Here is a 115,343-nt window from a genome sequence, read left to right on the forward strand (position 1 = left end):
TCGCTGCCGTGGTCCACGAACTACCAATACTCATTGCTACAATGCCACAAATTAAACAACTCGCGGCGTAAAACCAGCTAGGGTTGATAATTTGTAAGCCGTAATAAATTAAGGTCGGAACCGTTCCTGATAATAACCAAGTTCCGATAAGTGCCCCTACCATGAGTAAAATTAAAATAGCGCTAAGAGATAAGGTAATTCCCTCAATCATTGCATCTTCTAATTTTTTCCATGTGTAGCCATTTTTTAAACCAATCAGTGCTGCAGCAAAAGTTGCAAACAGTAATGCAATTTGATTCGGGCCTGATGATGAATCATCGCCAAATAAGTACACGGCGGCACCTAACAAACAAATTAATACAGCAATTGGAATGAGTGCATCAAAAAGTGTGGCACTTTTAAGTGGTTTTTCTTCAATGGGCTTCAAAATATAGACTCCTACACACATTCGATGCATGTTGATTATTTTTATTAGCACGTACGCGCATTTATTGAGCAGTGTTGATCTAGCTCAACTTTTGGTAATCCGCGATTATAACAATTTAGCAAATTATCGATAGTAAAAAAGGCGCCTAAGCGCCTTTTTTTTAACTAGCAAAGCCTTAATTAGCGCTTAGCCATACGACCGTATCTAATATAATCTTGCGTTATTAGTGCCGCTTCTTCAAGGAATGGGTCGAGCTTTTCAATCACCTCTGGTACATCGTCAAGGTTTTCTACTGGCTCTTTACCTAAACGTTTTAAACGCTCGTTAGTACGAGCTAATGCACGTGCCTCATTTTCTTCTTTTTCTTTAATACGTTTTTTCTCAACTAAAGAAATCGTTTTACGATCTTTTTCTTCGTTGTAACGGGTAATATCTTCATATACATAATTAAATTCAGGCTCTGTTTTAATTCGCTCATCATGTTGTTTTTCAAGATGACTGATGACCGGATCTAAACGCCCTATTTGTTTATACTGTGCTTTTACTATGCTATCCCATGGCAATGCATTGTCTTGTTTGCTTTCGCCCCACTCAGCTGGGTCAATGGCAGATGGGAACGTAATATCTGGGATCACACCTTTATGCTGCGTACTGCCGCCATTTATACGGTAAAACTTAGCAATGGTGTATTGCACACTGCCTAGCGGGTTATCGTATAAATCATAAGCGCGTGCGAGGCCTTTATGCTGCTGCACAGTGCCTTTACCAAAGGTTTGTTCACCTATGATAACTGCGCGGCCATAGTCTTGCATTGCCGCTGCAAATATTTCAGATGCAGACGCGCTGTATCTATCAACAAGTACCGTCAGTGGGCCATCGTAATAGGTAATGCCATCACGGTCTTTTTGCTCTTCAATGCGATTATTTAATGTATGAATTTGTACCACTGGGCCTTGATCAAAAAACAAGCCTGACAATTGCGTCGCTTCATATAGCGAACCACCGCCATTTTGACGTAGGTCTATAATAATACCGTCAACTTTTTGCTCTTTTAATTTAGCAAGTTCTACTTTTACATCTTTAGAAAGGTTGTTGTAAAAGCCAGGGATTTCGATTACCCCTATTTTACTAGTCAGATCTGAATAGCTGGCTTCAAATACTTCTGATTTTGCTGCTCGGTCTTCCAGACGAATTTTATCACGGGTTATCTCAACTACCTTTGGCGTACCGTGAGCATCTGCACCCTTTAAATATTGTAAACGTACTTTAGTGCCTTTAGGGCCTTTTATAAGATCAACCACGTCATCTAAACGCCAACCAATAACATCAACAAACTCTTCGCCCTCTTGAGCCACACCAATAATGCGATCATCGGCTTTAATCTGCTCAGATTTGTCTGCAGGGCCTCCTGGAACTAGACTACGAATAACCGTGTAGTCTTCATCAGGCGTTAATACTGCGCCAATCCCCTCAAGCTCTAAGTCCATGTCCATTTTAAATTGTTCAGCACGACGAGGTGACAAGTATGAAGTATGCGCTTCAATACTGCGTGCTAGCGAGTTCATTACAATTTGAAATGCGTCTTCAGATTTTGACTGAACAAGGCGTTTTTCTGCGTTTTTATAGCGCTTAGTCAACACCTCTTTAATGCCTGGCCAATCTTTGCCAGTCATTTTTAAACGCAGTGCATCATATTTTACCCGTTCGCGCCAAATTTCATCAAGCTCAGCTTGGGTAGTTGCCCACGGCGCATCTTCGCGGTCATAAAAATATTCATCTTCTTCGTCAAACGTCATTTCGTTTTCAAGTAGCGACAGTGAAAATTCATAACGTTCAAAACGACGTTTAAGGCTTAAGTTGAAAATATCAAACGTAAACCCTAACTGGCCGCTAAGAAGCGCGTTATCAAAACGGTTACGATATTGCTCAAATGAGTCTACATCGCTTTTTAAAAACACGCTTTTATTAAAATCAAGGGATTCGATGTAACGATCAAATACTTTACTCGAAAGCTCATCGTTAAATCGAACGGGTGTGTAATGTGAACGAGTAAATAGATTAGCCACTCGTTTGCTGGCTGTACCGTGCTGACTTTCTTGTTTTAACAAGGGTAAGTCTTCTAATGTTACCGGCTCTACTGCAGCAAATAACGAACCTGAAAACAGCGCAGCAACTAACGGAATGAGCGTAAACTTTTTACTCATACACAACTCCTTAATTTTTTTCGCAACTTAAATAATGTATAAGCTGTCGGCTTTGGTTTTTACTTGCATACCTGTCACTAGTTCAACGTGAACATCGTCTTTGTTTACTTCAGTGATTACTGCATTAACAAGTGCTTGGCCAAGTTTAACTTTAACCTTGTTATTAACCTTGACCTCGCCTGCAGGTAAAGGTTCAACTTTTCCTGAACGCTTAGGCGCAGCGGCTTTGGCAGGTTTTGCTGCAGCTGATGGATTTTTAGCTGAATGCGCTGGCTTCTTCTTAAAAGATTTTGCATCTGAGTCTTGACGTGGGCGTTGCTGCTTTTTGCGCTTTGCCATTTTAGCACGGCTTTCTTCCAACGCTTTTTGTGCGTGGTCGATATGCTCTTGCTCAACTTTCTCGCCTTGATTTCCGTCAAGATCAATACGGAACTCAGATTTAGTAACCGCTTCAAGATAGCGCCAGTTAGATGTGTATTTTCTAAGTGCTTGGCGTACTTGTGTTTTACTAACTTTTTCAGAGCCTTCAATACGCTCAGCGATATCTTTAAAGATACCTACTTTAAGCGGCTGAATGCCTTCTTTTTGTTTAAAACATTGTGGAAATTCTTGGTATAAGAACTCCAATACTTCATTAATATCTTTTAGCTTGTTTGTGGTTTCCATTTTAGAACCTATTTAATCACATCTTTTCATCAAGGGCAGAATCAACATAGTGGATGCTCCAATCAACTAACTCTTCAAAGTCAGTTTCAATCACAGCCATATCACCACGTAAATGTTCCCAAATACCATTTATAATTTCATCAATTGAATCACAGTCTAAATCATCAGGTAGACGATCCCAGGCCATGTGAATCAAATCATTGAGCGTTTCCGCTACATGTTCTTCTTCACCTTCCCAATCACCTACATCTTGAACGGCGAATAGGTAATCTTGAACATTTAGCAAATCTTTCATTACAGGCTAGCCTCTAAGCATTTTACAAGTGCTTCAAGCCCTGCTTGGTCATCAGTATCAAATCGGCCAATACTTGGGCTATCTATATCAAGTACCGCAAATACACGGCCGTTTTTCATGATAGGTACAACTATCTCAGAATTTGACGCCGCATCACAGGCTATATGACCGTCAAACGCATGCACATCTGAAATTAACTGGGTTTGCTCGGTTGCCGCAGCAGTGCCACATACCCCTTTCCCTACCGGAATACGAATACAAGCTGGATTGCCTTGAAATGGACCAAGTACCAATTCTGTCGGTGAATCCATAAAATAAAAGCCCGCCCAATTCACATCTTCTAAAGAAGTAAATAACAGCGCGCTAATATTTGCCATATTGGCAATTATGTTTGATTCACCGCCTATCAGCGATTCAGTTTGCTTAACTAATGACTGGTAAAAATCGTGCTTTTGCATACCAAACTACTTCTTATTAAACATACAGTAGCTAAAGGTACTCTTTGTCACTAAAAATTGAAACCTTTTGCGGGTAAAAAAAAGGAAATTACATGGTTTTACGACACACTTGATTAAATATTCTGCAATTAGCTTTGTACCGATTTACGCAAGCCAAATAAAAACAGTCCTGCAGCAAATCCCGACATCACACTATTGATTAAAAATATCTCGCCAGTAGTCGCACTAAGCAGATAGCTAAAAATAGCGCCACCCAGTAAGCCAAGAGTTAATACCCCAGAATAATTCACCTTAGAATACTTAAACATAAGTAAGTAGCCTGGCACCACAAACGCAGCCATTGTTAACCCTACTATGTGGGCATTAGCAATGGCCGTCATCAATAGTCCTAAAAAGATAGACACCGCGTCACCACGCATAGTCAATGCGTAATATATTCCTAGCATACTGCCGATAATAACAGGAGATAATAATGAAAGTGCGACGCTTTTAGCAAGTTGATGTTTCATAGTAAGAACCTTAAATACACAAGCATAAATCTTATTTCTTAGCATGCCCTAAGAGCTGTAGCTTATAAATAGAGACTATGGTCGTATTTTTTAACTAAATATACTTGGTTTTGAGGTTAGGTATAGCGAAAATTAGACACAAAAAAGCCCGCTAATAAGCGGGCTTTAATATAATGGTGGAGAGATAGGGATTTGAACCCTAGAGGGGCTATAAACCCCTGCCGGTTTTCAAGACCGGTGCATTCGACCACTCTGCCATCTCTCCGAAAGTGCATAAACTACAAGTAAGAGAGTACTCATAGTTATTTTAATAAGGTGGTGGAGAGATAGGGATTTGAACCCTAGAGGGGCTATAAACCCCTGCCGGTTTTCAAGACCGGTGCATTCGACCACTCTGCCATCTCTCCGCACGGCCTGAATAATAGGGAAACCCATGGGCTTTGTGAAGCTTTTTTTTCAATTATTTGTTCAAGTGATTAAAAAACAACTAATTTGTTTAAACATAAAGCAAAAAGGGCGATTCCTACACGCCGAGTGAACTTTTATTTAAATTTAGTTGTCTATTGATCTACAAAGGTTTGCCCAAACATATAAGAGTTGGTAATCTAATTTTAGTTAAATTACAGGAACTACTTAGTTTCACTTACAGGAGCTCTACAATGGCATTTAATCAATCGTACAATACTGCAAAGCCGGTAATGTCGACCATTGAAACAAACAAAGTGCTTAAAAACACTTATTTTCTACTTGCAATGACACTTGCATTTAGTGCCGTCACCGCCGGCATTTCAATGGCACTGCAATTACCTTATTTCATGGGACTAGTGTTCACTCTGGTTTCGTTTGGCCTTCTTTTTGTTGTAAACAAAAAAGCCGACACAGCATCTGGTGTATTTTGGGTGTTTGCGTTTACAGGATTAATGGGAGCTGGTTTAGGCCCACTCCTTAATCACTATGCACAATTACCTAATGGCCCTATGCTAATTATGCAAGCGCTAGGTTCTACGGCGTTAATCTTCTTTGGTTTATCTGCTTATGCACTTAACACTAAAAAAGATTTCTCGTTTATAGGTGGTTTTTTAACTGTGGGCTTAATTGTGGTTATCGTGGCAAGTATTGTAAATATTTTCCTAGGTAGCTCTTTAATGTTTATGGTACTAAACGCAGCTGTGGTATTAATCATGTCTGGCCTAATTTTGTTCGATACGAGCAGAATCATCAATGGCGGCGAAACGAATTATATCCGCGCAACGGTTTCTTTATACCTGAGCGTTTATAACTTATTTACGTCTTTACTTGCGTTACTTGGCGCAAATAATGACTAATTAAATAGTTCTGTTAAAATAGCCCCTTTATTGGGGCTTTTTTATTGGAATAGTTTTGGCACGCTTTGTACTTTCTTTACATACTCCACCATCGGATCACGATACCACACAGCGAATTGTTAAATTTGCTCACGCCTGTTTAGCACAAGGGCATAGTGTTGATGCAATATTTTTATACCAAGATGGTATCTATCATGCTTCAACGCATTTTGAACTTGCCTCAGATGAGCTCAATTTATCCTCACTTTGGCAGCAGCTAGCCGACAAAAATATTAATTTAATGCTGTGCGTTACCGCAGCTGAAAAGCGTGGCTTAGATATGCAAAATACTGGTGTATTCGCTGTAGCAGGCCTCGCTGAATTTGCTATGTTAGCCAGTGAAGCAGATAAATGGATACAATTTAAATGATTAATGTACTCGTTATTAGTCAATCAAGTCCATTTGATGACATGCATATTCGCGATGCACTCGATATGACGCTTATTTTTGCCGCAGTTGATCAAAATATAAGTTGGTTGTTTAGCGGTCCTGCGGTGTTAGCTCTTAAAAAAAATCAAAGCCCGAATAGTTTGGGACTTAAAGATTTTTTTAAAAATATTAAAACCCTAGAAATATATGATGTTGACAATATCTACGTGTGTGAGAAGTCACTCATTGACTACGGTTTAAGTAAAAATGAGCTACTTATTGAAGTAAAAACCGTTAACTTTAATGCCCAAAAACAGTTAATTCAAAATCAGCAGCACGTGGTAACGCTATGAGCACTTTACATATATTTTCAAAACCGCTGAATTACTACAGTGCAAACAGTCTCGATAATCTGATTATGCTAACAGACTCGGTTTTATTAGTGGGTGATGCCTGTTTTGCTAAAGGGCAATACAGGCAATTTGCCGATTCGCTTTATATTTTAAAGGACGATGCAGCGGCGCGTGGTATCTCTTTAAATTTGAATGATAAAGCGATTAGCTATGATGAGTTCGTTACCCTAAGTTTATCATCTAAACAATCAATTACTTGGTGATTTATGCTTGAATTTAATAATCAAACAATAGACACAGATAAGCAAGGTTACCTGCTAGATCATACTGATTGGTCTAAAGAATTGGCCGATGTTATTGCACAACATGAAAGCATTATATTAACCGAACAGCATTGGGAAGTTGTTAACTTTGTGCGCGCATTTTATCTTGAATACAACACCAGTCCAGCCATTAGAATGTTAGTCAAAGCGATGGCTAAAGCGCTCGGTGAGGATAAAGGTAATAGCATGTACTTGTATAAACTTTTTCCAAAGGGACCGGCCAAACAAGCCACTAAAATTGCGGGCTTACCTAAACCTGCACGGTGTATTTAATGAAACAAAAAGCTAAAAACACGTCATCTTCAACAAGTAAACGCAATACAGGTCGTACATATTCGCGCAGTGCTGTAAAAAAGAGCCCGATAAAAAGAGCAATTAAGCCGCAGATAGCCCAAAGCGATAAAAAAGTTATTTTATTTAACAAACCTTATGATGTCCTTTGCCAATTCACAGACGAGCAAAATAGACAAACACTGGCTAATTTTATTCCTATTAAAGATGTTTATGCTGCGGGTCGCTTAGACAGAGACAGTGAAGGCTTGTTATTATTGACCAATTGCGGGAAATTACAAAATACCTTAACCGCTCCTGGTAAAAAAACCAACAAAACGTACTGGGTACAAGTTGAGGGGGTGCCTACAGAAGCATCTATTGATGCGCTCAGTCAAGGGGTCGAACTCAAAGATGGATTAACCTTACCTGCACAGGTAAAGTTAATCGATGAACCAGCGCTTTGGCCACGCACTCCCCCAGTGAGAGAACGTAAATCAATTCCAACATCTTGGTTGAGTATCACTATAAACGAGGGGAAGAACCGTCAAGTTCGACGAATGACCGCACACATTGGCCACCCAACGTTACGGTTAATTCGCTATAGTATTGGTAAATACACACTCGATGGAATTGAAACAGGTCAATATAAAATCAGTGGACCACCAACCAACAGTTAATACTTTACGTTAGCCTTTGCTTATCTGGTATTAAAAGCAAAGGTTAAACATGCTGTGTTATTCATGCCTTCCTAAGGCAATACAATTTCTGCCCTGCCTTTTTGCATAATACAGCGCACTATCCGTTGCTTTAAAGAAATCGACATGGTTAGTTTTTTCGCCATGTTTTACCGTATGAACTCCCATACTCACAGAGAGAAAGCCAGTAAAACTATCTTCATGAGCTATCGCTAAATCTTCAATAGATTTTTGTATTTGTTCTGCAATAAAGAGTGCACCTTGATTATCTGTTTGTGGGAGTAAAACAACAAACTCTTCTCCGCCATAGCGCGCTACAAAGTCCTCAGGACGACTGACTGTTTCTGCTAGTTTTTGCGCTACGCTATGTAAACACTTATCCCCGGCAATATGACCATACCTATCATTAAATTTTTTGAAATTATCTATATCAATAATGATCATAGAAAGTTGAGTATTTACTTTTATCAGTTTTTTAAATTCAGCATGTAATTTTTCGTCAAAACGGCGTCTGTTGGCAATTTTAGTCAATGAGTCTAAAAAGGCCATATCGCTGAGTATCTCTTGAGTTTTCAAACGCTCCGTCGCATCGTTAAATACAGCAATAAATTCACTTTCTACACTAATACCTGACACTTGCATTATCACTTTTGAGCCATCTTTACATACAATTTGATAGTCATTAGCAGGAATATCGTCATTATTTTTATTTGCCTGCGCTAAAGACTCACCCCACATCGTTTGAGCAGACTCTCTATAACTAGGCTCAGGATACGCGACCTTCCACCACTGTTTTAAATTAGGGATATCATCAATTGTATAGCCAAATACATCTACAAAGCGTTGATTAAGCTTTAAAATATCGCCGGTTACCATACAAACATTACACACGGGCAAAGGCAAAATAGTAAATAATTTTGCATAATGGCTCAGCTCATGTTTTCGCATTGGATGTTCAGTTGCACTACTAACAAAACGCTGCTGTTCAACGTGTTTCATTTCAAGAGAAACATTCATAGTGGCAACAAAATGCCATTCTAACCACCACTTTTCTAGCTGCTTTAAAATGACTTGTTGAAAGGGATTAATAAAGTCTAAAGAATGTTCAATGAGTCTAAATAGCGCTGAAATAGGGTTGGGTTCTTCAAAGCGGTAAGGACGAGGAACCCTAATGGTTTGATAAAACAGTTGGTAAGCTGATTCTTTAACGTTATGTGGTAATTGTTCTGCTACTAAGCAATCATCGCGTTGTAACTTTGTTGATAACTCAACAACGTAAGATTTTACCTTTTGTGCTTGAGAAGCATAATTCATATATTCATTCCATTGACTATATTATAAATACTTATTTGAGTGTTTATTCAATTTAAACTCATCTAAAGGTATTGCATAATCATTTGGTTGTAAAGGTTTGTTAATGAACAATAATAAATATATTCTTTGATATTCTATAAACAGTACTAACACCTTAAATAAACAACATTTACTCATCATTTATAACTTAAATGAGTGTTTATAATTTAATGGCCTGACATCTTGGACCTGTTGTTCTTTGCAAATTAAAATGTGTTCAAACAAAGGGGCTATAATATCACCGCAAAATGTGTAATCTAATCGACTAAGTAAAAATCGACTAACAAGGAGTAAATCATCCCTAACCAACATAAAAAAAAGCAACAAAATCTATTCAATAGCCCTTCCTCTCTTTAAGCACTTACAAAATACATGCTATAATCGCGGCCTTTCCAAGTTAACAGTAATCTGTATAAGCGAAATTATTCATGAGCGAAAATAGTCACATTAAAGTCATCGTTGGTATGTCCGGCGGTGTTGATTCTTCTGTATCTGCATATTTATTAAAACAACAAGGCTACCAAGTAGAAGGCTTGTTTATGAAGAACTGGGAAGAAGATGACAATGATGAATATTGCGCTGCCGCTGAAGATTTAAAAGATGCCCAAGCTGTCTGTGACAAATTAGGTATTGAACTTCATACCGTTAACTTTGCAGCAGAATACTGGGACAACGTATTCGAATACTTTTTAGCAGAGTACAAAGCTGGTCGCACACCTAACCCAGACATCATGTGTAACAAAGAAATTAAATTTAAAGCCTTTTTAGAATTTGCGGCTCAAGCACTTGGTGCTGACTTTATAGCAACGGGCCACTACGTGCGTCGTGAGCTCAGAGATGATAAATATGTTATGTGCCGTGGCCTAGATGATAATAAAGACCAAAGCTACTTTTTGTACACATTGAGTCATGAACATATCGCGCAAACGCTGTTCCCTGTCGGAGATATTGCCAAGCCAGAAGTGCGCCGTATTGCTGAAGAGCAAGATTTAATTACCCACGATAAAAAAGACAGTACTGGTATTTGTTTTATTGGTGAGCGTAAATTTAAAGATTTCTTACAAAAATTCTTACCTGCCCAACCTGGTGTTATTGAAGACACAGATGGTAACAACGTTGGTGAACATGAAGGTTTAATGTACCACACCTTAGGTCAGCGCAAAGGCTTGTTAATTGGTGGTATGAAAGAAGGCTCAGGCGAACCTTGGTATGTTGTAGACAAAGATGTTGAACGCAATGTATTGATTGTGGGCCAAGGTAAAAATCACCCTCGCCTTTACAGTAATGGCCTAAATGCCAACCAATTACACTGGGTAGATCGTGTCGGTCCTCAAGGTACTACTCGTTGCACCGTAAAAACACGCTACCGTCAAGAAGACCTAAGCTGTACCTTGTTAGTTGGTGAAGATGGTATGGCACGCGTATTATTTGATGAGCCACAAAAAGCGGTAACCCCAGGACAATCTGCCGTATTTTACGCTAATGAAGTGTGTTTAGGTGGTGGTATTATTGACTCGGTGATCAAATAATGAATCAACATCAAGTCATGGCGCTTGCTGCCATGTGCCAAGTGGCTAAGCAAGTTCAGAAGGTTGCCCAATATGGCCGCGCTGATGAACAAGATTTATCGATTTTATTATCAAGTATTGTGCAAACCTCGCCAGCTTCCCCAGAAGATGTTTATCAAGGTGAGCATAACTTACGTGACGGCTATAAAACATTGATGGCACAACTGAGTGCCGGTGCTCAAAAAGATGTAGAAATAGTCAAATATGTAGGTGGTTTAATGCAGTTAGAGCGTGCCCTTAGTGCTAACAGTAAAAGCCTCAATGAATTAGGTAAACGTATTGATGATATTCATCGTCGTTTAGATCATTTTGCTATTACCGATGACAGTGTTGTTGCCGGTTTAGCAGATATATACTCGTCGGTGCTAAGCCCCCTTGGGCACCGAATTCAGGTTTATGGTAAACCCGAGTTATTAAAACAGCAGCTCACGCAAAATAAAATCCGCGCATTACTTTTAGCCGGAATTCGCAGTGCAGTATTATGGCGACAAATGGGCGGCAAACGTCGTCATTTCTTTTTTGCGAAAAGAAAAATTCTCGCCATAGCTAAAACAAAAATTTAATTATCGTTCAAACTAAAATTTAGGAGTTATTATGGAGCTTTCAGCGTTAACGGCTATCTCTCCGGTTGATGGTCGCTACGGCAGCAAAACCACTGAACTACGCAGTATTTTTAGCGAATTTGGATTAATCAAATACCGCGTAACCGTTGAAGTGCGTTGGTTGCAAGCGTTAGCTGCAGCAAGCGAGATTAAAGAAGTCCCCGCTTTTAGCGACGAAGCAAATGCGCTGTTGAATGCAATTGTAGATAACTTCTGTGAAGCTGATGCTCAGCGGGTTAAAGACATCGAACGCACGACAAACCATGATGTTAAAGCCGTAGAGTATTTACTAAAAGAAAAAGTAGCTGATAATGCTGAGCTACACGCAATTAACGAATTTATTCACTTTGCCTGTACTTCTGAAGATATTAATAACCTATCTCATGGTTTAATGTTAACTGAAGCGCGTAACCACGTCGTTTTACCTTATTGTGATGAGTTATTAAGCGCCATTAAAGAAAAAGCAATTGAGTACAAAGCCATTCCAATGATGACTCGTACACATGGACAGCCTGCAACGCCTTCGACTATGGGTAAAGAGTTTGCAAATGTTTACATGCGTTTAAAGCGTCAACGTGACCAAATTGCACAAGTAGAAATGCTAGGTAAAGTAAACGGTGCTGTGGGTAACTACAATGCACATCTAAGTGCGTACCCTGACTACGATTGGCATACCCACGCCGATAAGTTTGTAACTAGCCTAGGTTTAACACTCAACCCGTTTACCACGCAAATTGAACCGCATGATTACATAGCAGAGCTTTTTGATGCAATTGCACGCTTTAATACCATTTTGCTCGATTTTGACCGCGATATGTGGGGCTACATTGCACTTAATCACTTTAAGCAAAAAACCATTGCCGGTGAAATTGGCTCATCAACTATGCCACACAAAGTGAACCCGATTGATTTTGAAAACTCAGAAGGTAATTTAGGCTTAGCCAATGCTATCTTTGGTCATTTAGCACAAAAACTACCTGTGTCTCGCTGGCAACGTGATTTAACTGACTCAACCGTATTACGTAACTTAGGTGTAGGTATGGGTTATGCGGTAATTGCATACCAATCAACCCTTAAAGGTGTAAGCAAACTTGAAGTAAACGAGCAACGTTTGGCAGATGAGCTTGACCAAAACTGGGAGCTGCTCGCTGAACCAATTCAAACCGTTATGCGTAAATACGGTATTGAAAAACCATATGAAAAGCTAAAAGATTTAACCCGTGGTAAACGTGTAAATCAAGAAATTATGGCTGATTTCATCGATGGTTTAGACCTTCCAGAAGCTGCAAAAATTGAAATGAAAAAACTAACGCCGGCTAACTACATTGGTCGCGCTGTTGAGTTTATTGATGATTTAGTTTAATCACTCAAATCTACTAATATAAAGCGAAAGGTACCTGCCTTTCGCTTTTTTCATTTAGGTCTTAACGTTATAGGCATTCTATGTATCAATTAAAAATAAATGAATTATCAGAGCAAGCGTTTTTAAGTCAATATTGGCAAAAAAAACCACTGTTGATCAAAGCTGGTTTTAAAGATTTTCAAGACCCACTTGATGCGAATGAACTCGCAGGCCTTGCTATGGAAGACAGCATAGAATCGCGCATTATTACTAACCACAATCAACAATGGCAATCGCATCAGGGACCATTTGACGATTTTGAAATACTCACTGATCAGCACTCGACACTACTCGTGCAAGCAGTGGATCATTGGCACCCAGAAGCTGCTCAGTTACTTGAACCTTTTCGCTTTATACCTAATTGGCGCATAGATGATTTGATGATCAGCTACTCAACCCCAGGTGGCGGTGTTGGCCCACACCTAGACCAATACGATGTATTTATTATTCAAGGTGAAGGTAAGCGCCATTGGCGGGTAGGATTACCCGACCCAACACTAAAACAATTTGCTCAAAATAAAACATTACTGCAAGTTGAAGCTTTTAGTGCAGTAATTGATTGTATTTTGGAGCCCGGTGATATTTTATATATACCACCCGGTTGTCCTCATGAAGGCTATGCGGTTGAAAATGCACTCAACTATTCAGTCGGTTTTAGAGCACCTAATCAACAAGATTTACTTTCAAGTTTTGCTGATCATATTATCGACACAGAAAGCGGCCAAAAAAGGTATACCGACCATACCCTCGCCCTACGTGATTCCAAAGGTGAGCTAACCCAAAGCGAAGTCGATAAAGTAAAAACGTTAATGCAAGCATTGCTAGAAGACGAGAGTTTATTTAAACACTGGTTAGGTAATACCCTTAGCCAACCTAAGCATGATATGGACTTAGCCCCTGAAGAAGACCCATTTAGTGTCGAACAAATACAACAACTGCTTGAGAACCAAGTAACATTTGAGCGTTTAGGGGGCACACGTGCTATTTATCAATGTATGGATACAGAGTTACTTCTAAGTATCAATGGCGAAAACTACGCTTTACCCTTATCTGATTTAGAAGCGGTAAAACAGCTTACTGATTTTATTGAATTTGATAGCAGCGTGCTTAATGCAACCACACCTAGCCTAGATTTTATCGAAACTTTTACTACACTGGTTAATGAGGGTATTTGGTTTAGCTAGGAGGAGGTCATGGTTTATACCGTTGACAAAGTTGATTGGCAAAGTGAAAAAAGTCAACTGCAACATATAAGGGAGCGAGTGTTTGTATATGAGTTACATATTCCTAAACGTATTGAGTTTGATAACTTAGATGCACTCGCTCAACATATTCTGGTCACCGATAATATGCACTCACCTGTTGCCACAGGTCGATTATGTAATGATGGTTTAATTGGAAGAATCGCCGTATTGCCGCAGCATCGCAACCGCAATGTTTATAAGTCACTGCTTAATTTCATTGTTAAATTAGCAGCGGAGCAAGGTATTGAAGCAATCAGTATTAATTGTATTTTAAACGAAGTAGAACGATTCAAAAATAATGGGTTTATTGTGCAAGGCCACGTCTTTATGGAAGCAGGTATCCCAAGGCAACGTATGCAGTGCCCTATTGCATGCTTTGAAACACGACCATTTACTTTAGTGCATTAACGAAAAAACGAGCCACTTGGCTCGTTTTTTTCTTTATTCTTGTCGGTAATCTTTGAAAAAACGCTGCATTTTCATCATTGCACTCGATAAATCATCTTTATTAGGTAAAAACACCAATCTAAAATGATCAGGCTCTGGCCAGTTAAAGGCGCGCCCATGTACTAACAATATTTTTTCTGCTTTTAACAAATCAAACATCATTTGTTCATCGCTTTTAATATTGAATTTAGCGGTATCCACTTTAGGGAAAGCATAAAGCGCCCCTTTAGGCTTTTTACAACTAATTCCATCAATCGCATTTAAGCCGCGCCAAGCAATATCACGTTGCACATATAAACGCCCACCGGGGTCAATTAAGCTATCAATTGACTGAACGCCACCCAATGCTTGCTGAATTGCATATTGTGCGGGCACATTGGCACAAAGACGCATTGAGGCAAGAATATCTAAGCCTTTAATTAAATCTGTCATTAATGCGGTGCGACCACTTAACACCATCCAGCCCATTCTCAGCCCAGCAGCACGGTATGTTTTAGCTAAGCCATTAAAGGTGATGATAGGGAGATCATCGCATAATGAACCAATAGAAGTATGGGTAACGCCGTCGTATAGAATTTTCTCGTATATTTCATCGCTTAACAGCAAAAGCTTGTGCTCTCGAGCAATATTGATCAACTCTTCAAGTAAAGCGTCACTGTACACAGCCCCAGTTGGGTTGTTGGGATTAATCAGCACTAATGCTTTGGTTTTAGAGGTGATTTTACTCTTAATATCATCAATGTCAGGAAACCAATCTTGCTCTTCATCACACAAGTAATGAACCGGATTACCACCTGCTAATTTTACCGAGGCTGTCCAAAGCGGATAGTCTGGAGCGGGAATTAACACTTCATCATCATTATTCAACAGTGCTTGAGTAACCATTTGGATAAGCTCACTCACACCGTTGCCAATGTAAATATTATCAACGTCTAAATTGTGTAAGCCACGCTGTTGGTAGTGCTGATAAATAGCAACACGCGCAGAATAAAGACCTTTAGAGTCACAGTATCCTTGAGCTGAATATAAATTACGAATGATATCGCGATGCATATCTTCAGGCATATCAAAGCCAAATGCGGCGGGGTTACCTATATTAAGCTTTAATACCTTTTGGCCCTCATCCTCCATTTTTTTAGCTTGCACTAAAACGGGACCTCGGATGTCATAACAGACGCCGTCTAATTTATGACTCTTTTTTATTTCTGACATTGTTACCTCTAAAGAGCAAGTTAGCCATTAGACTAACGCAGTAAAGCCGTGAATTACTAGGAAAATTAAGCGCTTAAAACTGAAAAAAATTCACGTTAACACTCTTTTTTATTACTATTGAAACGCGTTTAGCGCCCAGCTAACCATGCATTTAGTTTTGCTTGTGAACCAGTAACTTGCGCCATTAATCCATCGGCTGCATTAACAGCCTGCTCGTCATTCCCATTATTTAAATTATATTCAATTAAACGAGCAACTTCGGCTAAACTAGCCGCACCAAATTGAGCGGCGTTTGATTTAAGGCTATGAGAGTGGCGAATAGCAGCCTCTTTATCTTGCCCAAGCGCAGCAATTGCTTCGTTCCCCAATCGCTCAAATTCCGCACAACAAAATTCCAACGTATCTGGAAATTGTTCACCTAATAGCGATTCCATACTTTCTAAAGCGGATTCGTCAATATTGATCTCTGTCATATTCATGCCCTTCAATACGGTCCATCGATTTTCTTCTTATCTCTTACTCTATATCTAAGCACAAAAAAAACCAACTTTATTAGTGCAAAAATGTATAATTACGGTAAATGTACCAACGAAATAGTGTATTCAATGGCACGTCCTCTTTGTAAACAGTGTAACTTTTCGCTAAGCACTTGTATTTGCAGCGCAATTACCCGTGTTAATAACCAAACACAGGTTATTATTTTGCAGCACCCCAATGAAGCAAAAGTTAGCAAAAATACGGCGCAGCTATTAGCTTTAGGTTTAACCCACTGTAAAATTATTAGAGGCGAAAATAATCAAGACTTCGCCTGTTTACAGAACCTGCCTATTGAATCGAGCGTATTACTCTACCCAAGCGAGAGCGCCGTAAAATTAGACCGACCGAATAGTAAAGAAAACCTTCAAGAGATTACGCATTTAATTGTGATTGATGGTACATGGAATAAAGCCTTTAAAATTTTGCAATTAACCCCGTTATTACAACAGTTTAAAACGGTAAGCTTTAGCCATATTCCCACCAACCGTTATGCTATTCGTAAAGCCCCTAGAGCAGATAGTTTATCGACACTAGAAGCAGTAGCACATAGTTTATGGCTCATAGAAGCACTAAACCCTGCGCCCTTGTATGGTTTATTAGAGGAATTAATAAAAAAACAAACCCAACACATGCCCGCTCACGTAAAAGCACGTTACTTGTAATGTATGAGCTGAAATAAAATAACCGATGCGTAATACCACATCTCGATTAAAACGCGGATTTTCTCGCCAAGGCCCCGACTATCGTTTTGACGATCAAGTCGATTTTAGTGATATAAGAACCACTTTTGGTTTTCGTTCTATGGTGGTTGGTAAATGGGTTACTAAAGAAGAGCGCTTTATTAGTGCCAACTTAATTTATGATGCGCTGGCTGATTTAGCGCAGATTTTGCATTTACCACCCACTGCCATTGGCCTGCGTGGCAAACTTAATTTCGCTTTTGGTCACGGTGGACAAAAAGGCGTGCAAGCACATTATAATGCGTATGACCAAACCTTAGCACTGGCTAAAAATGCAGGCGGTGGCGCTTTAGCCCATGAATGGTTTCATGCTTTTGATCATCATATTAGTGAGCATTTGTTTAAATCAAAAACCCGCTTTGGTTTCGCTTCTAAGTTATGGTTATCACACTCTCCCGACTTAAGCCATCCACTTAATGATGCACTTAATCAATTTTATAAACAGGTGTTTTTAGAGCAAAGCGGTGAACATGCCAATGAATTTGTAAATAAATGCATTGCGTTTGATAAAGCGCATAATCAGCAGTATATGAGTATGCCAGAGGAGCTTGCTGCTCGGTGTTTTGAAGCCTGTATCAACGAGCATCAAACAATCAAAAACAGTTTCTTAGTCGGCGGTTTGAGTAATAATAACTTAATTTATCCTGAGCTAAAGCATACGTTACACGCCAATGAAGCGCTTAACCATTATTTTCAACTATTAGGTTATGCGCTTCATCAATTAGAAAAATAAGCTATTGTTTAGCTTAGTTATTTATCGTCACTGATACGGCTTGCTACCGCACTATTCTGATCTTTATATTTTGCATCAATGCGGGTGTTATAAGGGCTTTCACACGGACCGGTAAGTGTTTCAAAACTCATTGCGCCAATTTTCATCATAGGTCTGAGCGCAAGCGGCAGCTTACCAGAGTTATAAAACTCTAAAACAATATTACCACTCCAACCAGGATCGATTCTGTGTGCTGTAACATGCACCATTAAACCCAAACGTGCCAGCGATGAACGCCCGTCTAACCAACCAACAATGTCTGCAGGTAGGGTTACTTTTTCATAGGTTATTGCCAACGCAAGCTCGCCAGGATGTAGAAAAAACGCTTCGCCTTCAGCTAATACAATTTCGTCGCTCATGATTGATTCTAACGCTTTATTAAGCTGATCTTTTGGACCACTTAAATCAACATAAGCGGCATTATGGGCATGAAATGTTCTAAACTTATTACCTAAACGAAGATCAGCGGTAACCCCTGAAATCATTTCACTCGTTGGTGCGGGCTCGATAACAATGCGCCCATCGTTTAAGTATTCTTTAATATGTGTATCTGAAAGTCTCATTTTTAATCTTCCGTAATCACAACGTCAATCGCGTTGTGATGTTGTTGATAGTAAAGCGTGCTGGCAATCAATCGTGCGGCCGCGCTGTAAGTTTTGCTAATAGCCGCATCTGTCTCATCGGCAATCAACTTACCTTGCTCAGAGGATTCTCTGATATCAATCGCAAGCGGAATATGCGAAAGCACAGGCACACCATGCTTAAGGGCTAATTTTTGTGCACCGTCTTTACCAAATACATGATTGGCCTCGCCGCAATGCCCACAAATGTAATGGCTCATATTTTCAATCAAACCGAGCACTGGCACATTTACTTTATTAAACATAGCAATACCCTTTTGCGCATCAGCAAGCGCTAAGTCTTGTGGCGTCGTGACAATCACGGTGCCACTGGCTGGCACTTTTTGGCTCATGGTTAATTGAATATCACCGGTACCTGGCGGCATATCTACAATTAAATAATCAAGTTCACCCCAATCGGTTTCATTTAAAAGTTGACTAAGCGCGCCTGAGGCCATTGGGCCGCGCCATACGGTGGCATCATCGCTGGGGACTAAAAAACCGATAGATTGCGCTTTAATACCATTGGCATCAAACGGTTGTAATTGTTTATTGTCTTTTGTAACCGGCTCACTGCCAACTAATCCTAACAACATAGGAATTGACGGACCATAAATGTCGGCATCCAGTATGCCTACTTTTGCGCCTTCATTTTTAAGCGAGCCCGCAAGATTTACAGCCGTAGTAGATTTACCCACCCCACCTTTTCCTGAGGCGACTAAAACAATATGTTTAATGGCTTTAAATTTCGCAGCCTCTTTAAGGTGAACACTAGCCGTTACGTTTACATCAATCTTTAAACGCTCAGTCAAAAATTGAGCCACATGCGGCATTTCAGATTGCGCCGCAAAAGGGAGAATGAGTTTAACCGTAATTGATTTATCAGTGTTTTGAGTGATATCAGCAATGAAATCTTGCTCAATACCCACAGCGAAAGCGGCACTGCGATAGGCCGCTAGAGCAGAAATAATCGGTTGTTTTTGCACCGATTTTGCAGAGAATAGTTTCGACAGTCCAAACATAGCAATAAAATAGCGTTTCTTTGATGAAAAGTGCCACGGAATTATGTAACATTCAGGGCATTAACACCAGTCAATTAGTAAATATCGATAAGCAGTGTGCTCTGTTATCACTTTGCTTATCGATAATGTAATAATTTTCATCTGTTCCTGACTAGGAACGCTTAATTCGGAATGATTATGGCACAGCGAAAGATCCTGATTACTAGCGCATTACCTTATGCCAATGGCCCTACCCATTTAGGGCATTTATTAGAGTATATTCAAACTGATATTTGGTCGCGTTTTCAAAAACTACAAGGCCACGAAGCGTACTATGTGTGCGCCGATGATGCTCATGGCACACCTATTATGCTTAATGCGCAAAAGCAAGGGATCACGCCTGAGGAAATGGTAAAAAACGTTAGCATTGAGCGCCAACGCGACTTTGCTGATTTTAATATCAAATTTGATAATTACCACAGTACCCATAGCCAAGAGAATAAAGAATTTAGTGAGCTTATTTATAATCGCCTTAACGATGCAGGTCATATTAAAAAGCACACTATTTCACAGTTATTCGATCCAGAAAAAGGCATTTTTCTGCCAGATCGCTTTGTTACTGGCACGTGTCCTACATGTAAATCAGAAGATCAGAACGGGGATAGCTGTGATGCCTGTGGCGCAACCTATAGCCCAACCGAGCTAATCAACCCACGCTCTGTTATGTCGGGTGCTGAGCCTATCTTAAAAGATTCTGAGCATTACTTTTTTGATTTACCCGCCTTTGAAGACATGCTTAAAGAGTGGCTACATTCAGGCACAATTCAACAAGAAATGGCCAACAAGTTAGATGAGTGGTTTGCCGATGGTCTCCAGCAATGGGACATTAGCCGTGATGCACCTTATTTTGGTTTTGAAATTCCAAACGCACCAGGTAAATACTTTTACGTATGGCTAGATGCGCCTATTGGTTATATGGCGAGCTTTAAAAACTTATGTGATAAACAGGGCATCGACTTTGATGCATTTTGGCAAGAAGGTTCAGATGCTGAGCTTTATCACTTTATTGGTAAAGACATCATCTATTTCCACAGCCTATTTTGGCCTGCTATGTTAGAAGGCGCTCAATTTAGAAAGCCAACTAATGTATTCGCCCATGGTTTTGTTACGGTCAATGGCGCAAAAATGTCTAAATCAAAAGGCACGTTTATTAAAGCGCGTACTTATTTAGATAACCTAGACCCAGAATTTTTACGTTACTACTACGCAGCTAAACTTAATAGTGGCATTACTGATTTAGATTTAAACCTTGAAGATTTTGCACAACGTGTAAACTCAGACTTAGTGGGTAAAGTAGTGAATATTGCCAGTCGTTGTGCTGGTTTTATTACTAAAAAGTTCGACGGTAAGCTGAGCAATACAGTTATGCAACCTCAATTGCTTGCAGAATTCCAGAACGCATCAGCGACAATCACCGAATATTACGAGAACCGTGAATACAGCCGCGCAATTCGTGAAATCATGGCACTTGCTGATAAAGCAAACCAGTTCATTGATAATGCCGCACCTTGGGTGCTTATTAAAGATGAGTCAAAGCAAGAAGAAGCGCATCAGGTTTGCTCACTAGGACTTAACCTATTTCGCGTGTTGATCACTTACTTAAAACCAGTGCTACCTGGCATGGCAAGTAATGTTGAAGCCTTTTTAAATGATGAATTATCTTGGCAGGGTGCGCAAACAGCGTTAGTAAACCACCCTATCAATAAATTTAAGCCGTTAATGCAACGTGTAGAAATGGATAAAGTGAATAAAATGGTTGAAGAATCAAAAGAAAGCTTAGTTGCTGAAAAAGACAAAATCGATCCTAATAGCCCACTTGCAAAAGAGCCTATTAGCGAAGAGATTGAGTTTGATGACTTTGCAAAGGTAGACCTGCGTGTTGCTAAAATTGCCAAAGCAGAGCACGTAGAAGGCGCTGACAAGCTGCTTAAATTAACCCTTGATTTAGGCGGTGAAACTCGCCAAGTGTTTGCTGGAATTAAATCGGCTTACGCACCAGAAGACATTGAAGGTAAATTAACGGTAATGGTTGCTAACCTCAAACCACGTAAAATGCGTTTTGGAATGTCTGAAGGCATGGTACTTGCGGCAGGCCCTGGTGGTAAAGAAATTTACATTCTTAACCCAGACGACGGCTCTGAGCCGGGTATGCGCGTAATGTAATTATTATCGCTTAAAGCCGCTAATATTTAGCGGCTTTTTTTTCACCTGTTATTTAGCTATTCTAATGAGAATTTTTAACGCCGCTATTCTCTGGTTTACTTCCTGAAAATCATTAAGCATTATTGCGATTTGGTATTACTACAACAACTTTTGCTAAGTGAATCACCAAGCTTTGCGAGCTAATATACACAAACCAGTTTATATAGCGCACTTGAGGGTAAAAGCCTTGCCCCTGATTACCATAAATCCAAAAAGTACCAATAATAGCATCAGCCAATGCAGCAAGAAAAAGCCCTAAGCTCACCCACACTATTGATTTGGGTGCGTTAATCCCACCATAGCCAACAACTAATACCAGACCCATAAGCCCAACAGCCGTTATCACTAAACTATAGACCCCAGTCATAGCTAAAATAGTATCTCCTGCCCCCTCAAGATACATAGAAGAGAGCGACGCACTACTTAGCACCAACACAACAACAAAAAAAAGTGCACTTTTTATAAGCGAGACCCGGCGTTTTATATTAAAAGCTAACACACTGGCTATAAATAAAAGGCTGTAACCAGGTGCAAAAAATAAGATTGAATCCACTAAGTAATCATGTTTTATCAAGGTACTATAGCGATAATAGTGTTGGGGTAAATTAAAATTAATCACATCACCCGCGATACACAACATAATAGCGCCACTGCCTAAAAGAGCAATAAAGCGTAATTGTTGTTCTTTAAAACGTTTAAATACCCAAGCTGACATCGTTACACTATTAAACACAAGTAAGCAGAGGGAACTCAGTGACAACAGCATTAAAACACGTTTATTTTCAGGCGCAAGTAGTCCTATTAACATCACAGCTAAAGCGCACAGCCAAGCTATAAAAGTAATAATTTGATGCGGATGTTTTATAGATAACGGATTAATTGCACTATCCAACCTTTAAAATTAATAACGCTAACTTAGCAAGTTTTTATCGTCCAAGGCTATTTTTTGTTTTGCATGTGCTGTATTTCTTTTTGTGTTTTAAGCCGACATTGCGCTAACTGTTCGAGTCGAATTGCTTTAATAGCGGCTAATGGATCTTGTGCATTAAGTCCACCAGCATCATGGTTATTTTGTTGGTTTATTACTTTATTCTCACCGTGCTTATTGTGCATATCTTTTCTCTTAGAACTGTTTATCGATTTTAGGCGCGGTACCTTAAGTAAAAAAGTACTTTAACGCTAAACGATTTACTTGAAAAACACCTGGCACCCTGTATATTAGAACCTCCTAATGTTTAGAGGTGTATTATGCGCATTATTTTGCTTTTTTCCAGTTTATTTATTTCATCCGCTGCTTTTGCTAGCAATACCGACGATGCACGACAAACCATCAAAGCATTTTCAAGTGATTTAAAACAGGTACTGGTTAGTACTATGAAACAAAGCGGCCCACTAGCGGCAATAAGTGTATGTAATACAGCTGCACCCGCTATCGCTTCACAACACAGCAATAGTCCTTGGCAAATTAGCCGCAGTGCTTTGAAAACTCGTAACTCAGATAATCAACCCGATGCATGGCTCAAAAATGTTTTATTAAACTTTGAACAACGTAAGCTCAATGGCGAGCCGGTAGCAAGCATAGAATATCAAGAGCAAAGACCGGATGGCTGGTATTTTGTAAAAGCGATTCCTACTCAAAAAGCGTGTTTAGCGTGTCATGGCAGTCAGATTGACCCCACAGTTTCTAAAAAAATAGCGACTTTATACCCTAATGATCAGGCAACTGATTTTAAACTGGGTGACATTCGTGGCGCATTTGTTGTTAAAAGGGCCAGTGAAAATCACCAATGATAACTCATTGACGATCAGCTATTAAATTTTACTGCATCGGATGCAATACGCTTTTTACGCCTAACATATAAAGTATGTGGCAGCATAAGTAATTGATTTAATAAAATAGCTAATACCAATGCAAACAACACTGCACTCGCGGTTAAAGGGATACCTAACTTAAAGTTATCAAGTGTATTTTGTAATCTGTCAACGCGCTCAGGGGAGAACATATACAGCATTTTTTGCACTAAATTACCTTGTTCAAAAATAGCCATCCCTTTTTTTAAATCGGCAAATTGCAGTAATGTTTGCTGTTTTTGATTTGCATCGGCTCTGACACTCGGTTCAGTGTTTGCTAAATGGCGGTTTATCATCGCTTGCGTGCTAGAAAAGTTATATTGCTTGGCCGTTTTTGCATAGCCGTCGACTTGCCATTTTGTTGCATGGTATAAGCCCGCTAAATGTTGTTGGTAATGATCACTCAGCTGCGGTAGTTGCAATGAAACAATAAAAGCGCAAGCAAATATTAACTTATCGAACAGGTTAACGATCATAATAATCCCTTGTGCTGCGTTTAATAAAAGTGAATACCGTTAACTATAACAGGTAGTCGCTTTAGTCTAAATACCATGCGCTGCTGCGCTGTTAATCTGCTTGGTGAAATTGACGATGTAGGGCGTGAACCTGCTCAACAAGTGCTGGTACGGGCCCATAAACAGCGACATTAGGAGCAACCGCTTCAATAGGTAACGGGTTAACCGGCGACTTAGTCATTTTGAGCTCGCTAAGCCAGCTAGTTAATTGCGCAGATGAACTGACATACATAATTCGACCTAAACCTACCCATGCGTGTGCTGCGGCGCACATAGGGCAATGTTCCCCGGAGGTATACACAGTAGCCCCAGCGCGTTGCTCAGGGGTCATATTGTTGGCTGCCCAACGAGCAATTTCAAACTCAGGATGACGTGTATGATCGCCACCGGCAACACGGTTACGATCTTCCATACATACATTTCCTTCAGCATCAACAAGCACAGAGCCAAACGGTTCATCTCCTGCTTCTAACGCCTCTTTAGCTAGTACTACGGTGCGTTTTAAGTGCGCTAAATCAGTCTCGTTCATAATCTGTAAACTCCTTTACTATCACTTTTGGGGATATTTAGTAACGTGATCTGTTTTTCTACTGCGCTAACCATAACGCTTTGATCCCTGCTTTTGCAACACGTACATCCTCACTGCCATGAGCACCGCCAACTCCCACAGCCCCCACCACAGTATCGTTTATATAAATAGGCACCCCGCCATCCAATATTAAAATGTTTTCATCTAAATAACGAAGGTCTGCTGGAATAGTGCCCTCTTTTATGCCTTTTGCTATAACTGCGGTTTCTCGCTTTTGCGAATTGGCGGTATAGGCTTTTTTATAACTGGCACGAATAGTATGAACACCGGCACGATGATCACGAAGTACTGCCAGCGTTTGCCCAGATGCATCCACAACGGTTATTGATACAGCTAAATTGTCTTTGTGCGCCGCTGCAGACGCTGCATTGACTATACGCTGTGCCATTTCACCCGTTAATTGTGCCACCATAGCCACATTTTCAAGCTGTTGATTATGAGTATTTATCTGCATTTCAGTTTGTCCAGCAACAGACGCTAATGAAGAAAGTGATGCAATGAGCGCTGTAAAAATAGCCCGTTTTTTCATGGTTTATTTCCTATTGTTAATTAATGACGTTATATCGCTGAACTGGATATAAAAAATTGAAAATAAACAGACCGTGTTTACTCATAAAAGCTTTCACTAGGAGGGTTAATAGCAGGCTTTGCTTTTTATTAAATACCTTTATTGTGATAAGGCAATGACCCACCCTTTTTTAAAATGATCGTAAGCTAGCAACCCGGCGTAACATTTAACCGACAACTAATCAATTTAAAGGAAAGTAACATGTTCAAGAAAATAGCGTCTGTTCTGACTTTTGTATTAGCAAGTTTAACCCTATCTTCAGCAGCTCATGCCGATCATCATGGTATGAAAAAAGATATCGTTGATGTAGCTGCTGCCAATGGTTCTTTTTCAACACTCGTTGCAGCTGTCAAAGCGGCAGGCCTCGTTGATACGTTAAAAGGAGATGGCCCTTTTACTGTATTTGCGCCAACTGATGAAGCATTTGCCAAGCTACCAGCAGGTACCGTTGAAAACCTTCTAAAGAGCGAAAATAAAGACAAGTTAACTGCAATTCTTACCTACCATGTGGTATCAGGTAAAGTAATGGCTGCAGACGTTGTAAAATTAGACAGTGCAACGACCGTGCAAGGCCAGTATGTGAATGTAACCACCAATGATGGCTCTGTTATGATCAACAATGCAAACGTAGTAATGGCAGATGTAAAAGCCATCAACGGCGTGATTCATGTCATTGATACTGTTTTGTTGCCCAAAGAGTAACAATCTAATCTCCACAGCGGAGTAAAATACTAACTCCGCTCACTATTACAAGCACAAAGTATTATTTTCTTTTACTAAATGCCCTCTTTTATACTAGTGATTTTTACACTATATTAAAAGATAATTAAGCGTCTGTTAATATTGAGAAAGTGTTTGTGGAAACAAATAAAAATAATACTACTGTTGAAGATAAACCAACTGAAGATCAAAAGAAGTTTTTCCTCGATTTACTCCCGGGAAAGCTAATTGATATACAATTTAACAATCCCATTCAGGTTCGCTTTAAACTCACTTTAATCGGCTACGACACCGGTAAATATTTAATATTAAAATACCCTGCTCAAGCAGGTAAAAATGATTACAGCGACATTTTAGTTGAAGGTAATGGGGCTATTGTACGGTATATTATTGAAGACGAACGGGGCGAATGTGTTGCTTTTTCAACCAGCATATTAGCGATTTCATTTCGCCCTGAACGATTAATTTATTTAGCTTACCCTAAAAAAATTGAAAGCCGACAATTACGTGAAACTAGCAGGTTGCCTACACACATTCCGGCTAAAATTAGTTTACATAAAGGCGATATTGATGCTGATAATAAAAGCTTATTGCACGGTTTAATTATTGATATTTCTCCGAGTGGTTGTCGCTTTGCTATTCACGTAAGCTCTGGATTTGTTGCACTAAAAAAACGTCAAGTTTTTGTGCATATACTTTCTCCATTAGACAACGAGCCTGTTATTATTACGTCTTACATTAGGAATAACCAAATGAAAGGCAACCGCCTTAGCGTTGGTATAGAGTTTGATGCTTCAGAGCAAGTTAAGCTTAACAAGCTGTTAGAAGCTTACTCGATTGATATTGATTAATGCCTTAAATAATCCTACCTGCAGAAACAGCAATGGCTAACCAATCTTGCTTAGCCATTGTAATAGTTAGTTTTTTATTCTAAACGCTTCAAAAACCGGTCACTTCTTGGCAAGTAGTAATCATCATAATCAAGCGAGACAATCACTCGCTCTGCCCGACCCAGCAACTCATCACGTGGAACTAATCCAATGACCCGCGAATCCGCACTGTTATCGCGGTTATCACCCATAACAAGATAATGATCTGCTGCTATCGGTGTTGCCGGAAACTCTACTAAGCTTGCTGCCGATTTGGTAAGCCGTATGGTATGAGCATGCCCCTTTAAGTGCTCAGTTTTATCTAGCCACCGAATACTCTCGTTTAAAGTGCTATAACTTACTTTCTCGCCATTAATGGTCAATTCGTTATTTTGCAACGAAACTATATCACCTGGTGTGCCAATAACGCGTTTTATTAAACGGTTATCCGCCACTTTAGAATCAAATACAATAATATCGCCGGTTTGTGGTTCTGCCAGTCTTAACAGGGATACATGCGTAAATGGTATTCGTAAATCATACGCCATTTTATCGGTAAGGATTCGGTCGCCTTCTTCAATAGTCGGTTTCATTGAACCTGTTGGTACTTCGTACCAATCGGCGACGGCACTACGAAACACACTCATTAAAATAATAAAAACAATTAAAGAACGGTTATTTTTCCAAAATTTATAAAGTCGCTTCATGTTTTGTCCCTGCTATAGGTTAAGTATTTATTTGACTGTATAAATGCAGAGCCGTTCAAAGGAGTGTGTAACAAAACATGTTTAGGGATAGAGACATGCATAAAACATGTCTCTAAAGATAGTTTACTGCTGGTTTAACTTGTCTTTCGCTTCTTGTACTTTTGCAAAATCTAAACCTAATTCATCCGTTGCTTCTTTAATTAAATGAGGTTGGGTCATTACTACCGCCATCAATTGCTGAAGTTTTTCAGGTGGTATGCCCAGCTCTTGTACTAATGCCATAGCCATCATTGGGTTTTGGGTAAATGCTTCAAATAATGCCGCTACTTTTTCATCGCTGACATTGTGCTCTTTTAATATTGCAATAATTGGATTCATTATTAACCTTAAAATCGAAATAGTTTTTTAAAGTATATGGCCTCATACAGGGATTAACAATATTAATCCCTGTGGCATTACTTGTTTCACTCTACCAACAATACAACTTTACCTGAGTTTTCATTACCCTCTAAGATGGCATGTGCCTCACTAGCTTGTTGCCATGGCATGGTTTTATAAATATTAAAGTCATACTTTTGATTGGCAATATCATCATAAAAGCGCGCTACAAATGCATCTCTTAACGCGCGCTTAAACGCGATACTGCGATTACGTAATGTCGAGGCATGAAACGAAATGCGCTTTTGTAATAAGCGTGCAAAATCGACTTCGGCAAAGCGACTATCTAAAAATGCGAGCATCACAATCTGACAATCCATTGCGGCCACTTTGGCATTTTTATTCAAATAGCGGCCAGAAACCGGATCGACTATGGCGTTTGCACTTAAGTTATGTGCCTTCATATATTCAACAAAATCAGTGGTTTTATAATTAATCACATGGTCAGCACCCAAGCCTTTAGCGTGTTCACATTTTTCATCAGACCCTGCTGTTATTACCACCTGTGCACCGGCACTTTTTGCCATTTGAATAGCCGCTCCGCCTACGCCACTGGCACCGGCATGAATAAGCGCCGTTTGCCCTGATTGTAGTTTTCCTAACTCAAAGAGTGCGCCAAAGGCAGTTAAATACACTTCACTAATAGCAGCACCTTCTGCCATAGAAATATTATCTGGCAATTCCATTAATTGCTGCGCATCTACCGCGACATATTCACTGTAAGCACCTCCAGCACATAGAGTAAAAATACGCTTATCTTGCCATTTAGGGTCTACCTCACTGCCAAGCTCACACACGGTACCTGCACATTCGAGTCCTAGAATAGGGCTATCCCCTTCAGGAGCAGGATACTTACCTTGACGCTGCATACAATCGGCGCGGTTAACGCCAATCGCTGCTACTTTTACCAGTACTTCATTACTGCTAATCTTCGGCTTGTCGGTTTGTTCAAACGCTAACTGCTGATCTTGATGTGAAATGTACTGCATAAATCTCCTCGTATTTTATTCTATTTAATTTTTCGCCATACTTCGGCTTCAACTAACTCGTTATTTACTGTGTCATATGATTAAAGTGTGTAGCGGTTATTAATGTTATTGATGTAACCTCGGGGGGGGGGTTAGCACTGGCAAACACAGAGCCTGACAACAAAGCAAAGCCAACTAATATAAACTTCATAATACTCCTTTTGGTGTTAACAGCGCCTTAAGCACAAAAATTCAGTGCTGATTTAACCAGTGTATTGGCCTTTGTCGACTAACCTTTGTTCAATTTAGGCCGAACTCGTTGGGCAGTGCATGTTCTGCATTTATGCTGCGTTATCAGCAATTGCTGGGGAAGCATTGCCTAAAAACACGACTTCAAATTTAACCTTGAAAGATAAACAAAACTATAAATTATTAAAACGCCAGCTTTGTTTATAAGGATATACATCAGGAAGCTGACCTTGCTCAATACCTTGCTGGGTCATTTGCCAGTACTTTGCCGTAAATAAATCACTATGATAATGATTAAAATGGCTAAAGGCACTGCTACTGGCACTAAAAAATACCTTAAATTGACTAGGAAATATATCATTTTGGTCTATATCAAAATAAGAATGTGAGCTTATTTCCTCTAACGCGTTGTCAGTATTTGGCACTTCTCTAAAATTACAATCAGTAAGAGGGCAAATTTCATCGTAATCATAAAATACCACTCGCCCCCAACGTGTCACGCCAAAGTTTTTCATTAGCATGTCACCGGCAAAAATATTTGCACTGGCAAGCTCTTTAATCGCTTTACCATAATCAACCATCACCTGCTGCAGTGATTTACTGCTACATTGACCGATATATAAATTAAGCGGTGTCATTTTTCGCTCAACATAGACATGTTTGAGTATTAACGCTTTGCCCGAAATAATTAAGCTATCACCAATGTGTTTTTTCATTTGTGTAAGCAATTCATCACTAAAACGACTTAAATCAAAGGCTAGGTATCTAAATTCATGAGTATCAACTAATCGCCCTACTCTATCAGCCTGTTTTACAAAGTTATATTTATCTTTTACCTGCTGTTTTGTCGCCGTTTTTGGTGCACTAAATTTATCTTTTATTACTTTGTACACATAGTCTAGGCCATCAATTGTAAAAACAAGCATCACCATACCTGGTGTACCTGGCGCTAAATGATATTTATATTGCTCGGGGCTACTTTTAGTCGTGTCCACCTTATAGCGATAAAATTCTGTTTTCGCATGTTTAATAAAACCTATCGCATTAAACAATTCAAACCGTTGTTTGTGAGGCATTAACACACTTAAGTAATCTACATACCGTGCAGGTTGGTCGGTATCTACCATAAAGTACGTGCGCGCAAAGCCAAATAACAAGCTCAGCTGATCAGCGCCCATCATTACAGCATCAATTGTAAGCCCGTCAGGGGTATTTAAAATGGCTATTGCAAAGGGCATATTATCGCCATTTTTAGCAATACATCGTCCTATTACATAACACGCTTTATTGCGGTAAAAGTGTGAATTGGCGTACTCAATATAGCCGTCATTTAAACTTATTAGCTCATACACTTGTCTGCATTGTTGCTGCGCCCCTTGGGTTAACGTTGCTTGTAGTTTAGCTAAGTCCTCGTTTAAACTTTTAAATGGCACTCTAAACACTTGTTCATTGACTAAAGTTTTAACTGCGCTATCAAAGCCTTCTTTTAAGGAAATACGACTCACAAGCCCTTCATAAGAACGTGGTTGCCCCCGGTACTTTGCTTTTAAGACAAATAAATGCACCGTACGAATTTTTTTATCATCCCAAATAGCGCCAAAAGTAGAATTAAAAAACGTATGTGCAATTGGCTGGTTTTCATGCTCTTTAACCATTTCGCCATAAATATTTTTTGCACGTTGCCATGTTTGTGGACAGTTTAGTTCATCATAGGCAATCACTTTAACGGCCTCACTCACCTGCTTTACTTGACGCTCATACACTTGCAAGCGCGCTCGCATTGCCGCTTGCACCTCATGATATTGGCGTTGTTCAAAGCGACTTTGTGCCCCTAAGGTAATATTTAAGAACTGTGCAAACATAGCTTCAAAGCCAGCAAATACAGCGCGTGCTAACTTAGTGGCTATGAGTTCTTGTATAGGATTGTGGGTAGACGTTAACGACGTGCTAGGCATAGTATAGGCGCTTCTATTTTTAGCAATTATGCTGATTATTTTTTATTAGAGGTTTACACCTTAGCAAGCACGCTTTAATTTAGATAATTAATACAGCAAATAAATAAAATTGATCATATGAATATAAGAAATGTCGATCTCAACCTACTCGTCTATTTAAATGTATTAATAGATGAAAAAAGTGTGTCTAAAGCGGCCAATAAACTCGCATTAACACAACCGGCTATGAGCAATGCGTTAAAACGCCTAAGAGATTTATTTGACGATCCTTTGCTGGTACGAGCTGCGGGCTCCATGACCCCAACAGCTAAAGCCCTTGCCCTTAAGCCCGAAATTGAAGCGCTGTTAAAAATGGCAGAAGAGATCACGCAGCCCAGTGAGCAATTTAATCCCGCTACTGCCCACGTGACGTTTCGTATTATGGCAAACGATTATTTAGAATCGACGCTAATTGCTCCCTTTATTTGCGAGCAGCTAGCTAAAAATCCGGGCATTGACTTCGATGTACTTAGCCCCAGCGACGTTAACCTACAGGATATGGAAAAAGGCACTATCGATTTGGCAATAAACCGTTTTAATGGTCTGCCGCGCTCTTTTCATCAAGCTACTGTATGGCGAGATAACTACTGTTGTTTAACCCATCCACATAATCCATTTTTAAACGATGCAAACTTAGACCAATACTTAAAAAGTGAACATATTTGGGTTAATCGAGCCGGCTGGGGCCCCGAACCTGCTGTAACCAATAAATCAGGTAAACAAAAATTAGGCTGGGTCGATGAGGCATTATGGCAATTAGAACAAACACGTAAAATAAGAGTCTTTACCCGTCATTACATGATTGCCAGTTTACTGTGTCAATCTGAGCAACTCATTGCAACCCTTCCGCGTCGTCAAGCAAAGCTTTTAACTAGCCATACTAATTTAGTGATTAGCCCTGTGCCATTTCAAATCGTCCCCATAGAAGTAAAAATGATATGGAGCCCGTTATTACACCATACACCAGCGCACCAATGGCTTAGACGCGAGTTGTTGGCGTTTGCAAATACAGTGATTGATAGGTAAAGAATTAAAATATTGATCAAATCAATATCAGTTATTGAAAACAACAATTTCATTAATATTACACTTAGCGCTACAGTGAAGTTAAGCCAACAAACTAAGAGTAATAATTATGCAAACATCAGCAAGCTTCACACAACAAGACGGATTATTCATTGCTGCAAATTTACATCAATTCATTGAACAACAATTGTGTCGTAAAACAACACTTCAAACGCAACACGTTTACCAAGCGTTAGCCACGTTAGTTGATGAGTTTGGGTGTGCATGTCGTAAAACAAAACACCAAGAAAACGACATTCTCGACGTGAATACTTTATTAAATGCATATCAACGTAAAAGTCATCCACATTGTCATGTAGATGCACAAACAACCGCAGCCGTTTTAGATGAATACTGTTGCCAAGTGCCTGCGATTATTGTGGTTGCTTTAATGGATACGCTTAGTGGCACACTCTGTGATGAGCCAAGCGCCCATAAACTTTACCACAGAGCTGCAGAGCTGACAGAGCGTCCATGCGTTCATCGCGAGCAAACAGCTAACGCCTCTGCAGCGTAAAATGCTGCCCTTTAAAAGTGCTCGATAACCTTGTTGGCAAATTGTTTGCAACTTAAGGTTGTCGAGTTATGATTTGATTGAGCTAAATCAAATGTAACCTGTCCACTGGCAAATGTGCTTTCAAGCGCGTTTTCAATTAAACAAGCAGCCTCACTCCATCCCATAAACTTAAGCATTAACACCGCACTCAATAAGCTACTGCTCGGATTTGCCTTATCTTGTCCTGCTATGCGCTCAAATGTACCATGTGTGGGTTCAAAAAACGCAACTTCGGTATTTAAGTTTGCCGCCGGCATAATCCCTACTCCACCGACTTGTGCACTGAGCATATCGGCTAAAAAGTCTCCGTTTTGATTAGTGGTGGCCACCACATCAAATTGAGCAGGATCCATTAAACACTGCTGAAGCATATTATCGGCAATTACTTCTTTAATAACCAGCGGCGGTAAATCACCACGTTGTATTTCAAGCCAGCGCCCGTTTTGATGCTCAATGGCAGCATATTCACGTCTGGCCAGCGCAAATCCCCAGCGCTTAAATGCGCCATCGGTAAACTTAAGTACATTGCCTTTGTGAACTAAAGTGAGTGATTCACTATTATTTTTTAGGGCATAATTAATTGCATAGCGTATTAATCGCTCTGATCCCTCTTTAGAGATATTTTTAATACCTAAACCACATTCTTGGGTAAAACGAAGCCGAGTTACGCCCATTTCTTCACATAAAAAATCGAGCATTTTTTCATTTTCAACACTGCCCGCTTGCCACTCAATTCCTGAGTACACATCTTCACTGCTATCACGTAGCACAGTAATATGCGTGGTAAATGGGTTTTTTAAGGGTGACGGTAATGCACTAAATCCTTTAATGGTTCGCATATTTACATACAAATCCATTTCATGGCGAAGCGCGACATTGAGCGAGCGAAATCCGCCTCCAAGCGGTGTTGTTAAAGGGCCTTTAATCGCGATTTTACAATCTCGTACTGCATTAATCGTTTCTTGAGGGAACCAATCACCGTCATAAAGCTTGGCAGCTTGCTCACCATTGTAAACTTGCATCCAATGAATTTTGCGTCTTGCGCCATAACTATGCTCTATGGCGGCATCCACTACTTTTCGCATCACTGGCATCACATCGAGGCCGACGCCATCACCATCAATATAAGCAATAATAGGGTGTTCGGGTATATGCCACTGTCCTTGTTCATCAATAAGTATATGTTCACCATTTTCTGGCACAGTAATATGTTGATATTGCATTGTTAACACCTAGAAAAACATCCTCTTTTCATTAAAGCATGTTCGTTAATAGGTGTCTGTAATTGCATTTTTATAATTGATATCACCGCAGCGAATAACTGCACGGTATTCACTATTAGTAAAAATAAGGGAACGATTTTTTAATAAAGGTGGCATCAGGCATTTTATTTAACACCCGACCAAATAGAACATTACTGAGTAGAGCATAACTGCAGATTAATTTTAACCACCGGATGATTATAAAATTAACCTGCTAAGTGAGATTATTTATAATAGGCAAATAAGTATTTATTGAAACTATATTGGCTTTGTATAACCGCAATAACAAATCCTGCTTTACCATCTAAAAAGCCACGTCTTAAAAAATAATGGCGGATAAAAGCAAAAAAAGCGGAACTACTTGCCTTCAAGAGTGATGGTTTTTTACCCTTATTTACCATTTGCTCTGCACCTATGTGCGCATAATGATTTCTTTTATTCATATAGCCAAAAATATCTTCATGCTGAAAATGTAATATATTTTCTTTCAACTCAATTGGTTTACAATCAAGCATTACAACAGACTCATGCACTAAGTTTTGGTTATAACCTGTTATTTTTTTATTGTAGATACGCGCAATACGATCAGGATACCAGCCGCTGTGTCGAATAAATTGGCCACAAAAATACGTTAAACGGTTAAGCTTTAAAATATTTTTCTCATTGCATTTTGCCAATGTCGTTATTATTTCTTCCTTTAAACGCTCACTGACAACTTCATCACAGTCAATTGCAAAAATCCAATCGTTAGTTGCTAATGCTTCTGCCCTTCGTCTTTGCTCACCAAACCCTTGCCAGTCATCACGCACAAATACTTTATCTGTGTATTTATTTGCAATAGCACGTGTTTCATCAGTGCTACCTGAATCAAGTACAATGATTTCATCTGCCCACTTTACTGACTCTAAACAACGCTCAATTTTATCCTTTTCATTTTTACATATAATACAAACAGATAGCTTCACAAAATTTCCTTTTTAATAACACTGTATTTTAAAAATTATCTTCCTATTATAAACAGATCATAACAACACAGGAAACAAGGCTTTAAAAAGTATGGTTTTAAGCTTCTAAAATAACGTCAATTGTATTGAGTAAAGCCTCTACTTGATGTCTATCAAGCACGGCGTTAGCGGATTTTAATCGTTTTTCAAACTCAACAGCTTGTTGATACAGTGCTTGGCATTCAAACATCCCTGCCGTTCCCTTAATCATATGTACGCTGCGTGCAAAACCGGTTATATCACCCTGCTTAAATTGCGATTGTAATGTGTGTTTTTGTTTTTTTAATCCTTTAATGTATTCTTGCTTGAGCAGTGCAAACTCATCATCAGGCAGCTTAATATTTTCGCATATATCAATATCAAGATAACTTGCGATTTTACTACTAAAACACCGTCTATCGATGGGTTTGGCAATATGGTCGGTAAAACCTTGTCTTAAATAGCGATCGACTTCATGCTTCATCGTGTTCGCAGTAAGCGCCACAATCGGTGTTGTTACACCCGTGGCTTGCATAATATTAATTGCTTGTTCACCATCCATAATTGGCATTTGAATATCTAATAAAATTAAATCAAATTGTTCATCAAGTGTCGCTTGTGCAGCATCTCGGCCATTTTCTACTGCCACCACAGTTAAACCCATTCGCTCTAAAATCCGCTTAATCAGCTGTCGGTTTTCTGGGTGATCTTCAGCCACGAGTACCCTACCAATCAAATTTCGCTGGTTACTATTTAAAGGGAGCTCTTTGTTTTGTGACTTACAGATATCGTCAAATGCGTTAACCCATTTTGTATGAGCCGTTGTATGCAGTGCCATAGTAAAACAAAACTCACTGCCGCTTCCGAGCACAGAATAAACCGTAATATCGCCATCTAGTTTAGTTGCTAGGCTTTTTGAGATATTTAACCCAAGTCCAGTGCCACCGTATTTGCGAGAAATCGACGAGTCAGCTTGATGAAAGGGAGTAAACAAGTCTTTTTGCTCACTGTCGGTCATACCAATTCCCGTATCTTTCACTTTAATAATTAGTTGTTTTTTATTACAGCTAACCGTTAGCTTTATATAACCTTGGCTGGTAAATTTAAGCGCATTGGTTGCTAAATTTAATAATATTTGTCTCAATCGAGTTGGATCTGAGACTATCCAATCAGGTAGCGGAAATTGATAATCAACTTTAAATTTTAAGCCTTTATCACGGATTTGTTTTCCTAGTAACGATTCGATTTCAGCAATAGTGGCAAACAAGTCCGTTTCAACTAGCTCTATCTCTAGACGGTTAGCCTCAATTTTTGACATATCCAAAATGTCATTAATTAAGCCAAGAACATGACGACTATTTTGCAAAATCACCCGAATGCCATGGTTTCTCTCATGAGGCTGTATATCACCTAAAATAATACCATCAGCATAACCAATGATTGATGTCATTGGGGTGCGAATTTCGTGGCTCATATTGGCTAAAAATCGACTTTTAGCTTCACTTGCATCACGAAGTTCTTCAGCTAATTGTTGTAACTCTTGAGTACGCAACTGTACTTTGTGTTCTAAATTTTTAGTCAATTCAACATTCTCATGGTGTAAAATGCTAAATTTATTTGCCACGGCAAAAGCAAGTAGCACTGCATCGAGTGCGGTACCAATGAGCCCAAGTAAATAGAGATCCATCTTTATAGGTTCAATTAGCCCTAAATTAGTTAAATTGCCGACCATATTAGGAATGGCCATCGCCAAATACGCTAAAATAAAATAGCGAGCGGGCTTAAAGCCACTTAACCAACTTCGTATACCAACAATCATACCCAGGCACAAAGTAGCCCCCGTTACTAAAGTAGCCCATATAAAGCCAAAACCTGGCCAAATGATTGCAAATGGAGTACCTGCGGTAGCAATAATGCCCAAGTAAATTGAAAACCGTGATAATTGAGGAGACGTTTCCTTTAATTTAAGTAAGCTGTTAAAAAATAAGATATTTGTGATGGGAATTAAGGTAAAACCTAGCCAATGAAAATGGGCGTTGTAAAAACCAAAAATTTGATCTGGTATATGAAAAAACTGACTCCAAGCTAATACCCAGCACGCGGTAAACAGGGCGTAATACAAATGGGTTTTATCTCTATCACCCAAGTAAATAAGAAAATTATATAAACCTAATGCAATACCAACCCCAAAGCACAGCAGCATAATCATGTTATCTGATGTTTTTTTCACAAAAAAATCATCATAAGGTGAAAGCACTAATTTAGGTGGGGTATAAAAGTATTCACTTTGAAATTTTGCAATTAATATGTAGGGCCGATTAGGCGTCAGCTCGATTCTATTACCATAATGAAATGCAAACTCATTAGGGTAAATGCCACCCGTTGTATAACGATTTATTGGCTCATCAAAATTCGACATATCATAAATACGCGTCTCAATTTTTGAAAGCAGCGTGTTATAGGGATATAACACAAGTTCATTTAAATCAGTTTTGTTTTCCAGCTTAATCACAAACCAAAAACTACCACCAAAAAACGATGTTCTCGATTGTGGTTGCTTTTTTTCAAGCCACGTTTCTATATCGCTATGGTCTCGGGGAAAAGCGCCATCAGTGACTTGAAATACACTGCCTTGATTAAGCAAATCAGTATCTTGTTGTTTCAAAGTATAAGCAAAAGGCTCAAGTGCATTTGCCACTGCTAAATTGCTAAAGCATATAAATACACAATATATAAATAGCTTTAGAGCTGCCTTTATTGGCATACTTTGCACCTTAAATTAAAACTGATAACTAATATCCAAGCCAAAACGCCGGCCTTCACCCTTAAAATCTTCAAGCATGCCAAGAAAAGAACTTAAATCAAATTTTAAGTGACTGTATTGAGTACCAAAGAGGTTTTTACCCCAAATGGCAACCGCCCAGTTATCGTGTTGATAGTGTATATTGGCGTTAAAAATACTATAGCTGTCTTGCATCGCATAGGGGTTTTGATTCTGATCAAAATAGTAATCGGATTGATAATCAACTAATAATTGAGTAGTTAGTGGGTGATTAGCCACCTCAAAAGTGTATTCAATACCCGCACTGAGATTCCATTTTGAGGTAAACGGCAAACGATTATCAGTTAACGCATTCCCTAGTGGATCAACATATTCTTCAAACTCTGCATGAGGTATATAACCCATAGCAAACTTAACATTCAAATTATCGGTCAGCCAATACTCAAGATCAGCTTCTAAGCCGTAAATAATGGAGTCAGCCACATTTTCTAATAATTGAATTGGCGGGCTCTGCTCAGATGTTGAAGGCTGATTCATAAAGACTTGTTGATCATTATAATCATAATAAAATGCAGCCCAGTTAAATCGAATACCCTGCTGTGGCCACCAGGACTTTGATCCGATTTCATGTGAGTTTAACCGCTCTTTTTGATAGTCAGCGAGTTGGGCCTGTTCAACCGATGATAAAAAGCCACCGTTATAGCCTCCGCTTTTGGCGCCATTAGCAAAACGATAATAGGCGTAAGTTGAATCATCGACTTTAAAGTTCACTCCTAACTGCCCAGAAATGCCATTATCTGACTGCTCTCCTTGAACACGATAAAATGGAACCTTAACCCCTGTTAAATCGTCAGCATCTATAACAACGTTAAGCTGAGATACTGAGTCGTAGTCTAACGATTCATAAGAGTAACGAAGCCCTGCAGTGATCAACCAATCTTGGTTTAATTGATAATCGAATTGCGTAAACGCGGCCATACTCTTTGTGTTTATTTTATTATTATAAAAAAAAGTAGCGGTTAAATCTGTCGCTAAAATTCCCCGATAGTCCCGTAAAATATCATTTACATTATCTTGAACAATAGACTCATCAGCATAATATATTCCCGTCGTTAAAAAATGCTCACCCAACTGAGATTGCAATCGCAATTCTTGCGTCACCAAATCAGTATTTAACCCTAAGTTGCCCTCACATAACTGTGCGGGAGAGCCATCACAATTAAAAGCATGGTCCCGTTTTAATTTGTTATAACTGCTTAAAAAAACAAGCTCATTGTGTGTGTCTAATTGCCAATTAGCATGGGCGCTAATGCCCTTACCATCTGTTTTATGAGGCGAATTATTATTTACGCTGACTGTATAAAAATCATCACTGGCATCATTAAAGCCAAAATTATCAAAACAGCTGGTTGAACCCGCTTGTGCTGGCGAGCATCGCTCTCCTGTTAGTGGATTAGCAACAATTCCAATACTGCCAACCGGCTGTACTATGCCATCCCAATCGGCAATATGCCCTTTTATCAATAGCTGTACCGTGTCAAAATCAGCTAAAAAGGAAACTCGGCCATTCGTTTGTCGCATGCCAGCTTTCGGTGAGTCGGCAAAAATATTGTTAGTGGAATAATCATAATCTTGATGATTAAGCGCTATACGAACGGCAGTGTTTTCACTAATTGCTGAATTAAACATAGCATCAACACTGGTCGCATTGTTATTAGCAATGCCAGTGCTTAAATAACCACTTTGTTCAAACTCAGGGCGTTTAGAGCGGATTAAAATAGCGCCCCCTGTAGAATTGCGACCAAATAAAGTGCCTTGAGGACCACGCAAAATATCAATTTGTTCAATATCAAATAAATTAACAATTTGGTTACTTGCAGAGCCAACAGCAATATCATCAACATACATCGCCACAGGGGATGTATTCGCCGTATTGTAATCAACTAGCCCTACACCACGAATGTTAACCGCTGGCGGTGTGCCTTCCGCTGCGTTTTGACTAATTTTTAGATTAGGAGCAAATACAGACAACTCTGTCGAATCTTTAACGTGTTGTACTTGAAGATCATTACCTTTAATGGTGCTTACAGAAATGCCAACTTCTTCAATTTTTTGCGCTCTTTTTTGCGCATAAACTTCTATGATTTCCATATTACGCACATTCGCACTTTCATCATCTACAAGTACTTTCGCCTGCAGTGGCAGTAAAAAGCCTGGTAAGCATATCAACCCTATTTTCTTATTGAGAAGCTTGCCTTTATTTTTCATTTCTTGTGACCTTTACGCTAGACAAATGTAAACAGCATGTTTAATTATATACTAATCAATCGATAATACGGTTATATGAATAATATTTTAATGTTTGAGGGCTGCAAATGCATCTTCGCCACTAATGTGTTGTGGGTAACCTACCATTGCTCTTGCTGTTTGCATACCAGCCATGACAGCCGCTTCAACACAACCGGCATTAACGCCTGTTTTTATCCAGTCACCGGTAATAAAAAGATTGGTAAATTGTGTTTCATCGGTTGCCAGACGATATTGACTTGAGCCTGCAACTGACAAAACATATCGCTCACTGGGATCCACATTTACCCGCCAGTATTGAGCATTTAATCGTTCATCCCCTGATAACTGAGAGCCATGTAAAACAGACCAATCAAATTGATTATTTTGAAACGCAAGCGGCCATAAAGACTGCATATTATTTTCTAGCATATCTTTGAGGTTAGCTTTTACTTGCGATTTTGCTTGAATAACAAATTGATGTTCACTTTGTGGCGGGTAATAGTCACAAGGAAAAACACTGCAAAAGTAAGCAATGTTTTTAGGAGGACAATCGATAGGCCATTGCTCTTCGTCGATTAAATTCATCATCGCAGCCCATGTATCAATTGGTTCGCTAAAGCCACTGAGAATGGGGCCTTCTTTGCTAGGTGGCCTATATTGCCAACCTAATTGCTCGTCAGTCTTACTAAGCCATAATTGGGCTGCCTGCGTTGCCACCGTTTTGACTTGTTTTGCTTGAGCTGCAAAATTTGTATCCCATACTAATAACGAAGGGCATACATGCTCAAGTGAGGCAACAGATACGCCAAGAATCATCCTGTCAAAGTCATCTTTGTAGCGTAATTTTTTTATTGGCAGTGGCTGCCCAAAATGGTTTTCATATTGAGCAGGCCAGTTAGACCAAAAAGATTCTAAATTAATATTATGCTGTTTTAATAGTGCGGCTTGTTCACTATTAATTTGCGCATAAAGCGGCTCACTTGGCCAACAAGGTAGTTTTTTCACATAAACAAGTGGTTGATATTCAGCATCTGATTTCAAAGTAACTTGTTGCTGTAACTTAATTACCTCAACAAAACGTTCACCCTGCTCATTTAGGCTGGGTTCCAGGTTTTGCAATTGATGGAAATACTCAAACTTAACCCCTCTTTTTTTTAGTAGCTCATACAGTGGAGCAAAAATGACATCGCCCATCCCCGCTTGCATTTTCCACATAACCCCTCCGCGATAACACAGCGCAATACGTAACATAGCTAGTGATGCAACACCGGCTTCAACATTAGGCTTACTGATGTCTCCATCAGCGTAAGCAAATACTAAATCATAAAATCCCCGTATTGGCGCAGAGTTAGCACTGTACTGCTCATTTGCCCCATTTCTTATCAGCCACTGTCTAAAATCAAATTTGTTTATGACCCCAAACCCATCTCGATATACTTTGTCTTTGACCAGGCCAACCAACATTGCAATAGCAAGGTCTGCACAAATATATAATCGTCTAAGCTGCGCATTATTGTCTAATAACTCAATCATTTCGCTATTTAGCCAACGCTTTAGTTTTCTAACTATATACCAAATGACAAGGCCATCTTTTTTCTCTTGTACTTGGGGTTTTAATGTATTGTCAGCGTGAGCAAACTGATTTAATTTACTTATTAATAAGCTGGGAGTAGAGGCTATTTCACTCGAGTATTGTTTTATATCATCAGCAAAGTGTTGCCAAGTTTCCTCTGTATCATCAACCAAGTCCGCTATTTGTTGATGTAAATGGCGTAATAAAGACTGATCACGAGATTTTTTTGTGCTCAAATTTATATTTTTATTGGCTTTTGTTGCGGCTAATTGTAAATCCAGTATCCACTTTTTTAGCCAAGCTAGGGTCATTTTAATAAAGTCCCATGGCGTAATATCCAAACTACCCTCCGCAGGATTTCCAGGTAATAAGGGGAAATCTATTGGCCATGTTTGCCATTGATCATTAATATATTCTTCTAGTGCTATAAAACTATGCGGCTTTAATGCTTGCTGCCATGTAGATAAAGGTGAATCGACTGTGCGTTGTAACTTAGTGTAAACCGTTTCTATTGTTTTAAAGCTATTTACATAAGCACCAAACCATACATGCAAGCCATGCTCTTCAATACGCTGCCCACGAGCCGCATTACGGCCACTTGCGCCTTTACCACCTAAACGCCAACCTTGTTGGTATACAGTAATAGTTCGATGCTGTTGCCAATCACGCTGCTCGGTTAAATACAGTGCAGCAGTCATAGCCGATACACCGCCACCAATTATCACAATTTTTTCTTGGTTCATGGTAAATCCTTCTAAGTAATTTAAATCTTAGTTGCGGCTAACTGGTCAAAATCCATTTGAACATAAAATGGTAAATGCAGCGCTTGACTACCTAACTTCAGACCAAACATATCGGCAAGGGGGAAACTATCTAATTTATTAAGATGTAACGTAAACTCAGGTTTCAGAAATTTAAAGCGATGTATTTTTTTAATCATAGAGGGTGAGTGCATTACGCTTTGGTATACCGCTGAATCACTACTGCCATCGGGAAATTGCTTAAACAATATTTGATCCATTTGTGGATTAACAAACCCACTCAATAGCTGCTTTAATAATGACAAATCAATGCCTAAATGTTTACGAGAAAACAAATTTGCTACTTGCTCGCCAAAATCATCTAGGACAGAGAAAAAGTCATTTTCGTGCCCCTGAGAGTTTATTGTAATTGTAAATAACTCATGCATTTGCAGCTTTGATTCAGGCGAAAAATGATCAAAGCATTCTAAAGATAGTGAAAAATTCGAAAGCTCAGTTACACACTCGGGCATAATGTAATCACATAAATATTTATTATAGCCCCACGTTTCGCGACCATTTATGAGTGCATAAATGTTATTAACGCAGATAAATGCTGGATACCAATATAAGTAGCTTATATCCTCATTTTCAACTTTAGCGACAGGCAACCAAATGATAATATCTGTTTCTTGCATCCAACCATGCTGATCGAAAGGCGGTGTCATTGAGGCTATTTTTTCAATATCTGAAAATGTAATAAGCGCAAACTCGCCAAGTATTTTAAAACGAATATTCCCTTTAACGCCTACGTTTAGCGTTGAATCAATATATCTTTGTGATTTATCTAATTCTACCTCAGCAAAAAAGCCATACATATTCGCATTGTGCATACGACAAGGCGGCTTTGCTATTGGATTAGATAAAAAATGTTGATATGGCGTAGATAGTGAGCTCATTTGACCCCCTCAGTTAAAAACTGAGTATAGTCAGATATATTCGGGTCTGTTGACCTTTGCGAATTAATATTTACGGCTATATGTGAATTCCACTCGATTCAAAGTATTTTAATAAATTGCTTGCAAAGTAAAATGTTGTGAAGTAGTATCGCTGCTTGGCTATAAAAAGCCCTAGCGGTTAACCTCTTTACCCTGATCCAGTAAGTCCCGCAAAACGTATATTCAAAAGCTAAGTTATTGTACGGCGAGAACCCCTATTAATACCTTGATGATTTATTTTTAATATCATCGTAAAAGTGTCATAAAGATCGTCAACACTGTAATGAAGCTAAACACAATTAGATTATTTATCATCTGTAATGTGCTTTAAGAAAAAGCCCAGAATAAATAACAAAAATAAAGTGAGTTTTATTATGTCATACAAATATAACGGATCTATGATCCAAATAGCACATCCAGTGCAATCAATTTCGGTTAACAAACATCGTGTAATCTTTAGCGATACACAAGGTTTGAAAAATGCATTGTTTCAAAAAGCAAGTGATGCACGTCAATTTGTAAAGTGGCTCAAAGCCAGCTAATTATTATTGATAAGTTAAACACTTATAAATAAATCTAAATGCCAGCGTGAAGCTGGCATTTTACTTTTTGGTGTATTATTGACTACACTTAAATCCTTGTTTATTTATTCGTTGTAGTGCAAATGCGGTTTTCGTGGTTAATACTGTTAGTCTGTGTATTTTTAAGCACAAAGTGTAATGCCAGAACAATAAAATGGTTAACACATGATTTTGCGCCCTACTACATTATAAGCGGGCCGAACAAATCCCAAGGTCGTGACGAAAGTATTATTTCGCTTTTAGAACAGCAGCTGCCGCATATTACCTTTGAAAGAGTGATCATCCCCTCAGGTAAAGTGATTCAGGAACTCGCAAACCTGCAGTCTAATGCCTGTGCTTTGTCGCTCTATAGGAATAAATACCGCGAAGAGCGTGTTTATTTCACACATCAAAGCTCTACAGCAGGGCTTTCGCCATCAATTGCCATGCATACCAAGCTAAGTAGTGCGCTTGATATTGAAGACGCTAAACCGGTGTCATTAACCAATTTATTAGTTAATAAAAAGCTTACCTTAGGTGTATCTATGAATCGCTCCTATGGCAGTGAAATTGATAAAATAATCAACACCACACCCGGTATAAACCTGGTCATTCGACCAACCCGCGATACCCTCAGTACGTTAACATATATGCTTAACCTTAAAAGAATTGATATTTTATTAGGTTACCCAAGTGAACATTATTATTTAGCAAAAACAATGGGGTTTACTGATAATTTAACCCAGCGGATGCTCACTGAAGCCCCAGAAATAAGTTACGGTTACATTGGCTGTACTAAAAACGAGCAAGGTGCAGAGGATGTTGCTACGCTTAATCAACAACTCAAACTGATTAAGCAGACTGAAAACTATAAACAGATATTAACTCGGTGGTTACCAAGTCATTTAAAACCCAAATTAGAAGCACATTTACAATAATAAAAAGCTAAGCGTATTACTAATTAGCGCTTAGCTTTTTTAAAATAGTCTTACTGGCGAATACCTTCAATAAATAAACCAATATCAACATGGGTAGATGCTGGGCCTAAGTTATAGTCAATACCGTAGTCGGCCAGTTTTAAGCTAGTTTCTCCTTCAAAACCAACACGGTAACCACCCCATGGATCTTTACCTTCACCAATTTTATCTATTTCAAAGGTAATTGTCTTCGTAACACCGTGTAGAGTAAAGTCACCGGTTACAGTGGCTTCTTCACCGTCTTCGTCAAACTTAATCGCTGTACTCTTAAAGCTTGCCTGTGGGTATTTGCTTACGTTTAAAAAGTCACTACCACGTAAGTGTTTATCACGTTCTGCGTGATTTGAATCTAGGCTTGCCGTATCAATATTTACACTAATTTGAGACGCATTTGGATTTTTAGCATCGTAGTTAAATTTACCATCAAAGGTATTAAAACGCCCATGCAGCCAGCTGTAGCCTAAATGTTTAATCTTAAAGTTTACAAAAGCATGCGCACCTTTTGTGTCAATAACATAATCTGCGGCATTCGCAGTGGTCGCTGTCATAAACATCGCTGCTGATAACGCTGAAGTTAAAAATAATTTTTTCATTTTAATCATCCTTTTGTAATCTGATCATTCTAATTAATGTTTTATCTTTATCGATAAAGTGATGTTTTAGCGCACCTAACACGTGCAATACTACAAATCCAATTAATAAGCATGCGCTATAGAAATGGATTTGCCCGGCTATATCAGCCTGAGAATCAAACGCAAAGTCGATAGCTTTTACATAAAAAAAGCCAAATACTTCTATGGGTCGTCCATCAGCCGTCGAAATTAAATACCCTGACACCATAATGATCAGTAAAAACAGATACATTAAAATATGTGCTGTTTGGGCTAATTGATTTAACTGCTTGTTACTGCCAATCGGACTTGGTTTAACACTAAAGTGTCGCCATAACAGCCTAAAAACAAAAACCGCTGCTAAGCTAAGGCCAATGCTTTTGTGTAGGTCTAATGATCCTTTATACCAACTATCATAATAAGTCAGCTCAACCATATATAAACCTAAACCAAACAGACCAAACACGGTCAGCGCCATTAGCCAGTGTAAAAATATAGCCACCACGCCATAGCTGGTTTTTGAGTTTTTAAACATTCCCTACTGCCAATCTCTTATTTAGTAATAACACTACGATATAATGATTAAGTGGTGATTAAAATAGCATATGCAAACACTCATCGTGCGTATACGCACAGTAAAATGTATAAGGTTAATATAATTGCAAATGACGTTGAGAAGGGATTAGCTAGCAGCTGACTCGTTAAGAGACACGTATATTTGGCTATCAGGTTCAACCTGTAAGCAGGCAATCAGGCCCTCTTTTATTAGTTCTAACATAGCGATAAAACTAACAACAACCCCACTGCGTCCCTCTTCAAAGGTAAATAATTGAGTAAACGCAACAGGCGCTTTTGATTGGGATAAGGTATTTAAAATCAAGCTCATGCGCTCACGCGTTGAAAGGGTTTCAGCGCTAATTAAATGATGCTCGAATGTTTTTGCACGCGCCATGACATCGCTTAGCGCTAACAATAAATCTTTGACTGCCAGTTCAGGTAATGGCTGGTTTTTTTCTGCTAGTTCCGGCACGCTTGCCTGCGCTATAAAGATATCGCGGCCAACACGAGGTAGGCTGTCTATATTTTCGGCCGCTTTTTTAAATTGTTCGTACTCTTGTAGACGTTTTATAAGTTCGGCGCGGGGATCGTCTTCTTCTTCTAACTCTTCATGAACAGGCAGTAACAGCCTAGATTTAATTTGGGCCAGCAATGCCGCCATTACTAAATATTCACCCGCGAGTTCTAGCTGGAACTCGCTCATCATTTCTACATATTTTACATACTGCTCAGTAATGCTAAAAATAGACAACTCAAGAACATCTAGCTTATGCTTTTTAATTAGATAAAGCAGCAGATCCAAAGGCCCTTCAAAGGTTTCTAAAATAACTTCAAGCGCATCAGGCGGGATATATAAATCTTCGGGTTTATCAACAACGGCTTTACCATGTAAAAAAGCCAGAGGGAGCTTTTGCTGCACTGGCATATCAGGTGTTGGCGTTGATGATAGCGTCTCAGACTGTTTCATTGTTATTCAAATGGCGTTGTATCACCGCAACCAACACGAAGAATTTGAATATCATCTTCTGATAAATCAATCACTGTGGTCGCTTGCTCAGGTAAATACCCACCATGAATAATTAAATCCACATGTTTATCAAGGCGCTCTAAAATGTCATCGGGATCAGCTTGAGTAAACTCTTCGCCCGGTAAAATAAGTGAGCACGACATTAAGGGCTCACCCAGCTCAGCTAATAAAGCACACGCTATTGGGTGCTCTATAACACGTATGCCTATGGTTTTTTTCTTGTCGTTTAATAACCGCTTAGGCACTTCTTTTGTACCTTTAAAAATAAATGTGTAAGGCCCTGGGGTATTATTTTTAATAAGCCTAAACATTTGGTTATCAACACGCGCATAAGTAGACAGCTCAGATAAATCACGGCATACCAAAGTAAAATTGTGATGTTTTTCAATACCACGAATACGTTCAATGCGCTCTTTAGCTTGCTTATTACCTAAATTACAGCCTATCGCGTATCCTGAATCTGTAGGATACACAACTACGCCGCCTTGTTTAATAATATCAACAGCTTGAGAAATTAATCTAGGCTGTGGATTATCTGGATGTATATGAAATAATTGACTCATAATGCAACTCCTTCGTGCTTTTCCCATGTTTGCCAAACCCCTTGGCAATCTTTAGGTAAGTATAAATTTTTTCCAAGTTCTAAATAGCTAGTCGGAAAATGAAAATCAGAGCCTTGTGAGCAAAGTAGCTCGTATTCTTGGCTCAATAGCCCTAAAAACTGACGTTCACTTGGCGCCTGCTGCGGCTGAGCAACTTCCATTGCATCTCCGCCTACTGATTTAAATTCCACTAACAATTTACGTAGCCACTTGTTCGACATTTTATAGCTACTTGGGTGCGCTAAAACGGCCACCCCACCTGCGGCATGAATCGCCGCAATAGCTGTTTGCATATCACACCAATTACTTGGCACGTAACCGGTTTTACCTCGCCCTAAATACTTTTTAAATACCCCAGGAAAGTTTTTAGCTACACCACGCTCAATTAATGCTCTGGCAAAGTGAGCGCGAGTAATTTGTGCATTTTCGGCCAGCTCGCGAGCTTGTTGGTAAATACCCTCAAAACCATTTTTATTTAGTCGATGGCCAATCTCTATCGCGCGGGTTTCGCGTTTTTGCTGCTGCTCGCTCAGTAATGTATGCAAGGTACTATCGTTGGTATCAATATTTAGTCCAACAATATGAATTTCAAAACTTTCCCACTTGGTTGATATTTCAACCCCGTTAATAAGTTTAAGCGGCAAATTTTCACGTTTGATAAAAGCCCGTGCAGGTTCGATAGCAGCCACCGTATCGTGATCGGTAATAGCAAATACATCAATATTTTTGTCGACTGCTCGCGCTAATAATTCCTCAACGGTTAAATGGCCGTCTGAGTGCGTGGTGTGACTATGTAGGTCGTATTTTATCAAATGAAAACTACTTAAATTTAGGGTTTAACGGTGTTTCACCCAGTATAACAAGTTTTTTAACTAAATTGTTTTAAATAAACACTTGACATAAAAGCAGTTGATACGTTTTACTGTAGCCACTTTTAGACATTAAAGAATTAACAACAATGAAAAATACAATTCACAACATCATTTGGTGGTGGCACTCTTAAAATCAAGGGTGATGAATTGTCGTGTCTAAACAAAAAATTCTAACCCGCTACCATGCGGGTTTTTTTATCACTAAATTTTGCAATATAAGATTAACAGGAATTAAAAACATGAATAACGTAAATACTCTTACACATCATTGGTGGTGGCGCCTGGCATAGCGGGACGGTAATGGTCTATCTATAATTTAGACATCGTTATTCAAACCCCGCACTGCTTAGCATTGCGGGGTTTTATTTTTTTTAGGGGATGAGGTTTGATTTTTAGTCATATAACAACAACACCAGGTGAAGTGACCAGCATAACGCAAGTACGAGACTACATAAGTAGCCCACTTGCATTGTATGCCGCACTTGATAAACCTAACTCACTATTACTTGAATCTGCAGAGATAGATTCTAAAGATAGCGTAAAAAGCTTAATACTCGTTGATTGTGCACTGCGTATTGTCTGCCAAGGCAATCAAGTGAGCGTAACAGCACAATCAAATAATGGTCAGCAGTTACTCAGTTATTTACAAGCTAATGTAAAAAACTGCGCATCACAGTTATCCGATACCACATTAACACTGGAGTATCACCCAGTAGATGACACCATTGACCAAGCCAGTAAGCTGATTGCAGATAACGCTTTTAGTGCATTACGCAGCTGTTTAAATAGCATTAAAAGTACCACCAACAATCCATTCTCGGTGTTTTTAGGCGGCGTATTTGCCTACGACATGGTGGCTAATTTTGAACAACTCACCGATGTACCCGACGGGGAAAACACCTGTCCAGACTATGTTTTTTATTTAGCAGAAACACTGGTTGTTATTGATCATCAAAAACAAACAACGGAATTAATTGGTAACGTATTTAATGGCCCTGATGTACATGCAAACTGCTTTGAAGTAGGCAAACAATTAGAGCGTTTGAATACATTATGCGACCATGCTGCTGACTTTAACGCACCAAGCCAAACTGGCTACTGCCCAGTGAGTGTTGATATTAGTGATGAGCAATACTGCCAGCAAGTAATTAAGCTCAAGCAACACATAGTCGATGGCGATATTTTTCAAGTGGTGCCTTCTCGTACCTTCTCACTACCCTGCCCTGACTCTTTACATGCCTACAGCCAGCTAAAAAAACAAAACCCTAGTCCGTACATGTTTTATATGCGCGATGAAGATTTCTCATTATTTGGCGCATCTCCTGAGTCCGCGCTTAAATACGAAGTTCAATCTCAACAGGTCGAGGTTTATCCGATTGCCGGCACACGCCCTCGCGGCAAATTTGCTAATGGACAAATCAATCCTGATTTAGATAGCCGTATTGAGCTTGAGCTTAGAAACGATCAAAAAGAACGTGCAGAGCATTTAATGCTGGTTGATTTAGCGCGTAATGATGTGGCCCGCATTAGCGTGCCGGGTTCGCGCCATGCCAAAGAGCTATTAAAAGTAGACCGTTACTCACAAGTAATGCACTTAGTGTCGCGCGTGGTGGGGAAATTAAAACCCGAACTAGATGCCCTACATGCTTATCAAGCCTGTATGAACATGGGCACATTAGTGGGCGCGCCAAAGGTAAGAGCTGCAGAGCTTGTGCGCCAAACCGAAGGAAAACGCCGCGGCAGTTATGGCGGCGCAGTTGGCTATTTAACTGGTGATGGTGCAATGGATAGCTGTATTGTTATTCGTGCAGCCTTTGTTAAAAATAATATTGCTTATGTGCAAGCTGGCGCTGGGGTTGTGTTTGATTCAGACCCAATGTCAGAGGCTAACGAAACCCGCGCTAAAGCACAGGCGGTGATCACCGCGATTAAATCGACATATGAGGCTGTATAAAATGAGTGAAGCACACCCTATTAAAATTTACTTTTTAGATAACTTTGACTCATTTAGCTATAACCTTGTTGATGAACTAACAATGCTAGGTGCTGAGTTAGTTGTTTACAGAAATAACATTAGCGCTGAAGTAATATTCAACAAAATGCAGGCAGAGCATAAGCAGGTATTACTGGTTTTATCGCCAGGCCCAGGGGCACCCAGTGATGCGGGTTGCCTAATGGAGTTGATTAGCTTGTGCAAAGGTAAATTCCCGATGCTGGGCATTTGTTTAGGCCAACAAGCACTAACACAAAGTTATGGCGGAGTAATCGGTCATGCTGGTGAAACCGTACATGGTAAATCATCAATTATTGAGTTAGACGATCATCCGGTGTTTAACGGAATGGGAAGCACTATACCAGTGGCGCGTTATCACTCATTAATGGCCACAAAAGTACCTGATAACTTAGCGGTTATTGCAAAGTATCAAGATATTCCAATGGCTATTTATCATCATCAAGACACTGCGCTGGGTTATCAATTCCACCCAGAATCTATTTTAACGCCCAATGGCGCTATGCTGCTACAGCAAAGCGTTGCCTATTTAACGCGTGCCAAATAAAGGGAACATTATGACTACACAATTACAAAACTCGCTTAATGTTCAACAGGCTATTGAGCACGTTATTGCCAAGCAATCATTGAGCTATGCACAAGCAAAAACACTTTTTGATCAAATAATGCAAGGGAATATGAGCGATATTGAGCTCTCTGCACTGTTAATTAGCCTTAAAATGAAAGGTGAAATAAGCGATGAAATCGCCGGTGCTGCGGCCTCAATGCGTGAAAACGCCGTGGCATTTACAACCATTAAAACTCAACTTGCCGATAGCTGTGGTACCGGTGGCGATGGTTCAAACACTATCAATATCAGTACAACCGCGGCAATTGTGGCAGCCGCTGCCGGTGTTAATATGGTAAAACATGGCAATCGCAGTGTATCGAGTAACTCAGGGTCTGCTGATTTACTCAAAGCCTTCGGGATCAATATTGATATGACCCCCACACAAGCGGCTAAATGCCTTGAACATACAAATTTTACCTTTTTATTTGCACCGCACTATCACAGCGGCGTGCGCCATGCGATGAACGTACGAACCACTTTAAAAACCCGTACTATTTTTAATATTCTTGGGCCGCTAGCTAATCCTGCTGCCCCAGATGTTCAATTGCTGGGGGTATACGATGAATCCTTGTGCCTACCTATGGCGCAAACTCTTCATACTCTGGGCACTAAACGCGCTATGATAGTTCACGGCTCTGGCACCGACGAAATCGCCTTGCATGGCCCAACACAGGTTGTTGAGCTGGATAACGGCAAAATCACCCAATACACACTCAACCCTAGTGATTTTGACCTTGCAAACTATTCACTTGAACAATTAGCCGGTGAAGGCCCACAATACAATGCAAACGCCAGCCTTGCCATTTTACAGGGCAAAGGTAGCGAGGCACATAACGCCGCTATTATTGTTAACGTTGCTGCATTGCTGTACTTAACTGGCCAAGCACAATCGTTAAAACAAGGTGCACAAATAACACACTCATTATTACGTTCAGGCAAGGCCATGGACACACTAAATGCAATTATTGAGGTAAGTCATGGCTAATGTATTAGACAAAATTATTGCCGATAAAAAAATAGAACTCATTGAACGCAAAGCAGCACGCCCACTTGAGAGCTTTAAGCATCAAGCTGAACCGACTGAGCGTAGCTTTTATCAAGCGTTAGCAGCACCTGGCACGCAGTTTATTTTAGAGTGCAAAAAAGCATCGCCTTCTAAAGGGTTAATTCGTCAGCCGTTTGATTTAACAGAAATCACCCAAGCGTATAAGCAGTATGCCACTTGTATGAGTGTATTAACTGACGAAAAGTACTTTCAGGGTAGCTTTGATTACCTTGAGTTTGTGCGCAGCCAAGTAGAGCAGCCACTTATTTGTAAAGACTTTTTTATTGATGAATACCAAGTTTACATGGCACGTATTTATGGTGGTGACGCTATTTTACTGATGCTATCAGTGCTTGACGATGAGCAGTATAAAACGCTTCATGCAGTCGCCGATTCGTTAAATATGTCGGTACTAACTGAGGTGAGTAACGAAGAAGAGGTTCATCGTGCACTGGCACTCAATGCACAAATAATTGGGATTAATAATCGTGACTTGCGCGATTTAAGCACCGACTTAGCCACAACCGAGCGACTACGTAAGCTTATTCCTAACGATAAAGTGGTTATTTCAGAGTCAGGTATTTATACCCATCAAGATGTAAAGCGTTTAGCGCCTTTATGTAATGGATTCTTAATTGGCAGCTCATTAATGGCAGAGGCTGATTTATTACAAGCGTGTCGCCGCGTAATCCTAGGCGAAAACAAAGTCTGTGGATTAACCCGTAATCAAGATGCCATTGCGGCTTACGACAACGGTGCCCTTTATGGCGGATTAATTTTTTATCCAAAATCACCGCGCTTTGTCGATTTAGATTGCGCCAAAGAAATCAGCCAAAGTGCCCCTTTAAAATTTGTTGGGGTGTTTGTTAATGCCGCCATAGCAGAGGTTGCTGAGCACGCTAAACAACTAAAACTGTCTGCTGTTCAATTACATGGCCAAGAAGATGAACATTACATTGCATCGTTACGTAATGAACTACCACGTCATTGTGAAATATGGAAAGCACAGGCCATCAAAGATGCTTTGCCTCAACCTATTATAGGAGCCGATCGCCATTTATACGACACCCACAGTGATTCACAGGCTGGCGGCACAGGCAAAACATTTGATTGGTCGGTACTTCGCGATGCCACGACCCCATTTATGCTTGCTGGCGGCTTAAACCCAGACAATATTAGCGATGCACTTTTTCAAGATGCTCTTGGGCTTGATTTAAATTCAGGTGTTGAAGAGTCGCCAGGTAAAAAGTGTGCAAACAAACTACATCATGCTTTTACAAGTATCAGAAATTATTGAGGTTAAAATGCAAAATCCAGCTTATTTTGGCGAGTTTGGCGGTATGTTTGTACCCGAACTGCTTGTCCCTGCGCTTAAGCAGTTAGAAAACGAATTTAATAAAGCACAAAAAGATCCTGAATTTCAGGCAGAGCTAAGTAAATTACTTAACGAGTATGCGGGTCGTCCTACCCCGCTTACTTTAACGCGTAACTTAGTTAAAAACCCAAAAGTAAAACTGTACTTAAAGCGTGAAGATTTACTCCACGGTGGTGCGCACAAAACAAACCAAGTTTTAGGCCAAGCACTGCTTACCAAACGTATGGGTAAAAAAGAAGTGATTGCTGAAACAGGCGCCGGCCAGCACGGCGTTGCAACGGCACTTGCCTGTGCGTTACTTGGACTAAAATGCCGCATTTATATGGGTGCAAAAGATGTTGAACGCCAACAACCAAATGTATTTAGAATGAAGCTAATGGGCGCTGAAGTTATTCCGGTAACCGCAGGCTCGGGTACATTAAAAGATGCGGTTAACGAGGCACTGCGTGATTGGTCTGCCAATTATCAAGAGGCTCATTACCTTTTAGGTACTGCAGCGGGTCCTCACCCATTCCCGACTATTGTACGTGAATATCAAAAAATTATTGGTGAAGAAGCAAAACAACAAGTACTTAAAGCCGAAGGCCGTTTGCCTGATGCGGTTATTGCGTGTGTAGGCGGTGGGTCTAACGCAATTGGTATGTTTACCGATTTTATTGATGAGCCAAGCGTTAAACTCATTGGCGTTGAACCTGCAGGTAAAGGGTTAGACACGCACGAACATGGCGCAACTATCTGTAAAGGAACAAAAGGTATTTTGCACGGTACTTACACTTATATTATGCAAAATACAGATGGCCAAATTGAAGAGTCTTACTCTGTATCGGCGGGACTAGATTACCCCGCAGTTGGCCCTCAACATGCCTTTTTGCACGAAACTGGCCGTGCTCAATATGTCGGTATTACCGACACCAAAGCACTTGATGCCTTTCAAGCATTAGCTAAACACGAAGGGATTATTCCTGCGCTTGAATCAAGTCATGCGCTAGCCTATGCCCTAGATTATGCAGAAGAGCAAACGCAAGACAGTATCATTGTTATTAATTTAAGTGGTCGTGGAGACAAAGACTTAGCCCACGTACACAAGGTATTATCAGAGGAAGGTCAACTATGAGCCACGTAAAAACTGACCGTTACGGACAAATGTTTGCCGCGCTTAAAGAGCAAAACCAGGGTGCTTTTGTACCGTTTGTAACCATTGGCGATCCAGGTAAAGCGCAAAGCATCGAAATTATTAAAAGCTTAATTGATGGCGGCGCTGACGGGCTTGAATTAGGTATTCCGTTTTCCGACCCGATTGCCGATGGCCCTGTCATTCAAAAAGCCAATATTCGTGCCTTAAACGTGCATATTAATACGCAAGACTGCTTTGATATTATTAAAGAGATCCGTGAATATAACGCCGACATTCCAATTGGTTTGTTATTGTATTCAAACTTAATATTTAAACGTGGCTTAGAAAAGTTTTACACCGATGCAAAAGCAGTGGGTGTTGACTCTATTTTAGTGGCTGATGTGCCATTACATGAGTCTAAAATGTTTAGAAAAGCCGCCATGGCCAATGGTATAGACCCGATTTTTATCGCTACACCGAACGCCAGTGACGATACCTTGCGTGAATGTGCATCATACGGCCGTGGCTACACCTACTTGCTTTCTCGTGCTGGGGTAACAGGTACAGACACCAAAGCACAAATGCCAGCAACCCATGTGGTTACGCGCTTACAAGAGTACCACAGTGCACCTGCATTATTAGGCTTTGGTATTTCAACGCCTGAAGATGTAAAAGCGGCACTTAAAGCCGGTGCTGCGGGGGCTATTTCGGGCTCTGCTGTGGTAAAAATTATTGAAGCAAACTTAGATGATTTAGATGCGATGACCTCGCAGCTAAAAACATTTGTAAGCGATATGAAAGCCGCTACTGCACTTTAATAGCAAGCTGTGTTTTATCATTATCAATAAAAAAGGGCATGTAATATGCCCTTTTCTATTTAAAAGCCCACAGCTAATGCGCTTGGTGCTTACCTTCGAGTATTTCTTCAATAAATTTTGCATTAAATGCATCTAAATCTGCAGGGCTGCGGCTAGTGACTAAGCCGTTATCAACACACACTTCTTGATCTACCCAGTGAGCTCCGGCGTTAATTAAATCACTTTTAATACTAGGGAAGGAAGTCACCTTTTTATCTCTGAGCTTATTAATTTCAGCTAATAACCACGGCGCGTGGCAAATAGCGGCCACGGGTTTGTTTTTCTTAGCTCCAAAAAAGCCATCAACAAACGCTTTGGCATCTGTATTTTGACGTAAGCTATCGGGATTAAACAAACCACCCGGCAATAAAAGTGCATCGTAGTCAGCGGCATTGGCATCGGCAGCTAATTTATCAACGGTTACTTTTTCACCCCAATTATCTTTATTCCAACCAGTGATCTGCCCTTCTTTAATAGACACCACCTCTATATCGGCGCCCGCCTCTAGTAATGCGCTTTGCGGCGAAAGTAGCTCGCTTTGTTCAAATCCATCGGTGGCTAAAATGGCAATTTTTTTACCTTGTAAACGGGTGCTGCTATGTAAATTACTCATTAAATACTCCTTATCTTATTTTTTGATACACAGAGAGGTTTGCATATCACATACCAAAAATAACATACTGATAATATTGGCGTTTTATATAAAGAGATGAGAGTGCTATGTAAATTATTTACAGTGGTTGCAGATACTACACAGCCATTTTTTAAAAATAAAAATAGCCTGCAAGGTACATGCTTTGTTTGAATAACAAAACTCCCTTACAAGCACTGACAATTAAAGGCTGTCTTTTAACGCTTTGGCTGGCTTAAATACGGCTTTATTAGCCCCTTCTATTTCTATTGCTTCGCCGGTTTGTGGATTACGACCCGTACGGGCTGGGTAATAACTTAATGCAAAAGTGCCAAAACCAGATATTTGTACCTGATCGCCTTCAGACAATGATTTGGTAATCACCTTTTGTAAGCTGGTTAACGCTAATTGCGCCTCTTTTTTTGTTAACTCGCTCGTGTGTGCCATGGCTGTAACAAGTTCTGCCTTATTCATTTTTTGCTCCTAAATACACGCGCTGGCTTTAGCCAACTAGCGTGGCAATACAATGATGTAAAAATAAAAGCAGGCAGGCTAAGGGTTGCAAGGGGGTAAGTCAACCTTAACCGAGGGCTAAGGGCCTTAGTGAGAGTCATTGGGTTTAAATATAATCAGCTTGGCTGTTTTATAGTCATAAAGATGACTTAATCGCTTGCTAAGGTGAAATAAAAATCAACGTGAGCAAACGTGAACGCTAATCAATACCGCTGGTTTGAATTTACCTTTATTTTTATCATACTGCCTTTAATTGGCTTTAATATTCGCCAGTATTTATCTAACTGGCTTATTCCAGCACTGATCATTTTAATGAGTGTGTGCTGTATGCTGCTACTAAACGACATTCACTTTAAGCGCTTTAGATTAACCAGTATGGGGCAGTTTTCTGCTGTGAAGCGCCGTATGTTTAGCTTTTTCTTTATTGGCGCATTATTTTCAGGGGTGTTTTATAACCTACTCTACCAAGGACACTGGTTTACTTTACCGCGTGAAAACCTCACCGATTGGCTGATGCTATTGCTGCTTTACCCTTTATTGTCGGTGATCCCGCAAGAGTTAATATTTAGAACGTATTTTTTTCATCGCTATAAGCGCATTATGCCCAGTAAATGGTTGCGCATTATTATTAGCGCCAGTGTATTTGCATTGGCACATATTATTTACGCCAATTGGATAGCTGTTAGTTTAGCGTTTGTCGGTGGCTTGCTGTTTGCCTATACCTACGCACAAAGTCGCTCAACTTTTGCCTGTGTTATTGAGCACAGCTTATGGGGCATTTGGATGTTTACCCTAGGGATTGGTGACTACTTAGATTCGGGTGCACTGAATTAACTAACTGCAACAAAAAAGCCGCGATAAGCGCGGCTTTATTAAATTAAGTTTTAATTAAAAACCAAAAATACTGATATTAAAAAACTTGGTCGCAACGGTGTTTACAAAAATAAGCAGTAAAATCGCTGGGATAAATGTTTGTAAAGAAAAGTTAACGTACTTTTCCATAAAGCTATTCGCATAATTAGGCGAACCTTGTCTTAGCTCTTCACTTAAACGAACTTTCTTCCATTTATACATTACAAACAAACACACCATTAAACCATTGAGTGGTAAAATAGTGTCGTAGAACACGTCATATACAATATCAAAAAAGCTCTTGTTACCACTGCCGTAGCTAGTAAAGGTAGTTAGGCTGTCAATCATACCAAACGACATAATACACATAATGGTTAACACACCGGTTGATAAGGTAAGTATTCCTAGCGCTTTTTTACGGCTAATGCCTTTACGGTCACTTAGTGTGGCAGTCGGCACTTCTACAATTGATACCAACGATGTAATTGCAGCAAAAAATACCAGCAAAAAGAAAATAAACGCCACTGCAGAGGCACCAAAGTAGCCAATATCGTGTTGTAACGCTAATAAGATTTTTGGTAAGTACACAAAAATCATTGAAACTGACGAGTCAGATAACTTTGTCGGATCGGTATTTGGGTCAAAGCTAAAAATAGCCGGTAACACCATTAAGCCTGCTACAAAGGCAACTAATGAGTCGGTAATGGCAACCATTTTCGCACTGCCCACAATGTCATCTTTTTTAGAAATGTAAGAGGCATACGTAATTAAAATACCCATACCTAACGACAATGAGAAAAACGCTTGGCTCAATGCGCCATTAAGAACACTGGCATTCATTTTACTAAAATCAGGAATAATATAGTACTTCACACCCGCCATTGCGTTATCAAGGGTGAGTACGTAACCCACTAATATAATAAGCATGACAAATAACGCCGGCATCAAAAATTTAGCCGCTTTTTCTATGCCATCTTTTACGCCACCGACCAATATTAAGTTAACAATCACCACAACCAGTGCCATGTAGCCAAACACCGTGTAGCTGTTAATAAACTCATCAAAGTGCCCAGGGTTTGCCAACTTATCCAAATTACCAAATGCGGTTTGGCTTAAGTAACCAAAAATCCACACCGTGATCACCATGTAAAAAACGGCAATCATAAATGGCGTTAACACGGCTAAAAAGCCAGCAAACTTCCATTTCTTATCGTTATTGGCTAACGCCTTGTATGCACCAAGAGGATCTTTTTGTGCGTGGCGACCCATAGCCATTTCGGCCATCATGACGGGTAAACAAATGAATGCGACGAACAAAGCATAGACGAGCAAAAATGCACCACCGCCATTCTTAGTCGCAGAAACTGGAAAGCCTACTAAGTTACCAATGCCCACAGCAGAACCCGCCGCTGCTAATATAAATCCTAAGCGGGAGCTAAAGTGCTCTCTATTTTCACTCATGTAATAACCTTGTTATTATTTATCTTATCCAAGGGACTCTACCAGTGTTACACAACGCTTTTCAAGCAATTACCGCGTAAAAAAACATTCTTGCTGTAAACATCGCCATAAACACTTTTAATTCACCATTTATCAACGCTATGCTAGTATGCAGTTAATTAAATTTAACAAGTTTTGAGAGTATTTTTATGTTGTATATGATTTATTCAACGGACGTCCAGAACAGCTTAGAGCACAGAAAAGCCGCTCGCCCTGCTCATTTAGCACGTTTACAAACGCTAGAAAACGAAGGTCGACTATTAACAGCCGGCCCCCTTCCAGCGGTTGATAGTGAAGACCCTCAAGATGCTGGCTTTACTGGCTCTTTAGTGATTGCTGAATTTAACTCTTTAGAAGATGCCAGAGAATGGGCCGCAGATGATCCTTATGTTGCGGGTGGCGTATATGAAAACTCAATCGTTAAACCATTCAAAAAAGTGTTCCCTGCTTAACATTAACGTGAGTTCCCCTGTTTAACTGCAACCAGTAATTCAGGGTTTGTTCACTCATTTTTAATTAGACTTTGTCTTATAAAAATTTAAATACCCAATAGAGTAATTAAATTTTAGTGGCTTAGTTTTTTAGGCTAAGCAGGTATGTTCTAGGAGTTTCGTAATGCGTGTATTATTAACACTCAATTTAATTGCTGTTTTTTGTTTGGCTAATGTTGCCCATGCAAATAATACTAACAGCACACCCGATAAAATTGAGATAAGCAAAAAGAAAGCAGTAATACTTGCAAAACAAACCACAGACGGTACAACATTAAAAATTTCAGAAGAAACACAATTTTATACAGTACGAATTTTAAAAGCTGACGGCCACGTCGTCGATTTGAAGATAAACAAAAAAACTGGCGAAGTGAAAAAGGATTAACCAATGCGAATTTTAGTAATAGAAGATGATTTACATTTGGCAGATAATCTGCGCAATGCATTAGAAAAAGAGCGTTACAGTGTTGATTTATGTCACGATGGCGAAGCGGGCCTTTTTCATATAACAGAATACCCTTTAGACATGGCAGTGGTTGATTTAGGCCTGCCTAAAATAGATGGCATAGAGCTTATAAACAAAGCCCGCGCCCAAGGGATCACTATCCCTATTTTAATTTTAACGGCGCGCGATCGCTGGCAAGACAAAGTTGAAGGCCTCGATGCGGGCGCTGACGACTACCTAACTAAGCCATTTCATGTTGAAGAACTCATTGCTCGCTGTAATGCGCTTATTCGTCGAAGTGCAGGTAAAGCAAACCCAGAAATGACAGCCGGCCCTATTAAAATTCATACGCGTTCACAACAAGTGTGGGTAAACGACAAAGAGCTAAGCTTAACCGCATACGAATATAAAGTACTTGAATACTTAATGGTTAACCCGCAAAAAGTAATTTCAAAGTCTGAGTTAACAGAACATATTTATGACCAAGATTTCGATCTTGATTCAAACGTCATTGAAGTGTTTGTATTGCGTTTACGTAAAAAGCTCGACCCTGACGGTGTGCTTAACCCAGTAGAAACACTACGTGGGCGTGGTTACAGGCTTAAAAGCCAGTGGTAGCACCGCAAATTTCGTTAAAAATAAGGCAAGGATTTATCCTTGTCTTTGTTTTATTAGTCGCCTTACCTATTTTGTTTTACTCCATAGGTAAGGCGTATTACGCGTCACTTGTTGATGCCACCGAAAAAAACCTCGAAGCGCACCTGTATTCACTCATCTCCGAGGTTGATTTTACAGAGCGCGGTATTATTATGCCCAGCTCTATCTTAACGCCCGAACTCAATAACCTAAACTCAGACACCTACGCCATGATTTACCGTGACGATGTGCCTATTTGGCATTCTGAGTCGGCGGTTAACGTTAACTTTGTTCCCCAATATATAGAGCCCAAAGCCGGTGCTGCAGACTTTAGACGTGTGGTTTATAACAACACCGCCTATTGGCAGTTAAGCTTAACGGTCATTCTTAATAATATTGACCAATCAGAACAAGCACGATTTATTTTATTAAAACGCAACGATGCCCTACTGCGTTTAATGGACGGGTTTAAACAAACCTTAGTCGATTGGATGTTTATAATGGGCATTGCCATTGCAGGGTTAATGGCTATTGGTTTTATTTGGAGTGCAAGGCCGCTGCAGCGCCTAGATAAAGAAATAAAAGCTATTGAATCAGGCGATATTCAAGAAATTAAAGGCTTATACCCCGTTGAACTACAAACAATAAAAGCTGACCTCAACCTATTGTTAGAGTCGCAGCAACGCCAAAAAGAGCGCTACCGCGCCTCACTCAGCGATTTAGCACATGCACTTAAAACGCCCCTAGCTGTATTAAAATCAAGCCCACTGGCCAATGATGCCGACGCACAAGAACAACTCGACAGAATTAATGTGATGATCGAGCACCAATTAAAACGTGCTGCTACTGGGGCTTCCGATACATGGAAAAAGCAAACCCCCATCAAACCGGTTATCGACTCTATTTTAAGTGCGATGGGTAAGGTTTATCGCGATAAAGACATCATATTTAATTGCAAAGTGAGTGATAAAGATTACTTTTTAGGCGATAAAACCGATTTAATGGAGTTATTAGGTAACTTAATAGATAATGCCTGCAAAGCCTGTCGCTCCCAAGTAAGTATTGACGTTTCACAAGCTAAAACGCTCAGCATTAGTATTTGTGATGACGGCCCGGGTATTCAACCAGATAAACGCGAGTCATTGCTTCAACGCGGTACGCGCCTTGATACTTACGAGAGTGGCCACGGTGTTGGTATGGCGATTGTATCTGACTTGGTAAAGTCGTATCACGGGTTGTTAACTATTTCTCAGTCGCAACGTTTGGGCGGCGCAAAATTTATTCTCGAGTTTAATTACCATGAAAAAAAGTAAGTATATCCTTTGTTTTACTCTAGCTCTGTTATTTGCTTGGGCTGTTCCAAGCGTTGCAGCGCCGCTTGAATGCACACTTGAAAAGAACGCCCTACCCGAACAAATCAAAGCATATACACAATGTTTAGATGCCAAATTAAATAGAGTACAGCAAGAACAAGATAGCTGGATCCAAAAGCGTACCTTTGAACTATCTGCATTAGAAAGCGAAACCGGCAACACCCAAATTTTGTCATTATTTAAGCTAAGCATTAACGCTAAAGACAACTACATTCAAAGAAGTTGCCAATGGCGCTACATGCTAAAACAACCTAATGCACAACAAGCCGTTGTTACCTACAAAGAATGTGAAATAGCCATGACCGAGCAGTTTATTCAGCAGCTTAAAACGGCTCTTTAATTAGCTCATAGGTAAGCGATGTGTGCTGTGGCTTGGTAATTTAGAGTTCAGTTTATTAGTGTTTTAAAAAGTGCAGCCTCAAAGGCTGCATTTTTGTTAGTTTTTATACTTTGTTATGTGATTACTCTGACCATACCGCAAATTCATTTCCATTAGGATCGCTAAAGTGAAATCGTCTACCACCGGGAAATGAAAATGTAGGCTTAATTATTTTGCCTCCAGCTTTTTCAATTTTATTTTGAGTCGCTTCAAGGTCACTACTGTAAAACACAATTAACGGGCTTCCTTTTTTAGTAGAAACAACTAAATCAGACTTAAAGAAACCACCATCAACCCCTTGCGCGGTAAAACTACAATATTCTGGGCCATAATCTACAAATGACCAGCCAAACACCGTACTGAAGAAAGCCTTTGTAGCTGCAATATTTTGTGCAGGAATTTCAATATAGTTAATTTTATTATTTTGAGTCATTGTAGTTTTTACCCTTATTATCACTTATCTTATTTGTGGCTTGTGCTAGCAATAAATAAAGATAGCAGTAATGCTCGACTGTACTTAAACCAGAACAAATCTCAGTGTTATTAGGTATCATATTTTTGATAGGGTTTTAAATATATTTTGGGTAAATGCAGTCCTAAGACTTCATTTTATTTTTTCATTCCAGCTATATTATTATAATAATCGCGTCATCATTTAAATTACGACAACAAAACAGAGATTCATATCAAATCTGTAATATTTACCAATGCCCATTGTGGCAGCCTTTTTGATTACAATACAAAAAATTGCCTGTTGTTTTTTCATCAACTAATGTCCAATTAGCTGTAATTTTGACGTCGTTTTTGACATATGTTATCTCTGCAGAGCAATTTGGGTACTCAGTAAATGTTATACTAGATATATCAGTGCCGCCTAGGCTTCGCCCTTGATAATATTCAGTTCCATCATCACTTCTAGACCAAGATACCTCAGCTTTAGAACCATCCTCGTTAAACAATGTCATATTACCATTCCAGTAATTTGGAAGTTCAGATGAGACAATCAGCTTTATTCTTTTAGCACCAGTTTCAGCATTGGTTACGTATTGTGTCATTGTATATTGGGTATCACTTTTCCATTCAGTTTCCATACTAATAAGCCGCCCTCCATGAATATTCCTTTCATAATTACACTTATTATTAATTGCATATTCCTCATTGCACAACGCTAATTGTAAAACAGGAAAAACCGTTTGCATTGAAGCAGCAATAATGCCGATGGACGTAAACGAATATGGCATAATTTCTTTAACAGGAACGCTCTTCATCTTTTGTCTAAACCCTTCATCATAAGCAGTAAATGAATTCAGACCGACAAAAATGTCTACTCTTTCTTCTCCTCTTTGTAGTCGGCTTTTTTTATCTTTTTCACTCTCAACACTAACACAAGATTTGCTAATATTCTGATTCTGTAGTGATGTTGCATAGCTATTAAATGTAACTAAGATCATGCTAAAGCCTAGCGCTGTTTTAAACTGTTTCATTGTCATTTAATTAATTCCTTTTAAATATTTAATTTTCGTTACGTACTGCACTCTAATTTAATGATGTTATTTAATTCACTGGCAAGGGCAAGCCATAATAATGTACAAAAAATTATAGGTTAAAATGGAACGAAAACAGTCAACTATATTTTGCTTTTTTAACAGCTTGATATACGCTTTTACGCACTACTCAACCTGTGCTTTTTCCCACCATGGTTTGGAAAAATCGACTTTATCCTCTGGAATAACCATTGGGTGTTTTCTCAAATAATACGCCCAGAAAGCTTTTTCATATTTTGGGTTATAAATTTTAAAATTCCCTTGGGCTTGATACTCTTCTAAAAGTTTACGGTAGGCTCCTACAGGTTCATGAGGGTTTCCCTGTTGGAAAATAACTGTGCCTCCATACGTTTCATAAAGATACTTACTAATTTTGTAAGTTTTAACGACGTCTCTATTTGCCCTAAATGAAGCTTCTTTCATCTCAGAAGTTAATGTCTCAGCTGATGGCTTTGAGCTAAAACGATACATGGCTTCAGTAAAACTTCCGACCTCATCAGCTGTTGGTTCTAAATTATGTTCATCAGATAACTTTTGGATAATTCGTTTCCAAATTATTGACGTTAATTTATCTGCTCGCATTTTATCAAGCACATTATCTTCTGATAAACCAGGATAAGAGCGCTTATATCCTTTTAAAAACCTCAAATCTATTTCTAGATCAGTAACATGTATTGTATTCCCTAATATCTGGGCTACTTTTGCTGAGCTATCCTCTTGAGCAAACGCATTCAAAGAAAACGTTAATAAAAAAGAACACACAATAACCATAAACTTATTTTTCATAATCTACTTCCTTGTTTGATAACCGAATGTCGCAAAAATAATTTCAGCTGTCTGCCTTATTTTTTTTGTTAGAGCTGTCCTCAGTTGTACCGGAAAATCCATTCATCGCTTCGAGAATCAATTTCTTCATCGCTTCGGGGCGACCGGAAAATATTTGATAGCCGCCAATAAGTAGAGAAAGTATAACTGCGAGTATCGAGATCCAAAATGACATTTTCGAGTCCCCAAGATACTCCTCAATCAACAGGTTTTTTTGATGCATCTCATCAGCTATGTTGTTTATGTCATTGCTAATACTAGGGTAGCCATCGCCACTTTTGATTCGTATATTTTCAAAGTAATATTTCTGGTTATTAAGAAGCTTATCAAATGGATTAACCTGCTCGTATTCAGAAATCACTCGTTCTAAAAGTGGTAGGGTTTCGCCCTCATCAATTCTAAATGAATTTACTCGAAGATCGGCCAAGACCGATGATAGAGGAATACTGGTGTCATAATAACTTGATTTAGATTTGAAAATCAGCTTTACAGAACTTAATAGAGGCTGCGAAGAAAAAGCCTGGCGAATGGCCCTTAGATCACCGCCGTTCTTAACAATTGTAGTCAAATCAAGCTGCACTTGCTTCTTGTCAATATACTTTTTATCGTCAAGAACCATTAGTGATAGAGCCATCATTAATGAGGTGAGTGGGAGAAATAAAAAAAGCAGTATCAAACGTCGACGACGGTTTTCACGCTCCATTCTCTGCAATACTGCCCGCTGATAATGAAGCTGGCGATTACGTTGCCGAACAAAAAATTCAATTTCATCATTGCTGTGGGACTCTGAGAATTCATCTTTCATGTATCTCGCCTTCCTAGATTAGATCTAGCATTTTACTAATGAGGCATTCACACATACCTATATCAGCGCTACGCTCATTTTTTTCTTTATATAGTTTTAACAAATTAGCTAACACATTGCTATCATTAAGTTTTATTATTTTAAGCAGTGCTAATTTGAACAATAGGCTCGCGTCGCTCATTTTCCTAAATATGAGTGCACACTAAAGCTTACTCACTTAGCCCATAAAACGTTTTGACAAATCTGCAAAAAAACCACAAACTACCTACCAGTAGATTGATTTAGCTAAAGTGATTTTAAAATGCATAAACCTGTGGTTATTATTGGTGGTGGCTTAGCGGGCTTATATGCCGCTTACAGCCTAAAAAAACGAAATATTCCGTTTTTATTATTAGAGGCCAAAGCCAATTTGGGCGGTCGTATTTCGTCTCACTTTTTGGCAGCCAACAACACCATTGGCCACGATTTAGGCCCTACCTGGATATTTCCGCACCAGCCTAATATTCAACAGTTAGTTGCTGCTTTAAACATCCCTGTGTTTGAGCAATACACCCAAGGCGATGTGTTGTATCAAGCATCGCATACTGCCCCTGCTCAGCAAATTGCAGGCGCAGGTGAAATGCAGCTATTTAGAATTCAAAACGGTATGAACGAGCTTATTAATGCGCTTTATCAGCAGCTTGACCCAAACACCCTTAAATTAGAACACGCTGTTAGCGAAGTAAAAAAGCTCTCCGATGGCTGGCATATTAGCGCTAATTACCAAGGGAGTACGCAGTACTTTACTTGCGATCAGTTACTGTTGGCGTTACCCCCTAGAATGATCAGCCAGCATTTAACCCCGCATTTATGGGCTGATAATGTTTTAGCCCAGCGTTTAGCGTCGGTGCCGACGTGGATGGCAGGCCAAGCAAAGTTTGTTGCCACTTTTGAGCACGCTTTTTGGCGAGATAAAAACTTATCGGGGCAATGTTTTAGCCGTGTTGGCCCGTTAGTAGAAATTCATGATGCCTCAGCAAGTGATCATGCTCACCCTGCTCTATTTGGCTTTATTGGTGTGCCTTACTTGCAGCGAAGTCAAGTAACTCGCGAGCAATTAACCCAAGCTTGCCTTGATCAGCTTGGCTATTTTTATGGTGAGCAGGCTTATACTGCCACTCATTGCACATTAAAAGATTGGGCTGAGGATGAATTTGTGGCCAACAAGGATGACCAACTAGGTGTATCGCAGCATCCTGAATTTAATTTTTCAGAGCTTGGCGAGCAGCTTAAACAGTTAAAAGTGCATTTTGTGGGCAGTGAGTTTGCAAAGCAGGAGGCAGGCTATTTAGAGGGGGCTATAAACGCCGTAGATAGCGCCTTAGCTAATTTAATAAATACTTAATAATGTTAAAGGCATGCTTAGGCACGCCTTAGTAAAGCATTAGTTTTCTGATTTAATGACGGTTTCTTCACCTGTACCAAGCATGGTTGCTAACCAACGCCCCTCATCACTGGCTTCTAGCGCTATTTTTACAATCATGGTTAACGGCACCGATAACAACATACCCACAGAGCCTAATAGCCAGCCCCAAAATATTAACGATAAAAACACCACTAACGTAGAAAGCCCTAACCCTTTACCCATGTATTTAGGCTCAACAATATTACCCATTACGGTGTTTATAGTTAAATAACCCGCGCCAACAAGCCCTGCCACTAAGGGGCCTTGAGTAATAAGCGCCAGTAACAGTGCTGGCACAGCCGCTATGATTGAACCAATGTTAGGAATGTAATTAAGCATAAATGCCAATACGCCCCAAAGTACAAAGTAATCAACATCGAGTATCCACAAGTAAAAACCAGCAATTACACCGGTAGCTAAACTTACTAGGGTTTTAATGGCCAAATAAGAGTTAATAGAGTCTAAAAAGCGGTCAATTTGCTTAATTTTGCTGTCGGGGTCGTCTAGTGCTAAATGAATTTTTTTGCCAAGTATCGGCCCTTCAAACAGCATAAAAACAACCGTTAAAATAATTAAAAACATATTGGCCATTACGCTACCTAAACCGGTTAGCATATTGGTGGCAACATCAACCATTTTACCGGGGTCGAACATAGACAAAATTTGTTCTTTATTAATTAAAATATTGTATTGCGACGCCATATCAACCAGCCATACAAATTCTTCTTTTAACTGTGCTTTGTATTCAGGTAACTGCTTTGAAAAGTCATTAACCGACTGCCCCACTAAACCGCCTAAGCTAACACCTAAGCCCATAATAATAAGCACCACAAGCACCACCGCTATGCCTTTTGGAATACGGTAGCGAGCAAAAAAATTAATGAGTGGGCTACAAATAATGGCGATGAATGCTGCCAAAATAAACGGAATAACAATAGCACTTGCGGCTTTAATGCCCGCCAATACAATGACCAACGCTGCAAAAATAATTAAGCTTTTATTTACCCCAGTTAAACTTGCCAATACTCTTATCCTATTGCTGTTATTTGGCTTCAGTGTAAGGCAAAACCCAATAGAATGAAATATTTATGGGTGATCATAATAATGATTAGTACGTATAAATTTGCAAATCGTTGAGCTGGGGAGTATAAATTTTAAACATCCCGCTTTATTTATAATTTTGGAGTTGCAATGCATATATTTTTTACAGGCGCCACGGGCTTAATTGGTAGGCACCTTTGCCCTTTCTTGTTGCACCACCACGACATTACGGTACTAAGTAGAAACCCAACCAAAGCTAAAGTTTTGTTAGGCCACAGAGTAAATGCTGTTAGCAGCTTAGACGATGTAGATTTTAATACGGTCGATATTGTCATTAATTTAGCCGGCGAACCTATCGTTAATAAACGCTGGAGTGATAAACAAAAAGCAAAAATACGCGATAGCCGAATTATTATTACCCAAGCCATAAGTGATGCAATTAGTCAATGTCATACACCGCCACATACGTTTATTTCAGGCAGTGCAATAGGCTATTATGGTCGCCAAGGTAAAACCCAAGTTGATGAAAACAACACAGAACCACACGATGAATTTAGTCACCAACTTTGTAAGGATTGGGAACTCGCTGCATTAAAAGCTGAGTCTGACGATACCCGTGTTTGCTTACTTCGCACAGGTATTGTACTGGCTAAAAAAGGCGGCGCACTTGGAAAAATGTTGCCTGCATTTAAGCTTTGTCTAGGCGGGCCAATTGGCAATGGCGAGCAAGGTATGTCGTGGATCCACATTGATGACATGGTGCAGCTCATTTTATTTTTGATTCGTAATCAAGATATCTCTGGTGCTGTAAATGCCACTGCCCCGCATCCGGTGAGCAATAAACAATTTAGCCAATCATTGGGCAAAGCATTGTCACGCCCTGCCTTTATGCCCATGCCTGCAGCTGTGCTCAATGTTTTAATGGGAGAAATGTCAGATCTACTCACAACCGGCCAATTTGTGGTGCCTAAAAAAGCATTAGAAAATAATTACCGTTTTCACTTTTCTGAAATCGATGCCGCATTAAAAAGTTTAGTTTAACGACTGACCTTAAAGGGTTAAGTTAGTAGCAAGGGAGTATAAAGTTAATACTTTTTACTCCCTTGCTATTTTAGTGTTACTACCTAATAATGAGTTAAGCGTTATTTCTTATTCAGCTAAAAGAGCAACTAAAACATGCTTCATTTACCCACATTAATTAGCCTCTGTTTTATTCTTAACTTGTTTATTGCAGTGTTCTTTTTTTCAGTGTATTCATATAAAAAACAACCTAGCTTTTTATTTTTTGCTACTGCCTGCTGCTCGTTTATAACCGCTATTGCCCTGATTGGTTTGAGAGGAGTGATTGACTATCCACTTTTAACTTACTTTTTTGCTTACCTATTTATTATTTTAACCCCACTCCTGCTTATTTTAGGGTTAATACCACAAAGTACGGTGCTTGCAGTAAAGCTAACGCCTTTATATTATGCCTGTGCTATATGTTGCACATTGCTACTTGCTGTGTATCTCATTGATGCGGGGCAAATTATTACCAGTATTATTACTGCCGTACTATTTAGCTACGCGGCCTATTTAATGATTAAAACCCCCAGTGTTGCTAAAGTACAGCAACGACTACTAATTGCCTGCTTTTCACTACACAGTGTAGTAATGCTGTTGCAAGTTGTACTCCTTGTTTTACCCTACTTTAGCCAAATTAGTCAGGTGAACTTAGCCGCGGGATTACAACTATTATTGGTCTCGCATTTATTTTTAACCACAGCCAGTGCATTAATTCTGCCGTTTATTGCTTTTGCCAATGAAGAATCAAAACTAATAAACTTAGCTAATCACGATCCGCTTACACAATTATTAAACAGGCGAGGCTTTTTCCGCCTGTGTAAAAAAATAACCCACACTGCACCACTTAACAGCAGAGTGTCGTTAATTATGCTCGATATCGATCTTTTTAAACAAGTGAACGACCAATATGGTCATGAAACTGGCGACGAAGCAATAAAATGGATTGCACAACATATTAACGAATTGTTTTTTGAAGCAGGCATTACCGCTCGAATTGGCGGAGAAGAGTTTGCTATTTTCCTTAACCAAAAAAATCTTACTCAAGCAAGGCAGTTAGCCCAAAAGCTATGCAGAAGTATTGATCAATATCCCTTTTATTTTAACGGTAATAGTATTGCATTGTCTGTTAGTGCTGGAGTAAGTAGCGCACTTATTCGCGATTTAAATATGCAAGAGCTGCTATTGCAAGCTGATAAACGCCTTTACCTTGCTAAAGAAACGGGCCGAAATAAAGTTGTTACTCATGATGAAAAAAGCGCGCTCATGAATAGCCACTCTGCCATTATTTAATTTAGCAATAAAAAAAGCGGGGTCAAACCTGACCCCGCTTTATAATCAAACCAATTAATTTTATTACTTACTGATCCAAGGCGTTACTTTAACTACCTCGTTTATATCAGCCAATACTTTGGTGTCGTTTTGCCAGCTGTCTGTTACTTCAAAATAACATACTGATTCTTCGCATGTTATGCGCTCATCATCAAATTGTTTAGGCGCATTAAAAGTAACAACCACCCCTTTTTGCTCAGGCAGTAAAAACCACATTAGTTTGCTAACAAAAAAGCCCGACAAGTCTGTTAAAAGCGCTTCAAGCTCATTATTAATGGTTAATAATGATTGCTTTGAAAAGGTTAGCCCTTCTAGCTCGTTGGCCTCTATTTGAAGCTTTAACTGACAATCATGAACCGGGTTTTTAGGCTGAACCACAATCACCGCTTTGTCAGTATCAAGCTGCTTATCATACGGTAATAACAGTTGCGCTTTGTCAGTGTAATTAAGCGGGTACTCATTTTTTTCAGTTAAAATAGTCCCGCTTTTGATACTACATACTTCGTTAGTACCAATATCGCTAATATAAAAGTTTACGCGGGCGTACTGAAAATCGCCTTTGTTTACTACTTTTAAACGGTCGTAAAAACCGTCATACGACATAACAAACTCTTTAGCATAGGTGTTATTTGCCGCTATTGCTAAAAAGCAGGTCGCTATAGTCGTAACTAATTTTAATACTGGTTTATTCATCAAAGTACGCTCGGTTTTGATTGATCATCGTATTTAGCTCTTCAATATACGCTTCACCACGCTCTGAGTAGGACATCAGCCCAAGGGTTAGCTTAGTCGCCTTAATTGGCTTTTGCTGTGCGCGTAAATCTTCACGTATACTGCGTAATTGTTTATAGGCATTATGCGTATTAATATTTCTAAAATATGACGTTACAGCAGCGCGAACCGATTTAAATGCAGCCACTTCATGCTCGGCTTCATTATTACGTCTTCTTGGCACCATGCCACAGCCTTTTTTGTAGCACCATTGGCCAAAAAAGTTTAAGCCTATTCGGGCAAAGCGTGAGGTACCCCATGCCGACTCATTAGCAGCTTGCATTAGGGCAAGTTCTTTAGGAATAATATCTACACGGCGCAGCGCTTGAGTTAGTGTAAGCGTGTCTAAGGTTTCAGGTAAGCGGTATAATTTAAGTATTTTTTTAATATCGCTCGCTTGTTTTTTACTTAACGGCTCGTCGTGTTCTAGCATCATGCGCGCAATTTCAATGTTTGCACGTTGCTGTAAAATCTTTTTGTTTTCGGCTTCTACATGGGGCTTAATGAAGTTAAAAAACGCATGCTTTTTCTCTTTTACATCGGTGTATTCTGAGAATTTTGGCAACTTAACATTGTGCAATGGTTTTTCTTTCTTCTTTTCTTTTTTAATGTCGTCAGCACGTGTTTGTTCATCTGAAACAAACTCATCAGTTTGTATAAATGGATGAGTAAGTGCCCAAATAACAAGGGCGGCTAACAACAACTGAAAAATAGTTTTTAACATGTATTATCTCAATTAAACTCTAAGTTATGTATGGTGTAGTCACATACATACGAACACTCATTATACCTAAGCCACTTTATAAACGCGAATACCGAACAACTGAATAAAATTCATACGCCTATTGTGAGTTATTTATAATATACTAAGCGTTAAAGTCGTAGATATAGAGATAGGTTGTAACATGGATAAACAGTGGCAAAATAGAATAATTGAACAATATAAGCACCGCCCAAACGATAACCGCTCTCCTTGGCAAATAGACCGCTCTCGAATTATTCATGCTGCAGCATTTAGACGCCTTCAAGCCAAAACTCAAATAATGGGTATTGGTTTAAATGACTTTTATCGCACACGTCTTACCCATTCTTTAGAAGTATCGCAAATAGGCACGGGCATATTACGTCACTTAAAAGCCCTGCACCCTCGTTTTGAACATTTTCCATCAACCGGATTACTCGAAACCTTATGTTTAGCGCACGACATCGGCCATCCGCCCTTTGGGCACGGCGGAGAAATTGCGCTTAACTACATGATGCGTGATCATGGCGGGTTTGAAGGTAACGCACAAACACTACGAATAGTTGCCAAACTAGAGCCTTACAGTAATGGCTATGGCATGAACTTAACAAGGCGCACATTATTAGGGTTTATAAAGTACCCTGGTTTTATCGACCAGCTGTGGTACAACATTCCCAAAGTAGATAAACAACGCGCGTTTATAAAAGCCGACGACTGGCGACCTGCTAAAGGCATTTACAATGACGATGCACCTATATTTAATTGGATCATTGAGCCACTGAGTCAAAACGATAAAGCATTATTAACCAGCCAAAATATTGTAGATTCATACCGAGCTAAAACACGCTATAAATCTCTCGATAGTGCCATTATGGAACTGGCTGATGACATTGCCTATGCCGTACACGATCTTGAAGATGCCATAGCCACCGATGTGTTAAGCCTAGACGATTGGTTAACCCATGCATTGCCGCACTTACAAGCACTCAACTATGATTGGTTAAATACGCTACTTAAATCACTTACAGAGCGATTATTTTCAAAGCACGAACATGAACGCAAAGATGCCATTGGTGAATTAGTAAATACCTTTATTATTCATATTCATTTAGACATACAAAACGATGCCTTTGAATGCCCTATTTTAAAGCACACCGCTAAATTAGATCAGCAATACGAAAACGTATTACAAATACTTAAACATTTTGTATTTCAACGCTTGATACGCGACCCACAAATGCAACAAATAGAATTTAAAGGGCAGAACCTGCTTATTGAACTGTTTACCGCATTTGCCAGCGATCCAATGCGGTTATTACCCGAAACCACGCAAGCACTTTACCTAGAAGCCGAAAAACACCATCAAGGCATGCGAATTATTTGTGACTACTTAAGCGGTATGAGTGACGAATACGCTTATAAAACTTATCAACGGTTGTTCTCTCCCATACAATAAAGTAGTGAGCATAAAAAAAGCCGAGTCACTTAAGTAACTCGGCTTTTCGTTAGCTTATAAAGTCACATTAAAGTGATTTAATGCCCATGTTGTAAAGCGTAAAACCGTACATGTCGGCATAAAGGTCAATAATTTTACTGGTTGGCGTACCCGCACCGTGGCCTGCATTGGTTTCAATACGAATAAGCGTTGGGTTAGTACCCGCTTGCTTCGCTTGAAGCTCTGCTGCAAATTTAAATGAATGCGACGGTACAACGCGGTCATCATGATCGCCTGTAGTGATCATAGTCGCCGGATATTCAACCCCTGCTTTTACATTATGAATTGGCGAGTAGCCTTTTAAGTAATCAAACATTTCTTTACTTTGGTCGCTAGTACCGTAATCGTATGCCCAGCCAGCACCCGCTGTAAAAGTATGATAACGAAGCATATCGAGTACGCCTACCGCAGGTAACGCCACTTGAAATAAGTCAGGTCGCTGGGTCATTACGGCACCGACTAATAACCCGCCGTTTGAACCACCTCGCAGTGCTAGGCGCTTTTTAGAGGTGTATTTTTTATCTTGTAAGTATTGTGCAGCAGCAATAAAGTCGTCAAATACGTTTTGCTTTTGCAATTGCGTACCTGCTTTATGCCACTCTTTACCATACTCACCACCACCACGAATGTTTGCCACTGCGTATACGCCGCCTTGCTCAAGCCAAGCTGCTGTTGTTGAACTAAAGCGAGGTGTTAAGCTTATATTAAAGCCACCATAGCCATATAAAATAGTTGGGTTGCTACCGTCTAATTTAATATCACTTTTGTAAGTAATAATCATCGGTACTTTAGTGCCATCTTTAGAGGTATAAAATACTTGCTCAGAGGTGTAGTTGTCGCTATTAAAATCAATCCCTGACTTACGATATACTTTAGACTCACCACTTTGTACGTCAAAACTGTAAGTCGTGCCAGGGGTTTTATAGTTAGTAAATGAGTAATAAAGCGTAGTTTGCTCTTTTTTACCGCCAAAACCACCCGCCGTACCAACCCCTGGTAAACTAATATCACGGATCAATTCGCCCTGCTTGTTGTACTGCTTCACTTTAGAAATAGCATCAACCATGTAGTTGGCAAAAAATGTATTACCGCCAAGCGTTACATTGAGTACGTTTTCGGTTTCTGGAATAAAGTCTTGCCAGTTTTCAGGTTGCGGGTTGCTTGCATCAACCGTCACTACTTTTTTATTCGGAGCATTTAAGTTAGTAACCAAAAATAGCTTGCTACCTTCGTTATCAATCACACTGGTATCAGAGTCGGTATTACCCACTACGGTAACAAACTCGCTATCTGGCTTAGTTAAATCTTTAATAAATAACTTATTGCCTGAGGTCGATACGCTAGCACTAATAAACAAATAACGGCCATCTTTGGTCGCTTTAGCGCCTACATAACGGTGTTTTTGCTCAGCGGTATCGCCAAATACTAGCGTATCCTCGCTTTGGGCTTGGCCTAATTTATGGTAGTACACTTTATGTTGATCAGTTTTTGCAGAAAGCTCACTGCCTTCTGGTTTGTCGTAGCTTGAATAATAAAAACCATCATTTGCCAACCAACTCACGCCACTAAATTTAACATCAACCAGTGCTTGCTCTACTTGCTCTTTGGTTTCGGTGTCTATAACAATGATTTTACGCCAATCACTGCCACCTTCCGATATTTGGTATGCTAACAATGAGCCATCTTCTGAAAATGATAAGCCCGACATTGAAGTGGTACCATCTTCACTAAAGGTATTAGGATCTAAGAAAATCTCAGCCTCGCCCCCGTCTTTACTGCGGTATAAAACGTACTGATTTTGCAGGCCATCATTTTTGTAAAAATAGGTGTAATAACCTTCGGTGAACGGCGCGCTGATTTTTTCGTAGTTCATTAACTTTTCAAGGCGCTGCTTTAACGTATCTCTGTACGGTATTTGCTGTAAATATGAAAAGGTTAGGTTATTTTGTGTTTTAACCCATTGAGCCGTTTCATCACTCATATCATCTTCTAACCAACGATACGGATCAGCCACATTTTCACCAAAGTAAGTGTCAACCACTGTGCCTTTTTTAGTTTCAGGGTAATCTAGAGAGTTAACTGCTTTCATTGCTGTTTTTACTTCATTTTGAGAGGTGTTTTCTGCAGGTTGTGAACAACCCGCAAGTACGATTACAACCGCACAGGTCAGTGTTTTTTTTAGCATTGTTATTTTATTCCCTTGTTGATAATCACTCTAAGTTATTAACTTTTACTGCTTTTGTCTATTAAGATGCGGTAAACGTCATTTATCGCTGTTAACCTGCGCTTAGTTACGCTTAAATACATTAATGAACAACGTTTAAACACCAATAGGCTAAGTAATGACAGAAACCCAATCCTTTACAAGCTTTAAACGCTTTTACCCTTATTACTTAAAAGAGCATCGTAATCAAACCTGCCGTAGATTGCATTTTATAGGCAGTAGCTTAGTACTGTTACTGGCAGGCTATGCGTTTTTTAGCTCACAACTTATGTTGTTATGGTTATTACCAGTGATTGGTTATGGCTTTGCGTGGGTTGGGCATTTCTTTTTTGAAAAAAACCGCCCTGCTACATTTAAGCACCCGTTATATAGTTTATGGGGCGATTGGGTAATGTTTAAAGATATGCTCACAGGTAAAATTAAATGGTAAATGGCGACTTACGCTACAGGCTACTCAAATACTCCACCTGCCGCTGTAAATAAATTGTAGATTGAATGTAATTCAATTGACCTTGGTTGTAAAAATGGTCTACCTTGACAACAGAAATTTCAATTAGTTCATTAATAATTGAATTACCTGTAGAGCATTGAATGAGGGAAACTAATCATGCAACTAAAACAGCTATTTACAGCAAAAAAAACCATTACACTCAGTGTTGCCGCTGCACTACTTGGCTCGTGGTCGGTAAATGCCGCACAGCAAGAAACACAAGCAGAAGAAAATATTGAACAAATTAGTGTAATTGGCTCTCGCCGACTCGGCCGCACAGTTGAAGACAGCCCAGTTCCGATTGATATCATTAGCGGTGATGCCCTAAAAAGTTCAGGGCAAACTGAAACCAATGCACTACTGAGCACTTTATTACCAAGCTTTAATTTCCCTCAGCCATCAATCACCGATGGCAGCGACCATGTGCGCCCAGCTCAACTGCGTGGCTTAGCACCTGATCACACCTTAGTGTTGGTTAATGGTAAACGTCGCCATAGTAATGCACTGCTTAATTTAAATGGTTCAACCGGTCGTGGATCATCATCGGTTGATTTAAACGCTATTCCAGCCAATGCCATTGAGCGAATAGAAGTATTACGCGATGGTGCCGCTGCGCAATATGGCTCAGACGCCATTGCCGGTGTGATTAATATTGTCCTTAAAAGTAATAGTAGTGGCGGCAGCCTAGGTGCTGTATATGGAGCAAACATCACCGAAATGCAGGGTGTGCCTCAACTAGAATCCGTTTCTGAAGACGCCAATGGCAACTTAGCCTTTAATGAAGGCAGCGACCGCTCGCTTACCGACGGCCAAACGTTAACCTTACAAGGTAATATGGGTTTTGAATTAGGTGATAACGGCTTTTTAAGTATTTCTACTGAATATCGCGACCGTAGCTCAACGAATCGCTCTGATTATGACCAGCGCGAAAATTACGCCCGCCTACCTGATGGCTCTCTTGATCCGCGTGAGTTCACATGGGATCGTTACAATCATAACTTTGGCAATGGCACCGTTGAAGACTTCGCGCTGTTTTATAATGCCGGTTATCAATTAACTAACGATGCAGAGCTCTACTCGTTTGGCTCTTACAGCAAGCGTGAAGGCGAAGGCGGAGGTTTTTATCGTCGCGCACAAGACAGCCGTAACGTAACAGAAATTTATCCTGATGGCTTTTTACCGGTGATCACCTCAGATATTGACGATTTTTCGTTAGCACTTGGCGTAAAAGGTTTTGCTAATGAATGGAATTACGACGCTTCTGCTGTATACGGCCAAGATGCCTTTAACTTTGGTGTTATTGATAGCTTAAACACCTCATATGGACCTAGCAGTCAAACCAGTTTTGATGCCGGTACACTTACCTACGATCAGCTGACTATTAATCTTGATTTTAGCCGCGAGATTGATGCAGACTTTTTAGCTAGCGGAATCAACGTCGCAGTGGGCGCTGAGTATCGTCGTGAAGGCTACGAAATTCAGGCAGGCGAAGAAGCCTCATACGCACAAGGCACTTTTGGCCCTGGTGGCGCAGTAACCGACCCAGTTAATGGCCCATTTGGCTCTGCAGGTTCGCAAGTATTCCCGGGGTTCACACCTGAGTCTGCGGGTGATAACAGCCGCCATAATGTTAGCCTTTACGTTGATTTAGAAGCCTTTATTACAGATAACTGGAATGTTGCCGTCGCAGCGCGTTACGAAGACTACTCTGACTTTGGTGATACGCTTAATGGTAAAATTGCTACCCGTTATACGCTAACAGAAGATTTAGCATTACGCGGCTCTGTATCAACCGGCTTTAGAGCGCCCTCTCTGCAACAGCAATATTTTACTTCAGTGGCCACCGTGTTTGTTGATGGTATTCCAACACAAACAGGGACGTTTGCCCCAAGCAGTGATGTAGCCGTTGCATTGGGATCACCGGGCTTAGATGCAGAAGAAGCCACCAACTACGGGGTAGGTTTTACCTGGTCAACCGACTTTAATTTCAGCTTATCTGTGGATTATTACCAAATATTAATTGATGACCGTATTGTGTTATCAAATAACCTGTCGGGCGCAGGTGTAGCAAGCTTACTTGAGGGCACTGGAGCTAACCAAGGGCGGTTTTTCTTAAACGCGATTGATAGCAAAACCCGTGGTGTTGATGTGGTTGCCTCTTACAACCTAATAACCGATAACTACGGTGATGTAGCGTTTAATTTAGGCTATAACTACGGCAAAAACGAAGTGACTAATATTATTGCCCCACCCGCTGAGCTACAAAGCGTAGGTGTTGAACAAGATAATTTGTTCTCGGGTAATGAACTGCGCCGTTTTGAAGTAAGCACCCCGCGTAATAAATACAACCTAAGCGCTACATGGACACTAAACGAATGGCGTACCACACTTCGCAGCACTCGCTATGGTGAAACACAAGACCCATCAGAAATTCCAGAGCGTAACGAAGTGCTCAAGCCAAAGTGGATCACCGACTTAGATGTTGCCTATGCACTTAATAACAACATTACTCTGAGCTTAGGCGCGAATAATGTGTTTGATGTATACCCAGATCCAACGCGTGATTTAGTGAGCGATGTAACTACCTTCTCACGTTTGTTCTCGTATTCGGGCTTTTCGCCATTTGGTTTTAATGGCCGTTATGTTTATGGCAAAGTTGAAATGAAATTTTAAGCTGCAGCTTATAACAAAAAGCCACACTGTTTAGTGTGGCTTTTTTAATAGATTAGGGTCTGTTGATCTTTCAAGGTTAAATTTGCAGCAGTCTGTTTGGTATTTAGGCAAGGCAGAGCCTATGTGGTGTGGTTATTCCCCATAAATAGGCGATAACGCAGCATCAATGCCAAACAGGCGCTGCCCGAAGGGTTCTGCCTAGGGACGATTTACTCTTTGTTGCTCGGTTTTTACTTAGCCCACTAGGTTACAAACCTCGCGCCGCGATTAAACCGCCCCTAGTTTGAACAAATTTTAATCCGCAAAGGTCAACAGACCCTAGAACCCGATTAGATTTTAGTTAACCAACCGTGTGTATCTTCACTTTTACCCCATTGAATATCGTTCAATGCTTGGCGTAAACGTGCTGTTGTTGGCCCTGGTTCACCATTACCCACTTTGTATTCTTTATCGTTATGGATAAACGTACCTACTGGTGTTAATACTGCTGCAGTGCCTGAAAGTGCTGCCTCTGTACCTGGTTTTGCTGCACGCTCTAAAAGCTCAGTTACGGTAAAGTTACGCTCGCTTACCGTCATTCCTAAATCTTTCGCAATGGTTAAAATACTATTACGAGTAACACCATGTAAAAAGGTGCTGTCGAGTGCTTTAGTAATGATTTCGTTGCCATCAATTAATATAAAGTTGGCCGCGCCGGTTTCTTGCACATCGCCACCTGGGCAAAATAAAATTTGGTCGGCTTTATATTTAGTGCGCGCTGCTGATATTGGGCCAAGCGCGCTAGCATAGTTACCACCGCTTTTAATCATACCCATATGCGGGGCACAGCGCATGCCGTCTTCTTCTAATAAAACACGTAACGCGGTAGCACCACCTGAAAAGTAGTCACCCACTGGCGATAATAACGTATAAAGCAATGAGCTCATTGAAGGTGCAGCCGCTTTGCCAATGGCAGCTTCAGTACCAATGTGGGTTGGGCGAATATACATAGAACCAGGAGGAAGCGGCGTTTCATCGGCGTATTCACGAACAATATCGATGATCATTGTTTTTAGCATCTCGCCATCAACCGCTGGTAAACTTAATAATTCAGAACTTTGCTGCATACGCGCAATATTTGCATCCATTCTAAAAATATTTACCGAACCATCTTCATGGCGAAAGGCTTTTAAACCTTCAAAACATGTACTTGAATAATGAAGAACGTGTGCACCTGCATGCAACTCAAGCTTATCGCAAGGAACAATTGAGCTTTCGCCCCACTGATTGTCAGAAAACTTAGCTTGAATCATCTGCGGCATAAACACAGTACCAAATGCGGCCATTTTTATTCTCTCTTGTGTGGTCTATTTTTCTCCATTGTATGACAACCCGCTACTATTTAACCATAGCAAAACAGGCTGTTTTTAAATTAATTAGACGAATTTTTTGCATGTACTGATGATTATTTAATCAAAAAAGCACTTGCTAACTCTTTAATGCAATAATCAGCTAACAATTTAAGGTTAGCTGATTATTTAATGCATACATTATAGTAGCGGCTATTTTATTAACCTCTATTTAAATGAATAACGAAATATACGTTTTAACACCGAGGTATATTGGTGAAAAAAACCGCCGGTGTTGTATGCAATGCCCTGCTTTTGTAAAGCAGCTTGCACTTGTGGTGCTATTTCTTGGTAGCGTGACGATGGCAAGTCTGGAAATAAATGGTGTTCAATTTGAAAACTTAAATGCCCCGTTAAAATATGAAACCAACGCGCCCCTTTAATGTTTGACGACCCAAGTGCTTGGCGATAATACCACTGACCTTGGCTTTCGTTTTCACAGTCTTGCTCGTAAAAGGTATGCGTTTGCTCGGTAAAATGGCCACAAAAAATAATGGTTGATGTCCATAAATTACGAATTAAGTTTGCTAATAAGTTACCGCTTAGCACCCATAAAAACAGAGGCCCCGCTAAAAGTGGAAACAGCACATAGTCTTTAATTAATTGGCGCGCCCCTTTACTAAAAAAGCGTTTTTTTAACGTGCTATGCGCTACAGCCCCTTCGCGGTTTGGCTTCTTTTTACCTATAAACACACGCTCACCCGCCAGCTCGTGGTACGACACGCCCCACTGAAACAGCACGCTTAAATTTAAATAGGTAATAAACTGCCAAGTATTTTTTAAACGCCATTTAAAGTCATTACTTAATCTTAATAAGCCATAACCAAAATCGCGGTCTTTGCCAATAATATTAGTGTAAGTATGATGCTCAAAATTGTGTACTCGGTTCCAACTTTGGCCGTCGCAGGCTATATCCCACTCGTATGTTTTTGAATTAAGCTGCTTGTCGTTCATCCAATCGTACTGGCCATGCATCACATTATGGCCAATTTCCATGTTATCGAGGATTTTAGCCAAAGCCAGTAATAACACACCCGCCACCCAAAGTAAGGGCTGAATAAAACCAAGCATTAATAAAATGCGCCCACCTATTTCGCACAGTCGCTGCTTGCGCACAATAGAGCGAATATAATTAGCATCCTTTTGCCCTACTTTGGCAAGCGTCAACATTTTTATGCCATCTAAATCTTCGGCTAATTGTTCATAATTTATGGTTGTCATAACTGTAACTCCAAATCACTGACCGCTTGGCTAACACACAGTTGAATTAACTGCTCGCCGTTATCTGATAACTCACCGGTTTTTAAATTGCGCACCACGCCCGTTTTTTTAATGCACTGGCATTGATGACAAATACCAATCCCACACCCTCGCTGCACAGGTAGTTTTTTTGCCTCAAACTGAGTTAATAACACCTCATTCGCTGCTACGTCGTGGTGATCATTATTAATTTTTACAGTAAATTGACTGTCATCATTTAAGCTTGGCAATGCAAGGCCAAAGGCTTCTTGGTAATAGGTTAAATGATGCTGGTTTGCAAAATGTGCAATTTTTTGCATAAACGCTGCTGGCCCACAGCAGTAAATATCAGGATTGTCACCGATGTTTATATGCGTAGTTAATTGCGGGCTCTTATCGCGAGTGAGTAACAAGTAAGAAAAATGCACATAACGCTCTGCTAATGCGGCAAGTTCTTCAACGCATTGGTGCTCATTAGCTTTTGCAAAATACAGTAATTTAATGGTGTGTTGAGTATTTGCTAATTGCTGGCTAAGCATTGCTAACATAGGTGTAATACCCGAGCCACCAGCAACAAAGGTGCTGGCTTTATGCCAGCTTTTAAATACAAAGTCGCCACTTGGCGCAGAAATATTACACCACGACTGCGCTTTTAATGCGCTTTGCAACTGAGCTGTAAAACGTCCTTGCTCATTGGTTTTAATTAAAACTCGCAGCAATCCGGTTGCTTTGTATTGCGCGGGGCTGCAAGCAAGCGTAAATACACGGGTAAGCAAACGCCCGTTGAGCTCAAGCGTTAAACTAATATGCTGGCCCGCAATGTGGGCGCGCCACTGTTTATTGGGTTTAAGCGTTACACTTAAAAACTGACCACTCAACGCGTGTACATCAATAATTTGCGCACGAAAAAAGCCGGCTCGCCATGCGGGTTTAACGACCTGTATTAAAGGCTCTATGTAAGCGGCAAAGCTTTGATGGTGTAAAAACCATTTTGAAAATTGGTCTAATACCGAAGTTAGCATGGTTATTAATTCTCTACTTAAATCGACTACCCATCACTTTGTGTTAAGCGAATTCACGCAAACACATGTGCTGGGCTTTAAATATTTGAGCCTACACGCGTAAGCTCAACTTTCAGCGCACAAGTGTACGCTCGAATTTTTAAATTTCAACCCTAATAGAGTAATTATTCAATTTTTTTAAAGCGGTCTTTAATTCCTATACCCGTAAAGTTAGTTAAACACCTGAGGGACATAAACAAGCTCATTAAGCTAAAAACCAACATTAAAGCGGTTAAATAGCGTGCAATTTCATTCATCCCAAATACTTAACACTGTGATTAATAGCGTGCTAAGGTAGTTAAAATTTAGTTAATTTTGGAAGCCATTATGAACAAAGTAACAACGCGTAAAAAATTTTCTACACTCGCCACAGCCAGTTGTGCATTGGCATTTTCGGCGCTTACCAGCCTTAGTGCTCATGCAGTTGATTTTAAAGAACTGGATAAATTAGCGCTTAATGTAAAACCGGTCACTGTTGCCCAAGGGGTTTCTATTCCCTGGGCTATTGAGGCTCTACCAAACGGTGATTTATTAATAACCGAGCGCAGTGGCACCTTATATTTATTGCGTAAAAATACCACCAGCTTAACTAAAATTTCTGGGCTACCTAAAATTGATGCCAACGGCCAAGGCGGCCTACTTGATTTAGAGCTGCATCCTGATTTTGCTAATAATCAATGGCTGTATATCACTTACTCAAGCAGTGAAGGTGACGGTGCTGGCAGTAACACCGCACTTATGCGCGCAAAATTAAGTAACGATCACAGCCAATTACGCGAGCCACAACAATTATACAAAGGCGAGCATAATTCTAAAAAAGGCCAGCACTACGGCAGCCGTATTGTGTTTGATAACCAAAACTATGTGTATTTTTCGATTGGCGATCGCGGCTCACGAGATATTAACCCACAAGATTTAAGCCGCGATGGCGGTAAAATTTATCGTTTACACGACGATGGTAAAATTCCAACCGACAACCCATTTGTAAAACAAAAAGACGCAAAATCAGCGATTTGGTCTTACGGGCATCGTAACCCACAAGGCATGTGGTTCGATGGTGAAAATAATGTATTTTGGGCACACGAACACGGCCCTCGTGGCGGCGATGAGCTTAATATGATTAAGCCTAAAACTAACTACGGCTGGCCAGTGGTAAGCTATGGTATTAACTACAGTGGCACCTCGTTTACCGATTTAACCGAAAAATCAGGCATGCAAGCGCCCACATTACAATGGACACCCTCTATTGCTCCTTCAGACATGCTGCTCGTAAAAGGTGACAAGTATCCTGAGCTTAAAGGAAAATTTTTACTCGCTTCAATGAAATACGCGTTTATTAGCGTACTTGAAATAGCAGATGGTAATGTCGTTAAACAAAGTAAATTACTGGAAGGCATTGGTCGTATTCGCAGTCTAGCACAAAGTGATGATGGCACTATTTACTTAGGATTGGACGGCCAAGGCATTATGCGCCTTGACCCACAATAATCTTTTAATAAGCTAATTACAGTAACAGCAAACTTTTTGCGCCTTCACTGCGTATTGTTACTGTAACTAGCTAATAAACAACGAGGGTGTTGATGTTTTCATTTTTAAAGCCAGATCCAATCAAAAAATTACGTAAAGAATACGACGCAAAATTAGAACAAGGCATGCAAGCGCAAAGAAAAGGCGATATTAAAAGCTATGCGATGTTAACTGACGAGGCTGAAAAAATTTGGAATGAAATAGAAGCGCTCGAAGCAAAAAAGGCCAAGTAACATTAAACTAAATAAGTTTAAACCTATCCCCCGCATTAACAGTGCGGGGTTTGTATTTCCCCGACTAAATAACTTCGATAAACATTTACCCAACTAAGTAAAATTAAATACACTTCTTATAAGTTCACTTTGCATTTCCCCCATCACGTTATTACAGCCCTATTGGTGCGACACTCAAAAGCCATTTTATTTCTCGCATAATCAGTTGTTTACATTAAAGTTAATTAGTGGAATTATTAACCAATAATTACTTTCCTCTGTTTGAGGGATATCCACTTTTAGGTCACGGGGTATTTATGGAATTTAAGCAAGCACAAAAAGACATGGATCTCGCCTATTTTGGTGGCGCAACAGGTGTTGTTATTTCTGGGTTAGTTTGGTGTTTTGCTGGTTTAATTGCAGTACTGTATTCAACTAAAGCGAGTATGCTTACCCTGTTTATTGGTGGTATGTTTATACACCCGCTGGCTATGTTGCTATCAAAAGTACTTAAGCGCCCTGGACAACATGACTCCACAAACCCATTAGGCAAACTTGCTTTAGAAAGTACCGTTATTTTATTTGTTGGTTTTTTCCTCGCCTTCTATGTTTCTAAGCTCCATCTGCAATGGTTTTATCCAATAATGCTGTTGGCAATGGGTGTGCGTTATTTAATTTTTAATACTTTATATGGTGCAAAAGTTTATTGGCTTTTAGGTGCTGTGCTTATGCTAGCGGGAGTAGTTTGTATATTATTAAATGCTAACTTCGTCATTGGTGCTTTTGTTGGCGGCATAACAGAAGTTATATTTTCTATTGTGATCTTCAATAAATCAAAAGAGTCAGCAATAAAAGCCTCATAGCGAATTGTTATCTAAAAGGAAAGTTACAGATAAAGATACTCTTAGCTTAACACTATGCATCATTAACTTTAACGTCTCCATTATTTAAAAAATAGAAGTACACTGTCAGCACAAATTTAACTTAAATTTTTGCTAACAGCCCACTAATTCTCAGGCTATTTATATTCTACCTTGGCGGTTAAGCGATTAAATAAACTAGGGAAAAACCGTTTTATAAACGGTGCCCAGCCACTTAACCCTTGGCCAACCACAACTTCGTCTTTTTTATTATAGATTGCGGTGAGCATTTTCGATGCGGCTACATTTACATTCATACCATTTTCTATTGAAGGCTCAGGTTTGTTTTGTGCCTCTCCTTGCCCGTTCAATGAATTATGGGCAATCGCTGTTTTAATTGAGCCAGGGCAAATAGTTAAGCAATGTATATTGTGCTGCGCGACTTCGGCACGTAAGCAATCCATAAAGCCTACTACAGCGTATTTACTGCCTGAATAACCCGTTCTAAACTTAGAGCCCACTTTGCCTGCCACGCTACTAATAGCCACTACAGAACCACTTTTTCGCGCCACCATTGAAGGTAGCACTGCTTTAGTGAGGGCAATTAAACCAAAGTAATTTACTTCCATGAGTTGGCGGTACACTTTAAAGTCATTTTCTAAAAATAAACTACGCTGTGATACGCCACCATTATTTATTAAAATATCAATTGGGCCTAAGCTATCTATTTGCGCTGATACATCCTGCAGTACAGTTTCGGGCTTTGATAGATCAAGGGGAATAACACGATGCCCCTCGCCTTTTAACTCGTCTTTTACTTGGTTGAGTTTATCGATATTTCGCGCTGATAAAATAACCTTCGCACCTTGCTCTGCAAATTGTTTTGCAAGCTCTTCACCAATGCCAGATGATGCACCGGTGATCCACACTGTTTTATTATTATAATCCATGGTTTACCTTATAGTCTTTGACTGATTATGCTTTAGTTGGGCCCGCTATTTCATTAACTTGCTGTTCTAAATTTTTATAAAAACCCATTAAAAATAACAGCTCTGCGGTGACATACAAAGGGCCAATAATTAAACCCACTAAATCATCAACAAAGGCGGGCTTTTTGCCTTCAAAATAATGACCAATAAACTGTAACACCCAGCCAAATACAAACACACCCACACCAATCGTCAGCCAAGATGTAAAGGGCATTGCGGCGATAGGCTGCGCTGCCACTAACAATAAAGTAAAAATGATGCTCATGATTAAACCTAGCGAAAAGCTCAGCATAAAATAGTAAACCACACTGGCAAGGACAAAAAGCTGCGCCCCATCGACATTAAAACTCCCTAGAGGAATTTCAACACGCGCTAGTAAGCACAATGCCGCAAATACAATCAGTGGAATACCAAAAAAGTGAGTTAATACGTTACGCTTTGAACGATGATACAAGCCATACTGGCCAAGTTGTTGTTGTAGAGTTTTCATAGGTTGATCCCGTTGTTATTTTTATAAGCAAAGTTCACCTTATAAAAAAGTGCGCACAATAACAACAAATACCGATGGTTATAAATTAAAAGGCTAACTAATGGCTCTCTAATTGGGTATTGATGTAAACTATTTAAAATAAATGTTTAACTGTTGGCCCTTGTAATATAAGGAAATCATCATGTTATTAAAAGCTCTAGCCATAGGCTTATTACTTGCTTTAGGCGAGATAATTAATGGCAACATTCGGGTGCGAGTTCTGCATCGATTATATGAGCAACGACGCGCTAAAACACTTAGTTTACTCTCAGGCATCGCCATTATTTTTGCTATAACTTGGTTAGCCCTACCATGGGTTGCCCCTACAAGTTACCTAGACTGTTTAAAGTTGGGCTTAGTGTGGCTAATAATAATGCTTAGTTTAGATATTTTTGTTGGCCGGTATTTATTTAAATATAAGTGGCAGAGAATTTTTGATGATTTTAATCTCTTTAAAGGCAATTTGCTTAGTGTAGGTATGTTGTTACTTTTTATAAGCCCAAGCTTGGTTTTTTGGTTGCAGATGAAAGTTATGGTTTAGATCACTGCTCTAAAAGCGCAGCGTCTCTTCGCTCTCTTTGTGTATTAATCACTTAAAAATAATTTAAACTGATAGAAATGAATGAGGATAAAATGAGTAGAAAAGTTTATTTATTTCAGTCACTTACTTTAAAAGCACAGCGTCTCTTCGCCCTCTTTGTAAATTGATCATAAAAAACAGTATGAACTGAGAGAATTGAATGAGAAGAAAATGAGAAGCCATAAAAAATATGCTTTAGATCACTGCTCTAAAAGCGCAGCGTCTCTTTGCCCTCTTTGTGCATAATTCTTAAAATCTATTTAAAATCAGAAGTAAATGAGCTTGCAACGTGTCGTTATCTAAGCTAATGCGCTTACAAGCTTGCCTTTTTCATGCGTAGGTTGCATGGCCATTCGATCAGTGCCTTTTTCGTATTCTTGCTCCAGCATTTTTTGTAACTCTGCAAGCTGCTCTTTAATGGTGTCTATATCAGCACCTTGCTCTTGAAGTTTTTCTGCCAATGCTTCGATTGCTGCTTTTAACTCAGCAATTTTTTCTTTATCAACTCCTAATCGTTGATAGATAAGCGCCTCTTGCGCATTTTCTAAAAAGCTTTTGTCTTGTGGCTTAGCGCTTGCGATTTGCGTTTGTTCGCTATCGCTGGTTTTAGCTGTTGCCGCAGGGCCAGAAGTTGCCGCTACTTCGTCAGCTTTTGCCGGTTTATTTATTGTACTAACATAAGTATTATATTGATTTTTAAAGGTTATTGATGTCATCAGCTCAAATCCATTTTTGCGTTAAAATATCTATCTTTAACTATTTTCACTTAGGTACTTGTATGTGAATAACTACAGCAACTTTAATACCAACTTATATTTGTTATTCGCTTCGCTTTAACTCTTTATTTTAAATTAAGCCCATTTAGCTCATTACGCACCCATTGCTTATCGAGATATTGCTCTAAATTCAGCTGGGCAAATTTTAAAAAGCTGCGCGCAGCATGAGAAATATGCCTGTCTGTGCGCACTACAAAATACCAATGGCTGGCTAAGCAGGTGTCGGTTACATTGAGCACTTTAAAACTGTTATCGCCTTTTGGTAATACATGATGGGAAAGCACCGCAATCCCCATTCCCGAGGAAACAGCAACCCGTATGGCTTCGTTACTGGCCATTTGCACACTATCACTAAGGACTAAACCACGGCTTTGTAATTCGCTTTCAAAAAGCATACGCGTAGCAGAGCCTGGCTCTCTTAATAAAAATCGATATGGCATTAAATCAGCTAATGTTAATGCTTTTACATCGGCAAGTGGATGATCAAGCGGCACAATAAAGACCAAGGGGTTATGTAAAAAACGCGCAGCTTGGGCATGTTCAAGTGATGGTGGGTGGCTAAACACATAAATGTCGTCTTCTCCACGCTCAAAACGCGCTAACACTGCAGAGCGGTTCCCAATTTCCAATGGCAGCTCTACATGGGGATGGGCATTACTGTAAGGCCCGAGTAACTTAGGCAAAATATATTGTGCAGTGTTTACCATGGCAATTTTACAGCGCCCGCGCTCCCCGCCTTTAAGCTCGGCTAAATAGTCTTGGTAATCATCAAAGTGCCCAAACACTTGCTCACAAGTTCTAAATAATTGTAAGCCAGCCTCGGTAACCTGTAATTTTTGCTGTTGCATAACAATTAAAGGCTCATTAACGGTTTCTTGTAAGCGCTTAATTTGCAAAGAAACGGTAGGCTGGGTTAAATGCAATTGCCGAGCTGTTTCGCTAATGGAGCCGGTTTTAACTACACTCATAAAGACTTCGAGTAGCCTAAATGATAGTTGCCTTATGTTCATTACTCACCTCATAGATTTTTATCTATAAGATACTATCATTCATTTTATTATTCACTATACAAAGATAGGCTTACAATAGCGCCGCTTAACAAATTGAGTAACTAATAACAAAAAGGAGAACAGTGTGCCTGATATCGTAGTGATGTTTTTTATTTTAGGATTAGTGGCGGGGATTTTACGTTCTGATTTAGCGATACCTAAAGCCACTTATGACACGCTAAGTCTATTGTTAATGCTCACCATAGGGTTAAAAGGTGGCATGGTGCTGCATGGAAATTTAAGCTGGCAGCTTCTTCCTGAAATGGCCTCGGTTATGTTACTCGGTGGCCTTATTCCCCTCACTCTTTACCCTATTTTAAAATATGTTGTTAGACTCAGTGTGGCTAATAGCGCCAGTATTGCCGCGCATTATGGCTCGGTAAGCGCAGGTACCTTTGCAGTTGCATTGGCTTATGCAGAGTCAGCTAAATTAGAGGTAGGTGCTGAGGTTACACTGTATTTAGTGATGCTCGAATTACCTGCCATTATTGTCGGTTTAATGCTGTATCGTAAACTCGACAAACAACATAGCCAAAGTAATACACTGTCACTCAAAGCGCTTTGGCACGAAACACTTACTAACAAAAGCGTGATTTTGTTAGTTGGCGGTGTGATCATCGGAATGATGTATGGCACACAGCAAGGCAGTCAAGTAACCAGTCTTTTAACCAGTAGTTTTAAAGTAGTACTGGCATTGTTTTTACTTGAAATGGGTTTAGTGGCTGCGCAAACTCTGCGCCCATTTCCTTGGCAGCATTGGAGACTCGCTGCATTTGCTATTATTACTCCGCTATTTTTAGGTGCTATCGGCGTGGCTGTAGGCACACTATTAAAATTAGAATTAGGCTCGGTAGTGATACTCGGTAGCTTAGTGGCTAGTGCGTCTTATATTGCAGCCCCTGCGGCAATTAAAGCAGCCGTTCCCAAGGCTGATATTGGCCTAGCTATGCTCAGCTCTTTAGGGGTAACGTTTCCGTTTAATGTGATTGTTGGTATTGGTTTGTACCATAAGCTTGCGCTTGCCATGCACTAAAATAAACACCAATAAAAGCCCAACATGGGCTTTTATTTTTTAACTATACCCCGCCATTACTACGTTATCACCCTCTTTAAAAAATCAACAAATATAAAACAAAAACGCTAACTTATTTCTACAATCAGATTGCAATTAAGCGATTAGTTTACGTAAAAAAACATTTTAAAAATTATTTTGATTGAGCAATTAAAAAACACTTTACTTGGTATAAAAAGCAGCATAAATTCGCAGCCAAATTAACCTGCTTCAAATAATCGCGCCACTATCACACCTAAATCAGCAATTATTTAAACCCTTTTTATCGGAATAATCTAATGGTGGAACTTGCCGCTAATAGTAAATCAAATAATCCTTTAGCCCCTGTTATTGGTTTATCTTTTTTTGCTATTGCTTCGGGCTTTTTAATGAGCCTGATCCCGTTATCACTGAGTGCTTTTAAGTTAAGTATTGATCTTGCGCCTTGGCTTGCCAGCGTCTTTTATTTTGGTTTACTTATTGGCGCGCTGTGTATTGAGCGTGTGGTAGTAAAAATTGGCCACCGTATGGCATTTATCGCATTTTTAATGTTGCTGATCATCAGTGTTATTGCACAGATCATTTCCCCTACAGCCACAATGTGGTTAATTGCTCGCTTTGTTGCTGGTATTGCTGTTGCGGGAGTATTTGTAGTGGTCGAGTCGTGGTTGTTAATGGCGAATACACCTAAGGCGCGAGCTAAACGCTTAGGTTTATATATGACCTCTTTATATGGTGGCAGCGCTGTGGGGCAATTAGCAATCACACCGCTTGGCACTGAAGGTGCCGTACCGTATTTATTTGTCGTGGCCCTTTTGGCGTTGGCTATTTTAGCTCCATTATTAATTACCACAGGCCAACCTAATGCTCAGCAATTACAAAAGCTGCCACTTAAAGAGTTAAAAACTCTCAGCCGCCCTGCTATTTTAGGCTGTTTAGTATCAGGATTATTACTAGGCCCTATTTACGGGTTATTACCTGTTTATATAGCCGCGCAAACTGATCAAGCCCAATATACCGGCTTACTTATGGCGGTGATTATTTTAGGTGGCATGCTGGTGCAACCTTTAGTGAGTTATTTATCAACCCGTATTATAAAAAGCTTACTTATGGCTATTTTTTGTTTTGTTGGTGCTGCCAGCGTAATGGGAATATTAAACGCACATAGCTTTGGCGGATTAGTTGTAAGTTACTTTGTATTAGGTGCGTGTAGTTTTGCACTTTATCCGATTGCAATTACTTTAGCGTGCGACTCCTTACCTATGGCAAAAATAGTGTCAGCCACTGAAATAATGCTGCTCAGCTACAGTGTCGGCTCTGTATTAGGCCCGTTGTTGGCAACGCATTTTTCTGATGCAAGCCATGGTGTGCTTATTTATTTAGGTGGTTGTTTAATTACCACCTGTATTTATATGCTCATAAAAAGTATGAAAAAAATACCCACAGGTAACACCCCTGTTGCAGGTTAACTAACGCAATAGACCGCTTAAGCTTATTCGTTTGCCACTAAGCGGTTTATACCTGCGCTACCACTTTACTAGCTATGTTTTTTAACTCTTTTAGCTCAATTTGATGCTCGTTTATGAGCTCGTCAACAAAACAGCTGCGGTTGTTGTCATCACTTATGATAAACACCTTGTGTTTAGCACGAGTGAGCGCCACATAAAATAAGCGTCGCTCTTCGCTATGGGCATACAAATCTTTAGCGGGTAACAGAGCTTCTAACATTGCAGGCGATGGCTTAGTGCTCGGAAATCCAAATTGCCCGCCATGCATACCTAATATAACTACGTAATCGGCTTCTTTACCCTTTGAACCATGAAAGGTATCACACTCAATTTGTAATGAAGAAAAGGTGTGCTGCAAGGCGTTAATATCGGCTTTAGTAGGTAACTGAAAGCGATAGCGTGCCAGTAAATACACAACAGCGGGCTTATTTGTGTTGATAGCGCCAAGTACATGGGCAAGTGCCCCATTATTTAGCTCAGCTATTTTTGTATTTTTGCTTGAGACAACATTCGCTGTTTTTAATACGCTAATAGCGGGCTTTGTCACTTGTGATAATGAGTTAATTTGCTTAGCTAACTGGGCAGGGTTTTTCATGATAAAACATGAAGCAACCTCACTAATTTTATTATTAAAACGAAACGTAACATCCAGTATGGTTTGTGTGGTAAAACCAAAATGTGCGGCAAATTCTGTGGTCAGGCGCATATCAGCACCACTAAAACGGTAAATAGCTTGCCAGTCATCGCCTACTACAAACAATGAGCTTCTAGGCTTACTATCGCGCAGCGCTTTAACCAACGCCGCACGCGTAGGCGATATATCTTGAAATTCATCAACCATGATATAACGCCAAGATGATATAAACTTTCCTGTATTAACATAATCGAGGGCTTTGAGGATCATATCGTCAAAGTCTATTTCACCTTGAGTATGTAAATAATGGTTATAGTTGGCTAATAATGGCTTTAATAATTTCCAAGCCTGCTGTATCTGCTTTGAATCGTTCTCAAGCGTTATATTTGCTGTTTTATACACGCTAATTAATTGACTAAATAAAGTCGCTAATTTGGTTAAATAACCGCCAGCTTTTATCTCTTGTAGAAGCGCTATATGATTAGGCTTTGCAGTGCTTAATTCAAACCCACTTTTAACGTCATTAAGATTGTTATTTATATAGTTTACCAATGCTTTAGCATACTGTGGCTTAGCATTAGCAAGCGATTCAAAACACCCTTCAACCCATTTTATTTTAGCTTTTTCGTTTTCAGCAAGTTTAGATATTTTAGGCGTTTTTCTTTCAACCTCATTAATAATTGTTAAACCTAAGCTGTGAAAAGTGGCGGTTTTTATAGCCTGTGTATTCAGCTTAGCTTTAATACGTTCGTCCATTTCACTGGCAGCTTGCTTACCATAGGCGAGTAATAAAATATCATCGTAATTAGCTTGCTCACTGTTAACTAAATAGCCCGCTCGCGCCACCATTACACTGGTTTTACCTGTGCCGGCTCCGGCTAATACGAGGTTATTATCGTCATCGATAATGCATGCCCGTCTTTGCTTTTCAGTAAGTGGGTTTGCTTCAACGTTATCGAAAAAACCAGCATAACGGTGCAACTGGGTCTGTGTGTATTTATGCTGTAAAAAACGAGTTAATGAATCGCTCCACTGACTATATTGTTCGAGCAGTTTTATTTGCGTGCTAACAACTGCCAATGCCTCACTCTTTTTTATCCAAGGTAACCAGCGGTTGTATTGTTGTTTAACGCGCTGTTTTATATCTGCCACATAGGATTGACGCAAAAATTGATGATGTGCAAATTGGTTAATATTTTCTAGAAGCTCATTTAATGGTTCAATATTATTATTGACCCATAGCTGATCCGTCTTAGCTTTAAGTATTCGGTGACTGCCATAAGCCCTCATCCACACTCGATACTGCCCAGACTGTGTTGAAAAACGTAGTGTTTGTCCAAGCACCCCATATTCATAACGAATAGGCGAGGTTAAATCGCACCAATTCAGTGTATCTGTGTGCTTTTTGTTGTTAATGACTAAACCTTGTTGATTAATATCAACAGCGAGGTGTGGGGTAAACAGGCGGCCAAATACGCTGGGGAAAATAGAATTCATTAACAGCAGAATTCCTTTATAAAAATGAACCAATTAACGCTATTTTAAGGTAATACGCGCTGTAAGGATAATAAATCTGGCGGTAAAATTTTCAACGCGTTAAAGTAGGACAAAAAACAACCAATCAATTTATCCATTTCCTTGGCATAACTCCCTATTGTGACTAATATTTACTCTACATACAGTGATTTAACAAGGATTGAAACATGCGAATTAACTCAATTAGAACCAAAGTTATTTTACCTATTGCTTTTTTAGCACTGATCCTTGCAGGTTTACTTGTTTCAATTGCATCAATTACTTACATACAAGACAACGCGATGAAAAGGCAAACCGAAACCTTTTTTGAAGCCGTTACCGTTATTTTAAATGCTGACAGAGACATATACCAAGCACGTATTGCACTGGAAAATCTACTCAGTGCCACAGGCGATAATGAGACCAATAAAGCAGAGTTTTTAGAAAACGCTGAACAAGTCAAAGACCGCTTCAACAAATACTTAACGTACTTAAAAGATGAACAAGCACTATTGTCAAAACATGACTCTTTTTCTCGTTTTGAGCCTTTATACAATCAATGGCTAGACCACAGTAAAACGTTAATGGATTCCAGTCACTCACAAAGTAAAATGCAAAGTGATTTGAATCAAACTGAATCTGAATTTTTACAAATACGAGAAATGATGGATCAAGCAGGTGAAGAGCTTCGCATCCATACCAATAAACAGCAGCAAGATAAAGTCGGCTCAGAATTATTAAGTCGCTATGTAGAAGCAATGGCCGAGGTGCTCAATGCAGATAGAGATATATACCAAGCTCGACTAGCAAAACAAAAAATTGTAAACCAACATGGCGAATTGGCACAAAACCAAAAACTATTTGAAGAAAATGCAGCTCAGGTTATTCGTCGTTTTAATAGTTACCGCAGCTACTTAATTGATGAGCCACAACTGACACAAAAATACGCTAATTTTGATCAACTTTATCAACAGTGGTACGAGAAAGGAAAAGCGTTAGTTTATTCAAGTTCAGCTAATCAAATAGCCTTAATTGATAATAATTTAGCGCAAGCCGATAAAAGCTTTAATGAATTGAGAGGAATACTTGATATAGCGGGCGAAGAAGCACGTACCTATGCCCGAAAAGTAAAACATGAAGTGCAAGCTAGCATTCAACTTTTTGAGAAAATTGTGTTTATTATCATTATTATTGCCTTTATTGTTGCATTAGCTGTGGGTTATTACATCCCTAAAAAGCTCACCGATAATATTAATAATATTACTCTACGAATCAAAGAAATCGCCGCCGGTGATGGTGATTTAACGCAACGCATCAATACTACATCGCATGATGAACTCGGTGAGCTAAGTAACGAGTTTGATAACTTTTTAGCACACCTCCAACAAATAATAAAAAATATTCAGCAGCAATCCATTCAACTAGGTACTGTGACCGGCGATCTTAATAATGTCTCTGATACCGCGATGAACGTGACGCAGCAACTTGCCAATGCGTCTGACTCCATTGTAAGCGCTGGTCATGAAATGGATATGGCAAACCAGCAAATGGCAGAGCTGGCTAAAAATACCGCCCACGAAGCTGATATTTCTAGCGAGCAGGTACAGCAAGGAGTACAAGCCATTGATGTGTCGAGCAAAGCGATTGAAGATTTAATCAACGATATTCAATCGGCTTTATCAAATTCTGTTGAATTAGAAAGCAGCTCAACCGATATTACATCTGTACTTGAGGTCATTAGAAATATTGCCGAACAAACTAACCTATTAGCGTTAAATGCCGCGATTGAGGCTGCCAGAGCTGGCGAGCAAGGCCGTGGCTTTGCTGTTGTTGCTGATGAGGTTAGAACGTTGGCCACCCGCACACAACAAAGCACCGATGAAATAGATACGATGATCCAACGCTTAAATAACAATGTAAAAGCGTCATCAGATTCTATTAAAAACAGTCAAACAAATGCTAACGCCACACTCAGTAATTTTGATGCCGTTATTAGTATTTTTAGCAACCTAACTCACGCTTTTGAAAAAGTGCAGCAAATGTCGGCCGAAACCGCACAAGCAACACAAGAACAATCCCATGTAGCAAACGAGATTAATAGAAATTTGGTATCGTTAAAAGAACAGTCAGCACAAATGAAACAAATCTCTGAGCAAACAACGCTACAATCAAAAAATGTATCAGCGCTTTACAAGCAAATGAAATCGCAGGTAGATAGCTTTAAAGTATAGTGCTGTAAGTTTGTAAAACAATGGCGCAGTGTTTACTGCGCCGTTAAGATAAACCCAATTAAGCCGAATAGCCTAGGCTAATGTATCAATAATAATTATTTCACTCTCGGTTGTTGCAGTTAGCGTGATAAAATCAGCATGAGTGACCTCTGCACCATCCCCCTTGTTCATGGTAATTTCACTGCTTGTGTCACCTACAGTAAATACACCATCAGATGCAAGTACATAAGCTTGATGATCAATACGCTGAGTTATGGTGGTACCTTTTGCAAGTTTTCCACCATAAATGCGTGCCTGTTGATTAATAAATAAGGTATTACCCGCATCTTCTGCATAACCCGACACTAAAAGCGTAAGCTCGTTAGCTACGTCTGTCGGAAATTTTTTACTTTCCCAGCGCGGCGGCACATTTTGTTTATTACTTTGAATCCAAATTTGATAAAAAGTAAGTGGCTCATTGGTACGATTATACTCAGAATGCACAATACCTGTGCCTGCACTCATTACCTGCACTTCACCTTGCTCGGTTATGCCTTTATTACCCATACTATCTTGATGAGTAATGGCACCACTGCGTATGAAACTAATAATTTCCATATTTTTGTGTGGATGCGCTCCAAAACCCATTTCAGGTGCAACCCAATCATCATTAACAACGCGTAATGTACCAAAGCCCATACGTACCGGATTATAGTAATGTGCAAAACTAAAATGATGTTTAGATTTAAGCCAACCGTGATCGGCACTGCCTAAACTATTCTTTGGATAATGATTGATCATGGTCTTTCCTCAAAAAGAATAAACATTAATTAATATGGACGTTCACGGTCGTGTGGAGCATCAAAATGATGCTTTGCACCCAGCGGTACTATTTGTGTTGGATTAATCGTTAAGTGGCTTACATAGTAATGCACCTTTGTGTACTCTAAATCGACTGTTTCTTTAACACCCGGTACTTGGTACAGCTCGTTAACGTAATTGCTAATATGGTGAAACTCGCTTAATTTTTGACGGTTACACTTAAAATGCCCGTGATACACCGCATCAAAGCGAATAAGGGTTGTAAATAAACGCCAATCAGCTTCTGTAATAACATCACCAACGAGATAGCGCTGCTTAGCTAAACGCGCTTCTAGCCAGTCTAAACTATCAAATAGTGCGGTGTAAGCCTCATTGTAAGCTTCTTGTGTAGTAGCAAAACCGGCTTTATATACGCCGTTATTAATGGTGTTATAGACACGGTTATTCACGGCTTCGATTTCTTCACGAAGTGGCTCTGGATAATAATCATCAGTATTGCCAGTGAGCTCATTAAACGCACTATTAAGCATACGAATGATCTCTATTGATTCATTATTTACAATAGTTTGCGTTTTTTTATCCCATAAAATCGGCACAGTAACCCGCCCTTCATAACTAGGATCGGCTTTTAAATATAATTGATAGGCGTAATCTAAGTTATAAAGTGGATCGCCCTGCTCGCCAAATTCCCAGCCGTTTTCCATCATGGGAGCTTCAACAATACTCATAGAAATAATATCTTCGAGCTGCTTTAATTTACGAAAAATAATCGTTCTGTGCGCCCAAGGGCACGCTAGCGATACATATAAATGATAACGCCCCGCCTCAGGGGTAAATTTGCTTTGTGGCGCTGATGAAATAGTATCCCTAAAACGGCTGTCTTGACGTACAAATTTACCGTCGCTTTTTTCGGTGTCGTACCATTTATCGACCCATTCACCGTTAACAAGTAATCCCATGTCCGTCTCCTAAGTATGTAGAATGTGCCAACCTTACGTAGATTGGCAGCTTAAAGTTCAATCAGTTATATGATCAGCTTATTGGTTTAATTTGTTATGAATTTTTCCATCAAGGGATAGCTTTCCAGCTCCTTGAATAAATAAGGCCAAGGTAATTGCCAACAACGATAAACCAAACTCGTAACCGTTGTTGCTCATAAATAAGCCGTTATCTATATGTACGGTAAAAATAGCAACCACCATAGTGATAGCCAGTACAAAACTCGCAGGACGCACCAGCAAACCAACGATGAGTAGTAATCCACCAAAAAATTCAGCGCCACCCGCCATTAATGCCATTAAATAGCCCGGTGCTAAGCCAATCGACTCCATCCATTGCCCTGTGCCTTCCAAGCCATAGCCACCAAACCACGCAAACAGTTTTTGTGCCCCATGAGCACTAAACACTAATCCTGCAATAAGCCTTAATGGTAGTGTTGCAAAAGACTGTTCAGTTTTTGTGATGGCAGCTGTGATATTTTTAATCGTCATAATGTTTACCTGTATTGTTTCTGTTGATTATGCAGCTATTGTATAAGTTGAATTAAAATTAAATAACTCCTATTATTTGCTTTATATGTTCAAATATTTTGAACAGTTAATATTTGGTATGATGATGAATACACCCCCTATTAGCATAGAAGCTTTACTGGTATTAGACGCCATTGAGCATCGTGGCAGTTATGCAGCCGCTGCTGAGCAACTTAATAAAGTGCCATCAGCCCTGTCGTATATTGTTAATAAACTTGAAGAGCAATTAAATGTAACTTTATTTCAGCGCCAAGGTCGGCGAGCAGTTTTAACCCCCGCAGGTAAACATTTACTGAGCGAGGGGCGTAAAGTGCTCAATGCTATAAATAATTTATCGGAGCAAACACAAACCATAGCTAATGGCTGGGAGCCTAGAATACGGATTGCTTGTGACTCAATTATTGACGTAACTAATGTTTTTGCTGCTTTGCAACAATTTTTAATTGAACATAAAAGCATTGAAATTGATGTAAAAGAAGAGGTCATGAGCGGTACATGGGAGGCGTTAATAGAAGACAATGTTGACTTAGTGATTGGTGCACCCGCCCCCGTGCCTGCTCAAAAAGGGATCAGGGCAGTGAAAATAACGGATATTCAAAATGTACTTGTGGTTCACCCAACCCACCCTTTAGCAAAAGAGCAAAAACCCATCAAGCCTAGTGATCTTGGTCAATACACCACAGTGATAGTTCATGACTCTGCAAAACAAAGTATTCCGTGGTCAGCTAATTTAATCGAAGGTAGTCAACGTTTTTATGTAAGCTCCGTAAAACAAAAAATTACCGCTATTTTATCGGGAATCGGGATTGGTTATTTACCAGTAAACCTTATTGCTGAACATATTAAAGCTAAAAAACTTCATGTCGTGGAGCTCATTGAACCACGTCCTATTCAAGACTTATACCTTGCATGGAAAATAACCAACAAAGGTAAAGGATTAAAAAAATTGACTCAACTTTTAATCGACAATAATTTACAGACATGAAATTAGCCAACTACATAAATGCAAAAGCCCATGCTAACTAAATTAGCATGGGCTTTTTTAATCACTAATAGATGTTATAGAGCAAGATCTTGCTTAGCACGTGTTAAATTGTGTGACACCAACTCGTTACCTGATATTTGCTGTGCTTCGTAAAAGTCAGATAACGCTGCGGTTTCGTTTTTAGCCATTAAACGGCCAACACCGCGGTTACTTAAAGCAAATGAGGTCAGCTCACGTACTTTAAAACGTGGGCCTGTACTTTGCTGTAATAATGTAATTGCTTTTGAGCAAATTTCTTCAGCTTGGCTGTAGTTTTTTGATTTTACATTTAATGCGCAACTGTTAAATGCAACTTCGAATTCTTGTGGGGCTGTTGCAGCCTCTTCAATAACCATTAACTTGTAGTCACTTTGATCAGCCATTACAGCAGCTGAGCAAGTTAATAAAGAGCCAAGAGCGATGGTTTTGATAAGTGAGCGTTTCATGATTAGTTTCCTATTTGGTTAGTCGTGCTTGTTGCCGACAACTAAACTTTAGAGTGTTTACTTAATCTCGACAAACGATTAAAAACAAACCAATAAGTGAAAAAAACTAACCTATAGACTTTAGTCTAATTAAACTGAGTATATTTGTTTTAATAAAAGCGACAAATAACCGCTCGTTTAACTAGGCTGCAAACCCGATATGATTATTTACTGATTTAAGTAATCAATAACTTCTTCTTGTAAATCAATGTATTCGTCTTCAGACATATTTAACTTTTTAAGTATAAACGGTTCAAGGCGCTCCCAATCTTTAATTTTTTCATCACGTAAAATACTATTTACTATGCTTTCAGAGAGCTTTAACACACAAAAACAGAGCTGTTGATTAGGATCGGATGTGTCCTCAAGTAAACTTAAATCATGATGGCGTAGAATAAGCTGGCAAATATCTCTTGGTAAATGCCAACTCGATGCTAAGTAATAGCCAATAATGGCATGATTAGCGCCATAAACACGATCTTCAATATCAACTAAACTTTCTTTACTGCTTCTATTTGAACCATGCAGCACATTGACGTAGTCGTCATATTTAATCGCCATCGGAACTATGCCGCAATCATGAAATAAACCGAGCGTGTATAAGTATTCAACTGGAATTTTATTTTTTACTCGCTGCCCAACAATCATGTTTACATTAGCAATTTCAGACGCGTTATCCCAAAAACGCTCTAAACTAATACAACATGTTTTTTGTAAAAACATTTGCTTTAATTTAAGCGCAGGAATAAGTGCTTCTATACCATTCCAACCTAAAAACATGATGGCTTGTTTTATGTCAGCAATGCTTCGCACTAAGCCGTAAGCGGGTGAATTAACAATTTTTAAAATAGCAGACGATATGGCCACATCTTTAGCAACTATATCTGCAGCAGCCATTAAAGACGGCTCATTTTGATGTGCTAATCTATCAAGATCATCTAAAATTTGCGGTTTTGGGGGAATAATAAAGTTTTTGTTTACATCAGATAATACCTGCTCATTAACGACAAACATCGATGTCTAGCCTCCAGCTAAGCTATATGGATTATTTATTTAATTCCATTTGAACTTTTATACTAGAAGTTGATTAGAGATTTATCAATTTGTAGGTGCTGAAATTGGTAGGGTAAAAATAATTTTTAAAACCAAAGCAGCACACGCCCGGTATATAGACGTGTGCTTTGAATACTAGCTTATTAGAAGTAATAGCCAATATTAATGTTGAAGCGGCGTTCAGTTTCGCTGCTATCGCCCGCTAATGAACCACCAACAAACGGCATGTTTTTACCATGAACTAAGTCAAAGTATGTAAATAAACCACCTGCAGCGACCGAGAAACCGGTTACGTTCATCCAGGTATCTTTGCTGTTGTCTGATTTGTCGTAAATAGCGCTGTAGTCATTATAAAACTGTAAGTTTGTTACTGCACCCCATTGCACCGGCACACTGTATGCTACGTTTGCACTCGACATAGTTGCTTCCGCTGCCATGCTATCGTAAAACGAGTAAGCGCCTACAGCAATACGGTTTACGTTATCAATATCGTAGTTGTATTCGCCATGTTGTAATTGCAAGTTCCAAGGGCCCATATTACTGTTTAAGTGAAGCGCCCATGCGTTATAGTCACCTGCGCGGTCAACACCATCATGCAAGCCACCAGCAAGCGCTGACACACCAATTTCAGTTTTACCACCCTCATGCTCTATGTGGTAGCCGTAACGACCTGAGAACGTATTATACTCGCCAATTGGATTGGTCGGCTCAGCATAAACACCATCACCAGCTTCTCTAAAACCAACAATATCGTATGAGTAGCGATCGCTGCGGTTATCTACATAACCATCAACACCACCTAATTCATCATTTTTGAAAAAGCCTAAATCAAGCTGCCAGTTATCGGCAATTTTACGCTTAAATAACACCCCTAAATCGTGGTCGTCTTCAAGGCCTACGTAATAGTTAGTGCTGAAAAAGTAGTTATGTGAATTGTAAGGCCAGTTACCAAAAGGAACCTGAGTAATACCTGCTTGAACTTGCCAATCATCAGCAAAATCGTAAGCAGCATAGGCGTATTTAACAGCTGTCATGTAATCAAAAAAACGAATTTCAGCGTTTAATTTTACATCACCAACGTCGCCTGAGAAATTTAAGCGAAAAATATCAAAGTCAAAATCGCCGCCACGATTTTTATTGTCGTCATCATACGAGGTGTGGCTATAGTTGGTTCGAACAGCACCGCCAATTTTAATTCCCTGAGGCTTGTGTTCATGTTTAGCTACTTTAACTTCAGCTATATCTTCTTTCTGTTCAATGGTGCGCTCGATTGTCTTTTCACTTTTTTGCTCTGCTTTTGCAAGTTGCTTTTGCAGCATTTCCACTTGTTTTTGTAAGCTGCTTAATTGCTGCTTTACTTTATCAAGATCTGTATCTGCATGTGCCGGATGTGAAAAAACAACCATAGCCACTGCCAGTGCTAAAGGTTTCATAGGTGTCATAATTTGTCCTTGCTTGCCTTGTTGATGTTATTAACTCGAACTTGGTCAGCGTGAGCTAAGTACCTGCTTGATTTTACATATTGTTTTACAATGATAACGTATTTTTACAACTCTTCAATTACACTTTATGATTTTGCGCAACACACCAGCAACACACACTACTTTTTAGCAGGGTAAGCATGACAATTAATCATCATTTTAATAAATGAAAGCAGCAGCTTGCAAAATTAAAGCTTAAAAAAATAGTAGGATGATCATGTACCTATTTTTAATGTGTTATTATTTAAAAAGCATATTTAAAACAGCCAGTTTGTTGCTACATATATAAATTAAGGACTCTCCAAAAATGAAAAATAACGATACCTTTAACACAATTGCTACGTTAATTTTTAAGCATCTTTATAATAACTTTCCAAGCCCAAGCCAGTTAGATCCTGAACAATTAATTAGCGATGCCTCAGATCATCAAGGTGAGCAAATAAAAGGAACAATTTCGTTTCTTCTTCATGAGGAATATATATTTTCGACGCCCAGCGCCACTTTTTTGCTAACCGAAAAAGGCTTTAGCCACGCTTTGTGTCCTAAGTTTTAAACTCACCACTTACAAAGCGATACCACAAAAAAAGCCCTAGCAATTAAAGCTAGGGCTTTATAATGATTTTTAACGTTTATTTTTTCTCTTTTTCTAAACGCTTTTTAAGGCTCAATGCCGCGTCGGCCGCCAGTAAGCGCATAAATTCAGAACCATTATTTTGCTCACCCTGCCCTGCACCTATAACAATTTCAGGCACTAAGCGACTGTTACCTAAGCTATTAAATAAAGCCGTTTGAATTTTAACTTCTGCTTTAAGTGTTTCATCAAATACATACTTAGGATCAAGCGCTGCTGATTTTGCGCGTAAACGTGCTTCAGCTAAAACGTCCATACCTAATGCTTCTAAGCGTTGCTGTTTTAAAATTTCTTCTTGCTCTTTTGCAAGCTCCGCTTTAACAGCTACACGTTGCTGGGCAGAAATAATCGCATTCGCTTTTATTCGTTCTGCATCAATTTGCTCTTTAATTTTTAGCTTTTCAGACTCAGCTCTTTGCTTTGCAATCGCTTGTTCGCCTAATGCCACTTCAGTACGTGCTTGTTGCTCTGCTTTTTTAAGGTTTTGTCTTGCCAGCGCTTCATCAGCAGCCGCTTGTTTTTGCGCCTCTAAACGTGCATTTACTTTATTTTCGTAATCAATATCAATAATACTCGCATCAACGACTGTGATCCCATAAGAGCCTAAAATAGGCGCATTACGTAGCGGATTACCTTCAGCATCCTTCTTTATATTAATGGTAACGCGTTGTTGCTTACTTAAATTACTTAAATCATCTGACTTATCACGCTCACCGGTACTAATAATTTGCTCAGTAACAAAAATACCATTCGTAAGTTGATCAGAAAAATCTTGGCTTAATTGACCATTACCACCTGAATAATGTTGCTCCACCGACATCATACGAGCCGACGCTTTTACATTTTCTGTTGTTGCACGCATTAAAAGGTTAGAAATTAGGGTTTCTTGAGAGCCAAATTCTTCATGAATTTTTAATAAACCACGCAAAGCGCCCGACTCACTAGCGGGTACGTTGCCAGGTAATCTAAAGCGGGAAACACCGCGTGCCCCACCGGTCGTGGTATCTAAGAATCGAATAGGAATTAACGGGACAATAGCACTGGCTGTTGCACTGCTATCGCCGGTAAAGTTAATTGAAATAACTTTTTTATAGGCTGATGTCGTACCAAATGCTTTTAAGTAAGGGCCTGCTTGATTTATTACCGTTAAATTACCGGTAAAAGCTGACTGATGAACTAGCCGTTCATCGGCTTCATTCCATGAAATAACCTGCGACGTTAATGTTGCAATCACAGCTAACACCACAACAACGGATGTTAGTAAAATCACATTACGACGGCCAAAACGTGCCATAAATGAGGTATTTTTTGCCTCAGCGACTGCTTGTTGCTCGCTATCCATTTTTAGTACTCTCCATGTTTAGTTTCTTTTTAACAAAATACGTAATTTCTTGTTCGCTTAAATGTGCACAAAAACTACCCGATCGATGCAAATCTATAAAAGTTGCAAGGATCTCTTGTTTGCCTTTAATTGTTTTTTCCTGGTTTTCTTGGGTTTGGTTTTTCTCGCTAAGTTGAGCAATGAGTTCATCAATAATGGTATCTTTATCAAATAACACATTATATTCTTTTGACTTTCTTACTCGGCTCTTATGTATATTGCTGTAAATCACATAAAGCGCCACACACAAAATAATAACAAGCGTACTTAACCCAATAATATAAAAAATCATAACGTCTGCTTATATTAATTGAATAATTAACCCCAACAACAAATGTAACGACTAGGTCACAAATGTTAAGCCGATAATTTTACAGAATAACGACCCAAATAACAGAATTAAAACTTGGCTTGTGTATATTTTTGTAAACTAAAAATTAATCAGTGCGATTAAGTAACCTGACTAGCTGGGTGATCACCATTTCTGGCTCATCATTTTGTGGATAGTGGTAACTTTCACTGGTTAGCACTATCTCACCTTGAGGAAAAGCATTAGCCCAGTTTAAATGCAGTTCTCCCCACATTTCACGCCCTTTATCAGTAAAAAATAACACCGATGGATTTTCATATTTTTTAACTGAGGCAATAACCGTCACGGGAATATCTGCTATTTGTGGATAATCGGGCAAAGGTCGCTTCGACCAAAAGTCTAAATACTGATTCGACATGCCGTTTTTCATATCATCACGTTTTATAGCGGCAATTTCTTTTTCAGCGCGCGGTAAATCAATCTTACGCATAATATCAACATCATGCTCTGAGGCGGGTTCAATTAACATTAACGCTTTAATGTTATCAGGGTAGCTTGCTGCAAATACCCTTGCGATATAAGCACCATAAGAATGCGCCACATAAATCACAGGTTCTTCAATTTTTAACGCTTTAAGCAGTAGTAAAGCCTCAGCAGCATATTCTTCTGAGCTATAGTTTTTCTTTATTTGCGCTGAGCCGCCATTGCCAATTCGAGAATAGCGAATTACTTTTGCATGCTTGATAAGCGCTTTATAAATGGGATCCCAATCACTCAGCCCTGCAGAGCCACCCGCCTCGAGTAAAACAGTGTGTTTACCACTACCCGCTATTTCATATTCAATATCAAAGCCATTTACTTTAACTTGTGCAAGCTCAGCAAACGCAGCGGTAGAGGTGATTAATACCCAAAATAGAGTCGTTTTTATTATTAGTTTCATGTTGTTAAAGCTAATTAGTAGTTAGCTTAAGTTTATAACATTAAGCACTATGTTTATAAATAAATTCTCTATCACATACCCTCAAAAATAAATAATCACGTCAATCACTCTTAAATCCTGTTTTGACTGATAGATTTCCCTATTCAAGCCTATAAACCTCTGTAACCCTATGCCATAATCTAAATAATTCATAAATTTAGTAACTTGGCGGTATATAAACCGTTTCAAGCTAACTTATAGGGTTTTTTAATGGCTTATCAAGAGCAAAACCAAGCAACAATCTACTGGCACGACTATGAAACGTGGGGGGCAAGCCCACAAAAAGATAAGCCGAGCCAATTTGCAGGTGTACGCACCGATCTTGATTTAAATATTATTGGCGAGCCGCTTATTGAGTACTGTAAGCCGCAAGCGGATTATTTACCGCATCCTGAGGCGTGTTTAATTACTGGTATTACCCCACAAGTGGCGATGCAAAAAGGCTTAGTTGAGGCTGAGTTTATTGCTAAAATTCATGCCGAATTTAGCGTGCCCAATACCTGTGTGGCTGGTTATAACAGTATTCGCTTTGATGATGAAGTAAGCCGATATAGCTTTTATCGTAACTTTTACGACCCATATGAGCGTGAATATAAAAACAATAACAGTCGTTGGGATATTATAGATTTAGTGCGTGCCTGCTATGCACTTCGCCCTGAGGGCATTGAGTGGCCATTAAAAGAAGATGGCAGCCCAAGTTTTAAACTTGAGCATTTAACTGTAGCTAATGGTATTGAACATGCCGCTGCGCACGATGCATTAAGTGATGTAACGGCTACCATTGCACTGGCTAAATTAATAAAAGAAAAGCAGCCTAAGCTGTATCAGTTCTTTTTTAGTTTGCGCAATAAAAAAGCCCTTGCTGAATTGGTGGACGTGTTTAACATGACCCCATTAGTGCATACATCGTCGCGTATTCCAGCAACCCAGGGTTGTACCACGTGGGTGGCACCTATGAGCTTTCATCCTCTTAATAAAAACGCAGTTATTTGTTTTGATTTAACCCAAAACCCACAGGTATTACTTGATTTAAATGTAGAAGAGCTACGCAAGCGTTTATACACCAAACGTATAGATTTAGCAGAGGGTGATTTACCCGTAGGTTTAAAGCTGGTGCATTTAAACAAGTGCCCTATTTTAGCACCAGCTAAAACACTGCTGCCTGAAAACGCTGCTCGCTTGGGTATTGACCGAGAGCAATGCTTGACTAATTTAGCCATTTTAAAAGCCAATACCGAGCTTCGCGATAAAGTCACTGAGGTATTTAATGAGCAAGGCGATTACAGCGCCACCACGAACGTGGATTACTTATTATATGATGGGTTTACTAGCCATGCTGATAAAGCTAAATTTGCGATTATTCGTGATGCAAAACCTGAAGACTTGGCAAGTTTAAAGCTTGAATTTGAAGATCCTAAATTTAATACTTTGTTGTTTAGATACCGCGCGCGAAACTGGCCACAAACGCTAAACCAACAAGAGCTTGATCAATGGCGTCAATATTGCCAAAGCAAGTTAATGCATGGCGAAGATCAGCCATCAATCAGCGCACAAGATTTTATGATCACCCTTGAAAACCTAGCGCATGAGCATGATGACAGCGAAAAAAATCTTACAATTTTAAAAGCGCTGTATAACTACGCGCAAAGCATGTAATTTGCTTTAGTGTATATAACCCATGAAAAACGCGACCCTTTAGCAAAAAGTGTCGCGTTTTTTGTTACTAGGTAAAAAACCAAAAAACTATCTCAACAAGAGAGGTAAATGAGAAAACATAAAACCAACATTTACTGTTTATGATTATCACTTCCTCTAAAAGCGCAGCGCCTCTTAGCCTCTTTGTGAACAGTTTACTTTTACCAATTACATTACTTTTTATGCAGTGCTTCAATACGCGCTAGTAAACTTGAGGTATCGTATCTGCCGCCGCCAAGAGCCTGTACATCGGCGTAGTATTGATCGACCGTTGCAGTCATTGGCAGCGTTGCACCATTATTTTTAGCTTCATCAAGGGCAATGCCTAAATCTTTACGCATCCAATCTACAGCAAAACCAAACTCGTACTCACCTGCCCACATTGTTTTGTAGCGGTTTTCCATTTGCCACGAACCAGCTGCGCCTTTAGAAATGGTTTCTATTACTTTTTCGCCATCAAGCCCTGCTTGTTTAGCAAAATGTAAGCCCTCAGCTAAGCCTTGTACCACACCAGCAATACAAATTTGATTAACCATTTTACATAATTGTCCAGATCCAACTTCCCCTAATAACTGGCTAAAACGGCTAAACGCCGCCATGATAGGTTGTGCTTTAGCAAATACCGTTTCGTTGCCACCGGCCATAACGGTTAATACCCCGTTTTCAGCACCTGCTTGACCGCCCGATACTGGCGCATCAATAAAGTCGATATGCTGTAAAGCCGCTTTTGCCGCAACTTCACGCGCTACCTCAGCAGAAGTAGTTGTGTGATCGATTAAAATCGTGTTTTTGTCCATACCAGCTAAAACGCCATCATCGCCGTATACCACTGACCGTAAGTCGTCGTCATTGCCAACACACATAAATACCATATCGGCACCACTTGCAGCTTCACGCGGGGTAGGTGCAAAACTGCCGTTAAAATCTTCAACCCATTTTTGTGCTTTAGCTGCTGTGCGGTTATAAACACATACGCTGTGCCCCGCTTTTGCTAGATGCCCTGCCATTGGGTAACCCATTACGCCTAAACCTATAAATGCAATTTTTACTGACATAAAAATGACCTATTTAACTGATAACTTAGAAACATAAGCTCGATTATGTCAATCGGCCGCTAAAAAAGCGAATGAAAGTCTTTTAAAATTTCCCTCATACGGAAATTAGGTAGGTAATCTATGGATAGTATTTATCAATTTAACGCACCACTTTGTAATAACGATGATTTTTCTTTGAGTCAGCTAAAAGGAAAAACGGTTCTTATTGTTAATACCGCCAGTAAATGTCATTTTTCTGCGCAATTATGCGCGCTAGAAAAGCTATATCAACAATACAAAAACGATGGGTTTACTATTTTAGCCTTTCCGTGTAATCAATTTGATAAAAATGAGCCATTAGAGGGAATGGCCATTAAAGACTATTATCAAAAACATTTTTCAATTAATTTTGAGGTGTTTAATAAGGTCATGGTAAATGGCCCAGATACGCATCCACTGTTTAGTTATTTAAAGTCTCATACACGAGGTATTGCACAAAACCGAGCAATAAAATGGAACTTCACTAAGTTTTTAGTTAATGCACAAGGGCAGCTGGTTGCTCGCTATGCACCGCGAACTAAACCGGAGTCATTACATAATGTAATAACAAGCTGCTTAGAATCAGTGCCCGTTATAAAACCGACGACCGCTCGTTTAGGAGTCCGTTCGGCTGTATTAAAATAATCCTTTCGTAATTAAAACAACAAGAGTGAAGCATCTATAGTAAGAATAGTTTATGGTAATAAAATAATTGATTACTTGGAGCTAGTTAATGGATATTGCTTTTTTTAGTGCTCAGAAATATGAGCGACCTTTTTTTGAGCAAAGTTTAAATGGCTTTTCTAACATCACTATTACTTATTTTGAGCAAAGTTTATCGCCGCAGACGGCAATATTAGCTAAAAACTTTGACGCTGTGTGCGTATTTGTCAACGATACAGTAGATAAAGCAGTGATTGAGCAACTTTCCACATTGGGTGTTAGCGCTATTTTATTACGCTGTGCGGGGTTTAATAACGTTGACTTGCCTGTTGCCAAACAGCATAACCTCAGCGTATTACGCGTACCCGCCTACAGCCCTGAGGCAGTAGCGGAGCATTGTGTTGCCCTTATGCTTACCCTCAGTCGTAAAACACACAAAGCTTATAACCGCGTGCGCGAAGACAACTTTGATTTAAATGGCTTACTTGGGTTTAACTTACATAACAAGACCATAGGGATTATAGGCTGCGGTAAAATAGGCTTGGCACTGTGTAACATTTTAAATGGTTTTGGCGCTAACGTTTTAGTGTGCGACCCTTTTGCAAAACCAGGCAATTACACTATTACCGATTTAAATACCCTACTTGCCCAAAGCGATATAATTTCACTGCACTGCCCGCTGAGCGAAGATACGCATCATTTAATCGATGACGCTGCATTTAATAAAATGAAAACCGGGGTCATGCTCATTAATACTTCTCGCGGTGCGCTGGTAAACAGCCAAGCGTGTATTAAAGCACTTAAATCACAAAAACTGGGGTACTTAGGGCTTGATGTGTACGAACAAGAATCAGAACTGTTTTTTAAAAACCACAGTGACGAAATAAATCAAGACGATATATTTTCTCGCTTAGTGAGTTTTAGAAACGTGTTAATAACAGGGCATCAAGGCTTTTTTACTCAAGAAGCTCTAACCGAAATCGCTAATATAACATTACAAAATGCAAACGAGCTTGCTCAAGGGCAAACGCTAACCAATCAAGTATTGTAATATCAAGTCATTTAAACTGTAAAAAGCGAACTTTCGGGTGACTCCCAATAGTTCGCTTTTTAAAACTGCATTTTTAAATTCGCGTTTAAAAGTTTTTAACCAAACGCTACATTTGCAAATACTAAGGTCATAAGTACAGGACACACAAAGCGAATATATTGTGCAAACCAATAGTGCGGCCCACTACTTGCCTTGTTCAGTTTATTACCACGTTGCCATAGCCAGCCTACCGTTATAAAGTAAAACAGCCCCATTAACGGCAATTGGTATTGAGTAAATACCATAATCACTAAACCAAATAACCAATCAAAGTTTAATATAATGGTACTGGCACAAATAAGCACAACAGCACTGACTGCCCATGTTGCTTTGGTTCTATCTACACTGTGGTTTTCAACCAAAAATGCCACAGGGATCTCAGTTGATGAAATAGTTGAGGTAACTGAAGCTATCGACATCAAAACAAAAAATAATAAGCCAACCAATAAACCAATTTCACCCATAGTGCCAAATAGCTCAGGTAATATGGCAAAAATAAGTTGCCCCTCACCAATTAGTTTACCGTTACTAAAGACTTCAACGCCATTGTACTGGGCAACATAAATAGCCGGAATTATTAATAAGCCCGCCAAAAACGCCACGCTGGTATCAAGTAGCGCAACACTTGCGGTTAATTTTGGTAAGTTAGCTCCGGGTTTTAAATATGAGCCGTAAATCATCATACAGCCTACCCCAAGCGACAACGAAAAGAACGCTTGCCCCATTGCGGCAATAATTAAATCCGGGTCGAGTATTTTGCTAAAATCAGGCACTAAATAAGCAGCAAACCCTTCGCTTGCGCCATCTAACGTTGCAATATAAATAATAAGCCCAATAAGGAGAACAAGTAAAAGCGGCATTAAACGGCGTGACCAGGTTTCTATTCCCGACTTCACCCCTTTTAAAATAATACTGGCGGTTAAAATAAGCATAAGCGGCGTAAAAATAAAATTACGTAACATAGAGTCGCTATGTAAAAACTCACTCAAGCTATGCAAGCCAAAAAAGCTACTTATAGGCTCTATAGCGTAGGAAAGCATCCAACCGGCCACAATTGAGTAAAAACTTAACATAACGATGGCACCGGCAAGGCCAATATAGCCTGCTGCGGCTCCCACTTTAGGGGCATGATCTTGCCATGCTTGGCTTAGCGCTTTAACAGGGTTAGCTTGGGCTTTGTAACCTAAATACAGCTCGGTGTACAAAGCAGGTAACGCCAGCAAAAAAATAACGATAAAGTAAACCAGTAAAAATGCGCCGCCACCATGATTAGCAGCCTGCGTAGGAAAACCCCATATATTACCTAAACCTACCGCTGCACCGGCTGCTGCCAATACAAAACCTAGTCGACTTTGAAAACCATCACGCACTTGTGCCATACACCTACAAATCTGTTATTATTTTAACGAATGCGAATTAAACCATATTTAAGAGCGGCTGAGTAATAAAAATGTACTTAGCGCTCACAACAACTAACAACCGCTCACAAACTATCCAGCTTTGGGTAATAAATATGTAATCGGTCGTCATTTATAACGAGCAATGATGAGTGTAACTTACTTTGAAAACCAGCTAAAAGCCACGCCCGCTTTCGCAAATAACAGCCATTGCATTGCGTTGCTTAACGCAACCACCCTCAATGTGGGTGAATTTGATTTACCCCACTATTTAAGCCCTTTTGAGCTCAATGTTATTAATCGGCGTAAAAATCCACAGGCTAAACAAGAATATTTAGCCACACGTTTAGTGCTTAAATACCTAGTAAAAACCGCTTGTTCTTCTTATGCATCATTAAAGCTGTGTGATATTAGTTCTGAATTTAACCCCGATAACAGTAAATTAGAATTACATATTAAAAATACAACAGGCGTGATCAGTTGCTGTATTTCTCATTCTCATGGTTTTGTAGGTGCAGCGTTAAATGTAGCATCAACTCAATTTGGCTTTGATATTGAAAAAATTAGTTTAAAGCGCCCTTTTAATAAACTCGCTAAACACTTTTACCACCCAGCCGAAGTGAGTTTAATAACCAATACAGATAACATAACAACTCAAGCACATCATTTTTTTAGGATTTGGACATTAAAAGAAGCGCTGGCTAAAGCCACCAGCCGCCCCATTGCTCAATTATTAAGCCCTAATGTGTTTAACGAACTTAATAACACTCAGCTTACAGCTTGTAGCAATACCGTGGTTGGAGCACATAACGACATGTTTGATATTAGCGTTGTGGCAAAAAAAAGCACCGACTGGCGGTGCTCAATAATAACTATTAACGATTTACGCAGCGCAATCACTTTCTAGTAATCGACTATGAATCGCTTGAACCACTGCATCAGACTCGCTTTGCTCAACTAAAAAGCACAAGTTATGTTTACTTGCACCATGGCAAATAAGTCTAATATTAAAATCACTTAATACTTTCATTAAATTCATTTCGTGCTGACGCAATACAATTTCAGACCCAATAAGTGCTACTAGGGTTAAATTGTTCTCAACCGATACATGGCAAAATTCAGCGAGTTTATCTAAGCACTCTTGATCTAGCTCTGGGCGTGATGCATTAGGCGCATTATCAAGGGTAATTGCTACACTAATTTCAGAGGTGGTAACCAAATCTACCGAAATATTACACTCACTTAAAATAGTAAATATACGCGCTAAAAAGCCACTGGCTAACAGCATTTCTGGGCTTTTAAGGGTTAATAATATTTGATTTTTACGTTGTGTTACCGCACGAATACCAGGTAGCTGCGATTTTTCACGTTCAATCCACGTACCGCCAAGTTCTGGCTCTGTGCTTGAGCCAACAAACACATTAATATGGCTGCGACTGGCAGGTAAAATAGTTGCCGGATGCAATACTTTAGCGCCAAAGGTCGCCATTTCTGCTGCTTCATCAAAACTTAAACGCGCAATAGGAGTGGCTTTTACACACAAACGAGGATCGGTGCTAAAAATACCTACTACGTCAGTCCAAATATGCACACTTTTAGCGTTAATAGCCTCAGCAAGCAGTGCAGCGCTATAATCTGAGCCGCCTCGACCGAGCGTGGTCGTTAAATTGTTTGCATCGCTACCAATAAACCCTTGGGTCACAATAACGCTATCATCAAGCAGCGGAATTAAATGTGCTTTAGCGGCTTGCGCTGTGGCGGCCACATTTGGTGTTGCTTTACCAAATTGGCTATCGGTTTTAAGCACCTGGCGCACATCAAAACGAGTGGCATTTAAACCCTTTAACCTTAGTACTTGGGTAAATAAGTACGACGATAAACGCTCGCCAAAGCTAAGTAGCTCATCGAACTGCTGCTCAGTATTGAGTGTTTGTGCCGCCAACGTTTGAAATGCATCAAGCGTTTGATTAAACCCAAGGGCTAAATCCTCATCTAACGACAGGTCATTTAAAATAGCCTGCTGAATCGCAAGGACACCATCAATATGCTGTTGGCGTTTAGTGGCTTCAATACCCGCTTTGCAAAGCTCCACTAAATGATTGGTCACTCCGGCACTGGCGCTTACTGCAACAATACGTACATTTTTATCGTTTACGATAATTTCGCTACAACGGCTCATCGCCTCAAAGTTAGCAACGCTGGTGCCACCAAATTTGGCAACAATGTAATCTGATTTTGTGCACTGTGAACTTTGTGGCACTGGTTGGGTAGTCATTTCGTCTCCTTTCGCGGCATCCAAACCGCAATAAAACAAGAAGAACTTGGCAGGAAATAAAGATAAGAAAAATCTACTGCCAGAAGCTCTCCACCTAAATTGGTGACAGTTTTGAGGATTCAGCCCCATAAACCGAAAAACAATGGTAACGACCCATTATTTTCCTCGGCGAGTACTTCCCTCCTTAATGATCGCAGGCTGTCGTTGCCTCACATTAAGTACCTAAGTATCGCACCTCTTCTGAATGTATTATTAACCTGTGGCTAATAAAACAAAACCGCACTAAGAGTGCGGCTTTGAAAGTTATCGTTTAGACGTCTAGCTGTCAAGTCGTTTTACTATAAAATCAAATAAAACTACCCATTAAGTAAGAGCCCGCATAACCAAAGGTGTAACACAGTAATAAATACAGCGATAAGCGAAGGTAACTTGCAAACGTCAGCTCTTTTACCTTACTCATGGCTATAATACCGGCCGCCGAGCCAATGATTAGCATAGAGCCACCTACACCGGTTGCATACGTAAACGACAACCAATGCTGTTGACTCATTACAATGTCGGCTTTTAATAACGCTGCCGTTAGTGGCACGTTATCAACACCTGCAGATAAAATACCCATTAAGTAGTTTGCGTACTCTGGCGCCATTACCGTATACAAATTAGTAAATTGGCTCAGTACCCCAACTTCTTTTAACGCACCAACAAGCAGTAACACACCCACGAAAAACAATAAGGTGTCGTACTCTATGTCGCGTATAAAATCGATCATATCTTTGTTGATGTCTTTTTTGCGCATTAAAAATTGCGCGACTAAAAACATAATAGATAAACCCAATAAAAAAGTAAGCAGAGGCGGTACACTGTATAAAACACTCAATGTAAGCGTAGCAATAACCGTAGTGAAGAAAATAACCGCAATGGTTATGTCGGTTTTTTCAATACGTTTAAATTTAGTTTTTTTAAACTCGAGTTGCTTATTCATGCCAATTGATAACAAAGTAGCCAGTAATAATACACTTAGTAACGCAGGCACAATTAACAGTAATAAATTGCTAATTGTTACTTTACCATCAAGGAAAATCATAAGTGTGGTTACATCACCCGTGATAAGTGATACACCACCGGAGTTTACAGCAAATACAATAAGCGTGGCGTACTTAACTAACTTTTTGGCTTCAAGTTTTAATGACATAATCACTGCCAGTGATATTAGCGTGGCCGTAACGTTGTCTGAAATAGATGAAAATAAAAACGCAAAACACCCCACCAAAAACATCAGCTTTCGCTCACTAATGCTGGTTGGCATAATCCGATTCACAACATTTTCGATAAGTCCTTTAGAGTTTAAATAGGCGACAAAGGTCATTGCGGCCATTAAAAACAGCCATAAAGAAGCAATTTCTAAAATATTGTGGTCTAGGAGGGTT

116 protein-coding genes, 2 tRNA genes and 1 riboswitch (2 of these 119 cut by a window edge) are annotated in these 115,343 nt (G+C 39.6%); of the genes, 52 read left to right on the forward strand and 66 right to left on the reverse strand.

All coding sequences use genetic code 11. The features are described 5' to 3' along the window. The 8 genes from nhaC to PISS_RS08240 all read right to left on the reverse strand — a co-directional run. A protein-coding gene (gene nhaC, locus PISS_RS08205) for a Na+/H+ antiporter NhaC (RefSeq protein ID WP_016900378.1) crosses the window boundary here: on the reverse strand, positions 1–448 show its 5' portion. The gene continues 1,037 nt to the left of window position 1, outside the view; the window shows 448 of its 1,485 coding nt (coding positions 1–448); it begins with the start codon at positions 446–448; the stop codon falls past the left edge of the window. 158 nt (positions 449–606) lie between these two features. Beyond that, entirely contained in the window at positions 607–2,631 is a 2,025-nt protein-coding gene (gene prc / locus PISS_RS08210) for a carboxy terminal-processing peptidase (RefSeq protein WP_058154695.1), read from the reverse strand. A 27-nt stretch (positions 2,632–2,658) separates the two neighbouring features. Next, positions 2,659–3,297, reverse strand: coding sequence for an RNA chaperone ProQ (proQ, locus tag PISS_RS08215; protein WP_008112041.1), 639 nt, complete (start codon positions 3,295–3,297; stop codon positions 2,659–2,661). A gap of 16 nt (positions 3,298–3,313) precedes the next feature. Next, a complete protein-coding gene (locus PISS_RS08220; protein ID WP_008112039.1) occupies positions 3,314–3,592 on the reverse strand; it encodes a hypothetical protein in 279 nt (92 codons plus the stop codon). Beyond that, positions 3,592–4,050: a GAF domain-containing protein gene (locus PISS_RS08225; RefSeq protein WP_008112037.1), complete on the reverse strand. Its 459-nt coding sequence runs from the start codon at positions 4,048–4,050 to the stop codon at positions 3,592–3,594. Before PISS_RS08225 ends, PISS_RS08220 begins: the two co-directional genes overlap by 1 nt. 128 nt (positions 4,051–4,178) lie before the next feature. After that, complete coding sequence (locus PISS_RS08230; RefSeq protein WP_008112036.1) at positions 4,179–4,559, reverse strand: hypothetical protein; 381 nt, start codon at positions 4,557–4,559, stop codon at positions 4,179–4,181. A 174-nt stretch (positions 4,560–4,733) separates the two neighbouring features. Further along, a tRNA-Ser gene (locus tag PISS_RS08235) sits at positions 4,734–4,824 on the reverse strand. 51 nt (positions 4,825–4,875) lie between these two features. Then, a tRNA-Ser gene (locus PISS_RS08240) sits at positions 4,876–4,966 on the reverse strand. 252 nt (positions 4,967–5,218) lie between these two features. On the opposite strand from PISS_RS08240, the gene PISS_RS08245 reads away from it, so the two are divergent. From PISS_RS08245 to PISS_RS08270, 6 genes are read left to right on the forward strand one after another with little or no spacing between them, the layout of a single operon-like run. After that, positions 5,219–5,884, forward strand: coding sequence for a Bax inhibitor-1/YccA family protein (locus tag PISS_RS08245; RefSeq protein ID WP_058154697.1), 666 nt, complete (start codon positions 5,219–5,221; stop codon positions 5,882–5,884). A 55-nt stretch (positions 5,885–5,939) separates the two neighbouring features. Further along, complete coding sequence (gene tusD / locus PISS_RS08250; protein WP_036954613.1) at positions 5,940–6,293, forward strand: sulfurtransferase complex subunit TusD; 354 nt, start codon at positions 5,940–5,942, stop codon at positions 6,291–6,293. Further along, entirely contained in the window at positions 6,290–6,646 is a 357-nt protein-coding gene (gene tusC, locus PISS_RS08255; protein WP_008112028.1) for a sulfurtransferase complex subunit TusC, read from the forward strand. Before tusD ends, tusC begins: the two co-directional genes overlap by 4 nt. Next, entirely contained in the window at positions 6,643–6,909 is a 267-nt protein-coding gene (locus PISS_RS08260; RefSeq protein WP_028835169.1) for a DsrH/TusB family sulfur metabolism protein, read from the forward strand. Before tusC ends, PISS_RS08260 begins: the two co-directional genes overlap by 4 nt. A gap of 3 nt (positions 6,910–6,912) precedes the next feature. After that, positions 6,913–7,242, forward strand: a complete 330-nt coding sequence (locus PISS_RS08265) for a TusE/DsrC/DsvC family sulfur relay protein (RefSeq protein ID WP_008112024.1) — start codon at positions 6,913–6,915, stop codon at positions 7,240–7,242. Further along, entirely contained in the window at positions 7,242–7,919 is a 678-nt protein-coding gene (locus PISS_RS08270) for an rRNA large subunit pseudouridine synthase E (protein ID WP_008112023.1), read from the forward strand. Before PISS_RS08265 ends, PISS_RS08270 begins: the two co-directional genes overlap by 1 nt. 57 nt (positions 7,920–7,976) lie before the next feature. On the opposite strand, the gene PISS_RS08275 is transcribed toward PISS_RS08270, so the two are convergent. Further along, entirely contained in the window at positions 7,977–9,251 is a 1,275-nt protein-coding gene (locus tag PISS_RS08275) for a sensor domain-containing diguanylate cyclase (protein ID WP_096040834.1), read from the reverse strand. A gap of 467 nt (positions 9,252–9,718) precedes the next feature. Here PISS_RS08275 and mnmA point away from each other — a divergent pair, with 467 nt between their 5' ends. From mnmA to PISS_RS08300, 5 genes are all read left to right on the forward strand, one after another. Continuing rightward, positions 9,719–10,819, forward strand: coding sequence for a tRNA 2-thiouridine(34) synthase MnmA (gene mnmA / locus PISS_RS08280; RefSeq protein ID WP_008113585.1), 1,101 nt, complete (start codon positions 9,719–9,721; stop codon positions 10,817–10,819). Further along, positions 10,819–11,421 carry a high frequency lysogenization protein HflD gene (gene hflD, locus PISS_RS08285; RefSeq protein ID WP_008113587.1) on the forward strand — a complete coding sequence of 201 codons (603 nt, stop codon included), beginning with the start codon at positions 10,819–10,821 and terminating at the stop codon, positions 11,419–11,421. The genes mnmA and hflD overlap by 1 nt, the downstream gene beginning before the upstream one ends. A gap of 31 nt (positions 11,422–11,452) precedes the next feature. Then, the gene (gene purB, locus PISS_RS08290; RefSeq protein ID WP_013465045.1) at positions 11,453–12,823 is read left to right on the forward strand and encodes an adenylosuccinate lyase; all 1,371 of its coding nucleotides are present in this window, start codon (positions 11,453–11,455) and stop codon (positions 12,821–12,823) included. An 80-nt stretch (positions 12,824–12,903) separates the two neighbouring features. Continuing rightward, positions 12,904–14,046, forward strand: a complete 1,143-nt coding sequence (locus PISS_RS08295) for a ribosomal protein uL16 3-hydroxylase (RefSeq protein ID WP_028835166.1) — start codon at positions 12,904–12,906, stop codon at positions 14,044–14,046. Between the two features lie 9 nt (positions 14,047–14,055). After that, on the forward strand, positions 14,056–14,514 hold the full coding sequence (locus tag PISS_RS08300; protein WP_058154700.1) for a GNAT family N-acetyltransferase: 459 nt from the start codon (positions 14,056–14,058) through the stop codon (positions 14,512–14,514). Positions 14,515–14,547: 33 nt separating this feature from the next. Here PISS_RS08300 and PISS_RS08305 read toward each other — a convergent pair whose 3' ends face one another. Together PISS_RS08305 and PISS_RS08310 are read right to left on the reverse strand one after the other, a co-directional pair. Then, the gene (locus PISS_RS08305; RefSeq protein ID WP_016900382.1) at positions 14,548–15,765 is read right to left on the reverse strand and encodes a pyridoxal phosphate-dependent aminotransferase; all 1,218 of its coding nucleotides are present in this window, start codon (positions 15,763–15,765) and stop codon (positions 14,548–14,550) included. 128 nt (positions 15,766–15,893) lie between these two features. Beyond that, on the reverse strand, positions 15,894–16,238 hold the full coding sequence (locus tag PISS_RS08310; RefSeq protein ID WP_013465049.1) for an Hpt domain-containing protein: 345 nt from the start codon (positions 16,236–16,238) through the stop codon (positions 15,894–15,896). 132 nt (positions 16,239–16,370) lie between these two features. Between PISS_RS08310 and PISS_RS08315 the strand changes: the two genes are divergently transcribed. Then, a complete protein-coding gene (locus tag PISS_RS08315; RefSeq protein WP_058155497.1) occupies positions 16,371–16,964 on the forward strand; it encodes a tRNA-uridine aminocarboxypropyltransferase in 594 nt (197 codons plus the stop codon). A 25-nt stretch (positions 16,965–16,989) separates the two neighbouring features. Continuing rightward, a complete protein-coding gene (locus tag PISS_RS08320; protein ID WP_058154702.1) occupies positions 16,990–17,775 on the forward strand; it encodes a CLCA_X family protein in 786 nt (261 codons plus the stop codon). A 17-nt stretch (positions 17,776–17,792) separates the two neighbouring features. Here the strand turns inward: PISS_RS08320 and dcd are convergent, their stop codons facing one another. Both dcd and apbC read right to left on the reverse strand, forming a co-directional pair. Continuing rightward, positions 17,793–18,377, reverse strand: coding sequence for a dCTP deaminase (gene dcd / locus PISS_RS08325; RefSeq protein ID WP_013465052.1), 585 nt, complete (start codon positions 18,375–18,377; stop codon positions 17,793–17,795). Positions 18,378–18,379: 2 nt separating this feature from the next. After that, positions 18,380–19,456, reverse strand: coding sequence for an iron-sulfur cluster carrier protein ApbC (gene apbC / locus PISS_RS08330; RefSeq protein ID WP_058154704.1), 1,077 nt, complete (start codon positions 19,454–19,456; stop codon positions 18,380–18,382). Positions 19,457–19,633: 177 nt separating this feature from the next. Here apbC and metG point away from each other — a divergent pair, with 177 nt between their 5' ends. Then, the gene (gene metG, locus PISS_RS08335; protein WP_013465054.1) at positions 19,634–21,658 is read left to right on the forward strand and encodes a methionine--tRNA ligase; all 2,025 of its coding nucleotides are present in this window, start codon (positions 19,634–19,636) and stop codon (positions 21,656–21,658) included. A 112-nt stretch (positions 21,659–21,770) separates the two neighbouring features. On the opposite strand, the gene PISS_RS08340 is transcribed toward metG, so the two are convergent. Further along, positions 21,771–22,412, reverse strand: a complete 642-nt coding sequence (locus PISS_RS08340; RefSeq protein WP_232311314.1) for a hypothetical protein — start codon at positions 22,410–22,412, stop codon at positions 21,771–21,773. A 224-nt stretch (positions 22,413–22,636) separates the two neighbouring features. Then, positions 22,637–22,810 carry a hypothetical protein gene (locus PISS_RS18905; protein ID WP_167380510.1) on the reverse strand — a complete coding sequence of 58 codons (174 nt, stop codon included), beginning with the start codon at positions 22,808–22,810 and terminating at the stop codon, positions 22,637–22,639. A gap of 135 nt (positions 22,811–22,945) precedes the next feature. On the opposite strand from PISS_RS18905, the gene PISS_RS08345 reads away from it, so the two are divergent. Continuing rightward, positions 22,946–23,488, forward strand: coding sequence for a Tll0287-like domain-containing protein (locus PISS_RS08345; protein ID WP_058154706.1), 543 nt, complete (start codon positions 22,946–22,948; stop codon positions 23,486–23,488). A 14-nt stretch (positions 23,489–23,502) separates the two neighbouring features. Here the strand turns inward: PISS_RS08345 and PISS_RS08350 are convergent, their stop codons facing one another. The 3 genes from PISS_RS08350 to PISS_RS08360 all read right to left on the reverse strand — a co-directional run bounded on the left by PISS_RS08350 (position 23,503) and on the right by PISS_RS08360 (position 25,181). Then, the gene (locus PISS_RS08350) at positions 23,503–24,024 is read right to left on the reverse strand and encodes a DUF2937 family protein (RefSeq protein ID WP_058154708.1); all 522 of its coding nucleotides are present in this window, start codon (positions 24,022–24,024) and stop codon (positions 23,503–23,505) included. 91 nt (positions 24,025–24,115) lie between these two features. Then, a complete protein-coding gene (locus PISS_RS08355) occupies positions 24,116–24,592 on the reverse strand; it encodes a nucleoside deaminase (RefSeq protein ID WP_058154709.1) in 477 nt (158 codons plus the stop codon). 58 nt (positions 24,593–24,650) lie between these two features. Further along, positions 24,651–25,181 (reverse strand): GlcG/HbpS family heme-binding protein, encoded by a 531-nt coding sequence (locus PISS_RS08360; RefSeq protein WP_058154711.1) that lies wholly within the window; start codon positions 25,179–25,181, stop codon positions 24,651–24,653. A 240-nt stretch (positions 25,182–25,421) separates the two neighbouring features. On the opposite strand from PISS_RS08360, the gene PISS_RS08365 reads away from it, so the two are divergent. Together PISS_RS08365 and PISS_RS08370 are read left to right on the forward strand one after the other, a co-directional pair. Continuing rightward, positions 25,422–25,922, forward strand: coding sequence for a fasciclin domain-containing protein (locus PISS_RS08365; protein WP_058154713.1), 501 nt, complete (start codon positions 25,422–25,424; stop codon positions 25,920–25,922). Positions 25,923–26,077: 155 nt separating this feature from the next. Next, positions 26,078–26,791 carry a flagellar brake domain-containing protein gene (locus tag PISS_RS08370; RefSeq protein ID WP_013465062.1) on the forward strand — a complete coding sequence of 238 codons (714 nt, stop codon included), beginning with the start codon at positions 26,078–26,080 and terminating at the stop codon, positions 26,789–26,791. 74 nt (positions 26,792–26,865) lie between these two features. Here PISS_RS08370 and lepB read toward each other — a convergent pair whose 3' ends face one another. The 5 genes from lepB to aceK form a co-directional block, all read right to left on the reverse strand. Then, positions 26,866–27,516 carry a signal peptidase I gene (gene lepB, locus PISS_RS08375; protein WP_083494656.1) on the reverse strand — a complete coding sequence of 217 codons (651 nt, stop codon included), beginning with the start codon at positions 27,514–27,516 and terminating at the stop codon, positions 26,866–26,868. Positions 27,517–27,639: 123 nt separating this feature from the next. Further along, entirely contained in the window at positions 27,640–27,894 is a 255-nt protein-coding gene (locus PISS_RS08380) for a DUF2999 family protein (RefSeq protein ID WP_008113615.1), read from the reverse strand. A gap of 86 nt (positions 27,895–27,980) precedes the next feature. After that, positions 27,981–28,943, reverse strand: a complete 963-nt coding sequence (locus PISS_RS08385; RefSeq protein ID WP_058154714.1) for a zinc-binding dehydrogenase — start codon at positions 28,941–28,943, stop codon at positions 27,981–27,983. Between the two features lie 64 nt (positions 28,944–29,007). Continuing rightward, positions 29,008–29,133 carry a hypothetical protein gene (locus tag PISS_RS19110; RefSeq protein WP_279627848.1) on the reverse strand — a complete coding sequence of 42 codons (126 nt, stop codon included), beginning with the start codon at positions 29,131–29,133 and terminating at the stop codon, positions 29,008–29,010. Between the two features lie 211 nt (positions 29,134–29,344). Then, a complete protein-coding gene (aceK, locus tag PISS_RS08390; protein ID WP_058154716.1) occupies positions 29,345–31,126 on the reverse strand; it encodes a bifunctional isocitrate dehydrogenase kinase/phosphatase in 1,782 nt (593 codons plus the stop codon). 117 nt (positions 31,127–31,243) lie between these two features. Between aceK and PISS_RS08395 the strand changes: the two genes are divergently transcribed. Both PISS_RS08395 and PISS_RS08400 read left to right on the forward strand, forming a co-directional pair. After that, on the forward strand, positions 31,244–32,191 hold the full coding sequence (locus PISS_RS08395; RefSeq protein WP_036982498.1) for a LysR family transcriptional regulator: 948 nt from the start codon (positions 31,244–31,246) through the stop codon (positions 32,189–32,191). A 109-nt stretch (positions 32,192–32,300) separates the two neighbouring features. Next, complete coding sequence (locus PISS_RS08400; protein ID WP_058154718.1) at positions 32,301–32,747, forward strand: hypothetical protein; 447 nt, start codon at positions 32,301–32,303, stop codon at positions 32,745–32,747. Positions 32,748–32,758: 11 nt separating this feature from the next. Here PISS_RS08400 and icd read toward each other — a convergent pair whose 3' ends face one another. From icd to PISS_RS08430, 6 genes are all read right to left on the reverse strand, one after another. Further along, complete coding sequence (icd, locus tag PISS_RS08405; RefSeq protein WP_058154720.1) at positions 32,759–34,009, reverse strand: NADP-dependent isocitrate dehydrogenase; 1,251 nt, start codon at positions 34,007–34,009, stop codon at positions 32,759–32,761. 263 nt (positions 34,010–34,272) lie between these two features. Further along, a complete protein-coding gene (locus PISS_RS08410) occupies positions 34,273–35,013 on the reverse strand; it encodes a glycosyltransferase family 2 protein (protein ID WP_058154721.1) in 741 nt (246 codons plus the stop codon). A 97-nt stretch (positions 35,014–35,110) separates the two neighbouring features. Further along, entirely contained in the window at positions 35,111–37,795 is a 2,685-nt protein-coding gene (locus tag PISS_RS08415; RefSeq protein ID WP_058154723.1) for a 7TM diverse intracellular signaling domain-containing protein, read from the reverse strand. 15 nt (positions 37,796–37,810) lie between these two features. After that, on the reverse strand, positions 37,811–40,081 hold the full coding sequence (locus tag PISS_RS08420; RefSeq protein ID WP_058154725.1) for a TonB-dependent receptor: 2,271 nt from the start codon (positions 40,079–40,081) through the stop codon (positions 37,811–37,813). 87 nt (positions 40,082–40,168) lie between these two features. Then, complete coding sequence (locus PISS_RS08425) at positions 40,169–42,418, reverse strand: NAD(P)-binding protein (protein WP_058154726.1); 2,250 nt, start codon at positions 42,416–42,418, stop codon at positions 40,169–40,171. A gap of 20 nt (positions 42,419–42,438) precedes the next feature. Continuing rightward, entirely contained in the window at positions 42,439–43,374 is a 936-nt protein-coding gene (locus PISS_RS08430; RefSeq protein ID WP_058154728.1) for an acetoacetate decarboxylase family protein, read from the reverse strand. 413 nt (positions 43,375–43,787) lie between these two features. Here PISS_RS08430 and PISS_RS18910 point away from each other — a divergent pair, with 413 nt between their 5' ends. Next, entirely contained in the window at positions 43,788–43,955 is a 168-nt protein-coding gene (locus tag PISS_RS18910; protein ID WP_007375427.1) for a hypothetical protein, read from the forward strand. A 122-nt stretch (positions 43,956–44,077) separates the two neighbouring features. Then, positions 44,078–44,911 carry a transporter substrate-binding domain-containing protein gene (locus tag PISS_RS08435; RefSeq protein ID WP_058154730.1) on the forward strand — a complete coding sequence of 278 codons (834 nt, stop codon included), beginning with the start codon at positions 44,078–44,080 and terminating at the stop codon, positions 44,909–44,911. A 50-nt stretch (positions 44,912–44,961) separates the two neighbouring features. Here the strand turns inward: PISS_RS08435 and PISS_RS08440 are convergent, their stop codons facing one another. The 5 genes from PISS_RS08440 to rnm all read right to left on the reverse strand — a co-directional run bounded on the left by PISS_RS08440 (position 44,962) and on the right by rnm (position 48,560). Next, positions 44,962–45,543, reverse strand: coding sequence for a YceI family protein (locus PISS_RS08440; RefSeq protein ID WP_013465075.1), 582 nt, complete (start codon positions 45,541–45,543; stop codon positions 44,962–44,964). A 1-nt stretch (position 45,544) separates the two neighbouring features. Then, positions 45,545–46,096 (reverse strand): cytochrome b, encoded by a 552-nt coding sequence (locus PISS_RS08445; RefSeq protein WP_058154732.1) that lies wholly within the window; start codon positions 46,094–46,096, stop codon positions 45,545–45,547. Positions 46,097–46,243: 147 nt separating this feature from the next. Then, positions 46,244–47,086 (reverse strand): segregation and condensation protein A, encoded by an 843-nt coding sequence (locus PISS_RS08450; protein ID WP_036954544.1) that lies wholly within the window; start codon positions 47,084–47,086, stop codon positions 46,244–46,246. Positions 47,087–47,088: 2 nt separating this feature from the next. Further along, entirely contained in the window at positions 47,089–47,709 is a 621-nt protein-coding gene (locus tag PISS_RS08455; protein ID WP_013465078.1) for an L-threonylcarbamoyladenylate synthase, read from the reverse strand. Beyond that, entirely contained in the window at positions 47,706–48,560 is an 855-nt protein-coding gene (gene rnm / locus PISS_RS08460; RefSeq protein WP_033103351.1) for an RNase RNM, read from the reverse strand. Before rnm ends, PISS_RS08455 begins: the two co-directional genes overlap by 4 nt. 445 nt (positions 48,561–49,005) lie before the next feature. Between rnm and PISS_RS08465 the strand changes: the two genes are divergently transcribed. The 6 genes from PISS_RS08465 to trpA are packed head-to-tail and all read left to right on the forward strand — an operon-like array spanning position 49,006 to position 55,593. Beyond that, on the forward strand, positions 49,006–50,574 hold the full coding sequence (locus PISS_RS08465; RefSeq protein ID WP_058154733.1) for an anthranilate synthase component 1: 1,569 nt from the start codon (positions 49,006–49,008) through the stop codon (positions 50,572–50,574). A gap of 1 nt (position 50,575) precedes the next feature. After that, a complete protein-coding gene (locus PISS_RS08470; protein WP_058154735.1) occupies positions 50,576–51,178 on the forward strand; it encodes an aminodeoxychorismate/anthranilate synthase component II in 603 nt (200 codons plus the stop codon). 10 nt (positions 51,179–51,188) lie between these two features. Beyond that, positions 51,189–52,226, forward strand: a complete 1,038-nt coding sequence (trpD, locus tag PISS_RS08475; RefSeq protein WP_058154736.1) for an anthranilate phosphoribosyltransferase — start codon at positions 51,189–51,191, stop codon at positions 52,224–52,226. Then, on the forward strand, positions 52,219–53,583 hold the full coding sequence (trpCF, locus tag PISS_RS08480) for a bifunctional indole-3-glycerol-phosphate synthase TrpC/phosphoribosylanthranilate isomerase TrpF (protein WP_058154738.1): 1,365 nt from the start codon (positions 52,219–52,221) through the stop codon (positions 53,581–53,583). Before trpD ends, trpCF begins: the two co-directional genes overlap by 8 nt. Positions 53,584–53,590: 7 nt before the next feature. Further along, positions 53,591–54,775, forward strand: a complete 1,185-nt coding sequence (gene trpB, locus PISS_RS08485) for a tryptophan synthase subunit beta (RefSeq protein ID WP_033103492.1) — start codon at positions 53,591–53,593, stop codon at positions 54,773–54,775. After that, positions 54,772–55,593, forward strand: a complete 822-nt coding sequence (gene trpA, locus PISS_RS08490; RefSeq protein WP_013465084.1) for a tryptophan synthase subunit alpha — start codon at positions 54,772–54,774, stop codon at positions 55,591–55,593. The genes trpB and trpA overlap by 4 nt, the downstream gene beginning before the upstream one ends. Positions 55,594–55,666: 73 nt before the next feature. Here the strand turns inward: trpA and PISS_RS08495 are convergent, their stop codons facing one another. Both PISS_RS08495 and PISS_RS08500 read right to left on the reverse strand, forming a co-directional pair. After that, positions 55,667–56,245 (reverse strand): type 1 glutamine amidotransferase domain-containing protein, encoded by a 579-nt coding sequence (locus tag PISS_RS08495; protein WP_013465085.1) that lies wholly within the window; start codon positions 56,243–56,245, stop codon positions 55,667–55,669. A gap of 222 nt (positions 56,246–56,467) precedes the next feature. Next, positions 56,468–56,737 carry an HU family DNA-binding protein gene (locus tag PISS_RS08500; RefSeq protein WP_058154739.1) on the reverse strand — a complete coding sequence of 90 codons (270 nt, stop codon included), beginning with the start codon at positions 56,735–56,737 and terminating at the stop codon, positions 56,468–56,470. A gap of 231 nt (positions 56,738–56,968) precedes the next feature. On the opposite strand from PISS_RS08500, the gene PISS_RS08505 reads away from it, so the two are divergent. Beyond that, the gene (locus PISS_RS08505) at positions 56,969–57,610 is read left to right on the forward strand and encodes a CPBP family intramembrane glutamic endopeptidase (protein ID WP_024603097.1); all 642 of its coding nucleotides are present in this window, start codon (positions 56,969–56,971) and stop codon (positions 57,608–57,610) included. A 54-nt stretch (positions 57,611–57,664) separates the two neighbouring features. Here the strand turns inward: PISS_RS08505 and PISS_RS08510 are convergent, their stop codons facing one another. Next, the gene (locus PISS_RS08510) at positions 57,665–59,089 is read right to left on the reverse strand and encodes a sodium-dependent transporter (protein WP_013465088.1); all 1,425 of its coding nucleotides are present in this window, start codon (positions 59,087–59,089) and stop codon (positions 57,665–57,667) included. Between the two features lie 188 nt (positions 59,090–59,277). Between PISS_RS08510 and PISS_RS08515 the strand changes: the two genes are divergently transcribed. From PISS_RS08515 to PISS_RS08535, 5 genes are all read left to right on the forward strand, one after another. Beyond that, on the forward strand, positions 59,278–59,580 hold the full coding sequence (locus PISS_RS08515) for a YciI family protein (protein WP_016900387.1): 303 nt from the start codon (positions 59,278–59,280) through the stop codon (positions 59,578–59,580). Positions 59,581–59,743: 163 nt separating this feature from the next. Beyond that, positions 59,744–60,004, forward strand: a complete 261-nt coding sequence (locus PISS_RS08520; protein WP_016900388.1) for a PepSY domain-containing protein — start codon at positions 59,744–59,746, stop codon at positions 60,002–60,004. Positions 60,005–60,007: 3 nt separating this feature from the next. Beyond that, positions 60,008–60,682 (forward strand): response regulator transcription factor, encoded by a 675-nt coding sequence (locus tag PISS_RS08525; RefSeq protein ID WP_008109187.1) that lies wholly within the window; start codon positions 60,008–60,010, stop codon positions 60,680–60,682. Beyond that, positions 60,676–62,013 (forward strand): ATP-binding protein, encoded by a 1,338-nt coding sequence (locus PISS_RS08530; protein WP_028835133.1) that lies wholly within the window; start codon positions 60,676–60,678, stop codon positions 62,011–62,013. The genes PISS_RS08525 and PISS_RS08530 overlap by 7 nt, the downstream gene beginning before the upstream one ends. Next, positions 62,000–62,413, forward strand: a complete 414-nt coding sequence (locus PISS_RS08535; protein WP_013465092.1) for a hypothetical protein — start codon at positions 62,000–62,002, stop codon at positions 62,411–62,413. Before PISS_RS08530 ends, PISS_RS08535 begins: the two co-directional genes overlap by 14 nt. A 121-nt stretch (positions 62,414–62,534) precedes the next feature. On the opposite strand, the gene PISS_RS08540 is transcribed toward PISS_RS08535, so the two are convergent. The 4 genes from PISS_RS08540 to PISS_RS08555 all read right to left on the reverse strand — a co-directional run bounded on the left by PISS_RS08540 (position 62,535) and on the right by PISS_RS08555 (position 65,626). Then, positions 62,535–62,885: a VOC family protein gene (locus PISS_RS08540; protein WP_058154741.1), complete on the reverse strand. Its 351-nt coding sequence runs from the start codon at positions 62,883–62,885 to the stop codon at positions 62,535–62,537. Between the two features lie 268 nt (positions 62,886–63,153). Further along, the gene (locus PISS_RS08545; RefSeq protein ID WP_058154743.1) at positions 63,154–63,942 is read right to left on the reverse strand and encodes a hypothetical protein; all 789 of its coding nucleotides are present in this window, start codon (positions 63,940–63,942) and stop codon (positions 63,154–63,156) included. 180 nt (positions 63,943–64,122) lie between these two features. Further along, positions 64,123–64,782: a hypothetical protein gene (locus PISS_RS08550; protein ID WP_058154745.1), complete on the reverse strand. Its 660-nt coding sequence runs from the start codon at positions 64,780–64,782 to the stop codon at positions 64,123–64,125. Between the two features lie 43 nt (positions 64,783–64,825). After that, a complete protein-coding gene (locus tag PISS_RS08555) occupies positions 64,826–65,626 on the reverse strand; it encodes a hypothetical protein (RefSeq protein ID WP_058154747.1) in 801 nt (266 codons plus the stop codon). A gap of 301 nt (positions 65,627–65,927) precedes the next feature. Between PISS_RS08555 and PISS_RS08560 the strand changes: the two genes are divergently transcribed. Then, on the forward strand, positions 65,928–67,010 hold the full coding sequence (locus PISS_RS08560; RefSeq protein ID WP_058154749.1) for a flavin monoamine oxidase family protein: 1,083 nt from the start codon (positions 65,928–65,930) through the stop codon (positions 67,008–67,010). A 39-nt stretch (positions 67,011–67,049) separates the two neighbouring features. Here PISS_RS08560 and PISS_RS08565 read toward each other — a convergent pair whose 3' ends face one another. Continuing rightward, a complete protein-coding gene (locus tag PISS_RS08565) occupies positions 67,050–68,093 on the reverse strand; it encodes an AI-2E family transporter (RefSeq protein ID WP_058154751.1) in 1,044 nt (347 codons plus the stop codon). A gap of 168 nt (positions 68,094–68,261) precedes the next feature. On the opposite strand from PISS_RS08565, the gene PISS_RS08570 reads away from it, so the two are divergent. Continuing rightward, positions 68,262–69,152 (forward strand): TIGR01777 family oxidoreductase, encoded by an 891-nt coding sequence (locus tag PISS_RS08570; RefSeq protein ID WP_058154752.1) that lies wholly within the window; start codon positions 68,262–68,264, stop codon positions 69,150–69,152. A 135-nt stretch (positions 69,153–69,287) separates the two neighbouring features. Continuing rightward, entirely contained in the window at positions 69,288–70,466 is a 1,179-nt protein-coding gene (locus PISS_RS08575) for a GGDEF domain-containing protein (protein WP_058154754.1), read from the forward strand. Between the two features lie 63 nt (positions 70,467–70,529). On the opposite strand, the gene PISS_RS08580 is transcribed toward PISS_RS08575, so the two are convergent. Both PISS_RS08580 and PISS_RS08585 read right to left on the reverse strand, forming a co-directional pair. After that, positions 70,530–71,198, reverse strand: a complete 669-nt coding sequence (locus PISS_RS08580; protein ID WP_058154755.1) for a DUF2987 domain-containing protein — start codon at positions 71,196–71,198, stop codon at positions 70,530–70,532. Continuing rightward, positions 71,191–72,000, reverse strand: a complete 810-nt coding sequence (locus PISS_RS08585; RefSeq protein WP_013465099.1) for a glucosaminidase domain-containing protein — start codon at positions 71,998–72,000, stop codon at positions 71,191–71,193. Before PISS_RS08585 ends, PISS_RS08580 begins: the two co-directional genes overlap by 8 nt. Positions 72,001–72,181: 181 nt before the next feature. On the opposite strand from PISS_RS08585, the gene PISS_RS08590 reads away from it, so the two are divergent. Then, positions 72,182–73,474: an anti-phage deoxyguanosine triphosphatase gene (locus PISS_RS08590; RefSeq protein ID WP_058154757.1), complete on the forward strand. Its 1,293-nt coding sequence runs from the start codon at positions 72,182–72,184 to the stop codon at positions 73,472–73,474. A 67-nt stretch (positions 73,475–73,541) separates the two neighbouring features. Here PISS_RS08590 and PISS_RS08595 read toward each other — a convergent pair whose 3' ends face one another. After that, on the reverse strand, positions 73,542–75,698 hold the full coding sequence (locus PISS_RS08595) for a prolyl oligopeptidase family serine peptidase (RefSeq protein ID WP_058154758.1): 2,157 nt from the start codon (positions 75,696–75,698) through the stop codon (positions 73,542–73,544). A gap of 157 nt (positions 75,699–75,855) precedes the next feature. Between PISS_RS08595 and PISS_RS08600 the strand changes: the two genes are divergently transcribed. After that, on the forward strand, positions 75,856–76,167 hold the full coding sequence (locus PISS_RS08600) for an Mpo1-like protein (RefSeq protein WP_024603111.1): 312 nt from the start codon (positions 75,856–75,858) through the stop codon (positions 76,165–76,167). A gap of 177 nt (positions 76,168–76,344) precedes the next feature. Continuing rightward, positions 76,345–78,900, forward strand: coding sequence for a TonB-dependent receptor plug domain-containing protein (locus tag PISS_RS08605; protein WP_058154759.1), 2,556 nt, complete (start codon positions 76,345–76,347; stop codon positions 78,898–78,900). Positions 78,901–79,229: 329 nt separating this feature from the next. Here the strand turns inward: PISS_RS08605 and PISS_RS08610 are convergent, their stop codons facing one another. From PISS_RS08610 to PISS_RS08620, 3 genes are all read right to left on the reverse strand, one after another. Continuing rightward, positions 79,230–80,231, reverse strand: coding sequence for a branched-chain amino acid aminotransferase (locus tag PISS_RS08610; RefSeq protein WP_288369064.1), 1,002 nt, complete (start codon positions 80,229–80,231; stop codon positions 79,230–79,232). A 225-nt stretch (positions 80,232–80,456) separates the two neighbouring features. Further along, on the reverse strand, positions 80,457–81,509 hold the full coding sequence (locus tag PISS_RS08615) for a fatty acid desaturase family protein (RefSeq protein WP_058154761.1): 1,053 nt from the start codon (positions 81,507–81,509) through the stop codon (positions 80,457–80,459). Then, positions 81,506–82,549 (reverse strand): flavin reductase family protein, encoded by a 1,044-nt coding sequence (locus PISS_RS08620; protein WP_058154763.1) that lies wholly within the window; start codon positions 82,547–82,549, stop codon positions 81,506–81,508. Before PISS_RS08620 ends, PISS_RS08615 begins: the two co-directional genes overlap by 4 nt. A gap of 366 nt (positions 82,550–82,915) precedes the next feature. On the opposite strand from PISS_RS08620, the gene PISS_RS08625 reads away from it, so the two are divergent. The 3 genes from PISS_RS08625 (at position 82,916) to PISS_RS08635 (ending at position 85,190) form a co-directional block, all read left to right on the forward strand. Then, positions 82,916–84,076, forward strand: a complete 1,161-nt coding sequence (locus PISS_RS08625; protein ID WP_058154765.1) for a PQQ-dependent sugar dehydrogenase — start codon at positions 82,916–82,918, stop codon at positions 84,074–84,076. 92 nt (positions 84,077–84,168) lie between these two features. Further along, entirely contained in the window at positions 84,169–84,348 is a 180-nt protein-coding gene (locus PISS_RS08630) for a DUF6435 family protein (RefSeq protein ID WP_010390276.1), read from the forward strand. 227 nt (positions 84,349–84,575) lie between these two features. Continuing rightward, on the forward strand, positions 84,576–85,190 hold the full coding sequence (locus tag PISS_RS08635) for a DUF7010 family protein (protein WP_232311315.1): 615 nt from the start codon (positions 84,576–84,578) through the stop codon (positions 85,188–85,190). A gap of 155 nt (positions 85,191–85,345) precedes the next feature. On the opposite strand, the gene PISS_RS08640 is transcribed toward PISS_RS08635, so the two are convergent. Together PISS_RS08640 and PISS_RS08645 are read right to left on the reverse strand one after the other, a co-directional pair. After that, positions 85,346–86,137: an SDR family oxidoreductase gene (locus PISS_RS08640; RefSeq protein ID WP_058154768.1), complete on the reverse strand. Its 792-nt coding sequence runs from the start codon at positions 86,135–86,137 to the stop codon at positions 85,346–85,348. Positions 86,138–86,162: 25 nt separating this feature from the next. Beyond that, positions 86,163–86,666, reverse strand: a complete 504-nt coding sequence (locus tag PISS_RS08645; protein WP_058154769.1) for an Mpo1 family 2-hydroxy fatty acid dioxygenase — start codon at positions 86,664–86,666, stop codon at positions 86,163–86,165. Between the two features lie 181 nt (positions 86,667–86,847). On the opposite strand from PISS_RS08645, the gene PISS_RS08650 reads away from it, so the two are divergent. Then, positions 86,848–87,246, forward strand: a complete 399-nt coding sequence (locus PISS_RS08650; protein ID WP_058154771.1) for a hypothetical protein — start codon at positions 86,848–86,850, stop codon at positions 87,244–87,246. Between the two features lie 338 nt (positions 87,247–87,584). On the opposite strand, the gene PISS_RS08655 is transcribed toward PISS_RS08650, so the two are convergent. Continuing rightward, positions 87,585–88,001, reverse strand: coding sequence for a hypothetical protein (locus PISS_RS08655; protein WP_058154772.1), 417 nt, complete (start codon positions 87,999–88,001; stop codon positions 87,585–87,587). 125 nt (positions 88,002–88,126) lie between these two features. Beyond that, on the reverse strand, positions 88,127–89,071 hold the full coding sequence (locus PISS_RS08660) for a LysR family transcriptional regulator (RefSeq protein WP_033103326.1): 945 nt from the start codon (positions 89,069–89,071) through the stop codon (positions 88,127–88,129). Positions 89,072–89,195: 124 nt separating this feature from the next. Between PISS_RS08660 and PISS_RS08665 the strand changes: the two genes are divergently transcribed. Together PISS_RS08665 and PISS_RS08670 are read left to right on the forward strand one after the other, a co-directional pair. Continuing rightward, on the forward strand, positions 89,196–90,143 hold the full coding sequence (locus PISS_RS08665; protein WP_058154774.1) for a sodium-dependent bicarbonate transport family permease: 948 nt from the start codon (positions 89,196–89,198) through the stop codon (positions 90,141–90,143). 317 nt (positions 90,144–90,460) lie between these two features. Beyond that, positions 90,461–91,630, forward strand: a complete 1,170-nt coding sequence (locus tag PISS_RS08670; RefSeq protein ID WP_024603123.1) for an MFS transporter — start codon at positions 90,461–90,463, stop codon at positions 91,628–91,630. Between the two features lie 46 nt (positions 91,631–91,676). Here the strand turns inward: PISS_RS08670 and helD are convergent, their stop codons facing one another. Next, positions 91,677–93,800: a DNA helicase IV gene (gene helD / locus PISS_RS08675; RefSeq protein WP_058154776.1), complete on the reverse strand. Its 2,124-nt coding sequence runs from the start codon at positions 93,798–93,800 to the stop codon at positions 91,677–91,679. Between the two features lie 206 nt (positions 93,801–94,006). On the opposite strand from helD, the gene PISS_RS08680 reads away from it, so the two are divergent. After that, positions 94,007–96,049, forward strand: coding sequence for a methyl-accepting chemotaxis protein (locus PISS_RS08680; protein ID WP_058154777.1), 2,043 nt, complete (start codon positions 94,007–94,009; stop codon positions 96,047–96,049). 72 nt (positions 96,050–96,121) lie between these two features. On the opposite strand, the gene PISS_RS08685 is transcribed toward PISS_RS08680, so the two are convergent. The 3 genes from PISS_RS08685 to PISS_RS08695 form a co-directional block, all read right to left on the reverse strand. Continuing rightward, complete coding sequence (locus PISS_RS08685; RefSeq protein WP_058154779.1) at positions 96,122–96,829, reverse strand: pirin family protein; 708 nt, start codon at positions 96,827–96,829, stop codon at positions 96,122–96,124. A 29-nt stretch (positions 96,830–96,858) separates the two neighbouring features. Continuing rightward, complete coding sequence (locus PISS_RS08690) at positions 96,859–97,809, reverse strand: glutathione S-transferase family protein (protein WP_024601612.1); 951 nt, start codon at positions 97,807–97,809, stop codon at positions 96,859–96,861. A gap of 78 nt (positions 97,810–97,887) precedes the next feature. Then, the gene (locus PISS_RS08695; RefSeq protein ID WP_058154782.1) at positions 97,888–98,340 is read right to left on the reverse strand and encodes a DoxX family protein; all 453 of its coding nucleotides are present in this window, start codon (positions 98,338–98,340) and stop codon (positions 97,888–97,890) included. Positions 98,341–98,464: 124 nt separating this feature from the next. On the opposite strand from PISS_RS08695, the gene PISS_RS08700 reads away from it, so the two are divergent. After that, positions 98,465–99,364, forward strand: coding sequence for a LysR substrate-binding domain-containing protein (locus PISS_RS08700; RefSeq protein ID WP_058154784.1), 900 nt, complete (start codon positions 98,465–98,467; stop codon positions 99,362–99,364). A 74-nt stretch (positions 99,365–99,438) separates the two neighbouring features. Here PISS_RS08700 and PISS_RS08705 read toward each other — a convergent pair whose 3' ends face one another. The 3 genes from PISS_RS08705 to PISS_RS08715 all read right to left on the reverse strand — a co-directional run bounded on the left by PISS_RS08705 (position 99,439) and on the right by PISS_RS08715 (position 102,383). Beyond that, positions 99,439–99,849 (reverse strand): hypothetical protein, encoded by a 411-nt coding sequence (locus PISS_RS08705; RefSeq protein WP_013465125.1) that lies wholly within the window; start codon positions 99,847–99,849, stop codon positions 99,439–99,441. Positions 99,850–100,056: 207 nt separating this feature from the next. Then, entirely contained in the window at positions 100,057–100,902 is an 846-nt protein-coding gene (locus tag PISS_RS08710) for an HDOD domain-containing protein (protein ID WP_033103322.1), read from the reverse strand. Between the two features lie 182 nt (positions 100,903–101,084). Continuing rightward, entirely contained in the window at positions 101,085–102,383 is a 1,299-nt protein-coding gene (locus PISS_RS08715) for a porin (protein ID WP_013465127.1), read from the reverse strand. Positions 102,384–102,729: 346 nt separating this feature from the next. Between PISS_RS08715 and PISS_RS08720 the strand changes: the two genes are divergently transcribed. After that, the gene (locus tag PISS_RS08720; RefSeq protein ID WP_058154785.1) at positions 102,730–102,975 is read left to right on the forward strand and encodes a hypothetical protein; all 246 of its coding nucleotides are present in this window, start codon (positions 102,730–102,732) and stop codon (positions 102,973–102,975) included. Positions 102,976–103,051: 76 nt separating this feature from the next. On the opposite strand, the gene PISS_RS08725 is transcribed toward PISS_RS08720, so the two are convergent. The 3 genes from PISS_RS08725 to PISS_RS08735 all read right to left on the reverse strand — a co-directional run bounded on the left by PISS_RS08725 (position 103,052) and on the right by PISS_RS08735 (position 105,684). Continuing rightward, positions 103,052–104,395: an SPFH domain-containing protein gene (locus tag PISS_RS08725; RefSeq protein ID WP_013465129.1), complete on the reverse strand. Its 1,344-nt coding sequence runs from the start codon at positions 104,393–104,395 to the stop codon at positions 103,052–103,054. Beyond that, positions 104,388–104,726, reverse strand: coding sequence for a hypothetical protein (locus PISS_RS08730; RefSeq protein ID WP_058154787.1), 339 nt, complete (start codon positions 104,724–104,726; stop codon positions 104,388–104,390). The genes PISS_RS08725 and PISS_RS08730 overlap by 8 nt, the downstream gene beginning before the upstream one ends. Before the next feature lie 145 nt (positions 104,727–104,871). After that, positions 104,872–105,684: an alpha/beta fold hydrolase gene (locus tag PISS_RS08735; RefSeq protein WP_058154788.1), complete on the reverse strand. Its 813-nt coding sequence runs from the start codon at positions 105,682–105,684 to the stop codon at positions 104,872–104,874. A 249-nt stretch (positions 105,685–105,933) separates the two neighbouring features. Here PISS_RS08735 and sbcB point away from each other — a divergent pair, with 249 nt between their 5' ends. Beyond that, positions 105,934–107,379, forward strand: a complete 1,446-nt coding sequence (gene sbcB, locus PISS_RS08740; RefSeq protein ID WP_058154790.1) for an exodeoxyribonuclease I — start codon at positions 105,934–105,936, stop codon at positions 107,377–107,379. A 212-nt stretch (positions 107,380–107,591) separates the two neighbouring features. Here the strand turns inward: sbcB and PISS_RS08745 are convergent, their stop codons facing one another. After that, positions 107,592–108,473 carry an NAD(P)-dependent oxidoreductase gene (locus tag PISS_RS08745; protein WP_058154791.1) on the reverse strand — a complete coding sequence of 294 codons (882 nt, stop codon included), beginning with the start codon at positions 108,471–108,473 and terminating at the stop codon, positions 107,592–107,594. 120 nt (positions 108,474–108,593) lie between these two features. On the opposite strand from PISS_RS08745, the gene PISS_RS08750 reads away from it, so the two are divergent. Together PISS_RS08750 and PISS_RS08755 are read left to right on the forward strand one after the other, a co-directional pair. Further along, positions 108,594–109,136 (forward strand): glutathione peroxidase, encoded by a 543-nt coding sequence (locus PISS_RS08750; RefSeq protein WP_013465134.1) that lies wholly within the window; start codon positions 108,594–108,596, stop codon positions 109,134–109,136. 88 nt (positions 109,137–109,224) lie between these two features. Next, positions 109,225–110,205 carry a 2-hydroxyacid dehydrogenase gene (locus PISS_RS08755; RefSeq protein ID WP_058154793.1) on the forward strand — a complete coding sequence of 327 codons (981 nt, stop codon included), beginning with the start codon at positions 109,225–109,227 and terminating at the stop codon, positions 110,203–110,205. A gap of 95 nt (positions 110,206–110,300) precedes the next feature. Here PISS_RS08755 and PISS_RS08760 read toward each other — a convergent pair whose 3' ends face one another. Further along, positions 110,301–111,623 (reverse strand): sodium-dependent transporter, encoded by a 1,323-nt coding sequence (locus tag PISS_RS08760; RefSeq protein WP_058154794.1) that lies wholly within the window; start codon positions 111,621–111,623, stop codon positions 110,301–110,303. Positions 111,624–111,789: 166 nt separating this feature from the next. Between PISS_RS08760 and PISS_RS08765 the strand changes: the two genes are divergently transcribed. Continuing rightward, positions 111,790–112,548, forward strand: coding sequence for a 4'-phosphopantetheinyl transferase family protein (locus PISS_RS08765; RefSeq protein ID WP_058154796.1), 759 nt, complete (start codon positions 111,790–111,792; stop codon positions 112,546–112,548). Here the strand turns inward: PISS_RS08765 and lysC are convergent. Next, complete coding sequence (lysC, locus tag PISS_RS08770; protein ID WP_198147815.1) at positions 112,525–113,916, reverse strand: lysine-sensitive aspartokinase 3; 1,392 nt, start codon at positions 113,914–113,916, stop codon at positions 112,525–112,527. The genes PISS_RS08765 and lysC overlap by 24 nt on opposite strands. 75 nt (positions 113,917–113,991) lie before the next feature. Next, a riboswitch (Lysine riboswitch) is annotated at positions 113,992–114,164 on the reverse strand. A gap of 98 nt (positions 114,165–114,262) precedes the next feature. Continuing rightward, positions 114,263–115,343, reverse strand: partial view of a sodium:proton antiporter NhaD gene (gene nhaD / locus PISS_RS08775; protein ID WP_013465139.1) — the 3' portion only. Its footprint extends 167 nt past the window's final position; 1,081 of the gene's 1,248 nt are visible here — the last part of the coding sequence; the start codon falls outside the window, past its right edge; its stop codon occupies positions 114,263–114,265.

Origin of the sequence: Pseudoalteromonas issachenkonii (assembly GCF_002310795.1) — a bacterium.
Classification (GTDB): domain Bacteria; phylum Pseudomonadota; class Gammaproteobacteria; order Enterobacterales; family Alteromonadaceae; genus Pseudoalteromonas; species Pseudoalteromonas tetraodonis.

Excerpts from the sequence above, each read along its gene's own strand:
- prc (WP_058154695.1), bottom strand. The coding sequence starts at position 2,631 with ATGAGTAAAAAGTTTACGCTCATTCCGTTAGTTGCTGCGCTGTTTTCA.
- proQ (WP_008112041.1), bottom strand. The coding sequence starts at position 3,297 with ATGGAAACCACAAACAAGCTAAAAGATATTAATGAAGTATTGGAGTTC.
- PISS_RS08220 (WP_008112039.1), bottom strand. The coding sequence starts at position 3,592 with ATGAAAGATTTGCTAAATGTTCAAGATTACCTATTCGCCGTTCAAGAT.
- PISS_RS08225 (WP_008112037.1), bottom strand. The coding sequence starts at position 4,050 with ATGCAAAAGCACGATTTTTACCAGTCATTAGTTAAGCAAACTGAATCG.
- PISS_RS08230 (WP_008112036.1), bottom strand. The coding sequence starts at position 4,559 with ATGAAACATCAACTTGCTAAAAGCGTCGCACTTTCATTATTATCTCCT.
- PISS_RS08245 (WP_058154697.1), top strand. The coding sequence starts at position 5,219 with ATGGCATTTAATCAATCGTACAATACTGCAAAGCCGGTAATGTCGACC.
- tusC (WP_008112028.1), top strand. The coding sequence starts at position 6,290 with ATGATTAATGTACTCGTTATTAGTCAATCAAGTCCATTTGATGACATG.
- PISS_RS08260 (WP_028835169.1), top strand. The coding sequence starts at position 6,643 with ATGAGCACTTTACATATATTTTCAAAACCGCTGAATTACTACAGTGCA.
- PISS_RS08265 (WP_008112024.1), top strand. The coding sequence starts at position 6,913 with ATGCTTGAATTTAATAATCAAACAATAGACACAGATAAGCAAGGTTAC.
- PISS_RS08270 (WP_008112023.1), top strand. The coding sequence starts at position 7,242 with ATGAAACAAAAAGCTAAAAACACGTCATCTTCAACAAGTAAACGCAAT.
- PISS_RS08275 (WP_096040834.1), bottom strand. The coding sequence starts at position 9,251 with ATGAATTATGCTTCTCAAGCACAAAAGGTAAAATCTTACGTTGTTGAG.
- mnmA (WP_008113585.1), top strand. The coding sequence starts at position 9,719 with ATGAGCGAAAATAGTCACATTAAAGTCATCGTTGGTATGTCCGGCGGT.
- hflD (WP_008113587.1), top strand. The coding sequence starts at position 10,819 with ATGAATCAACATCAAGTCATGGCGCTTGCTGCCATGTGCCAAGTGGCT.
- purB (WP_013465045.1), top strand. The coding sequence starts at position 11,453 with ATGGAGCTTTCAGCGTTAACGGCTATCTCTCCGGTTGATGGTCGCTAC.
- PISS_RS08295 (WP_028835166.1), top strand. The coding sequence starts at position 12,904 with ATGTATCAATTAAAAATAAATGAATTATCAGAGCAAGCGTTTTTAAGT.
- PISS_RS08300 (WP_058154700.1), top strand. The coding sequence starts at position 14,056 with ATGGTTTATACCGTTGACAAAGTTGATTGGCAAAGTGAAAAAAGTCAA.
- PISS_RS08305 (WP_016900382.1), bottom strand. The coding sequence starts at position 15,765 with ATGTCAGAAATAAAAAAGAGTCATAAATTAGACGGCGTCTGTTATGAC.
- PISS_RS08310 (WP_013465049.1), bottom strand. The coding sequence starts at position 16,238 with ATGACAGAGATCAATATTGACGAATCCGCTTTAGAAAGTATGGAATCG.
- PISS_RS08315 (WP_058155497.1), top strand. The coding sequence starts at position 16,371 with ATGGCACGTCCTCTTTGTAAACAGTGTAACTTTTCGCTAAGCACTTGT.
- PISS_RS08320 (WP_058154702.1), top strand. The coding sequence starts at position 16,990 with ATGCGTAATACCACATCTCGATTAAAACGCGGATTTTCTCGCCAAGGC.
- dcd (WP_013465052.1), bottom strand. The coding sequence starts at position 18,377 with ATGAGACTTTCAGATACACATATTAAAGAATACTTAAACGATGGGCGC.
- apbC (WP_058154704.1), bottom strand. The coding sequence starts at position 19,456 with ATGTTTGGACTGTCGAAACTATTCTCTGCAAAATCGGTGCAAAAACAA.
- metG (WP_013465054.1), top strand. The coding sequence starts at position 19,634 with ATGGCACAGCGAAAGATCCTGATTACTAGCGCATTACCTTATGCCAAT.
- PISS_RS08340 (WP_232311314.1), bottom strand. The coding sequence starts at position 22,412 with ATGTCAGCTTGGGTATTTAAACGTTTTAAAGAACAACAATTACGCTTT.
- PISS_RS18905 (WP_167380510.1), bottom strand. The coding sequence starts at position 22,810 with ATGCACAATAAGCACGGTGAGAATAAAGTAATAAACCAACAAAATAAC.
- PISS_RS08345 (WP_058154706.1), top strand. The coding sequence starts at position 22,946 with ATGCGCATTATTTTGCTTTTTTCCAGTTTATTTATTTCATCCGCTGCT.
- PISS_RS08350 (WP_058154708.1), bottom strand. The coding sequence starts at position 24,024 with ATGATCGTTAACCTGTTCGATAAGTTAATATTTGCTTGCGCTTTTATT.
- PISS_RS08355 (WP_058154709.1), bottom strand. The coding sequence starts at position 24,592 with ATGAACGAGACTGATTTAGCGCACTTAAAACGCACCGTAGTACTAGCT.
- PISS_RS08360 (WP_058154711.1), bottom strand. The coding sequence starts at position 25,181 with ATGAAAAAACGGGCTATTTTTACAGCGCTCATTGCATCACTTTCTTCA.
- PISS_RS08365 (WP_058154713.1), top strand. The coding sequence starts at position 25,422 with ATGTTCAAGAAAATAGCGTCTGTTCTGACTTTTGTATTAGCAAGTTTA.
- lepB (WP_083494656.1), bottom strand. The coding sequence starts at position 27,516 with ATGAAGCGACTTTATAAATTTTGGAAAAATAACCGTTCTTTAATTGTT.
- PISS_RS08380 (WP_008113615.1), bottom strand. The coding sequence starts at position 27,894 with ATGAATCCAATTATTGCAATATTAAAAGAGCACAATGTCAGCGATGAA.
- PISS_RS08385 (WP_058154714.1), bottom strand. The coding sequence starts at position 28,943 with ATGCAGTACATTTCACATCAAGATCAGCAGTTAGCGTTTGAACAAACC.
- PISS_RS19110 (WP_279627848.1), bottom strand. The coding sequence starts at position 29,133 with ATGAAGTTTATATTAGTTGGCTTTGCTTTGTTGTCAGGCTCTGTGTTT.
- aceK (WP_058154716.1), bottom strand. The coding sequence starts at position 31,126 with ATGCCTAGCACGTCGTTAACGTCTACCCACAATCCTATACAAGAACTC.
- PISS_RS08395 (WP_036982498.1), top strand. The coding sequence starts at position 31,244 with ATGAATATAAGAAATGTCGATCTCAACCTACTCGTCTATTTAAATGTA.
- PISS_RS08400 (WP_058154718.1), top strand. The coding sequence starts at position 32,301 with ATGCAAACATCAGCAAGCTTCACACAACAAGACGGATTATTCATTGCT.
- icd (WP_058154720.1), bottom strand. The coding sequence starts at position 34,009 with ATGCAATATCAACATATTACTGTGCCAGAAAATGGTGAACATATACTT.
- PISS_RS08415 (WP_058154723.1), bottom strand. The coding sequence starts at position 37,795 with ATGCCAATAAAGGCAGCTCTAAAGCTATTTATATATTGTGTATTTATA.
- PISS_RS08420 (WP_058154725.1), bottom strand. The coding sequence starts at position 40,081 with ATGAAAAATAAAGGCAAGCTTCTCAATAAGAAAATAGGGTTGATATGC.
- PISS_RS08425 (WP_058154726.1), bottom strand. The coding sequence starts at position 42,418 with ATGAACCAAGAAAAAATTGTGATAATTGGTGGCGGTGTATCGGCTATG.
- PISS_RS08430 (WP_058154728.1), bottom strand. The coding sequence starts at position 43,374 with ATGAGCTCACTATCTACGCCATATCAACATTTTTTATCTAATCCAATA.
- PISS_RS18910 (WP_007375427.1), top strand. The coding sequence starts at position 43,788 with ATGTCATACAAATATAACGGATCTATGATCCAAATAGCACATCCAGTG.
- PISS_RS08435 (WP_058154730.1), top strand. The coding sequence starts at position 44,078 with ATGCGGTTTTCGTGGTTAATACTGTTAGTCTGTGTATTTTTAAGCACA.
- PISS_RS08440 (WP_013465075.1), bottom strand. The coding sequence starts at position 45,543 with ATGAAAAAATTATTTTTAACTTCAGCGTTATCAGCAGCGATGTTTATG.
- PISS_RS08445 (WP_058154732.1), bottom strand. The coding sequence starts at position 46,096 with ATGTTTAAAAACTCAAAAACCAGCTATGGCGTGGTGGCTATATTTTTA.
- PISS_RS08450 (WP_036954544.1), bottom strand. The coding sequence starts at position 47,086 with ATGAAACAGTCTGAGACGCTATCATCAACGCCAACACCTGATATGCCA.
- PISS_RS08455 (WP_013465078.1), bottom strand. The coding sequence starts at position 47,709 with ATGAGTCAATTATTTCATATACATCCAGATAATCCACAGCCTAGATTA.
- PISS_RS08470 (WP_058154735.1), top strand. The coding sequence starts at position 50,576 with ATGAGTGAAGCACACCCTATTAAAATTTACTTTTTAGATAACTTTGAC.
- trpD (WP_058154736.1), top strand. The coding sequence starts at position 51,189 with ATGACTACACAATTACAAAACTCGCTTAATGTTCAACAGGCTATTGAG.
- trpCF (WP_058154738.1), top strand. The coding sequence starts at position 52,219 with ATGGCTAATGTATTAGACAAAATTATTGCCGATAAAAAAATAGAACTC.
- trpB (WP_033103492.1), top strand. The coding sequence starts at position 53,591 with ATGCAAAATCCAGCTTATTTTGGCGAGTTTGGCGGTATGTTTGTACCC.
- trpA (WP_013465084.1), top strand. The coding sequence starts at position 54,772 with ATGAGCCACGTAAAAACTGACCGTTACGGACAAATGTTTGCCGCGCTT.
- PISS_RS08495 (WP_013465085.1), bottom strand. The coding sequence starts at position 56,245 with ATGAGTAATTTACATAGCAGCACCCGTTTACAAGGTAAAAAAATTGCC.
- PISS_RS08500 (WP_058154739.1), bottom strand. The coding sequence starts at position 56,737 with ATGAATAAGGCAGAACTTGTTACAGCCATGGCACACACGAGCGAGTTA.
- PISS_RS08510 (WP_013465088.1), bottom strand. The coding sequence starts at position 59,089 with ATGAGTGAAAATAGAGAGCACTTTAGCTCCCGCTTAGGATTTATATTA.
- PISS_RS08515 (WP_016900387.1), top strand. The coding sequence starts at position 59,278 with ATGTTGTATATGATTTATTCAACGGACGTCCAGAACAGCTTAGAGCAC.
- PISS_RS08520 (WP_016900388.1), top strand. The coding sequence starts at position 59,744 with ATGCGTGTATTATTAACACTCAATTTAATTGCTGTTTTTTGTTTGGCT.
- PISS_RS08525 (WP_008109187.1), top strand. The coding sequence starts at position 60,008 with ATGCGAATTTTAGTAATAGAAGATGATTTACATTTGGCAGATAATCTG.
- PISS_RS08535 (WP_013465092.1), top strand. The coding sequence starts at position 62,000 with ATGAAAAAAAGTAAGTATATCCTTTGTTTTACTCTAGCTCTGTTATTT.
- PISS_RS08540 (WP_058154741.1), bottom strand. The coding sequence starts at position 62,885 with ATGACTCAAAATAATAAAATTAACTATATTGAAATTCCTGCACAAAAT.
- PISS_RS08545 (WP_058154743.1), bottom strand. The coding sequence starts at position 63,942 with ATGACAATGAAACAGTTTAAAACAGCGCTAGGCTTTAGCATGATCTTA.
- PISS_RS08550 (WP_058154745.1), bottom strand. The coding sequence starts at position 64,782 with ATGAAAAATAAGTTTATGGTTATTGTGTGTTCTTTTTTATTAACGTTT.
- PISS_RS08555 (WP_058154747.1), bottom strand. The coding sequence starts at position 65,626 with ATGAAAGATGAATTCTCAGAGTCCCACAGCAATGATGAAATTGAATTT.
- PISS_RS08560 (WP_058154749.1), top strand. The coding sequence starts at position 65,928 with ATGCATAAACCTGTGGTTATTATTGGTGGTGGCTTAGCGGGCTTATAT.
- PISS_RS08570 (WP_058154752.1), top strand. The coding sequence starts at position 68,262 with ATGCATATATTTTTTACAGGCGCCACGGGCTTAATTGGTAGGCACCTT.
- PISS_RS08575 (WP_058154754.1), top strand. The coding sequence starts at position 69,288 with ATGCTTCATTTACCCACATTAATTAGCCTCTGTTTTATTCTTAACTTG.
- PISS_RS08580 (WP_058154755.1), bottom strand. The coding sequence starts at position 71,198 with ATGAATAAACCAGTATTAAAATTAGTTACGACTATAGCGACCTGCTTT.
- PISS_RS08585 (WP_013465099.1), bottom strand. The coding sequence starts at position 72,000 with ATGTTAAAAACTATTTTTCAGTTGTTGTTAGCCGCCCTTGTTATTTGG.
- PISS_RS08590 (WP_058154757.1), top strand. The coding sequence starts at position 72,182 with ATGGATAAACAGTGGCAAAATAGAATAATTGAACAATATAAGCACCGC.
- PISS_RS08595 (WP_058154758.1), bottom strand. The coding sequence starts at position 75,698 with ATGCTAAAAAAAACACTGACCTGTGCGGTTGTAATCGTACTTGCGGGT.
- PISS_RS08600 (WP_024603111.1), top strand. The coding sequence starts at position 75,856 with ATGACAGAAACCCAATCCTTTACAAGCTTTAAACGCTTTTACCCTTAT.
- PISS_RS08605 (WP_058154759.1), top strand. The coding sequence starts at position 76,345 with ATGCAACTAAAACAGCTATTTACAGCAAAAAAAACCATTACACTCAGT.
- PISS_RS08615 (WP_058154761.1), bottom strand. The coding sequence starts at position 81,509 with ATGACAACCATAAATTATGAACAATTAGCCGAAGATTTAGATGGCATA.
- PISS_RS08620 (WP_058154763.1), bottom strand. The coding sequence starts at position 82,549 with ATGCTAACTTCGGTATTAGACCAATTTTCAAAATGGTTTTTACACCAT.
- PISS_RS08625 (WP_058154765.1), top strand. The coding sequence starts at position 82,916 with ATGAACAAAGTAACAACGCGTAAAAAATTTTCTACACTCGCCACAGCC.
- PISS_RS08630 (WP_010390276.1), top strand. The coding sequence starts at position 84,169 with ATGTTTTCATTTTTAAAGCCAGATCCAATCAAAAAATTACGTAAAGAA.
- PISS_RS08640 (WP_058154768.1), bottom strand. The coding sequence starts at position 86,137 with ATGGATTATAATAATAAAACAGTGTGGATCACCGGTGCATCATCTGGC.
- PISS_RS08645 (WP_058154769.1), bottom strand. The coding sequence starts at position 86,666 with ATGAAAACTCTACAACAACAACTTGGCCAGTATGGCTTGTATCATCGT.
- PISS_RS08650 (WP_058154771.1), top strand. The coding sequence starts at position 86,848 with ATGTTATTAAAAGCTCTAGCCATAGGCTTATTACTTGCTTTAGGCGAG.
- PISS_RS08655 (WP_058154772.1), bottom strand. The coding sequence starts at position 88,001 with ATGACATCAATAACCTTTAAAAATCAATATAATACTTATGTTAGTACA.
- PISS_RS08660 (WP_033103326.1), bottom strand. The coding sequence starts at position 89,071 with ATGAACATAAGGCAACTATCATTTAGGCTACTCGAAGTCTTTATGAGT.
- PISS_RS08670 (WP_024603123.1), top strand. The coding sequence starts at position 90,461 with ATGGTGGAACTTGCCGCTAATAGTAAATCAAATAATCCTTTAGCCCCT.
- helD (WP_058154776.1), bottom strand. The coding sequence starts at position 93,800 with ATGAATTCTATTTTCCCCAGCGTATTTGGCCGCCTGTTTACCCCACAC.
- PISS_RS08680 (WP_058154777.1), top strand. The coding sequence starts at position 94,007 with ATGCGAATTAACTCAATTAGAACCAAAGTTATTTTACCTATTGCTTTT.
- PISS_RS08685 (WP_058154779.1), bottom strand. The coding sequence starts at position 96,829 with ATGATCAATCATTATCCAAAGAATAGTTTAGGCAGTGCCGATCACGGT.
- PISS_RS08690 (WP_024601612.1), bottom strand. The coding sequence starts at position 97,809 with ATGGGATTACTTGTTAACGGTGAATGGGTCGATAAATGGTACGACACC.
- PISS_RS08695 (WP_058154782.1), bottom strand. The coding sequence starts at position 98,340 with ATGACGATTAAAAATATCACAGCTGCCATCACAAAAACTGAACAGTCT.
- PISS_RS08700 (WP_058154784.1), top strand. The coding sequence starts at position 98,465 with ATGAATACACCCCCTATTAGCATAGAAGCTTTACTGGTATTAGACGCC.
- PISS_RS08705 (WP_013465125.1), bottom strand. The coding sequence starts at position 99,849 with ATGAAACGCTCACTTATCAAAACCATCGCTCTTGGCTCTTTATTAACT.
- PISS_RS08710 (WP_033103322.1), bottom strand. The coding sequence starts at position 100,902 with ATGTTTGTCGTTAATGAGCAGGTATTATCTGATGTAAACAAAAACTTT.
- PISS_RS08715 (WP_013465127.1), bottom strand. The coding sequence starts at position 102,383 with ATGACACCTATGAAACCTTTAGCACTGGCAGTGGCTATGGTTGTTTTT.
- PISS_RS08720 (WP_058154785.1), top strand. The coding sequence starts at position 102,730 with ATGAAAAATAACGATACCTTTAACACAATTGCTACGTTAATTTTTAAG.
- PISS_RS08725 (WP_013465129.1), bottom strand. The coding sequence starts at position 104,395 with ATGGATAGCGAGCAACAAGCAGTCGCTGAGGCAAAAAATACCTCATTT.
- PISS_RS08730 (WP_058154787.1), bottom strand. The coding sequence starts at position 104,726 with ATGATTTTTTATATTATTGGGTTAAGTACGCTTGTTATTATTTTGTGT.
- PISS_RS08735 (WP_058154788.1), bottom strand. The coding sequence starts at position 105,684 with ATGAAACTAATAATAAAAACGACTCTATTTTGGGTATTAATCACCTCT.
- sbcB (WP_058154790.1), top strand. The coding sequence starts at position 105,934 with ATGGCTTATCAAGAGCAAAACCAAGCAACAATCTACTGGCACGACTAT.
- PISS_RS08745 (WP_058154791.1), bottom strand. The coding sequence starts at position 108,473 with ATGTCAGTAAAAATTGCATTTATAGGTTTAGGCGTAATGGGTTACCCA.
- PISS_RS08750 (WP_013465134.1), top strand. The coding sequence starts at position 108,594 with ATGGATAGTATTTATCAATTTAACGCACCACTTTGTAATAACGATGAT.
- PISS_RS08755 (WP_058154793.1), top strand. The coding sequence starts at position 109,225 with ATGGATATTGCTTTTTTTAGTGCTCAGAAATATGAGCGACCTTTTTTT.
- PISS_RS08760 (WP_058154794.1), bottom strand. The coding sequence starts at position 111,623 with ATGGCACAAGTGCGTGATGGTTTTCAAAGTCGACTAGGTTTTGTATTG.
- PISS_RS08765 (WP_058154796.1), top strand. The coding sequence starts at position 111,790 with ATGAGTGTAACTTACTTTGAAAACCAGCTAAAAGCCACGCCCGCTTTC.
- lysC (WP_198147815.1), bottom strand. The coding sequence starts at position 113,916 with ATGACTACCCAACCAGTGCCACAAAGTTCACAGTGCACAAAATCAGAT.